Origin of the sequence: Sphingomonas kyeonggiensis, from assembly GCF_014196745.1 — a bacterium.
In the GTDB taxonomy this organism is placed as follows: domain Bacteria; phylum Pseudomonadota; class Alphaproteobacteria; order Sphingomonadales; family Sphingomonadaceae; genus Sphingomonas; species Sphingomonas kyeonggiensis.
This window is the reverse complement of sequence record NZ_JACIEH010000001.1, coordinates 1,465,449-1,578,723: the sequence shown is the minus strand read 5'-3', so window position 1 is coordinate 1,578,723 and position 113,275 is coordinate 1,465,449. Positions and strand designations below refer to the sequence as shown.

Here is a 113,275-nt window from a genome sequence, read left to right as displayed (position 1 = left end):
CGTGCATCGCCGCCGTACGAACGGTCGGCGTCAATCCAGCGACGGCCAGGTTGATGGGTTTCGAATCCCTTGACGAAATGCTTGAGCGGCCCGTGGCAACGACTGCCGAGGACATCGAACTCATCATGGTGAAGCAGCTCGAGCTTTGCTTCTATGGCCGGAACGATACCGAGGGAAACGCCGTGCTGATCGGCAAGGACGGCCTGCGGGTTCCGGTCTTCTACAGCGTTCACCGGCTGCCCGATGAGCACCAGCTTTCCAGCCTCGTGGATTTGACCCTCCAGCAAAGAGCGGAAGAGATGCGCCTGGCGGCGCAGGAGCAACTTGCCAGGGCTAATCGCGCAGCAACGCTCGGCGCCTTCTCGGTATCGCTTGCGCACGAACTCAATCAACCGATAGGCTCGATGATGATAGACGCAGGCATCGCCTTGCGCCTCACTCAGGGCGGCGAACCCGCGGCGCAGAACCTCCCCCGGATCCTGGAGCGCGTGTCGAGGACAGCGGAGCGGATTTCAGGGATTGTCGGTCGAATCCGTGAGAGCATCTCCGGGCGCGAGCGCGCTGCAACGCAGGTGGACTTGTGCAGGCTGGCACAGGAGACGGCCGAGCTGCTGCGCCGCGACGTCCAGCAAGCCCAGACCACACTCGATATCGATTGCAGTCGGGGCAGCGCTTTGGTCAGCGCGGACCGAGTCGATCTGCAGCAAGTCCTGGTGAACCTCATCCTGAACGCTGCCGAGGCTATGGCGGATCACGAAGGAGAGCGGCGCGTACGAGTGTCTATCACGCCCTCTTCCGAAGGTATCCGGGTGTCCGTGACGGACACAGGCCAGGGCATACCTACGAACCTGCTGGAGAAGGTGTTCGATCCCTTTTTCACAACCAAGGCGGAGGGCATCGGCATGGGCTTGCTGATATGCAGCAACGCCGTGGCAAGGTTCGGCGGCGTCCTGCAGGCCCGCAACCGACCCGAAGGCGGCGCGGAGTTCTTCTTCACGCTCCCGCCTGCGGAAGCCGAAAGCGCGGCCGCCTAGGCCCCAGACCGGCCCGGCATTGAGGACTTCGTGGCAAAACCCGGAATCTTATCGCCCTGGCTGAGCCGGCCAGTCATGGCAGGATCGTGTCTCATCCAAGCCCCTAAGGCCGGCCGCTGGAACATGACATGATCGGTTCCATTTCCCCCACATTTCCATTCGCTCAGCGCTCCGGTACCGGCGCCGGTAGCAGGCGTCCGTGGATAAGCAGCCCAAGCGTCAGGAAGAAGATGCCCAGCACCAACAGATTTGCGGCGACGAAGAGATACGGCGCAAGCGCTGCAAGCGCAGTTTCTCCCGGGGCCATGGACAATCTAATCGTCGCGCCGGCGAGCGCCGTGCCACCGAAAGTGAATGCCCAATAGCCAGGACCAAAAGGCTGTGCCGCGATCCAGCGGATCGCGCGCGCAAGGATCAGCACCTGCAGCAACGCGTAGCCGATCATCATATGGGCCAGCATGCCTCCCTCCCCGCCCGCCACCGCGAGATAGGCAGTGGCGCCCACTGCAGGCGGCGCAAGCTGGATGCCCAGCGTCGGACGAAGTGCGGGCGCAAGCGCCGGGGCGGTGTAAAGGCGGTGGAGGAGCACGGATTCGATGGCGAGCCAGGTGAAGAAGGCCGCTCCGAACGCCAGCTCGCCCCACTTTGGATAGCCGAACCCCGACACGACAGTCGCCGTCACAAACCCGCCGGCTACCAGAGGCAGATAGAGTACCGGAGTCGTGGTCGCCGGATCACGGTCTCCCTGCCAAAGCTGGCCCGTGCGCCAGATGCCGAAACCGAAGGTAAAGACTGCGCCCAGCGCGAATAGTGCCAGTGCCAAGGGGCGCCAGCCCATTGGAGCCCCTTGTGCCACCAGCAACGTTGCCACGCCCACGAGTCCGACGAAGCAGCACTGCACTGGGTGCATGGCCTCTTCCAAGGCCGATTTTCGCGCCCCGATCCATTTCAGGCTGTAGAGGGCGAGCAGCAGGGCCCAGATGAGCAATGCGGCGCCGTAAATGACGTCGGCGACCGCCGAAGGCAGCCCCCAGGCCAGATGCGCTGCCCGCCAGTCGTTGGCGAGGCCTGCCAAGCCGAGCACGATCCCGAAAAAGGAGGCCGGCACCAGCGGCAGTTTCAGCCGCAAATTACTCCTCGTCATGACGCCTCCCGGTAGGGTCCTTCCGAATCTCATGCCTCAGGCACACCGGAGCGAGAAGCGGGAGGCAGGTCATGCCGGCTCTGCGCGACCGTCATCGTCCATGTCCACTGAACTTGGCGACGCAGCCTGGCTACGCCAGAGCCAGCCAGACAGGAAGAGGATCGTCAGGAATATCAGGACGCCCAAAGGTGCGGCCGCCTCGGGTAGCGACGCCCCCATCTGATTGAAGCGCACAATCGAATGCACCCCGGCCGTCGCCGGCGACAGCCAGGACAAGGCCGCGAGCCAGCCCGGCATCTGGTTGAGCGGCCAGGCAAAGCCGGTCAGGAACACCAGCGGCACGGACGTCGGCATAAGGAGCTTCAGCGCATCGTCCCCGTCCCGAAACAATGTGCCGAGCAACAGTCCGAGCGCTGCCACCGCGGCCGAGAAGATCGGCATTGCGAGAAGCAGGCCGATCATGTTCCCGCTCCGCGGCACGTCCTGAAGCCAATAGGCGAAACCGAAGAAGAACGCCTGGCCGAGAAGGCCTGTCAGGATGCAGGCAATCCAGGCTCCCAAGGCATCCGAAATTCCGCCAGGGGGTTCCCGGCGGCGACGGCGCTCGGCAACCAGTCGCGCCGCGGTGAAAAGCAGTGTCTGTTGCAGGATCACGACCGCGATCGACGGGAAGACATAATCCCGATAGCCGGCAACGCCGTTGAACAGGGGTTGCACGGTGACCTCCGCCGCCCTCCCTTGCTCGACCGGGTTTGCCGCCCCGATCCTTTCGCCGAACCGGGCCGCCTGTGCTGCCACCGCAGCGCTGACGGCTCCCACTACGTTTTCCGCGCGAACGAAGTAGCTGCCCTCGACAACCAGGCCGATGCCCTCACCGCCCCGGCCCGCCCAGATCGCGCCCGAGAGCCCCTTTGAGATCAGCAGCACGCCTTCCGCGCGCCCATCCCGCAGAATCTCGCGACCGTGCGCCATGTCCGCCACCTGACCAACGACCTGGACCGACTGCGTTGCGTTCAGATCGCGCACAAGCCGGCGGGAGAATTCCGTTTGATCCTGATCGACGACAACCACCGAAAGGTCGGTCGCGACCTGGTGCGCATAGGGAGCCGGATAGTAAAAGGCGTAGAAGATGACCGAGATGATCGCGAGCGAAGCGAGCTCGCGTGCGGTCAGGATCTCCATCATCGTCCTCTCGAAGGACCGCCAGACACTCACGCCTGTGCCCTTCCCGAACGTGCGATCATCCAGATGGCCAGACCGCCGGTCAGGAGCGGATAGAGCAAGAGAATAGCGATTTCCGCCATTGCAGGAGCCAGGGCGGTTCCCATCACCTCGTCCATCTGCAGCCGGAGATAATGGGTCAGCGGCAGTGCGGTGCTCCAGATGCGCACGAAGGACGATGCGCCATCGCTTGGGAACGATGCACCTGAATAGGCCAGTGCCGAACCGGTGATGATCACCGCACCGGAAAGCGAAGTGGCGAGTTCCTTTGTCAGCGCGAGCAACAATATTCCGATCCCGACTGTCGCGAGAAACAGCATCAGGAGACCCATCGCCACGATCAGCATGCTGCCCTCGAACCAATACCCCCGGACGACCGTGAGCCAGAGGAACCAAAGGACGCCCCACAAGGTGCCGGCCAGCACATGCGGCAGAAGCCGGCCGGCCAGATCGAGCCCAGGCGCGGACGTGCCCCTTGCGAAAGTTGCGAAGCTGCCCTTGTCGATCACCGTTCCGACCGAGGCGATCGCGGTAATAGCGATGATGAGATGCAGGATGCCGGGGCCCAGAAGCAACCCGAGATACCATTCGACGCTGAGCGTCGGGTTGCCGAGCAAGGTCACATGGACACCGGGGAGCACTCGGCGAATTTCCGCGCCGCCGGGTGCTTCCACCGCTGCGCCCCAAGCCAGGGCATCGCGCGCGGCCGATTGCAGCGAATTGGACGCGAAGGACCCCGCCGCCAGAAACTGGGCTTCGTAGAATATCTCGACCGGCTGTCGCCCCGGCCGCCCATCTCCGATGCCGCGCGGTATAACGAGCGCGGCCACTGCATCCTCCCGACGGATCGCGGAGAGCGCGTCTTCGATCTCTGGCGTGACCCCCATGACCTCGATCCGGGGTAAAGCCACGACATTGCGCACCATCTTGCGTGCAACCGGACCTCCGTCCCGGTCCACGATGACAACACGCAATGAGTCAAAGGCCCCTGGGGAGATCATCGCGGCCATCAGACCAAGCAGGACTGCCGGAACGATCGTCAGCAGTGCGAGATCGATTGGTGTCCGCCGGATCCGGCGCACCTCGCTGCGAAACGCGCGTGCGAAGCTCATTGCGGCCATTCGAAGAGAACGCTCATGCCGGGACGCAACCCCTCGGCTTTCTCCACCGGATAGAGCTTCACCTCGAAAGCGCGGACATCATATCCGCGCGATGCCCGCACCGCGCGAAACGTCGCGAATGAGCCCTGGGGTGCGATATGTCGCACCCGGAAGCGCAGCGAACGGCTGAGCGCCGGGACCCGTCCCGAGAGGACGCGCCCCTCCCGCAAACCGCGATAATCGTCCTCCCGCACGTTCACGAGCACATAGGGATGGTCGATATCAACGACCTGAAGTGCCGGAAGGATCGGACTCACGATCTCGCCTTGCCGCACCAGGCGACGCACCACCTCGCCGGAAATCGGCGAAACAAGCCTCGTCTCCCGGTCCAGGGACTGCGCCGTATCCGCTCCTGCGGCGGCTATGCGTACCTGTGCCTCCGCCATGCGTCGTGCCTGGGGTCGCGCACCGGCAACCGCTTTCAGATATTGTGCCTTGAGTGCCGAAGCGGCGCTGACGCTGCTTTCCCTTGCCGCGCGCGCCTCATCCCGGCGTTGGGCCGCTATCACGCCCTGTGCGAACAGACGATCCGCACGCGCACTGCTTGTCGAAGCAAGAGCCGCCTGTGCCTCAGCCGCCTGCCAGTTTGCGCGCAGACTAGTGATGTCCTCCACCCGACTTCCCTCGTCCGTCAGGGATTGCGCCGCCTGGGCGCTGTCGAGCGCCGCCTGCGCCTGAAGCTGGCCATTGCCGACTTCAGGACTGGAAAGCAGTGCGAGCACACCTCCCGCCTCTACCCGGTCGCCCTCATCGACGAGAAGCTTGTCCACACGGGAGAGAACCTTCGTCCCTATATTCACGGTGTCCGCGTCTACCTCTCCCTGCAGCGGTGGCTGCGACGGCCTGTTCGCGAGCCAGAGTCCCACGGCAAGGACAATGCAGACAATCAACAGGGCGGCGTAAAAGAGCAGGCGCGCTCGAAACAGTCCTTTGCCCGTAGGTGCGATGTCGTTCACGGCTGGGTCTCCGGCGCCACGCGAAAGTCCGCACGCGCGAGATAGTCTGAGAAGGTGTCGAGCTGGCCCGACGCTGCCAGCAATCCCGCGAGCGCGAGATCATATTCATAGGCGGCCGCGATCCTCTGGGATTTCGCGGCTTCCAGTGCGGACTGGGCGCGCAGGACGGCCGCTATCGTCGCTTCGCCTTCGCGAAACGAAAGTTGCTGGGACCGCAAATTCTCTTTTGCCGCGCTGATCCCGCTGTCCAGCAGGAGAAAGGACCGCCGCGCAGCCTCTACCAGGTCCCATGCCTGCAGCGTGGCAATCGCGGCGTTCTTCCGCGCTTCGCGCGCATTGGCCGCCGCAGCCATTTCCCTTGCCTTTGCCGAAGCGAGCGCATGCCCGCGTCCGACGTTGGAGAAGAGGGTGAACCGGCCGCCAACGCCAACCACCCAGTCAGGCTCAGTCGGAAGTGCCCCGTTTCGATTGAGATTATACTCGCCAAACGCATAGGCTTGGGGACGGAAGCGCGACCGAGCGAGATCGACGCCTGCGCGCGCGATATCCCTCGCGGCATCGGCCTGCCGGCTCTGGGGCACGGCATCCTCACCCCCGAGGAAGCTCGCCGCCGGCGGCAGGGCCTGCGAGACAACAAAGAGCGGTGTCGTGGGCCGGGCCGCTTCCACCTCCAGGAGGCGCGCCAGCTCGTCCTGCGCAGACCGGTACGCGAGAGAAGCCCTTTGATATACTCGCTCGGCCGCATCGCTCGCCACCTGCGCTTCCAGGGTCGCGGAGTGCGGGGTCAGTCCCGCTTCCTCCATCCGTTGCGCGTCAGAGTACAGCTTTGCCAGCGCGTCCCTGGTTTCGAGCGCCGCGGCTTCCAGCGACTGCGCGGTCAGCTGCCCGAAATAGACGCGGATCAGGTTGATACGCGCGAGGTCTCTCGCCTGGGCCGATTGCGCACTCGCAAGCGAGACACCCGCCGAGGCCCCTCGCTGAATCGCGCCGACCGCCCCGCCAGTATAGAGTGGCATGCCGACCGAGATGGTGGGCCGGAAGACATCGTCCCGGTAACGATAGGAAAGCGTGTCGGGGATGGCGGCGAGGAGTCCAGGCAAGGCCTGGGACAGGCGATTGCCGATCTCCGCCGCTACTTCCTGATAGGGTGCCGGCACCGAGCCCGGCAAGCCGTCTATGAGATCCTGGGCGCTTGTCGCCGCGGCCTGTTTTGTCGCTGTCAGGTCGAGCGACAAGGATTTCTGATACTCGATATACTGCGCGGAGATATTCACGACCGGCCGGCGCAGGGTTTTCACCGACGCGCGCGTTTCCCTGGCCGCCGTGACGGAATGATCTGCGGCCTCCAAACTGGCTGACGTCTCCCGCAAGCGGCGATCCGCCGCGTCGAAACTCAGAGCCACTTCCTGCGCGCGCACTGTTCCTACCATAAAGGACGAGGAGCCCAGGTAGACGGCGCTCAACCAGAGCCGGAAACGGCGGCGGTGCATCGGACGCGTGCAATTCAGTGCCTGAGCCCGCCAGACCCCGCGCTTGCGGCAGCTCAGGCACTGTGCTTGCGAGGAGAGGAACGAGGACAGTTGAGGGCTCCAGTCCGGACGAGGATATTTCCTCGTCCGGACTGGCACGGCCTGGCATGCCCCCACACCCCTACAAGGGTCGCGGGCCTGCATACCCTGGTATGCGTCCAGACCTGTTCAGACTTCGAGCAGAAAGCCCTTGCGAACGAGGTCCACAACGGATTCTGCCCGCAGCTTGCGCTTCACATTGGATCGGTGAATCTTGACCGTGATCTCCGATAGGCCCAACTCGAACGCGATTTGCTTGTTCAGCAGTCCACGCATCAGGCATTGGAACACATCGAGTTCGCGAGGCGTCAGTTTGCCCGCACGTTGACGAAGATCCCGCATGCGTTCGTCAGCCAACCAGCGCTCACGATCCCGTTCGAGCGCGGAACGGACCACGCGTATCAGATTGGAGGGATCGAACGGCTTCGCCAGGAAGTCGCTGGCCCCAGCCTTCATCGCATCGACTACCGCTGCCAGTTCGGGGCTGCCGGTGAGAAAGATCACGGGACTCCGAAATCCCTTCTCCAGCAGGCGCTGCTGCGTTGCCAGCCCGCACGCGCGCCCTAGGTGGAGATCCAGTATCAGACAGCTGGGAAGATACGGTAGCGTCGCCCCAAGAATTTCCGCCGCCGAACTAAAGCCTGTTGCGGTTATGCCCGCTGAGGCGAACAGGCAGATGAGGTCGGCCTGGAGCTCCGCATCATCATCGACGATGAGCACCGCGGCGCTTTCGTCTCCCAGCCACCGGCAACGCTGCTTGGATATCACGGGGCCTCCCTTGGGCAACCGCGCCATCACGCACGTCATACGTCCGCAATGGCGCGGCACCGTCTTATAGCGTCTCGAGGAGCTTCCTCAGCTTGGACGAGAGCTCGAGGCCGATCTTCGCGGCTTCCGCGTTACCGAACGAGCCCATGAGATCCGCCGGATCGTCGCACAGGATGGTGGTGGCATCACCGAAGGCCTCTTTGATCACCGCAAGCCTGAAGGGAGCATATAGTGCCGCACCGGAAGTTGCGATGGTGAGCTCGGCTGCCACGAGCGGATTGCCGATCGCATACTGGATGCTCTTACCCTTGCGCCCAAGATGCTCGAGGAGCTGGTGGTCGATCTTGGCGAGCAGCACGAAACCGCTCGGTGTCGCCTGAGCCTGAATGTTGGCGCGGATGTCGGCAATCGAATCGGGGCCATCAGAGGAGGCCGGCTTCTGATCCGGATCGAAGCGCCGAACTGCGCTTTCGAGCCGGGAGACTATTTCTGCGAATGGCGACGAGTACCGGAACCGAAGCCGCCGCAACAGGAAACTGGTCTCGTCCGAAGAGCGAAGCGCATCGTTCGGAGCGCTTTCACCTGACGTCGTGTTCATCTCTATCTCCTTTCGGGCAATGGAGATTTGATGCCAGCAGGGGTCCATAGAACGAAGCCATACCCTGGTAGGCCGATCCCGTAATTTCGGCTGGCAAGCGGCCAAGAAAGACGTGCCGCTCCGTGACTGCGTGTTGAGACGGTCGCGCCCGGTACAGACCTCGGTAGGATGTCCCGTAACACCGCCGCGAAGTAAACCTGCCAGCGGATGCGCGGTGGCATGTTCTGCAAACCTTGCCGAACGTCGCAACCAAATAGGGCCCGTTTTGAGCCGCTAATCATCTTTCTTGGGGCGGCGATGCGTGGATAGGCGAGACAGTGATGGGCAGGCTTCCGGAACGGAACAAAGATACAAGGATATCTTCGAGCGTTCGCATGTCGCGCTTTTCGAGCAGGATCTCTCGGCTTTGCGGCCCGAGTTGCGGCGCCTCCACGGCGAGCATGGCGATCGCCTGCGTACGATCCTTCAGGGTGACACCGGCCTGATCACCAGCCTCCTTCAGAAAATCCGTGTGGTCGATGCCAACGATACCGCGGTCCGGATGCTCAAGAAGTCCAGGGCGGAGCTTTTGCGCGCCAGTCGCCCGATCGTCGTCGACTGGCTTCCCTATGTTGAGTTACTTGCGGCGATTGCGGAGGGCGGGGCCGACCGCTGGGAACAGGTCGTCACTCTGATCGTCGGCGACGGGTCCGTCATCAAGGCGATTTGCGGTGTCACGATGATGGACGGAGACGATGGAGTCCATGCCATCGTCGCCATGCACGACATCACGGATCGCGAACGCCTTCGTGAACTGACCGACCTGACCCGGAACGAACTCTCGCGTGCTGAACGTATGTCGGCCGCAGGGATGCTCTCCGTATCCCTCGCTCATGAACTGGGTCAGCCTGTGAGCTCGATCGCGATCACGGCGGCAATCGGTGCCCGATATCTGGAACAGGACATTCCCGATCTCGCCGCCGCCAAGCGAGCGTTCGAACGGATAAAGACGAGCGCGCTGCGTGCTGGCGACCTCATGCACCGTACCCGCGAGCAGCTGGTACGCCGCGACCGCGCGCCCTGCCCCGTGGATATCGTCGGGCTGGCGCGTGCCAGTGTAACGCTCCTCGAGTATGAGACGATGCTCGATGCAGCAAAGATTTCGGTCGCAAGCGACTGCGAAGTGGCGATCGTTCTCGCCGACCGTATCGAGTTGCAGCAGGTCCTGGTCAATCTGATCCGCAACGCATTGCGCGCAAATCGGAGATCCGCGCGGTCGCGCGGACATGTGCACATTTCAATTCAAACTCGCGGCGGACCTGAAGTGGCGATCTCTGTAAGCGACCAAGGCGGAGGCCTGCCGCCAGGTCAGGAGACCAGGGTATTCGATCCGCTTTTCTCCACGGACCCGTCCGAGATGGGACTAGGCTTGGCGATCTCCAGAACGATTCTGCGGGACCTGGGTGGTGAAATGATCGCGCACAACAACCCTGAAGGCGGGGCGACGTTCAACTTCACACTGCCGCTCCGGCGTCACTTATAGATCACTAGATAATCGAACGGCTGCCCTGCCACCCTGAAGGTGGGCAGACGCCTTGGCGCCTGCCCACATCCAATCACGCCGGGGTGTAGCTATGGGCACCCGTGCCCGCATATCCGCCGCCCGCAACGATCAGATACTCGTCGCGGATCGGATGTCCGGCGAGCCAGCATTCCAGAATCTCGCGCGTGCCCGCCGCATAGCGCGCCTGCGCGGAAAGGCTGGTGCCGGAGGTATGCGGAGTCATGCCGTTATGCGGCATTGCCCGCCAAGGGTGATCGGCAGGCGCCGGCTGCGGATACCAGACATCGCCGGCATAGCCCGCGATGTGCCCGCTGTTGAGCGCCGCCACGAGCGCATCGCGATCGAACAGCTTCCCGCGCGCGGTGTTCACGATATAGGATCCGCGCTTCATGCCGGCCAGGAACTCGGCATTGAACATGGTATCGGTCGCCGGCGTCAGCGGCGTATGGATCGAGATCACGTCGCACGCCGCGGCCAGCGCCTTGGCCGAAGGATGATAGGTCAGGCCAAGCTCGCGCTCGACCTCTTCCGGCAGCCGATGGAAATCGAAATAGTGGAGGCCTACATCGAACGGCTTCATCCGGCGCAGCACCGCCAGGCCGATCCGACCCGCCGCGATCACGCCGACCTGCATGCCTTCCACGTCATAGGACCGCGCAATGGCGTCGGCGATGTCCCATCCGCCGCTCCGGGCTATCTCATGTTGCGGGATATAGTCGCGCACCAGCGACAGGATCATCATCACCGCGTGCTCGGCGACACTGATCGAGTTCGAGAAGGTGACCTCGGCCACGGTCAGTCCATGGTCCGCGGCGGCTGCCAGATCGACATGGTCGGAACCGATGCCGGCAGTGATCGCCAGCTTGAGCCTCGGAGCCTTCTCCATCCGTTCCCGGGTGATATAGGCAGGCCAGAAAGGCTGGGATATCACCACGTCCGCATCGACAAGCTCCCGGTCGAGCTCTGAGTCCGGGCCCTCCTTGTCCGAGGTGACGACAAAGGTGTGACCGGCAGCCTCCAGGAACCGGCGCAGTCCGAGTTCGCCGGTCACGTCTCCCAGCAGTTCACCCGGCGTAAAGTCGATCGCCGATGGGCTCGGCGCGGTTTGCCCACCAGGATAGCCATTGATTACCGGGATATTGTCGCGAGCATAGCTCTGCGGATGTCCGTTCTTTGAGTCGGGATACAGTACACAGACGATCTTCGCCATAACGGGCCACTCCTTGTGAAAAGCAGGTCCGTTCTTCTACCGCCCGGGCAGCCGGATTTTAGCCATACCATGGCCCATACATACCATCGTCCGTAGCTGATCACGGGAGAGAGTTGCATCCTGCGCACCATGCCCCACGCCAACGGGGCAATCTGCCGCGGCTGACCCAATACCTCGGTAGGATGGCGCCGGGTCGGCGCAAGATACTAGCTGCTTCCGGGCTGCGCTGGGCAGTCCCGAGGCGGCCAAGGCGACAGGCTCCAATCGGGATCGCACGCCTTCGGTCGCCCCTGAGGCAGGCGGAAGGGGAGCAGGTGATGGACCAGGAAATCCACAACCCCAAGTCCCGCCGCCCTCATTCAATCGCCCGCAATAGCTGCGCTGCGAACCGTACTCGACGCCTCGGTGGAACAGCCCGCTTCCATGGGCGGCAAGCCCTGTTGCTCGTCGCGATATCGCTCTCCCCAATCGCGCAGACGGAGCAGAACGGGCGCAAGGGTTCGCGCCAATGGCGTAGCCTCATATTCCACCCGCGGGGGTACCTCGTGGAACACATGGCGGAAGACGAGGCCGTCGGATTCGAGCTCTCTCAGCTGGAGCGTCAACATGCGCTGCGTCGCGCTTGGAATGAGCCTGGTCAATTCCATGAAGCGCCGCTTCCCGGTGAGCAGGTGGAAGAGGATCAACGGCTTCCAGACACCACCGATGACCGAGAGCGTCAATTCCACAGCGCATCCGCTCTTCGGATCCAGACGCTTCGTACGCAATGCAAAGTCCTCCTTCGATCCCATACGCACAACATTGATAGTACCAGCGATAATTGTGCGTACTTACGATTATCGCATCATGCGCTTATTCTCGCCACCTCTTTGTTTCATGAAAGGAAATCGCCCCATGTCCTTCCACGCCATTGTGGCACAGCGCGCGGACAGCGGCGCGATCAGCGCATCCATCGAGACGCTCGAAGAGGCCGTCCTTGGGGATGGAGACGTCACCGTCGCGGTCGAATGGTCCAACCTGAACTTCAAGGACGCGATCGCTTATGTGAGCCCGCTGATCATCCAGAAGTTCCCGCTCATCCCGGGCATCGACTTCGCAGGCACGGTCGAGCAATCCACAGACCCGCGCTTCGCGCCCGGCGACAGGGTGGTCGCAACCGGCTGGGGGCTCAGCCAAACGCATAATGGCGGCTATGCGCAGCGCGCCCGCGTGAAGAGTGACTGGCTGGTCAAGCTTCCCGAGCAGATCAGCACGCGCGACGCGATGGCGATCGGAACGGCCGGCTTCACCTCGATGCTGAGCGTGCTTGCGCTGGAGCATGGCGGCATCACGCCGGCGCGCGGCGACGTGGTGGTCACGGGTGCGTCCGGCGGTGTCGGGTCGATCGCGATCGCGATCCTCGCGAAGCTCGGCTACCGCGTCATCGCCTCCAGCGGGAAGACGGAGGAGAACGCCTATCTGTCCGCGCTCGGGGCCAGCGAAATTCTCGATCGCGCGGAACTGGCAGTCGATGCCCCTCCCCTCGGTGCCGAACGTTGGGCGGCGGGCATCGATACGGTGGGCAGCAAGACGCTCGCCAACCTGATCGCACATACCAAATATCGCGGCGTGGTGACGACCTGCGGCTTTGTGGGCGGCATGGACCTTCCCGTCTCGGTACGCCCCTTCATTCTCCGCAACGTGACGCTCGCCGGCATCGACTCGGTGAACTGTCCGCAGCCTATCCGGGAGGAAGCCTGGCGCCGTCTCGCCAGTGACCTCGATCTGACCAAGCTCCAGTCGACCATTACCGAAATCGGACTTGGTGAAGTGCTCGAGGCCGCCTCCCGGATGCGTGAAGGCAAGATCCGCGGCCGCACCGTCATCGACGTCAATCGCTGAAGATCTGCCGATTAAGAAGGAAGAGAGAGATGACCTCCACGTACAAAACCGCCAAAACGCTTCAGATCGACGTCAATGGTACGCCGTTCGCATATCGTCGCCTGGGCCCCGCTGAGGGGATCCCCCTGGTGTTTCTGCATCACTTCACCGCCGTCCTGGACGATTGGGACCCGAGGGTCGTGGATGGACTTGCCGCGACCCGGCCGGTGATCACCTTCGACAATCGCGGTGTCGGCGCATCCGGCGGCGTGACACCCACCACCGTCGAGGCAATGGCAGAAGACGCTATCGCCTTTCTCGACGCGCTCGGTGTCGAGACCTGCGACCTGTTCGGGTTTTCGATGGGTGGGTTCGTCGCCCAGGTGATCCTGGAGCGCTTCCCCGACCGGGTTCGCAAGGCGATCCTAGCGGGAACCGGCCCTGCCGGTGGCGCGCATAACACCAAGCCGGCAATGGTCGCCGAGGTACGGCGGAAGGCGGCCGAGGAAGGCAAGCACCCCAAGCACTATCTGTTCTTCACGCAAACGGAGAATGGCCAAGCGGCCGCGAATGCTTATCTCGCTCGCTTGGCGGAGCGCACCGAGAACCGCGACACCCCCGTGACCGAAGCAACGATCGCCGCACACCTGACGGCGATCGTCGGTTGGGGAGAGACCAAGCCCCAGGACCTGACGAAGATCCGGAATCCCGTTCTGGTGGCGAATGGCGATGACGATGTGATGGTCCCGACGCCACGATCGTTCGATATGGTAGCACGCTTTCCGGCGGCACAGCTGAGCATCTTCCCGGATGCAGGCCATGCCGGCGTGTTCCAGTATCATGAGGAATTTGTCCGTCAGGCCACCGTCTTCCTCGCCTGATAGTCTCGGCATGTAGATGATCAGGGGCGTCCCGCTTCACCAAGGTGCGAGCAGGCGCCCCCTTTTCATGGGCTCGGGCCAGCGCCCTCCCCATACCAGTGTATTGCTGGGCAAGACCCGACAAACCGGCGACCTTCCAATCCCCGGCACGACCAGGACCGGTCGGCGCCGCAAAGCCTTGTTGATGGAGAATCGTCTTGCGCCTCCCCCTCATTTCGCCCGCTGACCTCGCCGCGGAACAGCACACCCTGTATGACGACATGCGCGAGGGCATCGCCAGCAACTTCAACGCTTTTTGCGTCGAGCGGGAAGACGGCGCTCTCATGGGCCCTTGGAATCCGTGGCTCCACGAGCCTCGGATCGGCAAGGCGATCTGGGACCTCACCATGGCTATGACGGCGGAGGCCGCCCTCCCCGATCCCGTTCGTCAGGTAGCAATCCTCGTCGTCGGCGCACGCTACAATGCAGCCTATGAAATCTATGCACATATCGCCGTAGCCGAGCGCGAGGGGATGTCGGAGGAACGCCTCGCCTCGCTCGTCGCGGGCGTGAAGCCGACCGATTTCACTCGAGAGGAGAGCATTGCTTATGACTTTGCCTATGCCCTTTCGGCTGGCGGCATTCTGCCGGAGCCGATCTATCGGCTCGCTGTGGCGACCTTCGGACAGCATGCCACCAATGAGCTGATCTATCTGGTGGGCCTGTACGCGCTGGTTTCGACCACGCTGAACGGTTTCAATGTGCCGGTGCCGGAACGCGAATAGAGGGGTATCCTATGACCAGCCAATCTTTGCACTCCCCGACCAGCGCCTTCGGTCGGATAGCGCTGCTTCTGCAGGGCGGTGGTGCGCTGGGATCCTATCAGGCAGGCGTATATCAGGCACTGCTCGAACAGGGTATCGAGCCGGACTGGATCGCCGGGATATCGATCGGCGCCATCAACAGTGCCATCATCGCCGGCAATCCGCGCGAGCGGCGCATCGAGGCGCTGCGAAAATTTTGGGACACCGTTACCGCGGGATCTTTCGGCTGGGCCAGCTGGCTGCCGGACCTGGCGGAACACGCCCTGATACGAAGCACGATCAACCAGTTTGCAGCCGGCCGCGTCCTGGTTTCGGGCGCCCGGGGCTTCTTCCAGCCGCGCTTTCCTCCTCCCAACCTGCTGCCGTCCGGGACTTCGGGCAGCACCAGCTGGTACGACACGTCCGCGCTTCGATCGACGCTCGAGGCCGTTGTCGACTTTGACCGCATCAACGCGCGGGAAGTCCGCCTCGGGATCGGCGCGGTGAACGTTCGAACCGGGAACTTCGTCTATTTTGACAATGCCACTGACACGATCCGTCCCGAACATGTCATGGCGTCCGGCGCACTGCCTCCCGGGTTTCCGGCGATCGAGATCGAGGGTGAACATTATTGGGATGGGGGGCTGGTCTCGAACACGCCTCTCGACTGGGTTCTCACGGCCCCATCCAATCTCGACACGCTGATATTCCAGGTTGACCTGTGGAGCGCGGACGGTGCGCTCCCGACAGACCTCCCGACCACAGGGGTAAGGATGAAGGAGATTCAATTCTCGAGCCGCACCAGGGCAGCGACGGACGAATTTCGCAAGATACAGGCGCTGCGCGCCGCATTTCAGAGGCTGTACGAGCAGCTGCCGGACCAGTTGAAAAGCTCGAGCGAGGCGCAAATGCTCGCGAACGTTTCCGACCAGGCGGCGTACAACATCGTCCAGCTGGTCTATCATTCACCCACCTATGAGGGCGAATCCAAGGACTATGAATTCTCGCGCCAAACCATGCTCGATCATTGGCGCACCGGATATGAAAACGCCCTTACGACGCTTGCGCATCCGGAGGTTCTGTCCCCACCTGATGAGGTATCCGGAGTGGCGGTCTTTGATTTTCTTCGAGCGATGCGCCCCTGACCCCTATCCTATTCGATCTGATCGACGAGTGCCCGCTTCCGCGAATGGAAGGAAGCGGGCAGCTCGAAGCGCACGCTTGCCCCTCCCAGGGGAGAATCGTTGGACGCAAATATCCGCCCGTCATGATGTTCGACGATCGCGCGGCAGAGCGGTAGCCCAAGGCTTTGCTCACTCTTGTTGCGGACAAGGTTGCGATCGAAAACGCCCGCCAACCGATCCGGCTGGAAGCCGGGACCGCTGTCGCGGATAGAGCAGCAGACGGTGCTATCCATATCGTCGAGGATGACCTCGATGAGCCGGCGCTGCGGCCGCGCGACTTCGATCATCTCAATTGCATTGCTGAGGATATTGACCACCACCTGCTCGAGCCGCGCCTTATCCACCTCGACTTTGTGGGGGCTCGTATTGTCGGTGATGACTATCCGGATGCGTTGCGCACGGCTTCGTCCCGCGACGATCAGAGTAGCATCGGCTACCAGCTCCGAAAGGCTGGTTTCGACAAGCACCGGCGCACCAGCTTCGGCCATGTCGCGCACCCTTCCGATCACGTCGCGGGCCCGCATGGCATGGCTGAGGTTTCGCGAAAAGCAGAGCCTTGCCGCGGCGAAATCGGGCGGATCCTGTTCAAGCCAGTGAAGACCGGATTGGCTACCGGCAGCCACCGCGGAGATGGGCTGGCTCATCTCATGGGCTATCATCGAGAAAGCCTCGCCCAGAAAGGAAACGCGCGAGGCACGTTCGAACTGCGCCGAGACACGGTGGAAATCCGCCTCGGCCTTGAGGCGCGCGCCGATATCCATGATGCCGGTCAGGGTGCTCCGGCTTCTGCCGTCCTGATAGCGAATGCACGCTAGGAGTACGTCGCGCACGCGGCCGTCAATGCCGACAAGTTGGGTTTCCTGCTCGGCCTTGGTCCCGTGGATCCCTGCCACCACGATCTTGCGATAGGTGTCGGGTCGCAACGCGAATGCGAACGCGACGGGCTTACCGACGAGTTGATCCTGATGGGTCGCCCCTAGCAGTTCCACGCAACGCGCGTTGAGTTCCTCGAAATAGCAAAGCTCTCCGACCCGCTGGAGAATGGCTGGCTGCTCAAGGAGCAGGCGGTCCATGTCGATGCGGTCGTTGATGCCAAGCGAGGCATAATAGGGGGTGAGCGCATCGCTGTTCACGCTGCACAATGCGATCGGCATGTGCTGGAACATCGCTCGATACTGCTCCCGGCCGCGGGCCTCGGCGCCATCGCCGATCACCTGGCTCGATGCCTCCAGAATATAGCCAAGGCTTCCATCTGCTTCGTACAGGGCGCTCAAACGGGCCTCGACCTGCACCGTCTTGCGCTTCACAGTCTGTCTCGTGATCAGCGCCGTCCAGAAGCCCGGAGCCTGCCGCTCCGCCACTTCGACCCGCGGAACGCTCTGGAGGAGGTCGTCGGCGCGCCAGCCGATCGCCTGATCCCTCGCAAAGCCATAGAGGTCCGTTGCGGCCTGGTTCCACGCGACAATCCGGCCTGCAGCGTCCCGGACGATCATGCTTTCCGTCGCCACGTCGATCATCGCACGAAACAACTCGTGGCTGAGCGGCACCCAGTCGTTCCTTTCCAGACCCAGATCTGCGTCGAAAGCGGTAGGCTAGATCGGAGATACGCACAGCGCCTCCCATAACATGGTATTGGTTTAGGTCCGCCGCACGGCACGTGCCCCCGAGGATACCGTACCAAGTTATCGTCGGCCCACGCTTCGGTTTAGTGGCGCGAACGGCCAATATCGACGATTTATGCTACGACAGGATCGGCGAAGATGGCAGAGCCCCCAGCCTCATGCCACCACATACGGCCGAGTGCCCCCTCCGCGGCCGCACCGATCCTGTCCCCGACCCCGACAAGACACACCCATCAACCCGGCCAGAACCGGCCAGGTTGACGGGCTGCCCTCTCAACTCACGGGCGACGCAACAACGCTACCGTGCCATGCCCGCCATCGGCACAAATGCTGACGATCGCGAATGAGCCCGCGGACATGTTCCAGAGCTCCTTGATCGCCTGGCTCAGGTCCCTCGCGCCGGTCGCGGCGAAAGGATGGCCGATCGCGACTGATCCTCCATTCGGATTGAGCCGATCCCAGGGGAAATCACCGAAGTCGAAATCGACACCGGCGCGGTCGCGTGTCCAGCCGGGCTTCTCCAGGGCGGCTACATTGGCGAGGAGCTGCGCCGCGAACGCCTCATGGATCTCCCACAGCGCGACATCGTCGTAGCGCAGACCATGGCGCGCGAGCAGCCGCGGGATCGCGAAGCTCGGCGCCATCAGCAATCCGTCCACGCTGTGATCGACTGCGGCAATCTCGTGATCGACGAGTTCCGCATAATGGGTCCCGTTGGGCAATCGCGCCAGCCCGGCCTCGGTCGCAACCCAGCAGGCAGCGGCCCCATCCGTGATCGGCGAGCTGTTGCCCGCGGTGATGGAGCCCTTGCCGGACTTGTCGAACGCCGGCTTGAGGGCCGCGAGCTTCTCGATCGAGGTATCGGCACGGGGATTTGCATCGCGCGAAATCTCCGGCAGCGAGATCACCAGATCGTCGAAAAAGCCGGATTCCCAACCGGCGACCGCACGCTGGTGGCTTTTCAGCGACCACTCGTCCTGCGCCTCGCGCGTGATATTCCAGATCTGCGCGGTTTCTTCCATATGGTCGCCCATCGTCCGCCCGGTAATCCGGTTGGCCCAGCCCTTGACCGGCAGCACCAGATCATTCGGGGTCAGGGCCTTGAGTGCATCGAAGGCTTCGGCCGGGTCGGTACGGAACAGCTTCACGATCCGCTTCGACGCTTCCAGCGTGAGGCCGATCGGCGGGTTGCTCATCACTTCGGAGCCACCGACCAGAACAAGATCCGTGTCGCCGCCAAGCATGCCGGCTGCCGTGAGTGCGGCGATCATGCTGGTCGAGCATGCAAGCACGGCGGAATAGGCGGGCACGGTCGGATCGAGCTTTGCATCCAGCCAGATTTCGCGGCCGATATTGCTCCAGCCCAGGCTGGGGATCACGGTACCCCAGACGAACAGATCCGGCCGCGCCTGCGCGGCCATTGCCTGGACAAGGGGAACGGACAGGCTGATCGCATCGTGATCAGCGAGTGCGCCGCCACCGCGACCGAATGGGGTTCGCAGGCCTGACGCGATGTAGGTCCTCTGGGCAAAACGCTGCATGACACTTCTCCGAAAATTGGCCCGGTGGCATTCGACACCGGGCCTCACCAAATATCAATTGGCCGGATTCCGGCACGCCACGATCACTCGCCAGCGGCCGTGAACGCATCCATTGCCCGAGTGGTGTACACGAGTGCCGCGCCGGCGTTCAGCCCGATCGCCACGCCCAGTGCTTCGGCAAGTTCCTCGGCGGTTGCACCTGCTTCCCGTGCCGCCTTGGTGTGAACGGAGATGCAGCCGTCGCAGCGAAGGGTGATGGCGCACGCAGCAGCGATCAGTTCGCGCGTCTTCTCGTCGAGGTGGTTGGTCTTCCGCCCCGCCCCGCTGATCGTTGCATAGCCCCGGGTTGTGTCAGGCGTGATCTGACCGAGGCTCCCGACGCCGGCCAGAACCTGATCGCGATATTGGTTCCAATCCATCATGTGCATAGCAGCTCACCTTCTCCAGAGATCGTTTTCAGGCAGGAAATCCCTCGACGACCAGCTTCCCCATCGAGCTGCCGGTTTCGACAATGCGATGCGCTTCCTTGAGCGTAGCGGCATCGATCGGGCTCAGGCGCCTGGTCACGGTCGACGCGATCCGGCCCTCCTCCACCAACCGGGAAACCGCGTTCAGCAGCACGCGCTGCTCGCCCATGTCGTCCGTTTGGAACATCGACCGGGTGAACATGAATTCCCAGCTGACGCTGATCGCCTTGCGTTTCAGGGGAACAATATCGAGCGACTTGGGGTCGTCGATCAGCGCGATATGGCCTTGTGCCGAGACGATCTTGGGAAATAGCGGGAGATAGTGATCGGTCGCAGTCAGCGAGGCGACATAGTCGACTCTGGGGAACCCAATGCGCACGAGCTCCTCGTCAAGGGGACGCGTATAGTCGACCACATGGTGCGCGCCCATCTTCTTGACCCATTCCACACGGTCTGGACGCGACGCAGTCGCTATAACCGTGAGGCCGGTCAGCTGGCGAGCAAGCTGTACCAGGATCGAACCGACGCCGCCCGAGCCGTTGATCACGAGCAGGGTGCCCGCCGGTCCGCCGGGTCGCGAGCGACCTTCAGGCGATCGAACAGGAGCTCCCAAGCGGTGATCGACGTCAAGGGAAGCGCTGCCGCCGCACCCCAGTCAAGACTCCTGGGCTTGAGGCCGACGATCCGCTCGTCCACCAGCTGAAGCTCCGAATAGGAACCAGGACGGGTGAGATCCCCGGCGTAGAAGACTTCGTCGCCAACCCGGTAGTGCTCGACTTCGGAGCCGATTGCCTCGACGATCCCCGAAGCGTCGAAACCGAGGATCTTCGCCTCTCCCTCTGCGGGCTGAGCACTCGCGCGGACCTTCAAATCCACCGGGTTGACGGAGACCGCCTTGACCCGAACAAGGATGTCCCTGCCCGCTGGCCGGGGTATCGGCAGTTCGAGGTCGAGAAGTGCATCTTCCCGGTCGATCGCACCAGGCGCGTGATATCCGATGACCTTCATTGTTCTACTCCCGCTTAATTCTCTGAATGGGCATGCAGATCGAGGGCGAACAGGCTCACCGGCCATTGCACCCAGGAGCGGCCGCCATTGAACAGTCCGACACGGTCCAGTTGTGCGGCCGGCATCAGCAGTCGCCCGTCCTTGGTGATGAACATCGCGTCCACCCAATGGAGCCGAGGATCCTGGATGATCACCGACACGACACCGGCAGGCGTCCGCTTCCGGATCGAGTGATCGGCGAGGCTGGAAAAGTAGAGATTTCCATCGGCATCCATCACGCTCCCACCCATGGGCGGAAGATCCGCAAAGGGCTCCACCGCTGCCGCCACCGCATCCGGCCGAAGTGCCGGATCATCCAGCACCCTGGTCGGAACGCGGGACCAAGGCCCCTCCAGCGGTCCGAACAACAGCCATTGCCCGTCCGGGGTAACTTCGAGCGGATCCGAGTGAACCCGCAGGGCGCGACCATCCGGACCGTTCAGCACCTTTCCGTCCACGACGATGTTCCGCTCGGGACCGGCAACCGTTGACGGCGCCCCGTCGAGCACCCGGCGCGTTTGACCTGTCACAAGGTCGAGGACGATCAAGCCGGGCTTTCCTGCGTCCGTCAGATAGGCGTGCGTCCCGTTGAAGCGGATGTCATCGACATAGGACCCCTTCTGCGCGACATTCGCCGGCAAGCGGACGATCCTGAGCACCTTCCCTTGTGCCGGATCGATGACGACCAGCTTCGCCGCCCCCGGTATCGGATCGCCTCCAAATTCCGGAGCCCCGGTGTCCACCGCCCAGATCCTTCCCTCCGGGTCGCGATGCAGGGCGTTGATGTTCACGAACTTGTGCGATGGATCTTCCCCGGGTTTCCAGCTGTTCCAGCTATCATCCGGAAACGATACGGGGCGCCCGTCGACGATCCTCGCCAATTGTGGTCCTGTCCCGCCGGCCCATCGGGGCCCGGCGACGAAGATCGAGGCGCCCTCCTCCACAACCGCGTTCCAGATCATTGACTGGCTTTGGGCGACCTCTATCAACGCCGTATCTTGCGTCTGCTGGGCGGCCGCACCGCCTGAAACCAGCGTCATGGCGCCCATCGCCCACGGCGCGAACGCTCGCGCAAGGTGCGAGGAGGACTGCTTCCTCGGACGCATATTTATCTCCTGCTATGCAAGGGCAGCGCCGCGCCACCCGTCGACCCAAGAGATCGGCGCACCGTGGCGATTGCACCAGACGCACTTCGGTATGGGCGTCATGCAAATTTGCATGCACCTTGGCGTAATTCTGCTTACATTCGTTAGGAAATGACCGACATAGAAGCCCCCGGTCGTCTGCATTGGGACGACCTTCGCGTGTTCCTCGCCGTCGCACGTCACGGCACGCTGACGGCTGCGGCCCAGCATCTTGGTGCAACATAGCCCACGATCGGGAGGAGACTGCGGCAGCTGGAAGAGTCGAGTGGCGGTTCGCTCTTCCAGCGAGGACCCAATGGCTTCCGGCTAACCGACCTTGGCGAGGCGATCCTACTTCACGCACAGACGATTGAGGGAGAAGCTCTTGAAATCGAGCGCAAGATCGTTGGTGGAGCGCAAAGATTCGAGGGGGTGCTGCGCCTCTCCACCTCGGATTGGTTTGCGTCGCGCGTCCTCGCCGCCCCGCTGGCAAAATTCGCGCAGATGCATCCCAACCTGACGATCGAACTCATCGCCGATTTCAGGCTCTCGAGCCTCCATCGGCGGGAAGCGGATCTGGTATTTCGCTTCGCAGAGTTCGATGAGGCGGACGTACTCCAACGCCGCTTTTGTCTTATCGACTATCGGGCATATGTCGGCGCCGGCTATCTGGCGCTGAACGGTGACCCCGAAGAGAGCACGGACGGAGCCGGACATAATCTTATCGGGATGGACACCGCGTTCGCCGGCGCTGCCGACATGAAATGGCTGCTGACGCGCTGGCCCCGTGCACGGCTCGCCTTCCGCAGCAACAACCGCGAATCCCAGGCGTCGGCCTGCGCCCAGAATCTGGGCATAGCGGTATTACCACGTCTGATTGGCGAGGCGTTGGACCTTTGCCGACTGGAGCATCTGTCGCCACCGGACCGAAACGTCTGGCTCGGATATCATCGTGACCTTCGGTCATCGCGCCGACTAAAGGCGCTCGTCGAGCATCTGACCCATGAGATCGGGACGCGCATTTAGGAATGCCGGGTTTGAAAGTTCGGATTATGGTGATCCGCTACTTCGGTATGGTTGCCGCATCGAGGGCGTCGCGTTAGTCCTGCGCACAAGACTTCCGGCATTCGACGAGAGGATATTCGATTTGTCCCAACCTGCCCTGGTGGCGGTAGTCGATGACGATGAAGATGTGCGGGAATCGCTGGAAATGCTCGTGATGAGTATCGGCCATCGGGCGATGCTATTTGATTCCGCGGATGCCCTACTCGCGTCCGCGTCTTTCGATTCCTTCAAATGCGTCATCAGCGACGTTCAGATGCCGGGAACCAACGGCATCCAACTTGCCCGCGAAGTGCGCGAGCGAACCGGGGCGCCTGTGATTCTGATTACTGCGTTTCCGGCCGACGAGATCGAACGCCGCGCGATGGAGGCGGGAGCCAGAAGCTTCCTCAGCAAGCCATTCGATCCGAACGCGCTCATCGACGATCTCCTCGATCTCCTGCGATAGACCAGCCCGTAGATTCAAAAGAGCGACCTGGCGGCAATTCCCCAGTATCGGACGTTGCGGATCGACGCGCCCGCTGGCTGCTTCTGGGCCGGGAGCGGACTAGCAGGTTTGAGGTTGTGTCCTGTGAGAGCTGCCCATTTGCGCGATGCCTCTGAAAAACGCGGTGTCGCATGGTACGCGGCGATGCGTGAGCGACATTCCGATCTCGACGACGACATCTTCGGGCCGCGGCTCCGACAGAAATCTGACCTTCAATATGGCGGTCTCGAACTAGTGTTCACGCCCGAAGTGGACCATTGGATCGATCGCAAATGGATGAATAGGGGTGACGCCGTTCTCGTGGAGTGCCTGACGGAAACTCCTGATACGTCTATTCCGGGCGGTAAATCTGGGCGATCCTGATCTGATCACCGTTTGTGGGCCGATAGCGGACCGGCAGCTCACGAAACGTCAAACGCCATGACCGGGTTCCTGCTTTACGGCGTCGACGAGGAAGCAGTCGATGAGCGTCCTTTCGGCTGCGAGCCCCTGGTTGATCGCCTGCCATGATCGCAAAAAGGCGAAGTAGACATCGCGCCATCTACCGCAACAATGCCGAACTGCCCGAATTGCCCATCCATTGCGACAATCGAGACCATGTCGCGGCGGCTGCTGGGCCCAAAAGCTGGTTCTGTGTATCTTGCTATGCCGAACGGTTCGGCTTCAACTTGATTTTCGTAAATCCGGGGGTCGGAAATTCCGCGCTCAAGCATCTATAGTTTTAGGAAGATAAAAAGGAGGGGCTGCGGATCGTGGGGCAGGATCGCGCCGAACTGGTGGCCTGGGTTGCGGGGAATGTCGTTCCGCACGAAAGCGCCGTGCGCGATAAGCTGCGCTCGGTTGGTGTCCCCGAACATGAGATCGACGATATCATGCAGGACGCATATTTGAGAATCTCGCACCTCGACAGTGTGGCGCATATTCGCAATGGGCGTGGTTATCTCTTCACCGTGGCGCGCTCGATGATGCTGTTGCGCGTGCGGCGCGAGCGGATCGTACGGATCGACAGTCTCTCCGATTATGATGTGCTGACGCTCGCTGACGACGATCCGGGACCCGAGCGCCATACGGCAGCAAGGATTGATCTTGAGCGCGTCCATCAGATGATCGCGTCCCTGCCCTCGCCCTGCCGGGAGATTTTCGAGATGCGGCGGGTCCAAGGTGTGCCGCAGCGAGAGATTTCTGCTCGGATGGGCGTCTCGGAGCATGTCGTCGAAAAGCTCTCGGCCCGCGGATTGAGATTGATCTTGAAGGCCATCGCGGGCGGCAATCGTGAGGCTGCCAGCCCCGCAAAACAGCGTATCGAAAGGAAACTCCGTGACGTCGGCTTCGAATGACAGCGAAGCGGCGGATTGGGCCATTCGCCGTGAGAATGGTCCGTTGTCCGAGCCGGAACAACGCGCGTTCGAAACGTGGCTCGCAGGCGACGAGCGGCGTGCCGGTGCGTTGTTGCGCGCGGACGCCGCGCTGGCCTTTCTCGATCGCGGCCGTGCGCTCGCTGGGCTGAACTTCAACGATGTACCACATGTGCCAGGATATGTGCCGGATTCGGAGCCCGAATTCGAAGAGGGTATCGAGCAGGCACATTGGCTGTCGCGTCGAAGGCTGGTTGGCAGCGGGATGGCTGCGCTGGTCGCAGTCGGGATGACGAGTTTTCTGGCGCTGCCGCGCACTGAAAAGATCGTAACCCAATTGGGCGAGGTCAAGCGAACACCACTCGCCGATGGATCAGTTGCAACCGTCAATACGGCCAGCCGCATCACCGTCGCGATGTCGAAGAATATGCGTAACATTTCGCTGGACGATGGCGAAGCCTGGTTTGAGGTTGCGCATGACCGCACGCGACCGTTCGTGGTCAGGGCCGGTGACGTCAGCATAAAGGCGGTCGGAACGGCCTTCTCGGTGCGCCGGACCGATGGTGGGGTGGATATTCTGGTAACGGAGGGCGTCGTCGAGGCGTGGCGCGACGACCAATCCGCGACACCCTCACGTATCGCGCAAGGCGAACGCGCCTTTGTCGCAGATGCGAAAGGAAGCAACGTCAATATTGCTCAGAACACCGTTGTAGTGCGAGTCGATAGCGAGATCGACCGTGCATTGGCATGGCGTAATGGCGACCTAGCCCTCAACGGTGAGACGCTTGATTACGCGGTCGAGGAGCTCAATCGGTACAATCGACGTAAAATTATCGTTGGTGACAGGGAATTGGGGCGTTCGCCGATCGTGGGATACTTCAAGGTCAATGAGCCCGACAATTTCGCGCATTCCGTAGCGTCATTGTTCAATGCCCGCGCTCAATTCGGCCGCGAAGTCATTAGAATAGATACAAATCAGAAATAAAACTCTTTGGACGGGAGGGTCGGAAACCCTTCGCCCAAGCATCTCTATATAGGGGAGCGCAATGTACGCTTCCCAATTTGGGGGAGGGGTAACGGGTGAAAGGTATATCGTCGGCATTTTACTGCAGCGCGGCAATTGCCGCCATTGTGGCGAGCAGTCCGGTTGCAGCACAAACACGATCATTCGATCTTTCGGCAGGGGTAGCCGAGCAAAGCATTCCGGCCTTTGCGAAACAGGCTGGTATCCAGATCATGGCGGACGGCAGACTCGTGCGCGGTAAGCGCACCAATGCCGTACGCGGAACCAAATCGGTGGAAGAGGGCCTGCGCGAACTGCTCGCGGGAACGAATCTTCTCGCCGAACTGCAACCCGGCCGGGCAGGCTCCTTCATCATCCGGGCGGGAGGCGCGGCATCTGCCGCCCCAAAAGCGCAACCCGTGGCGCCCGCGCCACAGACCGCCCCAGTCGAGGAGCCCGCAAGCGGGCAGCAGGCGACATTCAGCAATGATATCATCGTGACCGCGCAGAAGCGCCGGGAATCGATGCAGAGCGTGCCGATCGCGATGAGCGCGTTCACCTCGAAAACGCTTGATGAAATGAAGATCGAGGGGGGCGCGGAACTTGTCCGCGCAGTGCCCAACATCTCATTCTCAAAGTCGAATTTCGCGAGCTACAATTTCTCGATCCGCGGCGTCGGCACCAAGGCGTTATCAGTCGCGTCCGATCCTGGTGTGGCGGTCAGTTTCAACAATACCCCATTGATCCGCAATCGTCTGTTTGAACAGGAATATTTCGACGTGCAACGCGTCGAAGTGCTGCGCGGACCACAAGGCACACTTTATGGCCGCAACGCAACGGCGGGCGTGGTCAACATGATCCCGAATTTCGCCAACCCCGACAAGCTCGCCGCCGAGTTCAAGCTGGAAACGGGCAATTACAAGTCGATGCGGGCAGCCGGCATGGTCAATCTGCCGCTCACCGATACGCTCGCCGTGCGCGCTGCCGGCGCCTGGACGAACCGCGACGGATATGACTACAACACCGTCACCGATCAGCGCGTCAATGGCCGCAACCTTTGGGGCAGCCGCGTCACCGCGGCCTGGCAGCCAGGCCGCAATTTCAAAATCAACGCCGCGTGGGAACATTTCTACGAAGACGACGATCGCTCGCGCACGGGCAAACAGCTTTGTCACACTGATCCCGGGCCGGCTTCAATGGGTGGCAAGACCCTTACGCCGGTGATCAGGGGCGCCCTAAGCCAGGGTTGCTCGCCAGGCTCGCTCTATGACGACGGCGCTTATGGAGTTCCGAACGGCTTCTCCCTGCCGTACATCAATGCAGCCGCCTCCGTGATCGCATTGGGGTACAAGGCCGGAGCTGTGGGCGGAGCCGCTCCGGTCATGTTGATCGACGACACGCGAGATCCTTACGCGAGCGTCACGCAATCCCGCAATCTCCGAGAGATCGCGACCGCTATAGATCCCAGGTTTCGTGCGAAGAACGATATTCTTCAGCTTAATATCGAGGCGGGGCTGGGAAAGAATCTGAAATTCTATTCCAACACCTCATATTCTGAGGATTCGTACTATTCGTTTCAGGATTACAATAGATTCAATAGCGGTAGCGTGTTCAATGATTCGAGCGTTTTGTTTGCTCTCAGAACAAGGCCATTGGCGACCAAAGGTATCGCTGTCGGAGGCATTCTGGATGATCCCCAATTGGGGGCCTCGTCTAACATCCTCGGCGCGGATACGGTCAATTCTCATAGCAAGCAATGGTATCAGGAGTTCCGCCTGCAATCGTCATTCGACGGAAGGATCGAATTTAATCTTGGGGTAAACTATCTTAACTTCAAGATAAAAGAAGATTATTATGTATTCAATAATCTATTCACTGCAATAGCCAGAACCGTTCTGGGTACAGGGAATACCAGCGGCGTCGTTAGGGATTGCACCGGGTGGACCGGGGGCGCGGATTGCACCTATGTAGATCCGAATCCACTGAATTCTCTAAACGGAAACGGCCACAATTATTTCCGTAGCCAGAATATCGCCAAAACGGAATCCTATGCAGGATTCGGCGAAATCTATTTCAAAGCCGCCGACCGGCTGAAGGTTACGGCAGGGCTTCGCTACACTGACGACAAGAAGACGGCGACACCGATCCCAACGCAACTGCTCCTCGGAACGGGGATTCTAGGGTTTGGCCTGATCAATGAGGGATATCAGGTGTCTCCGGATATCGTGCAGAAATGGGGCCGCGTAACGGGAAGGCTTGTCGTGGATTGGAAGCCGCGCCTCGCTTTCACGGACGAGACCCTGCTCTACGCATCCTTTGCACATGGCTACAAGGGGGGTGGCACCAACCCTCCGGGAATTGGGGCCAATCCGGCCTATCTGCAATTCTTTCCTGCATCTCAAACCTTCAAACCCGAAAGCGTCAATGCGTTTGAGGTCGGAACGAAGAATGCCCTGGCCGGCGGGCGGCTGACGCTGAACGCAACCGCCTTCTATTACAAATATAAGGATTATCAGGTTTCCCAGATCGTCGATCGCATTGCCCTGAATGAAAATTATAATGCCGATATCTGGGGTGCCGAACTCGAAATGCTGTGGCGGCCAACGCGACGCATCAGCCTGAACGCCAATGTCGGTTATCTCGGCACGCGCATCGCGAACGGCATGAAGTCGGTCGACGTCATGGATCGCACGCAGGGAAATCCGGATTGGGTCATCGTCAAACCCTGGATTCAACTGGCCTCCAATTGCATTGCGCCGCGCGCGCTCGTTGAAAAGATCATCAAGCGATCGTCATTTAACAATGCAAGCGGCCCTGGAGATCTTTCAACGTTCTGTGGCGGACAAGTCGGCAAGAATTTCACCGCCGGAAGTTATTTCTCCAATCTTACCGGGATTGTATACGATCCAGCAACCGACGCACCAAATAATGGCAGGGGTTTCTACGCTGATCTTGGGGGAAATGAGTTGCCGAACTCTCCCCATTGGACAGTTAATCTTGGCGCTCAATATGTGCTGCCTATCAGCGAATGGAATCTCGCATTTAGGGGCGATTATTATCGCCAGAGCTCGAGCTGGTCACGCGTGTACAACATATCGATCGATCGTTTGCGGTCCTGGGACAATGCGAACATCTCCGTAACACTCGATCGCCCGGAAAGCGGATTCTCGATGCAGTTCTATATTAAGAACCTATTCAACAAAACTCCTATTACTGATGCATTCATCAACAGTGATGACAGTGGCTTGACTGCAAATGTATTTACGCTTGACCCAAGAATAATCGGCTTTAACATGACAAAGAAATTCTGACGACTCGCCTTAAATGAGTCGAGAGTTCTGCGTCATTTCATCCGATTTACCCGAATTTCTGGGATCGCTCCATGAACGTGAGCGATGATGTTCGCAGGAAAGCATTCAACGTCTGCGGACATCTGGGAAGCGACACCTTTTATGTCGCGCACAAGAGGAGAAGGATTATGTTGAAGGCTTCTATCAGCACAATCGCCGTGCTTGTCGGGTTGAGCGCAATGCCCGCCTATGCCCAGAGCTTTACTCCGGCGCCGACGACGGTGTCCGGCACCGGTACGGGATATGTAAATGGCACCCCTTGCACCGGCGCAACTGTCAACGGGTCAGTAAATTCGTCCGGAACCTACGCGGATGTGACGTTTGATAATTCGGCAACTGCTTGCTCTGCTTACGGAGTTACCGCCCGCGTCTGGGCGAACGGTACGTTGAGCAACGTAGTTGTCACCTATCTTCCTACGTCTACCGTCATTTGTAGCAGCGGGACCACGACCTACCCGGGCGTGGTCGAGTATACCAATGTAACCGGCACCACGGTGAACGCATATGTCGATCCTTCGGCGCCCGTCAGTGTCGGCGCTTGCGCAGTGGCGGCCGACATGACCGTGGGCACCCTTCAGTTCGTGCCGTAAGGTACGATTGTTCAAGGCAGTAGGCGGATGCTCCGACCGGCGGATCGCCGATTGAAGCACCCGCACCAAGACCCGCCCAACAGGCACCGCGTCGTTCCGAGCGGCGCGGTGCCATTTCCATCTGAGATGGCACGGATGGGAATTGTCGCGTTAGGGTGCGCCAACGGATTTTGCAATGTGCGCTGGTCCAGACGATCAATTGCTGGCGTTGTCCTCACGCTCAATTTGGTGCCGGCTACCGCCGATGGCATGATAGCGGCTCGTGAAGTCGCAGCCGAACGCACAAGCGATCAGGCGCAGGGCAATGCGCATGATCAAGAGGCAGGGCGGGATGATATTGTCGTCACGGCGCCTCGGCGCGGCGATGCGCAGATCGCTGCCGAAACCGAATTCAGCGAGGATCAGATAGCCTCCCAGGGCATGGACTCGATCGATGACCTGCTGTTGCATCTTCGGCCCTTCCTCAGCCCCGACGGCGAGGAACCGGTTTTGCTGATCAACGGCAAGCCGGCTGGCTTCGATCGCTCAATTCTTGGCTATCCACCCGAGGCCCTCGCCCGTCTGGCCATTCTCAAGCCGGAAGCGGCAGCGCGCTATGGCGCCGCCCCCGGAAGGCGCGTCGTCAATCTCGTGCTCAAACAACATTTCGCCAGCCTCGAACTGGATGCCAGCACGTCCGCCCCTTTTCGGGGTGGCCAGATGAGCAATGGTCTTATCCCGTCCCGCACCATCATCGACGGGGATACGCGCTGGAATATTCGCGCGAACATCGGGCGTGACAGCGGCATGCGCAAGAATGCCCGGTCCATCCCGCAGGATGCTGGGGGCCATTACCGGTCAGGCGTCATCTCCGCCCTCGATGGAGGTGAGATTGATCCCGCGCTCAGCGCTGCGGCCGGATCGACGATCGTAACCGCCGCTCTTCAAGGCCTCTCGCTTGCCGCCCCGCCTTCGCTGGCAGATCTTGTCGCTACCGCTGGGCAGAGCGACCCGTTCGATCCAAATGCATATACTTCGCTACAGTCCGCGCGAAGCTCGGTGAGCCTGGCGATCGGTATGGCGCGACCCGTCGGACCGTTCGGCCTGTCGGTCTCGCTCACGGCCAATAGCCTCCGCAGTGAAGGGCTGCGCGGGGTTCCGATGGCGTCGGTGGTGTTGCCAGCGGGTAATCCCTGGTCACCCTTCTCGCGCGACGTTCTGCTGACACGACCGCTTGATGGCATCAACGCGCTGCGTGCCGACAATCTTGCCCAATCATTGGGTGGTTCTCTGACGTTAAACGGTTCTGTCGCCGGATGGCAAACCAACCTGGGCATAAGCTACCGTATCAGCCGGAACGACAATCTCCTGGAGACCGGCATCGACACTCAAAGCGTGCAGAATCTGCTGGATATCGGGGACCCAGCCTTCAATCCCTATGCCCCCTGGCCCCGGCACTTGCTACGGGGGACGAGAACAAGAACCGTGTCCGATGACTGGAGCGTGCGCGCTGATCTCCAGAAAGGCGTCGTTCAATTGCCGGCAGGGCCGCTGACGATCAGCCTCTCGGGCAATGCCAACCGCGCCGCCACGCACATGCGTCAGCACGATGCCAAGGGGAATGCGGTAACGACCAATGACAGGTCGCGGGACCAGGCAAACGTGCAGGCCGCACTCACTGTCCCGATCGCGCGACGCGGCAACGAGTCTCCATTTCCGATCGGAGACCTGTCCGTTGACCTGACGGCGGGATGGCAGTCGATGAGCGAAAGCAAAGCGCAATGGCGCTTTAGCAGCGGTGTCACCTGGTCCCCCATCCGAGCGGTCCAGTTCCGGGCAATGTTCGATGATCAGCAAGCCTCGCCATCGGTGACGGAGTTGGACGGGCCCATCGTCACGACTGTCACGCGAATGGTCGATTACGCCAAACAGGTTGTTGCCGAGCCCATCATAATCACGGGAGGCAATCCGGCGCTCAAAGGTGGCAGTCGCCAGGAAGTGAGGGTCTCGGCGATGGTGCGCCCCCTAAAAAGCGGAATGCTGACCTTCAATGTCGGATATCGTCAAACGGTCTCGAAAAACATGCCGAGCCCGCTGCCAGAGTTGACGCCGGCGATCGAAGCGGCATTCAAAGACCGCATTACCCGTGACGCGGACGGCAATCTCGTATCGATTGACGCGCGATCGATCAATATCGCCAGGGATCGCATCGCCGACCTATCGGGCGGCTTGGCGTTGCGCTTTGCCGGTGGCAACACAACGGCCATCCCCGGTGCACGTGCGGATCCCGTTCAATACACACTCGCATTGAACGAGATCTACCATCTGAAAAGCGAGATGTTCGTCAAAGCGGGATTGCCCGTCATCGATCGCTTGAGAGGAGGGAGTGGCCTGTCGCGTCACACGGTCAGCCTGCAATTTGATGTCGGAACGCGCGGTCTTGGGGCTTCGCTCAGTGCAAACTGGAACAGCGCCGCGCGCATCGATAGTCCCGGATCAAATCGGGACCAGGTGTTTCGGGTCACCCCGCCGCTGACGATCAATCTTTCCACGTTCCTGAACCCGGACAACATCTTCAAGGGCTGGCGCAATAATCCTTTGACCAAGGGCTGGAAGATATCTGCTGCAGTCCAGAACCTGCTCAACAGCTATCGGCGCGTCGCGCTGATCAACGGCCAGATCCCCGCGGGCTATACCCATGATGAAATCGATCCTTTGGGCCGAACGATCCGACTTCAAATCCGAAAGAGATTCTAACAATACACGCTGCTGGCTGCTCGGTGCGCTGCCGTTCAACGAACGACCGATAAGACCCATGGCTTTCCGGCGATTGGAGTGGCCCATCTTCGGCTCAGACGGGCCACTCCACCGTCAAATTTCCGTTCGCTCCGCAAGGGCATCTTCGATATCGACGCCGAGATAACGAAAGGTGTTTCCGACCTTCGGATGGCCTAACAGGATCTGGATCGCGCGAAGGTTTCCAGTGGCCTGGTATATATCATTGACGCCTTTGTGCGGCGGAGCGAATGCGTGCCATACTCGGCGCGTCGAAGCCCAATTGCATCCCCACATTAGGGCGTTCTTCCCTCTCGAGTTCGAAGGTCGGGCCCGTGCCTTTGTCCGACCAAACCCAACTCCGAGGCTCATTGGGGGAACCGGCGATAGGCGCAATTCCGGGTCGATCAGCGGATATCCAGATCATTGATCGGAAGTCGCTCGACGATATCCACGCGTATCTCAATATGTTAGCGGGTGCCGAAGCATGGCGAGACTGCCCGCTAGCCGACATTCGCGCAGACATGAATGAGCGTCTGCTTTCGGGCGGTTCGTCAACTGCGACGAACGGCCGGTCTGGGGCACATGGCAGCCACCCCGGTAGTGGCTTCGGAATGACCACTTCCCACCCAATTCCGGACGTTCGGCCAGCGGGCTGAAAGCGATCGTTTATGGTTCACAAACAGCCGTACCGGCGCTGGCGATGCCAATCGGCAGCTCAATGACGATCTCCGCCCCCGTGCGACCTTCCCGGTTGCCTGCCCGGATCGTGCCATTGTGGCCCTCCACGATCGAACGACAGATCGAGAGGCCGAGCCCCAGTCCATTCGCCTTGCTCGAGTGGAAGCTTAGAAACGCCGCTTCACGCTCTTCTTCCGGAAACCCGGGCCCTGTATCCAGTATTCGAATGCGGACGAAACCATCGGCCGAGACCGCCTCGATGTCGATCTTGCGCGCTTCCCGTGAAGTCATATCCATCGCCTGGGCAGCATTCATGATGAGGTTCACCATGACCTGCTGAAGCTGAACGCGATCACCCGATATTCCTGGAAGCGCCTCCTCGATCGCAAAGCGCACAGCGACACTTCGATCCCGCAATTCTCTCGCGACGAGTTGATGCGCGCCATGAATTACCTCGGCGACCATAAGCGGGACCAACTGCACTGACTGGTTGGACGCCATCGCCCGGATCCTGTCGATGATCTCGCCCGCGCGTGTAGCATCCCTGAGGATGCGCTGCGTGATTGTCGAAAGCCACTCACCGTTGAAATCCGGGCGCTTGGCGATCCTCTCCGCGGCGACCGCCCCGGTCGCGATCGCCGTTATGGGCTGGGAGATCTCGTGCGCGATCGAAGCGGACAACTCGCCAAGAAGCGAAATGCGAGACGCATGGGCGAGCTGCCCTTGAAGGCGCTCAAGCTCTTCCCGCGCCTGGACCTGCTCGGTGACGTCGATCTGGGCAGCAAGCACTCGATGACGATCATACTGGGTGGAAACCAGCCGACAGAAGATTGTCGTCACTTCCCGCCCATCGAGACGCCGCATGCGGAGTTCGGACTGGAAGATTTGCTCGCCGTTGAAGTTCCCGACGATGGACTGTCGGAACACGTCCCGTGCCGGCTCGAAAATGCCGGTCAGGGGAAGACCTATGAGTTCCTGTCTCGATGCGGCGCCAAACATTCGCACCGACGCCTCGTTCACTTCCGCGAAGCGGACAGCGCTCAACGCAAAATCCAGAAACTCAGGGTGCTGCCCGATATAGGCGTCGAGATCCTCGACGCCCGCATCCCTGAGCTCGTCGAACCGTTCGATGAGCTCCGTGGTGTCCATTTCGGACATCGCGATTGCCGGGATTTCTAGGAACATCTTCTGGCGCAAAGCGACCTGGTCAAGCTCCCGGCTAACCCGCACCCTCTCGGAGATGTCCGTGAAACCGACCAGGAGACTACCCTGCCCCACCGTGTTCGGAAGGAAAGAGACTGTGAAGAGCGCCTCGAATTCGCGACCGCTCAGACTCCGGACCCTGGTCTCCGCAATGAATCTCGGCTGGCCGCTGACCGCGGCTACCACTGAAGCGGCATAGTCTGCGGTGCTGCTGTCGGGCCAGAAGCTGTCGCCGGGCGCCGCCAGCAACTCGCGCTTCGTGCCCGTCCCGAACAGTTCGAGCGCCCGCTCATTGGCGTCGAGGGCGCGGGTCGAGCGCATCATCTCTCGTACGAGCCCGGGGTTGGCCTGCAGATAGGGCCCGAGATTTTCCCGCTGCGGCTCCCCCAGCGAGCGCAAAATTGCTCCTACGCCGGAAAAGTCCATTTCCCAGAAGGCAGCCGCCACTGCTCCGAAAAGGTTGCGGTACCTATATTCGCTTGCCGCCAGAAGAATCTCGGCCGGATGAAGATCATCAACGAGAGAGGAGACTTCTACGATTGCTCCCGGCTCCAGCCCCAGCGCCTCGGAGCCGGTGCAGCGAACCCGCACCTGGATATCGCTCCCATCGAAGCGTCTCCTGAAGAGCCGTCCCTCCCAGCTGCCTTGAGACTTGATGGCCGCAAGGACCTCTTGCGGGTATTCACCGAGAAACGCCTGGTAATCGCGCTCCATCGCTTCCTGGGGCTGCCAACCGTACAGCGTGGTCGCAGCCAAATTCCAGCTCGCGACCCGACCATCTCTCAGGGTCACCACACTTTCGCTGACGATATCGAGGACGCTCATGCCATTCTTCAATCTTCGCGCGCCCTATACCCCCAGCCAGCTAGAATGGACGCCCCGCTCCGCATATCGCGACGATTGAGCCTAGAGACCGAGCAGTTCAACCTTCTTGATCAAATCTGCCACCGAATTCGATCGCAGCTTTCTGCCGGCAGAGGACCGGTGCATTTTCACAGTGATCTCGGTGATGCCGAGCTCAAAAGCGATCTGCTTGTTGAGAAGGCCGCGCGACACGCCACGAAGAACATCGGTCTCGCGCGGAGTCAGGCTCTGCGCCAGGCGCCGAACCTCCGCATCCGCATCCTCCGAACATCTCCGCTCATGGTCGCGGCGAAGCGCGTCAGTAACGGTGTCGAGCAATTCCTGCTCCCGCACCGGCTTGGGAAGAAAATCGAGGGCGCCCGCCTTCATCGCCCGAACCGTCGTCGGGACGTCCGCATAGCCGGTGAGGAAGATCACCGGTACGCGCGCGCCCATCTCGGCGAGCCGAGCCTGAAGATCGAGACCACTTGCACCCGGCATCCGCAGGTCCAGTACCATGCAGCTTGGTTTGTCGGGCAGGCCGTTCTTCAAGAGGGCAGCTGTCGACGGGAACGCCATCGACGGCAGCCCCACAGAGGTGAAGAGGTCCCCCAATGTCTCTCGAAAATCATCGTCATCGTCGACGATCAAGACGACACAGTCGCCTGGTAGTGGAGCCTCGACCGGCCGCATTCTGTCATTCGCCTGCGCCACTCGCACCTCTAGCATGATGGGATCCTACCTTCATCCGCGGGCAAGCAAACCACACCCCACATAATCCCATGCTGTCACAGGAAATTCCACCAAAACCGATCCATACCTTGGTATCGGTCTGCTTCCACCGGCCGAGATCAGCTGCCCCGTTTCCCAATACCAACGTCTGTGTGGCCGCTTGAAGGGTGCACGAAGATAGTCTTCGAAGCTTCGGAAGGACCGTCATGCATTCGCACATAAACGCGCCAACACAATATGTTACTTCGGGTAAAGTCCAATATGCATTCCGACGGTTCGGATCGAAGGGCGCGACCCCAATCCTTTTGCTTCAGCATTTCACCGGCGGAATGGACCATTGGGACCCGAAGATTACCGACGGGCTCGCCGCGCATCGCGAAGTGATCCTCTTCGACAATGCTGGCATCGGCGCTTCAGGCGGCGAAACACCCAGGACGATCGAGGAAATGGCCGAACATGTGAAGGCCTTTGTCGACGCGATCGGTCTCGAGAAATTCGACCTGCTGGGCTTCTCGATGGGCGGCATGGTCGCACAGGCCTATACGGAGCGCCACGGGTCGACCGTTCGTAAACTCATCCTCGTCGGAACCAGCCCCCGCGGTGGCGATCCTACCGAATTCCAGGCGGAGGTATCGCAGCGTGCCCGCGGAGACGCCGGCCTTCCGGAAATGGCGTGGCTTTTCTTCGGACATTCGGAATCCGGACAGAAGGCTGCGGCAGAATTCTGGGAACGGCGTCACGCCCGCGAAATCGACAGAGACCCTCCCACGCGGCTCGATTCCATCATGGCCCAGGTTGCCGCCGGGCGGGACTGGCTTCGCCCCGACGGCGAGAGGTTCGCACGACTTCGGAACATCACCGTTCCGACCCTGGTAGCCAACGGGTCCCGGGACGTCATGCTGCCGACGATCAATTCCTTCTATCTACAGCAGCACATCCCGTACGCTCAATTGATCATCTATCCGGACGCCGGTCACGCCCCGCACTTCCAGTATCCGGACTTATTCTTGGTTCACGCCAAGCTCTTCCTGGAAGCATGACCATGAACCGTGATGACAAAGTTCAGGCTCGGTCAGTGCGTTTCGGAAGCATCCGTGCGCCGTCCGTCGAGGCCTGGGGCAGGCATGGTCGCCTGGAACTCGGATCGGAGGGTATCCTTCGTCCCGGCAAGTTTGGCTGGCTGCGATCCATCGCCTGGATGATCGCCTTGCTGGTCGCGCTGATCTTCGTGATTTCGCTTCAGTCGATCGTCCGGTCGATTTTCCCCAACCCCCAAGTCACCCTGGCGATGGCGTTCGTCTGCACGGCCCTGGCGTATGCCAGCTACTACTTCCTTGTCCGATGGGGCGAGCACCGGATTCCTGGCGAACTCTCCTTGAGGAATTTTCCCGTCGACTATCTTGTCGGGCTGCTCGCCGGCGGCTCACTGGTCCTGATCGTCATGGGCGTTCTCTGGGGATGTGGAGCCTATCAGATCCGCCCGGACCAATGGACCGATTGGCAACACGACCTCCGGGAGACGATCGGCACCGGCCTTTTGGAAGAGCTGCTGGTTCGTCTGGTAGTCTTTCGCCTGCTTTCCAGGGCATTCGGCATCCCTGCCGGGCTGTTGATTTCAGCGGCGGCATTCGGTGCGGCGCACCTGATGAACCCGAACGCGACCATCTCGGCGGCGGTCGCGATTGCCGTCGAGGCGGGGCTCCTGTTGGCCGGATTCTACTTTACCTCCGGCCGGATCTGGATGTCGGTAGGTGCCCATACAGCCTGGAACTTGACCCTTGGGGGCGTCTTTGGAGCGAGCGTGTCAGGGATGACCAGCGCCGGCAGCCTGCTACACAGCGCGCCCGTTCCCGGTTCTTCCGTGATCCTGACCGGCGCGACTTTTGGGCCTGAGGCATCGCTTCCGGCGATCATCCTAGGCTTCGCCATGTTTCTCATCACGCTGTGGCTGGCGCCGGCTACACCCAGAAATTGAGGAGGTTCTGGTCCAAGGCCTTCCATTGCCCCAGACAGCGCGGATGGACGTTTGGATCAGGGCGCGAAGTCGAAACTACCCGCCATCGGACGATCATGCCGCAGCGCCTACGCCAATCCGTGTCATCGTGGGTTAGGGCGTCGAGATAGTCTCTGACGGCCTTGTCAGCTTGCGGGCCCGTGATCGTTGCTCGCTTGGTCACCGGCTTCAGCGAAGCAACCAACCGGAACCGGCGGTTCAACAGCCCTCCCTCGCTTGCTTATCCTTGGTTCGCGCTCGATCGATAAAACCGGGCTTTTCTTCCCCGTACCGGCTTCCTAGGGTCGACCGGCATTTCCCGGAGGTTCTTCCTTGACCGCACCCGTGCCAGCCATCGACCGTCTCGTCGCCATCATGGCGCGTCTTCGCGATCCGAAGACGGGCTGCGAATGGGATACGGTGCAGACCTTTGCGACGATCGCGCCCTATACGATCGAGGAAGCCTATGAAGTGGCCGACGCGATCGAGCGCGGCGACATGGCCGATCTCAAGGACGAGCTCGGTGACCTGCTGCTCCAGGTGGTCTTCCACAGCCGCATGGCCGAAGAAGCCGGTGACTTCGCCCTGGCCGATGTCGCCCATGCGATCAGCGACAAGATGGAGCGCCGCCACCCGCACATCTTCAAGGGGGCCGCCGAGGGCGGCCATCACCTGTGGGAACAAATCAAGGCCGCGGAGCGGGGCGAAAAGGGGCATGAGAGTGCGTTGGACGGCGTCGCGATAGGCCTCCCCGCCCTGCTCCGCGCTGAGAAGCTCCAGAAGCGTGCCGCCCGCACCGGCTTCGACTGGCCCGATCCCAGTGGCGCCCGCGCCAAGATCGATGAGGAACTCGTCGAGGTCGAGACCGCGGCAACGCAGGCCGAGATCGAGGAAGAGGTTGGCGACCTGCTGTTCGCGGTGGTCAACTGGGCGCGCAAGCTGGGCGTGGACCCTGAGGCGGCCCTGCGCGGCGCCAACGCAAAATTCGAGAGGCGTTTCAAGGCTATGGAAGCCGAAGCTGGCGATATATTCGAAGCTCTGGACCTCGATGCCAAGGAAGAACTCTGGGCCAAGGCCAAGCGCGGGGAAGCTTGATGCGCGACTATATCCTGCTCATGCACAATGACGCGACCGAGGAGCCGACACCCAAGATGTGGGAGGCCTATTTCGAGCGCCTCCACGCCAGCGACCGTTTCGATGGCGGCAGTGAGATCGGCCTGGGCGAGAGCCTGCGCCAGGTGGGCGAGCCCGCTCCCCTTTCCGACCGGATTGACGGCTACATCCGGGTTCGGGCGCTGAATCTCGAAGAGGCCAAGACCTTTCTCATCGGCAATCCCGTCTACGAGAGCGGGGGTACCGTCGAGGTACGGGAGCTGCCGCGGGAATCCTGAGCCCTCAGCCCCGCGTCAGGAACCGCTCATAGTCCCGCGGGGCCATGCGGACCTCGTAGACCGCCTGCTCTCCGTCCATCCCCTGCTCGATCACTTCGCCATGCTGATGGAGCCAGGCGGCGGCAGCGCCATCGGCGGGATCGAGATGGAGCGTGTAGCGGCGATGACCTTCGGTCAGGCGCGCGGCGACGGCGGCGATCAGGGCGTCCACGCCCTCCCCCGTCACCGCCGAGACCGGCATGACGTCCTCGCGCTTGGCGGCGTCGGTGAGCAGATCCTCGCGTCGCTCGTCATCCAGCAGGTCGATCTTGTTCCATGCCTCGAAGCGCGGCGTGGCTTCGGCGACGCCGATCTCGGCCAGCACGGCCTCGACATCGTCCTTCTGCGCCTCGCTGTCCGGATGGGCGACGTCGCGGACATGGATCAACAGGTCCGCCGAGACCACCTCCTCCAGCGTCGCCTTGAAGGCGGCGACGAGCTGGGTCGGTAGCTCGGAGACGAAGCCCACCGTGTCGGAAAGGATCGCCTTGTCGATGCCCGGCAGCGAGATCTGGCGCAACGTGGGATCGAGCGTCGCGAAGAGGAGGTTCTCCGCCATGACGTCACTTCCGGTCAGGCGATTGAAAAGCGTAGACTTTCCGGCGTTGGTATAGCCGACCAGCGCGATTACCGGCCAGGGCGCGCGCTGGCGCCGGTCGCGGTGCAGGCTCCGCGTGCGGCTGACTGAATCCAGCTCACGGCGGAGGCGTGCCATGCGATCACGGATCAACCGGCGATCGGCCTCGATCTGGGTTTCGCCCGGACCGCCGAGGAAACCGAAGCCGCCGCGCTGGCGCTCGAGGTGGGTCCAGCTGCGCACCAGGCGACCAGCCTGATAGTCGAGGTGTGCCAGCTCGACCTGGAGCCGGCCCTCGGCCGTGCGCGCACGCTCGCCGAAGATCTCGAGGATCAGACCGGTCCGGTCGATCACCTTGCACTTGAGCCCGGTCTCGAGGTTGCGTTGCTGCACCGGCGTGAGGTTCGCGTCGAATACGGCGAGCGACAATTCCCTGTCGCGCACCGTCTCGGCCAGGGCTTCCACCTGGCCCGAGCCGATCAGCGTGCCGGGCTTGGGCGCGCGGATGCGCAACGGTACCCGCTCGACCACGTCGACGCCGATCGCGGCCGCAAGACCCGCCGTTTCTTCCAGACGCGCGTCCGCATCGCGCGAGCTGCCGCCGAGGTCCGGATAGACCACGACCGCTCGCGCGCCCCGGGTGAATTCATCGGGGTCACGTTCGAAACCGGTAGTCATACAGTCACTCAGTCGTCGCTATTCTGTTCCTCGGCGAGGTTCAGCGGGTGCGCCGGCTGGATCGTCGAGACAGCATGCTTGTAGACCAGCTGGGCCATGCCCTCGCGTTGGAGCAGCATGCAGAACAGGTCGAAGGACGCGATCTGGCCCTGCAGCATCACGCCATTGACCAGGAACATCGTGACATTTTCCTGCTGGCGGCGGACCGCGTTCAGGAAAATCTCCTGCAATACCGGGTTCTTGGACTGATGTTCTCCCACCGCTTCGAGAAGTGGGGCAAGGTCCACCGGGCCCGAGGGCATGATCGTGGAGATCGCGTGCTTGTAGATGAGCTGCGACTGGCCGTCGCGGCGGAGCAGCACCGAAAAATTGTCGAACCAGGTGACGATGCCCTGGAGCTTGACGCCCTTGACGAGGAACATCGTGACCGGCGTCTTCGACCGGCGCAGCGAGTTGAGGAACAGATCCTGAAGCGAGGTCTGCTTTTCGGCCATCGTTCGTGACTCTCTTTGTTGGCGGGAGTTTCCCGCTTGGCGCCGTTCTCTGGCGTCGGGACCGCGTGCCCGTGTGGCCCGCAGCGGCGCCCTTTTATGCTGTGGGGCGCGAATCGTCCAGCAGGCGATTGCTTCCAACTTTGGCGCTGGCTCGACTCGCCGGAAGGTCGCCCCACCTGGACGGAAAGTCACAAAAGTCTCGACCCCCACGGCTTCGTTCTGAACTGGGGCCGGCACAGGATGATTACGCGGGGGTGATCCTATCTTCCTACCGGGTTAAAGAGCGGCCGGATCGGTGCCGGCGGCGGCAGGGGGGGATGCCCCTACTCTTCCCGGCTGTCGGTGATCCCCAGCAACTTGAGCTTCCGGTGCAGCGCCGAGCGCTCCATGCCGATGAAGCTCGCCGTGCGCGAGATGTTGCCCGAGAAGCGGCGGATCTGGACGCGGAGATATTCACGCTCGAAGCTCTCGCGCGCTTCCTTGAGCGGGGCGCCCATGATCGCACTGGTGCCCATGCCGCCGCCGGTATCGGCCGGGCGGCCGAGCACTTCGGGGGGCAGCAGATCGAGATCGATACGGCCGATCCGGTCGCCCGGGGCGAGGATCACGGTGCGCTCGACCACGTTGCGCAGCTGACGGACATTGCCCGGCCATTCATAGCTCTGCAGCGCCACCATCGCGTCCGGCGCGATCTCCGGCGTCGGCACGCGGCGTTCGTTCGCATAATGGGCGACGAAATGGTCGACCAGCACCGGGATGTCCTCGCGCCGTTCGGTGAGCAGGGGGATGGCCACCGGGACGACGTTGAGACGGTAATAGAGGTCCTCGCGGAAGCGGCCCTCGGCGATCTCGACCATCAGGTCGCGCGCGGTGGCCGAGACGACGCGGACATCGACCTTGACCACGCGGGTGCCGCCGACACGAGTGAAGCTCTGGTCGGTCAGCACGCGCAGGATGCGGGCCTGGGTGGCGACCGGCATGTCGGCGATCTCGTCGAGGAACAGGGTGCCGCCATGCGCCTGCTCGAGCAGGCCGGTGCGGACCAGGTCCCCGCCCTCCTCCACCCCGAACAGTTCCTCCTCGACCCGCTCGGGCTGCATGCGAGCGGCGCTGACGATGACGAAGGGGGCTGCGGCGCGCTGGCTCCAGCCGTGGAGCAGCCGGGCGGCGACTTCCTTGCCGGTGCCGGCGCCGCCAGTGATCAGCACGCGGCTGCCGGTCGAGGCGACGCGCTTCAGGGTGGCGCGCACGGTGTTGATCGAGCCCGACTGGCCCGTGAGATCTTCTTCACGCCCGATCGAGGCACGCAGCGAGGCCACTTCGCGCTTGAGCCGTTCGGTTTCGGTGGCGCGCTCGACCAGGAACAACAGGCGCTCGGCCTCGAACGGCTTCTCGATGAAATCGGAGGCGCCACGGCGGATCGCGGCGACCGCGGTGTCGAGATTGCCATGGCCGGAGATCACCAGCACCGGGATCGAGGGATCGCGGCGCTTGATCTCGTCGAGGATCTCCAGCCCGTCGAGCTTCGAGCCGTGAAGCCAGACGTCGAGCAGCACCAGGCTGGGGCGGCGTTCCGCGATCGCCTCCAGCGCTTCGTCGCTATTGGCGGCACCGCGCGTCGAATAGCCCTCGTCCTCCAGCACGCCGGCGACCAGTTCACGGATGTCGCGCTCATCGTCGACGACCAGGATATCGAGGCTCATGATTTGGCACTTCCAGTACGCGTAAGCACGGCGGGACGCGGTTCTTCGCCGCCCTCGCCTTCAGGGGAACTCACCATCTCGGCGAGTTGATCGGTGTCGAAGCAAATGGTCACCAGCGTGCCGCCGCCGGGACGGTCGGTGAAGCCGATGGTGCCGAAATGCTCCTCGACGATCTTCTTCACGATCGCGAGGCCGAGGCCGGTGCCGCGGCTGCGTGTCGTCATATAGGGTTCGACGATCCGGTCACGCTCAACCGGCAGGCCGATGCCGTTGTCAGCAAGCGTCAGGGTGATCTTGCCCTCGCTCTCCGGGCTGATCGTCATGACGATATGGCCCTGGGGCAGTGCCTCCCCTTCCCCGCGCGCCTCGATCGCCTCGACGGCGTTCTTGACGATGTTGGTGAAGGCCTGGCCGATCTGGCGGCGGTCACAGATCAGGCCGGGCACCGTATCGGGCACGTCCATCTCGAAGCGGACCGTAGGGTGCGCGACTTCGTGGAGGAACATCGCCTGGCGCGCGATGTCGAGCAGCAATTCCTGGCGGAACATCGGCTTGGGCATGCGCGCGAAGGAGGAGAATTCGTCGACCATACGGCGCAGATCGCCGACCTGCCGCACGATCGTATCGGTCAGCTGGGCGAAGGTGCCGTCCTCGGGCTCGATCTTCTTGCCATAGCGGCGCTTGAGGCGCTCGGCGGCGAGCTGGATCGGAGTGAGCGGGTTCTTGATCTCGTGCGCGATCCGGCGCGCGACGTCGGACCAGGCGGCACGGCGCTGATCGTTGAGCTGCTGGGTGATGTCGTCGAAGGTGAGCACCTTGCCCGCCTCGTCGCTGGTCACCTTCACCGCCAGGGTGCGGGCATCGCCACCGGTACCGAGCTGGATCACCGCCTCGCGATCGCCGGTATCGAGCAGGTCGTTCAGCTCCGGCGCGAGCTCGACCAGCGGGTGGCCGACCAGCTCCCGCTCGCCTTGGTGCAGCAGTTCGATCGCCGACTCGTTGATCAGGCGGACCTTGCGCTGGGCATCGATCGAGATGACGCCGGCGGAGACGCCCGACATCACCGCTTCGATCAGCACGCGACGGCTTTCGAGCTGGGCATTGGCGGTGCGCAGCGCACCGGTCTGCTGCTCGAGCCGCTCGGTCATGCCGTTGAACGCATTCCCGAGCGTGCTGATCTCGTCGCCGGTCTGCGGGATGTCGACCCGCACGGCCAGATCGCCGCCGGCGACGCGGCGGGCGGCAGTGACGAGCTGCTCGACCGGCTTGACCAGGCGATCGGCCACGGCGAGCGCGATCCAGGTGGCGATGCTGACGATCAGCAGCGCGACGCCGAACAGCACGGCGTTGAACTGCAGCTGGAGCGCGCGCGAGCGGGCCTGGAGCGCGTTGAATTCGGCGACGATCCGGTCCGCGCTTGAATTCTGCCGGCTCATGAAGCCGACGTTCACGGAATTCGCGACGTAGAGGAAGACATTCTGCGCGCGATCCACCGGGGTGACGACCCACTGCTTGTCGGCATCGAAATTGGTGTAGCTCTGCTCGTCCTTGAGCAGGTTCAGCACCTGCCCCGAGACACGCGCCGCGAAGACCTTCGCAGGCGGCGCCTCCCAGGTGTACATCGCCTCGACCTGCTTGCCGCCGACCACCCGGAACACGACTGCCTGATCGAAGGAGCGGTAATAGAGCTGCTCGAGCAGCGAACGCTGGAAGGCCGCCGAATCGACGGGGATCTTCGGGTAGAGATTGGTCAGGTCGTCGACCATGGTGCGCGCCTCGGTCGCCCAGCGCTGGGCGACGAGACCCCTGCCCTCCTTGGCGAGATCCGTCGTCGCATTGAAGGCGCTGCGGGCACGGTCCGAGCCCCAGAGCTGGACGCCCGACTGGAACATCACCGAGGCGGCGATGACGGTCAGCACGATCGGGATGCTCGCCATAAGGGTGAACACCGCGACGAGCTGGACGTGCAGCCGCCCGCCACCGGCCAGCGCAGACTTGGCGGCACGGTGGATCGCGATGCGGCGGCCGATCAGCACGATCAGCGCGACATAGGGCAGCAGGTTGGCCAGCAGCAGCGAGGCTGCGACGCCGGGGTTGAACACCTGGTGCGAGAAATTGCGGACGAACAGGAAAGTCGCCACCGGCGTGGCGATGGCCAGCGCCACCACCACGACCTCCAGCAACCGGGTAGGCGCCACCCGCCGCTTCTGCGGCAGCGTTGCCTCGATCAGGGACTCAGCGGCGACGGCATCCATCGTGGCCAAGCTAGATCGAGATTGTGGCAAAAAGAACACATAATCGTGCTCGGCCTGTCGCTATTCGGTACCATCCGGGCGGCCGGGACCGACATCGATGCCCAGCGTGTCGAGCCGCTTGCGCAGCGTATTCCGGTTTATTCCCAAGGCCCTGGCCGCGCGCAGCTGGTTGCCGCCGTGGCGCGCCAGCATCGCCTCGATCAGCGGGCGCTCCACTTCGCCGATGATGCGATCATAGAGCGTGCCGTCGTCGAGCGTGCGCGGCTCCTCGATCGCGATGCGCTCGAGCCGGGCGCGGACCGCCGCCTCGATCCCGGCATCACGAGTCGCGGGGGCCGGCATCGCGCTCGCCTCGCCCAATGCGCGGCGGATCGCGTCGGCGTCGATCACTTCGTCGCGGCTGAGCGCGGCGATGCGGCGCATCAGGTTCTCGAGCTGGCGGACGTTGCCGGGCCAGTCATACCCCTCGAGCACCGCCACCGCATTGGCCGCCAGGCTCTTGCGCGGCAGGCCGTCCTCGGCGGCGCGGTCGAGGAAATGGCGGGCGAGCAAGGGCACGTCGTCGCGGCGTTCCCGCAGCGAGGGCAGCGCGATAGGGACGACGTTGAGGCGGTAGAACAGGTCTTCGCGGAACTGCCCGGCCTGGACCAGGGCGGCAAGGTCCTTGTTGGTCGCGGCGACGATGCGGACATCCGCCTTGATCGCCTTGGCGCCGCCAACGGTGGTGAACTCGCCCTGCTGGAGCACGCGCAGCAACCGGGTCTGGGCGTCCATCGGCATGTCGCCGATCTCGTCGAGGAACAAAGTGCCGCCCGCCGCCTGTTCGAACTTGCCGGCGACGCGGGCCTGGGCGCCGGTGAAGGCGCCGCGCTCGTGGCCGAACAGCTCGGCTTCGATCAGCTCGCGCGGGATCGCGGCCATGTTGAGCGCGACGAAGGGTGCGCGGCGGCGCGGGCCGAGATCGTGGATCGCCTTGGCGACCAGCTCCTTGCCGGTGCCGGATTCGCCCGAGATCAGCACGGTGAGGTCGTTCGAGACGACGCGGGCGATGACCCGGTAGACCTCCTGCATCGCCGGTGAGCGGCCGATCAGCGAGGAGCCGCCGTTCAGTTCGTCCTCGGGGAACTCGGCGGGGGCGTGGCGTCCGCGGGCGATCGCGCTGCGCACCGCCTGGCCGAGCACGTCGAGGTCGAAGGGCTTGGGGAGGTAGTCGAAGGCGCCGACCTCGGTGGCGCGCACCGCGGTCGCCAGCGTGTTCTGGGCCGAGAAGACGATCACAGGGAGGGTAGGATGCTCGGCGGTGAGGCGGGCGACCTCATCGAGGCCGTTGCCGTCGGGCAGCACCACGTCGGTGACCAGCACGTCGGGCAGCGCGGCGCCGATCGCGCGACGCAGCTCGGCGAGGCTGGCTGCCGTCGTGACGGCATGGCCTTCGCGGCGGAGCGCCGCGGCGACGACGGTGCGGATCGCGCTGTCGTCGTCGACGACGAGAACCGAGCCGGTCATGCCTTTGCTCGCGGCAGGAGGATGCGGAATACGGTCATTTCGGGGGCGCGCTCACGGGCATATTGGACGATCCCGCCCATGTCGCGGACCAGCTTCTCGACGAGGGGGAGGCCGAGCCCCTTCCCCTCCGGCTTGCCCGAGACGAAGGGCTCGAAGAGGTGCTCGGCGATGTCCTCGGGCGCGCCGGGGCCATTGTCCATGACGCAGATCTCGATCGGCAGTGGCACGCGCGGCCGGCCGGCGCCGGTGCTGACCGACATGCCGTGACGATAGGCGGTCGACAGCACGATGCGCGGCTGGGCGAGCCCGCCCAGCGCCTCGGCGGCATTCTTGAGCAGGTTCATCATCACCTGCTGGAAGGCGTCGGGATCGATCAGCACCGGGGGCAGCGAGGGATCGAAGCTCTCCTCGATCACCATGCCACGCCCGAAGCCGGCCAGCGCGACCTTCCGGGCATGATCGAGCAGCGGGTAGATGTTGATCGGCTGGAGCTTCAGCGGCCTGGTATCGGTGAAGTCTTGCATCCGGTCGATCAGCGCGGCGATGCGATCGACCTCGGTGGTGATCAGGCCGGTGAGCTCGCGGTCCTCGCCTGAGCTGGCGAGCAGCTGGGCGGCGCCGCGGATGCCCGAGAGCGGGTTCTTGATCTCGTGTGCGAGCATCGCCGCCGCCCCTACCGCGGCCCTTGCGCCGGCGGTGCGATCGGCACCCTGGGCCACACGGCGGGATTGGGGAGCGTGGTGGAGGGTGACGATCCGCCAGCCGGGATGATCGGCGACCTGGGTCTCTACGAAGTCGACCCGGATGCGCGGGCCGCGGATCGCCTCGATTTCGATGTCGAAGGCGGCGAAGCCGTGGCCGTCGCGGCGCTCGACATAGCCGTCGGGCGGGCTCAGCACCGCGTCATAGGGCTGGCCGACCATCGTGGTCTCGGCATGGTTGAGCAGCGCCTCGCAGGCGGCATTGGCATGGGCGATGCGGCCGTCGGGATCGATGACGAGGACCGCGACCGGCAGGGCGGCGAACATCTCGGCAAATTTGGGGCCAGTGGCGGGCGGCGTGGGCCGCAGCCGCCTCAGGCCGCCGCGCGGGAACGCCACGGCGCGTAGAATTCGTCGAGCATCGCCAGCACGGTCCTGGCGTCGGGCACCTGGTTGACCTTGTTGCGGAACTCGGCCGAGCCGGGCAGGCCCTTGGTGTACCAGCCGAGATGCTTGCGCATCATGTTGACGCCGGTCATCTCACCATAATGTTCGAGACTATCGACGTAATGTTCTAGGATTACACGATATTGTTCGTCGACGCTCGGGTCTTCGCGCTCGCCCTTGCCGGTCAGCGCATCCATCACCTGGCGCAGGACCCAGGGCTTACCATAGGCGCCGCGGCCGATCATCACGCCGTCCGCGCCGGACTGGCGGAGCGCCTCGCGGGCGTCCTCCACCGAGCAGATGTCGCCATTGACGATCACCGGGATCTTCACCGCATCCTTGACCTTGCGGACGAAGCTCCAGTCGGCGCTGCCACGGTACATCTGGTTGCGGGTGCGGCCATGGACGGTGACGAGCTGGCAGCCGAGATCCTCGGCGATATGGGCGAGCTCGGGGGCGTTCAGGCTGTCGAGGTCCCAGCCCATCCGCATCTTGAGCGTGACCGGGACCTTCACCGCCTTGACGCAGGCATCGACGATCGCGGCGGCATGCTTGAGGTCGCGCATCAGCGCCGAGCCGGCATCGCCGTTGGTCACCTTGCGGACCGGGCAGCCCATGTTGATGTCGATGATCGCGGCGCCGCGATCTTCGTTGAGCTTGGCTGCCTCGGCCATCTCGGGCGGCGAGCAGCCGACGAGCTGCATCGACACCGGCTCCTCGATCGGATCCCAGGCGGCCTTCTGGATCGACTGGCGCGTGTCGCGGATCGCAGCCGCGCTGGCGATCATCTCGGTGACGTTGAGGCCCGAGCCGTAGCGGCGGACCGCGCGGCGGAACGGGAGATCGGTCACGCCAGTCATCGGCGCGAGGATCACCGGCGCTTCGACCGTCACCGGGCCGATCTGGATGGGGGCGAGTTCGCTCATGATGTTGCCTGAAAAATAGGCAGTGGCGCCTACAGGTACAAGCGGAGATTGGCAAGCGGACGGTTCTGGACGCGGAAGGTGGCGTTGGTTGCGTGCTTCGTGGGTGTGCGCCGTGTCGTCCTGGAGAATGGAAGCCCGACGGAAAGGGCTGGAATGCGCGGGGTTCGGCGGAGTCGATATGTGCATTGCCTGACGGCTTGAACGCGGATCTTTGCGTGAAAGCCGTGCGGAGTCGCGGCAAGTCGTTGCGTCGGTGCGGGAAATCCTGCGCTGGCTTTGGCATATGGACAGTTCAAAGAGCGGCCGGCGGTGACCGGCTGAGCTTCGAGGCTGTCAGAGGATTTCCTACATTGGAAGCCTATTGGGGAAGCTATTGGCGATCGCGGGACCCCAGGAGTAACGGTGCCCCCAGTAGCGAGAACGCCACTTCTCCTTCGCTTCCCTCTCGGGCTGGAACCTCGCCCGACCGCGCAGGACCCCGCAGATCCTGCTATCCCAATCCGGCATGCCGCTGGATGCCGTGATGCGGCACGACCGTACCGCACCGCTCTTCCGGACGCCGAAAAGTACTTCGACGCTTCCGCCCCGCTTCAGCAACCCAGGGGGATAGTCGGCGGGTTGGAACCACAGGTCGGGGTCGCCAAGCGCCTGGGGCGAAGGGAAATGCTCCGGCGGCGGCGTGAAGATACCCAGGCCGCAATCGTCGCAGACGGCCTGGTACGTCGGCGCATAGGTGACGTCCGTCGGCAGCTTCCAGTCGATGCTGGCGCTCCAGCGATCGGGCGCGGGCTTGCGGTCCCTGCCAAGCGCCGGGGTGAAGCGGGCGCGGCGCATCACGATGCGGCAAGTTTCCCTGTCGAGCGCGCTGGATTGGCTCGACGACAGGATGGAGCAGGCATGGATGCGGCCATTGCTGGCGATTTCGAGCAGCACCCCTGCCCGTCCTTCCTGTTCGGCGCGGATGGCGGACCGGGGATAGTCACCATCGGCGAACCAGAGGGACGGGTGCATCTGGGGCGTGGCGCGGTTGGCCGGGCCGGGAGCCGGTGCGACATCAGGCGCGGCGGTGACGGTCTGGGCGAGGCCCGGCAGCGGCGCCAGGAGCGCGGCTGCGGCCAGCACGATCCGTAATCGGGCCATCGCCCCTCCCCCCTTGGCGCCGCCTCCACGGCCGGTCTTGGAGACTATCATCGGCAGCGCGCCTCGTCATCCCGGCGAAAGCCGGGATCTCAGGCGATGGCGGGAAAGGAGCCGCACGAGATCCCGGCTTTCGCCGGGATGACGGTTGCGGTGCGGGATGACGATTGGGGTGTGGGATCGAGGTGGAACCCCGCCCGCACTTGCTCTAGGCCCCCGCCAATGAAGACCGCCGCCATCATTGTCGCCGCCGGGAGCGGTACCCGGGCCGGGGGCAGCGTGCCCAAGCAGTTCGCGCCGCTCGCCGGCAGGCCGATGCTGGCGCACAGCTACGCCGCCATGACATCGCATCCCGGGATCGACGCTGTGCTGGTGGTGATCGGCGAAGGCCAGGAGGAACTGCTGCGCGCCGCGCTGGGCGATGTGGACTTCGTTGTTGGCGGGGCGAGCCGGCGGGAGAGCGTGGCCAATGGGCTGACGGCGCTGGGCGGTACCGAGCGCGTGCTGATCCATGATGCCGCCCGCCCCTTTCTGTCGCACGCGGTGATCGACCGGCTGCTGGCGGCACTGGAAACGGTTTCAGGTGCGATCCCGGGATTGCCGGTGGCGGACACGCTCGTCTCCGCGTCCGGTGTGTCCGTTTCGCGCGACGGGCTGATGCGAGTGCAGACGCCCCAGGCGTTCCGCTATGCCGCCATCGTCGAGGCCCATGCGGCCTGGCCGGCGGACCGGGAGGCTACGGACGATGCGCAGATGCTGCGTGCGCTCGGACAGGAGGTAATGGTCGTGGAAGGTAGCGCGATGCTCGAGAAGGTCACCCATCCCGGCGATTTCGCCGCCGCCGAGGCGCGGTTCGGGGCGCAGATGCGGGTGCGGACCGCGACCGGCTATGACGTCCACCGCTTCGCCGAGGGCGAGGAATTGTGGCTGGGCGGCGTGAAGATACCCTATTCGCGCGGGCTTTCGGGGCATAGCGATGCGGATGTGGCGCTGCATGCGATCACCGACGCGCTGCTCGGCACGATCGGCGCGGGCGATATCGGCATGCACTTTCCGCCAAGCGACCCGAAATGGCGCGGCGCGGCGTCGGCGCAGTTCCTCCAGCATGCGGCTTCGCTGGTGGCGGCGGAAGGCGGCGTGATCGATTTCGTAGACGTGACGATCATCTGCGAGGCACCCAAGGTGGGGCCGCACCGCGAGACGATCCGGGCGAGCATCGCTTCGATCCTGGGGCTCAAGCCATCCGAAGTGAGCGTGAAGGCGACGACCACCGAGCGGCTGGGGTTCACCGGGCGCGGCGAGGGCATGGCCGCGCAGGCGGTGGCCACGGTGCGGGTGCCGGTAATCTAATTCCTCCCCGAGCTCGTCTCGGGGAGGGGGACCGCTCGCGTAGCGAGGGGTGGAGGGGCGCGCCGGGTACCGGCGCGTTGCGCCGGCCCCTCCACCACCGCCTTCGGCGGCGGTCCCCCTCCCCCAGCAAGCTGGGGGAGGAATTGAGAAGGCCATTGTCTTGCCTGCATCCCCCTCAGGGAACGAACTGACTCGCCTCGGCAACAATAGGGTGGCACATGCCCGGCCCTATGGACACGATTCTCCCGCCGGAGCTGGTCGCCGCCGCACGCAAGGTGCTCGATGCCAACCGCGCAGCTGGCCGACGCATCGCCGTTGCCGAGAGCTGCACCGGGGGGCTGGTTTCCGCCGCGCTCACCGAGATCCCCGGCTCGTCCGACGTCTTCGACGCGGGGTTCGTCACCTATTCGAACGAAGCCAAGCACGACGTGCTCAAGGTGGGCAGCGACGTGCTGGAGACCTTCGGTTCGGTCTCGATCGCGGTGGCCTGGAGCATGGCGCAGGGCGCCCTCACCCGCACCCATGCCGATGTCGCGGTGGCGATCACCGGCATCGCCGGCCCCGATGGCGGCAGCGAGAAGAAGCCGGTGGGCACGGTGGTGTTCGCCCAGGCCGTGCGCGGCGCCGATCCCGACCATATCGTGGCGGATGCCCGCCATTTCGAGAATAACGGCCGCGCCGGCGTACGACTTCAGGCGGCGTTGTGCGCGCTCGAGCTGCTGATGCCGGGCGCCTCTGCCCCCGAGGACACCGAAGCCGACGTCGAATCGCCGTAGAGGCGGGCGGCGCGTTCCTCGAACGCGTTGATCATCTTGCGTAGCGCTCGGTCGAACATCTGGCCGGCAAGCATCTCGAACACGCGGTTCTTGAAGGCGAAGTCGACCGAGAAGTCGACCAGGCAGCCGCCCTGCCCGTCGCTGCGGAACTTCCAGTCGTTGCTCAGGTGCTTGAGCGGTCCCTCGACATATTCGATGTGCAGGCTACCCGGCCGCGCCTTCTCGACGCGCGAAGTGAAGGTCTCGCGCAGGCCCTTGAAGCCGACGATCATGTCCGCGACCATCTGGGTATCGCTGTTCGAGCGGACGCGGATCGCGCTGACCCAGGGCAGGAATTCCGGATAGCGCGCGACGTCGGCGACCAGGTCGAACATCTGCTCCGGGCTATAGGGAAGCGGACGGGTTTCGGAATGCTTGGGCATTGCTTCTTCTAATACCTCCCCGAGCTCGTCTCGGGGAGGGAGACCAGCCGCAGGCTGGTGGAGGGGCATTCGGAGAAGCGGGCCGTCTGCGACGGCGCCCCTCCACCACGCCCTTCGGGCGCGGTCCCCCTCCCCCAGACAAGCTGGGGGAGGAATTTCATCGAGCGGCCTTCGCCAGCTTCGCCTCGCGGGCGGCCTTCATCTCGGCGAAATCCTCGCCGGCGTGATAGCTGGAGCGGGTCAACGGCGACGAGGCGACCTGGAGGAAGCCCTTGGCGCGGCCGATCGCGCCGTACGCCTGGAAGGCCTGGGGCGTGACGAACTCTTCCACCTTGGCGTGGCGTGGGGTCGGCTGGAGATACTGGCCCATCGTCAGGAAATCGATGTCGGCCGAACGCATGTCGTCCATCACTTGGTGGACTTCGAGGCGCTGCTCGCCAAGGCCGAGCATGATGCCCGACTTGGTGAAGATCGTCGGATCGAGGCGCTTCACCGTCTCCAGCAGGCGCAGCGACGCATAGTAGCGCGCGCCGGGGCGGATCGTCGGGTAGAGTCTGGGGACGGTCTCGAGATTGTGGTTGTAGACGTCCGGACGGGCGGCGACGATCGCTTCGATCGCGGCCTCGTGCTTGTTGCGGAAATCGGGGGTGAGGATCTCGATCGTGGTGGTCGGGTTGGCCTTGCGGATCTCCTCGATCACCTTGACGAACTGCGACGCACCGCCATCGGGCAGATCGTCACGATCGACCGAGGTGATGACGATGTGCTCGAGGCCCATCTGCGCGGCGGCTTCGGCCACGTGCTGCGGCTCCAGCGGATCGACCTTGCGCGGCATGCCGGTCTTGACGTTGCAGAAGCGGCAGGCGCGGGTGCAGACGTCGCCGAGGATCATCACCGTGGCGTGTTTCTTCGTCCAGCATTCGCCGATGTTCGGGCAGGCCGCTTCCTCGCAGACGGTGACGAGGTTCTTCGAGCGCATCAGCGCCCGGGTCTTGGCGAAGCCTTCCGAGGTCGGGGCCTTGACGCGGATCCAGTCGGGCTTGCGCTGGCGTTCCGGGCGCGGTGCTGCGGAGAGATCGTTCATGCTGGCCAGATAGAGCGGCTGGGCCGGGGTTTCCAGCCCTGGTTGCACTTTCGTCAATCGAAGCGCGGAGCAACAGTTCGACACAGAACTTGTCGGTCGGAAAAGCGCGCGTTAGGGCGTCGATTATGACCGACTTCACCGACCTCATCGATGGCTATCAGCGCTTCCGGACCAGCGAATATCGGCGGCATCGCGACCGCTGGTCGGGGCTGAGCGAGGGGCAGAACCCGCGGGTGATGGTGATCGCCTGCTCGGACAGCCGAGTCGATCCGGCGCAGATCTTCGATACCGTGCCCGGCGAGATCTTCGTCGTGCGCAACGTCGCCAACCTGGTGCCGCCGTTCGAGGACGATGCGAGTCGCCACGGCGTCTCCGCCGCGCTGGAATTCGCGGTGAACCAGCTGGAGGTGCCCGAAATCCTGGTGCTGGGCCATGGCGCGTGCGGCGGCGTTGCCGCGTCGCTGTCGCAGCGCTTCAAGGGCGCGCCGAACGGCGAAGGTGGGTTCATCGCCCACTGGGTCGACATGCTCGACCCGGCCCGCGAGCAGATCGTCGCGAAATACGGCACCGGCCCCGAGGCGGTGCGCGCGCTGGAGCTGGAGACGGTGCGCGTCTCGCTGACCAACCTCACCACCTTCCCGTTCGTCAGCAAGCGGCTGGCCGAGGGGCGGCTGAAGCTCCACGGCGCCTATTTCGCGATCGCCGACGGGGTGCTGCACGTGATGGGCGAGGACGGGGAATTCGCGCCGGCGTAAGCAACATGCCGGGCTGAGCAACATTACGTCATCCCGACGAAAGTCGGGATCTCGTGCGGCTCTTGTCCAGCGTTTCGCGCCTTCGCCTGAGATCCCGGCTTTCGCCGGGATGACGGAACAGGGGGCTGGGGATCAGTTCAAAGCCCCAGCGCCTTCTTCGCGACCTTCTCGACTTCCGGATCGAGCTTGGGGGGCTCCATCGGGACATGGGCTTCCAGCGCGTCGGCGATGGCGGTCAGCGCGGCGATGCGGGCGGCCTTCTTGTCGTTGCCGTCGATCACGATCCAGGGGGCGTGCTCGGTGCTGGTGCGTGCGAGCATGTCATGCATCGCGGCGAGATATTCGGGGCGCTTCGCGCGGTTGCGATAATCCTCCAAACCCGTCTTCCAGCGCTTCCACGGGTGCTCGAGCCGGTCCTTTAGCCGCTTGTCCTGGGTCTTCTGGGTGACATGGACGAACACCTTCACCAGCGTGGTGCCGGAGGTTACCTGCTGTGCCTCGAAATCGTTGATCTCATCATAGCCGCGGTCCCATTCGGCCTTGGAGGCGAAACCCTCGACCCGCTCGACGAGGACGCGGCCGTACCAGGTGCGGTCGAAGATCGCGATGTTGTGCTGGGCCGGCAGGCGGCGCCAGAAGCGCCAAAGGAAATGATGGGCTAGTTCCTCCTGCGTGGGCGCGGAGATCGGCCAGACCTCGTAGTAGCGCGGGTCCCATTCGGCGGTGAGGCGCTGGATGATGCCGCCTTTCCCCGCCGCGTCCCAGCCCTCGAACGCGATGATCGCGCGGCGGCGGTGGACGATATGGGCATAGTGGATGTGGCTCAGCCGCTTCTGGATCTTCGCCAGCGCCTTGTCATAGTCGCCGTCGAAGTCCTTGCCCTTCTCATAGTCCGAGAGATCGATCGTCATGCGGGGGAACTCCTTCAGCGTGCCGGCGCAATCAAGCCGGCATCGACGCGATTGGCAAGCGGGCGGCCCGCCTCGGCATCGGCGGCGCTGCGCAACGTGGTGTCGGCGATGGCGCCGAGCGCTTCCTCGGTGAGGAAGGCCTGGTGGCCGGTGACCAGCACGTTCGGGAAGGTGAGCAGGCGCTGGAACTGGTCGTCCGAGACGATCTCGTTCGACAGGTCCTCGAAGAACAGGTCGGCCTCCTGCTCATAGACGTCGAGCGCGACGGCACCGACCTTGCGGGACTTGAGCCCCTCGATCAGCGCGGCGGTGTCGATCAGCGCGCCGCGGCTGGTGTTGACGATGGTCAGGCCCGGCCGGGCGGCCTCGATCGCGGCGGCGTCGATCAGGTGCCGGGTGTCCGGGGTGAGCGGGCAATGGAGGGTGACGATCCCGGCGGTGCGCAGCAGTTCGTCGCGGGGCACATAGCGGACGCCGATCGCCTCCAACTCGGGGTCGGGATAGAGGTCGCTTGCCAGCACCTCGCAGCCGAAGCCGGCGCGCAGGGTGCGGGCCACCAAGGCGCCGATCTTGCCGGTGCCGATCACGCCTACGGTGCGGCCGTGGAGGTTGCGGCCGATCAGTCCCTCCAGCGCGAAATTGTTCTCGCGCACCCGGGCCCAGGCGCGCGGGATGTTGCGATCGACGGCGAGCAGCAGGCCGATGGTGAACTCGGCAACGGCGTGCGGCGAATAGGCGGGCACGCGGACCACGTCGATGCCGAGCCGGGCGGCGACGGCTAAGTCGACATTGTTGAACCCGGCACAGCGCAGGGCGATCAGCTTCGTGCCGCCGGCAGCCAAGGTCTCCAGCACCTCGGCGTTCACCGTGTCGTTGACGAAGACGCACACGGCCTGGTGCCCGGCGGCCAGCGAGGCGGTGGCGGGTTCGAGCCGGGGTTCGAGGAAGTGGAGGTCGTGGCCGTAGGGGGCGTTGGCCTCGGTCAGGAAGCGGCGGTCATAGGGCTTGGTGTTGAAGACGGCGATACGCATGCGGGCACGATCCCCTGCGCGGGCGCCGGTGGCAAGGGCTGTTCGACGTCATCCACTCTTCCCGTCGTCCGCTCTTCCCGTCGTCCCGGCGAACGCCGGGATCTCAGGAGGAGGCGCGAGCGGCAGGACAAGAGCCGCCTGAGATCCCGGCGTTCGCCGGGATGACGGCTTGTGGTGGGGGATGACGGGTTAAAGCCTCAGCAGGCCACCACGTTCACTGCCAACCCGCCCTGCGCCGTCTCCTTGTACTTCGAGCGCATGTCCTCGCCGGTCTGACGCATCGTCTCGATCACCGCGTCGAGGCTGACGATGTGGCTGCCGTCGCCGTGCATGGCCAGATAGGCGGCGTTGATCGCCTTGATCGCGCCCATCGTGTTGCGCTCGATGCAGGGAATCTGGACCAAGCCGCCGATCGGATCGCAGGTGAGACCCAGATTGTGCTCCATGCCGATCTCGGCAGCATTCTCGATCTGGGCGTTGGTGGCGCCCAGCGCTGCCGCCAGCCCCGCCGCGGCCATCGAGCAGGCGACGCCGACTTCGCCCTGGCACCCCATCTCGGCGGCCGAGATCGAGGCGCGCTTCTTGTAGAGGAAGCCGATCGCCGCGGTGGTGAGCAGGAAGGTGCGCGAGCCGGCGGGCGTGGGATTGGCGCAGAAGGTCTCGTAATAGCGCAGCACCGCCGGGATGACGCCCGCCGCTCCGTTGGTCGGCGCGGTGACGACGCGGCCGCCGGCGGCATTCTCCTCGTTCACCGCTAGCGCCCAGAGGCTCACCCAGTCGAACACCAGCGAGGGATCGCTGCGCGGGCCGCGGGCGAGCAGGCGCTGGTGGAGATCACGGGCGCGGCGCTTGACCTTGAGGCCGCCGGGCAGCTCCCCCTCCCCGCGCATGCCGCGGTCGATACAGGCCGACATGGCGGCGCGCAGGCTGTCGAGGAAGGCGTCGGTCTCGGCATCGTCGCGCCAGGCGGCCTCGTTGGCCCGGACGATGTCGGCGATGCTCGCGTCCTGCGCCGCCGCCACTGCGAGCAGCTCGGCGCCCGAGGTGAAGGCGAAGGGCAGCTTGACGTTGGTCTGGGGCGGCTCGCATCCCCCTTCCACGATCGCGCCGCCGCCGATCGAATAGTAGAAGGTCTCCCAGGGCTCGCCCTCGGCATAGTGCGCGACGAAGCGCATGCCATTGGGGTGCGCGGGCAGGAACTTGTCGTCGCGGAAGATCAGGTGGCGCCCCTCGACGAACGGCACCACGACATGGCCGCCGAGCGCGAGCTGCTGCTCGGCGCGGATCGTGGCGACGATGGTGTTGACCGCATCGGGATCGACGCTCTCGGGCCGGTAGCCGGCAAGGCCGAGGATCGTGGCGATATCGGTGGCGTGCCCCCGCCCGGTGAGCGCGAGCGAGCCGTAGAGCTCGCAGGAGACGGAAGTCGGTGTGCCGCGATCCAGCGCCTGCTCGGCGAAGGACGCGGCGGCGCGCATCGGGCCAACGGTGTGCGAGCTCGACGGGCCGATGCCGATGGTGAACAGGTCGGCGAGCCCAATGGTCGCCTCCGCCTGGGCGCGGGCCCGTGCGGTATTCGCGTCAGACATTTCTACTCCTGCGTCCCGGCTCTGACGGCCGGATTGCTTATGTTGGTTGTAGTTTTATGTCTGTACGTTGAAGTTTTATAACTTCAACCCGTGGCTGCGTCGTCCCAGCAGGAATCCGGCGAGGAACGCCAGCAGGAGGCCGAACGCTCCGGCGAGATAGATGGCGGGTCTCACCGCATGCTTTGGCGCTGACGATGCGGGCGTTTTCTGCGAGGCCATGTCGTCTGGCGGAGCATTCGCGGCAGTTGCTGTTTCCGCATCGGAAGGAGGCTCGATCGCGCCCGGATAGGTGGAGAACCCGGCGGGGCGCGGCGCTCCGGCGAGGCGATCGATCTCCGCGTTGAACTCCGCCTGGCCATCCTGCCGATCCACGGGAGGGCCGTTGTCGCTGAAAACGGCACGAAACAGCTCGGGGCCGCTGGTGAGCAGGATACGGACCCGCTCGCCTTTCTTCACCAGACCGATGTCACAGGACGAGAAATTGACCAGCGGGATCCGATCCTCACCGGGTGACGGCACGCCCTTGTAGCGGTGGATGACGCGAAGGATCGCCATCGGCATCAGGCCGGGCCCGAGCTCCGTGCCGAACGCCATCGGCTGCTCGACCTCGGCGTCCACGACCGCGGATGCCTTCGCATATTGCGTGCGGGCATAGGCCTCGACCTGCGCCCGCGACATCGTTCGAAGCTCGGTCGAGCATCCGAAGGCGTTCGGCGGGGCCAGTAGCAGCGCCGCGGCCAGGATGCCGCAGCGCTGCCATCTGGTCCGCGTCACCATGGGCGATCAGCCCGCCGCGGGATCGACGATGCCGTCGGTGCCCTTCTTGGCGAGGTCCGCCGCGACCTGGGGGGCGAGGCGGATGTTGAGTTCCTTGAGCTGCTTCTCGCTGACGAACGACGGGGCCTGCATCATCAGGTCCTCTGCCTTCTGGGTCATCGGGAAGACGATCACCTCGCGGATGTTCGGCTCGTCGGCGAGCAGCATCACGATGCGGTCCACGCCCGGGGCCGAACCGCCGTGCGGCGGTGCGCCGAACTTGAAGGCGTTGATCATGCCCGCGAAGTTCGTGTCGACATCCGCCTGGGTGTAGCCGGCGATTTCGAACGCCTTGTACATGATCTCCGGACGGTGGTTCCGGATCGCGCCCGAGGACAGCTCGATGCCGTTGCAGACGATGTCGTACTGGTACGCGAGGATGTCGAGCGGGTCCTTGGTCTCCAGCGCTTCCAGCTCGCCCTGCGGCATCGAGAATGGGTTGTGGCTGAAGTCGACCTTCTTGGCGTCCTCGTCATATTCGAACATCGGGAAGTCGACGATCCAGCAGAATTCGAAGCGCTTCTTGTCGATCAGCTCGAGCTGCTCGGCGGCGCGGGTGCGCGCGAGACCGGCGAGCTTGGCGGCCTGGGCTTCCTTGCCGGCGGCGAAGAAGATGCCGTCGTTCGGGCCGAGACCCATCGCCTTCGCAATGGCCTGCATGCCTTCCTGGCCATGGTTGTTGGCGATCGGGCCGCCGAACACGCCGTCCTTCTGGGTGGCATAGCCGAGGCCCGGGAAGCCTTCCGACTGGGCCCAGCTGTTCATGTCGTCGAAGAACTTGCGGCTCTTCTCATGCGTGTTCGGTGCCGGGACCGCGCGGACGACATCGCCGCCCTCGACGATCGAGGCGAAACGGCCGAAGCCCGAGCCCTTGAAGAACTCCGAGACGTCGGTGATCAGCAGCGGGTTGCGCAGATCGGGCTTGTCGTTGCCGTACTTCAGCATCGATTCGCGGTACGGGATGCGCTTGAACGGGAGCGCAGAGACGCTGCGGCCCATGCCTTCCCAGTCGGCGAATTCCTCGAACACGCCGTGCAGCACCGGCTCGATCGCGGCGAACACGTCGTCCTGGGTGACGTAGCTCATCTCGAAGTCGAGCTGGTAGAACTCGCCCGGCGAACGATCGGCGCGCGCATCCTCGTCGCGGAAGCAGGGCGCGATCTGGAAATATTTGTCGAAGCCGGCGACCATCAGCAGCTGCTTGAACATCTGCGGCGCCTGGGGGAGCGCATAGAACTTGCCCGGGTGGACGCGCGACGGGACGAGATAGTCGCGGGCGCCTTCGGGGCTCGACGCGGTGAGGATCGGCGTCTGGAACTCGGTGAAGCCCTGGTCGATCATCCGGCGGCGCAGCGACGCGATGACGCTCGAGCGCAGCATGATGTTCTTGTGGACCTTCTCGCGGCGCAGATCGAGGAAGCGGTTCCGCAGGCGGATTTCCTCGGGATATTCGGCGTCGCCGAACACCGGCAGCGGCAGTTCCTGCGCCTGGCTCTGGATCTTCGCCTCGGTGACGCGGATCTCGACTTCACCGGTCGGCAGGTTCGGGTTCACCGCTTCGGCCGAGCGGGCCACGACCTTGCCGGTCATCGTCACGACCGATTCGCTGCGCAGCGACTCGATCACCTGGAAGGCCGGGCCGTCCACTTCGGTGACGATCTGGGTGATGCCATAATGGTCGCGCAGGTCGATGAAGACCAGGTCGCCATGGTCGCGCTTGCGGTGCACCCAGCCGGAGAGGCGGACTTCCTGGCCGACATGTTCGGCGCGGAGCTGGGCGCAGGTGTGCGTGCGATAGGCGTGCATTTCCGGTCTTTCCCTTGCTCGTCACCCCCGCGGCGGCGGGGGTCCAGGGTCACGAGCCGTGCAGCCTGGGGCTCTGGATCCCCGCCTGCGCGGGGATGACGAATAAATTAGCGTGAGCGCGCAATCCTTGCAGACCCCACTTTTGTCAACCCGAAGACCAGTCTATGGGCCTAGGATGCATATCCATGGTCTGATTGAAGACAGCGCGACTCTCGCCAACCTCTGCGCCCGCCTCGCCAACAAGCCTTACGTGTGTGTGGACACCGAGTTCATGCGCGAAAACAGCTATTGGCCTGAGCTCTGCCTGATCCAGATCGCCGACGACGAAGAGGCCGCGGCGATCGATCCGATGGCACCGGGACTCGACCTCACGCCCCTGCTCGACCTGATGACGAAGAACGAGGACGTACTGAAGGTCTTCCATGCCGGCGGCCAGGACATCGAGATCGTCTACAACCTGACGGGCACCACCCCGCACCCGCTGTTCGACACCCAGGTGGCCGCGATGGCACTCGGGCTGGGCGAGCAGATCGGCTATTCGAACCTGGTCGACACCTATCTGGGCTTCACCATCGACAAGGGCGCCCGCTTCACCGACTGGAGCCGCCGCCCGCTGGACAAGCGCCAGATCGACTATGCCATCGCCGACGTGACGCACCTCTCCAAGATCTTCCCCAAGATGCTGGAGAAGCTGAAGAAAACCGGCCGCGGCGCCTGGCTGGACCAGGAGATGGAGCGGCTCGCCGATCCCGAGAACTATCACAACGACCCGGACGAGGCTTGGCAGCGCGTGCGCGTGTCGAGCCGCAAGCCCGAGGTGCTCGGCCGCCTGAAGGCGCTGGCCCGCTGGCGCGAGATCGAGGCGCAGGGCAAGGACCTGCCGCGCGGCCGCATCGTCAAGGACGAGACGCTGGCCGATCTGGCCGGCAACCCGCCGCGCAAGCAGAGCGACCTGGGCAAGGTGCGCGGGCTCTCGGCGGCCTGGGCGGGCAACGATATCGGCGGGCGGCTGATGGCGGCGCTGGAAGGCGCCGAGCCGATGTCCACCGCCGAGCTGCCGCCGCGCGACGACCGCAAGCCCTCGCTCGGCAAGGACGGGGCGCTGGTGGCGGACCTGCTCAAGCTGCTGCTCAAGATCCGCGCCAAGGAGATCAACGTCGCGCCGCGCCTGCTCGCGCGCTCGGACGATCTCGAGTCGCTGGCCGCCGGCGTGCGCGACGGCCTCGCGATCCTGGAGGGCTGGCGCTACGAGCAGTTCGGCCGTGATGCGCTCAATCTGGTCGAGGGTCAGCTCGGGTTCACCGTGAGGAATGGTAAGCTCAAGATGACCCGAACCGAGGAACCCGCCGCATGATCCGTGTCGTCCTGCCTGCCCTTGCCCTGATGCTGACCGGTGCCTGCGCGGCGAAGACGCCGCCCCAGGCGATCCCGGGCGTGGAATGCAATGGCACCCGGCTGGGCGGGCTGATCGGCAAGACGCGCGGGCCCGAGGTCGAAGCCGAGGCGAAGCGGCTGTCGGGCGCCAACAGCGTCCGCTGGATCGAGCCGGGGATGATGATCACCGAGGATTTCCGCGCGGACCGGCTCAACCTGCACCTGGGCACCGACGGCAAGATCGGGTCGGCGCGCTGCGGTTAAGCGGCGGATAGGCATAGGCCGCCCTCCCCTTCGTTACGCATCCGGGCTATACACCGCGGCGCCGGGGGGCGACCGAGGAGAGACACATGCGCGCCATCGGAATGATCGCGACCGCCCTGCTGGTTGCCGGCTGCATGCATGACAGCCGGCCCACCCCAATGCCGGGACCGCGCGTCTGCAACGCCAATGCGGTGCAGCGCTTCATGGGAGCGCCGATGTCGCACGGGCTCCAGTCGCGGCTGCGGGCGCGCAGCGGCGCTTCGAGCGTGCGCGTGGTGCGGCCGGGCGACGCGGTGACGATGGACTTCCGCCGCGACCGGCTGACGGTGGACATCAACCAGCGCGGGCGGATCAGCGGACTGCGCTGCGTCTAGCGCTCAATCAGGCCGGGGCGCGGCACCGAACAGGTCGTCGGCGAACAGATCGATCGCCTTTTGCGAGATGCCGGTGTTGTTGAGCAGGACGATGCTCTCCTGCGTGTCGTAGCGGTGCGCGAGCAGCGTGCGGTAGCCGGCGGTACGACCGGTTTCCCATGCTGCTTCCACCGGCTTGCCGGCGATCGTCATCGTCCGCACCCGGCCGCCGAGCGAATAGTCCTGCTCGGGCACGCGCACGGTGCGGAGCGCCTTGAGCGAGGCGGGCGACAGGAAGCCCTTGTCGAACACCGAATGACCGGCCCGCAGCAGATCAGCGGCATTGCTGAAATAGCCGCCCGAGGCCGCCATCACCGGCGCGCGCGGATTGGGCCATTCGAGCGGTGGCTCGACGGTGCGATAGGACAGCGCCGAGCCCGGCTGGTTCTCGGTGCCGAGCGCGGCGGTGGTGTGCTTGAGGCCGAGTGGATCGAGCGTGATCTCGCGCATCGCCTGTTGGAAGGGCTTGCCGGTTGCCGCCTCGATGATCGCGACGACGAGGAACCAGTTGGTCAGCAGATACTCGAACTTGGCGCCGGGCTCGAAGGCGAGGTCGCCCGAGCAGAAGCGGCGGACCGACTCCGCGGTGCCGATGTCGCGGGTGACCAGGTCGGGTTCGAGCTTGAGTTCGGGCATGAAGCCGTTGGGGATGCCGCTGGTGTTCGACAGCAGGTGCGCGAGCTGGACCTTGCCGCCGGTATCGGCGCGGTAGCCCGGAAGCAGCGTCGCGATCGGCGCATCGAGGGCCAGCTTGCCGGCCTCGACCAGCTTGAGCACCGTCACCGTGGACAGGAACTTGGAGATCGAGGCGATGGCGTAGATGGTGTCGGTGGTCACCGGCGCCTTGGTGGCGATGTTCGCCAGGCCGAAATTGCGGGCGTAGATCGGCTTGCCGGCCTTGGCCCGCAGGATCGTGCCGGCAAAGCCGTTGGCCTTCACGAATGCATCGATCTTGGCGTCATCGGCATGGCCCTTGGCCCAGGCGGGCAGCGGCGCCAGCGCGGTCATCCCCATGGCCAGCCCGCCCTGCAGCACCATACGTCGATCGATCATCATCCGGTCGTCCCTCCCTACGCCTTACGAGAGTGATTTCATTGCGGGAGCGACATGAACGCCAGGTTGCTAGACTTCCAGAACAGGCTGCCTGCCGAACGCCGCGGCCAGCGCCTTGTGGCGCTTTTCCACCGCTTCGCCGTACAGCGCCTCGTCCTCGGGATGGAGGCAGAGCGCGAGGGTCTCCTCGTCCATGTGCAGCTCGGAGCGCTTGATCGGCGCGGCGACGCCGCCTGACAGGCGCTGGCCGAGGCGAATGGCGAGGCCCCAGAGCTTGGCGCGCCACAGCGTATCGTCATCGGCGAGCTGCGGGAGCGGCGCGGGCGTGTCGAGACCGCCGCCCAGGGCGGTATAGAGCGCCTGGCCGAGCGCGGCGCGGCCGCTGGAATCGATCGCCACCCAATTGCCGTGCAGTGCCGCATCGAGGCCGCGTTCGGCGCGGAACTCGGGATTCGCGTGCCAGCCCACATCGACCAGCTGGCAGGCGGCGTGGCGGAGGCGGGCCAGCTCATGCGGCTCGCCCGCGAAGAGCGGTGCGATCCACTTGTCGAGCAGGTCGCCATGCTCGGGGAAGCGGCCGAGCCGCTCGCCCTCGTCGCGGGTGGCGGCGATCAGCGGGTCCTGCTGCCGCAGCTCGGGCGAGAGGCGCTGGTAGAGTAGCCCTTCACGCAGGCCATAGGCGGAGACGATCGTGCCGTTGCTGCCGAGCTGCTTGACGACCTGGCCGAGCAGCAGCGCCGCATCCTCCAGCGTCGCGGCGCGGGCGCTGGACAGGTTGGGGATCGCCTTGAGATCGGCCTTGGGCATCGCCGCGATCGAGCTGGCCAGCTCGGCGATGCGCGGCACCGCCATCGGATATTGGTGGGCGATCGGCAGCGGATAATGCTTCAGGTGCATGTCGAGCCGGGCGAGGCTGCGCCACGACCCGCCGACCAGATAGAAGGGCAGCCCCTTCCCCCGCCCTTTCCAGCCGGCATCGCCGAGCAGTTTGGCGACGCGGCGATCGAGCGCGGTCTTGTTCTCCGCGCGGATCGCGCCGAGGCGGAGGACGCCCAGCGGGAAGGACACGCGATCGGTCACCGTGCCGGCGACGACGCGGACCAGCTCGAGCGAGCCGCCGCCGAGATCGCCGACGATGCCGTCCGCTTCCGGAATGCCCGAGAGCACGCCCAGGCCGGATGCCATCGCCTCTTCTTCGCCCGACAGCGTCTCGACCTCGAGGCCGAGCGCGCGGGCCGCCTCGATCAGCTCGCGGCCGTTGGAGGCGTCACGCACCGCCGCGGTGGCGACAGTCCGCAGCTCGCCGACCTGCATCTCGCGGGCGAGCGTCGAGAAACGCGCCAGTGCCCCGCGCGCGGTGGCCATGCTGGCGGGCTCGATCGCACCGGTCTCGGCCAGGCCCCGACCCAGGCCTGCCATCACCTTCTCGTTGAACAGGGTCGCCGGCAGGCGGGCCGAGCCCTGATAGACCACGAGGCGCACCGAGTTCGAGCCGATGTCGATGATCGCGGTGCGACCCTCGATCCCTGCCGGCTTCGTGCGCGCCTTGCGGAACGGCAATGTGGTCATTCCTTGATCCTGGCCTTTGCCGGGCTGCGCCGCCGCTTGAGCTGGAGCTTGGGCACCGGCTTGCGCGATTCGAGCGCGGCGCCGCGGCCCGAAAGCGACGGGTTGGTCATGAAATAGCGGTGCAGGTTGAAGCTGCCGTCCTCGCCCGGCTCGGTGCGGATGTAATGGCCGTCGCTCTGGAGCAGCCAGCTCTGCTCGTTGTCGAGCAGGTTGGCGACCATCACCTGGTCGAGCACCTGGTCGTGCACCGTCTTGTTGAGGATCGGCAGCATGAACTCGACGCGGCGATCGAAGTTGCGCTGCATCCAGTCGGCCGAGGAGATGAAGACCTTTGCGCTGTCGCTGGGCAGGCCCTTGCCGCCGCCGAACGCCCAGATGCGGCTGTGCTCGAGGAAGCGGCCGACGATCGACTTGACCTTGATGTTCTCGCTCATGCCGGGGACGCCCGGGCGCAGGCAGCAGATGCCGCGGATGATCAGCTCGATCTCCACCCCGGCATTGCTCGCCTCGTAGAGCTTCTCGATCACCGCCGGATCGACCAGCGAGTTCATCTTGGCCCAGAGCTGGCCGGGGCGGCCGGCGCGGGCGTGGGCGATCTCGTCGTCGATCAGCTCGACCAGGCGGTTGCGCAGGTCGCGCGGCGAGATGCCGATCAGCTCCAGGCCATGCGGCTCCACATAGCCCGTGACATAGTTGAAGATCTGCATCGCATCGCGGCCCACCCGCGGATCGGCGGTGAAGAAGCTGAGATCGGTATAGATGCGCGCGGTGATCGGGTGGTAGTTGCCCGTGCCGAAGTGGCAATAGGTGCGATAGCCATTGCCCTCGCGCCGCACGACCATCGAGACCTTGGCATGGGTCTTCCAGTCGATGAAGCCATAGACGACCTGGACGCCGGCCCGCTCGAGCGCCGTCGCCCAATAGAGGTTCTGCTCCTCGTCGAAGCGGGCCTTGAGCTCGACCACCGCGGTGACCGACTTGCCGGCTTCCGCAGCTGCAATGAGCGCGTTGATCACGGCGGGCTGCTTGCCTGCGCGGTAGAGCGTCTGCTTGATCGCCACCACGTCCGGATCCGCCGCCGCCTGCTGGAGGAAGGAGATGACGACGTCGAACGTCTCGTACGGGTGGTGGACGATGATGTCCTTGGCCTTGATCGCCGCGAAGCAATCGCCGCCATATTCACGGATCCGCTCCGGGAAGCGCGCCGAATAGGGGGTGAACTTCAGGTCGGGACGGTCTTCGTCGACCAGCGCCGCCAGGTCGCCGATGCCGAGGAAGCCGCCGGTCTCGGTGAGCAGCGCCTCGCTGCCGCCCAGCTCTTCCTTGAGCACCGCTTCCAGCTCGGGGGAGATGCTCTCCTCCATCTCGAGGCGGATGACCCGGCCGCGGCGACGGCGCTGGATCGCCGAGCGGAAGGTCATGACCAGGTCCTCGGCCTCTTCCTCGATCTCGATGTCGCTGTCGCGCAGCACGCGGAAGGCCGCAGCGGCGCGCGACGTGTAGCCCGGGAAGAGCAGGTGCGAGAAATGCTTGAGCACGGCTTCGACCGCGACATAGCGCGCCGGATTGCCGGGAAGCCGGACGAAGCGCTTGATCGCGGTGGGGAGCAGGACCAGCTCGCGCACCGGCTCGCGGTCCGACTTGCGGACCAGATCGAAGATCACGCTCGATCCCTGGTTGGGGATGAACGGGAACGGATGCGCCGGGTCGAGCGCCTGGGGCGTCAGGATCGGGAAGATCTGCTCGCGGAAATGGGTTTCCAGCCAGGCCTCGGTCTCGCCTTCGATCGCATTGGCGTCGAGGACATGGATGCCGGTCTCCGCCAGGTCGGCGCGGATATCGGTCCACACGCTCTGCTGGTTGTCGGCCAGCACTTCGGCCTCGGCCGAGATGGCAGCGAGCTGCTGGCCCGGGGTGAGCCCGTCGGCAGAGCGCGCCTCGACCTTCTGGAGCTGCTGGCCCATCAGGCCCGCCACGCGGACCATGAAGAACTCGTCGAAGTTCGAGCCGGAGATCGACAGGAAGCGCAGCCGCTCGAGCAGCGGATGGGCGCGGTTGCTGGCCTCTTCCATCACGCGGCGATTGAAGGCGAGCCAGCTCAGCTCGCGATTGAAGTAACGTGCGGAATTGTCCGGCAATTCGGTCATCGAGGTCCCTTCAACGGCGCGTCCTTTCGCTGCCTTGGTCATCGCCGTTAGTCGCCGTCCGTTTCGGTTATGAGACCAGCCGCGAGCAATGTGGCGCGCACCGCGGGGATCGACAAGCGCTTACCCTCTTCCAGCTCCAGTGCATCGGCAACGCGCAGGATCGCGATATGGCTGCGCTCTATCCGCTTCGCGATCCAGGCGATCACATCGGGCTTGGCGTGGAGCAGGTGGCGTTCGAAGGCGCGTTCGAGCAATTGCGGGATCAGCGCATCGTCGGGCGGGCCGATCTCGAGCAGCGGCGAGGCTGCGAGGCGCGACCTCAGATCGGGCAGCTTGACGTTCCAGGTCGGCGGCGCGGCCTGCGCCACGATCAGCAGCGGGCGGTGATCGGCCTGGGCCTGGTTCCAGGCATGGAAGACATCGGCCTCCTTGCCGAGATCGGCATCGTCGAAGATGCGCGCGCCGGTCTTCGCCGCGAAGACGCGGGCGAGCAGGCTGCGGCCCGACTTGCGCGGACCGGTGAGCAGGGCCGACATGACGGGCCAGGTGCCCCAATGTTCGAGCTGGTGGACGGCGCGGGCGTTGGAGTCGCTGACCAGGAATTCCGTCTCGCGTGCTTCGGGCAGTCCCAGCGGCAAGCGAAGCTGCGTCATCCGCCGTTCGGGGCTGGTGTAGCCGTGCCGGTCGGCGCCGGTATGGGCTGCTGGCCGCCGCCTCCACCACCGCCGGCGCGGCGGATGCGGAGCACCCCTGCCCCCTCCTGTACGCTCCACCCCCGCGCCTCGAGCTGGGCATGGAGCGAGGCGATCTGGCCGTCATAGGTGACGCGCATCACCGAGATGCCGCCAAGCGCCAGGCTGGAGGTGACCGCCGAGCGCACGCCCGGAATGCCGCGGAGCGCCGCTTCGCCGGCATTGACCGAGCCGACATTAGGCGTGTCGAACTGGACGTTGAGCTGGGTGCCGCTGGCGGCCGCGCTCGCATCGGGCGTTGGCGTGGCGGCGTCGGTCGATTCTTCCTCCGGCTTCTCCTCCTCGGCCTTGGCCGAGGGCGGACGGACGCCGAGCAGGCGATCGGTGTTGAGCTGACCGAGCGCCAGCGCCTGCTGGAAAGCCTTGTCGATCCGCTGGGCGCCGGCGTCCATCAACGCATCGAGCGAATCGCCATTGTCGACGCGCAGGGCGAAGTCCGCGATCTTCTGGCGATCGGGGCCATGGGTGGCGGAGAAGATGCCGACGATCGGGCCGCCGGGATATTCGCGGCGCAGCTGGACCTCGGCGATCAGCACGTCCGACGCGCCATATTGGTCGAGCACCGAGCGCCACCAGTTGCGGCCGCGGCGCAGCACCTGGCCGGCGTTGAGCAGCATCGAATCGGGGCCGTTGCCCTGGACGCGGACGTAATCGACGGTGCTGCCACCGCTCTTGAACCGGTTCCAGGCCTTGGCCCAGGCGGTCTCGCGCTCGAACACCAAGCCGGTGCCGCCCGAATATTCCAGGGGAACGATCAGCATCGGCGGCGACTGGTTCACTGCGACCGAGACACCGAGGATGCTGCCAGCCTTGTTGCGATCGAACAGCACGCTGAGCCGCGCAATATAGCGCGTCGGGCCGATCTGCTCCTTCTCGACGACGATGCCGGTGACCAGCGAATCGAGCGCCGAATCGGACATGCCGGAGGCCTTGCCGGTCAGCTTGCGCGACAGCATCTCCCAGCCCTTGCGCTGGGCGAGCCGCCAGCCGCCATAGCGCGCGGCATCGGCATCCTTGCCCTTCACGTCGACATCGACGCCCGAGACCTCGAAGCTGCCCGAGGCGTCGATCGGCACGGCGCTGCCGCCCGCGGCCTTCTCGCCTTCGGCCAGCACGGCGCCGAGCCCCGCAAGCGCGAGCGCGGAGGCGATGCCGATGGTGAGGGATTTGCGGGCAAGGGTCATGTGAGCGCCCTTTTGGCGAAGCGGGCAGGGAAATCCAAGCGTAGATGTAACAAACAATAGTCGTCACCCCGGCGAAAGCCGGGCTCTCAGGCGGCTCCTGCCCTGCGCTACGGCACGAGATTCAGGCTTTCACCGGGATGACGGTCGTACAGGGCGGGTATGTGCCGGGATGAAGGCTATGGCGTTACCTTGCGGCACTGCCGGGGTGACGCGGGGCGAAGTCGGCGCTATGCGCGCCGCATGAGCGACCAGAAGAACTATACCTATGCCCAGGCGGGCGTCTCGATCGCGGCCGGCAATGCGCTGGTTCGGGCGATCGGCCCGCTCGCCAAGTCCACGCGCCGCGCCGGTGCCGATGCCGATCTCGGCGGGTTCGGCGGCGTGTTCGACCTGAAGGCGGCCGGGTTCACCGATCCGCTACTGGTTGCGGCGAACGATGGCGTGGGCACCAAGCTCAAGCTCGCGATCGACTATGACGCCCATGACGGCGTCGGTGTCGACTTGGTCGCGATGTGCGCCAACGATCTTGTAGTCCAGGGCGCCGAGCCTTTGTTCTTCCTCGACTATTATGCCAGCGGCAAGCTGGTGCCCGAGACCGCCGAGCGCGTGATCGCCAGCATCGCCGAGGGTTGCCGCCAGGCAGGCTGCGCGCTGATCGGCGGAGAGACCGCCGAGATGCCGGGCATGTATGCCGAGGGCGACTATGACCTGGCCGGCTTCTGCGTCGGCGCGGTCGAGCGCGACCAGCTGCTCGACGGCAGCAAGATTCGCCCGGGCGACGTGCTGCTCGGCCTGGGTTCGACCGGCGTGCACTCGAACGGCTTCTCGCTGGTCCGCCGCCTCGCCGCCGACAAGGGCTGGAAGATGGACCGCCCCGCCCTGTTCGACCAGGACGTGATCCTGCTCGACGCACTGATGGCGCCGACCCGCATCTATGTGCAGAGCCTGCTTCCGCAACTTCGCAAGGGCACGATCCACGGCCTGGCGCACATCACCGGCGGCGGCCTGCTCGAGAATGTCCCGCGCGTGCTGCCCGAGGGCTGCCATGCGAAGATCGACGCCGGCAGCTGGCCGCTGCCGCGCCTGATGGCCTTCCTGCAGGCGCAGGGGAACATCGAGCCCGAGGAAATGGCGCGTACCTTCAATTGCGGCATCGGCATGGTCGCGGTGGTGTCGCCCGACGTGGCGGATGCGGTGAAGGAAGAACTCTACGCGGCGGGCGAGGAAGTGTTCGTGATCGGTACCGTCGAGGCGGGCGAGCGCGGCTGCACCGTGTTCGGCGGCGGCGAGACCTGGAGTGCGCGTGGGGAGTGGTCCGCCACCCACAATGCGTAAGAAGCTTGGTATCCTGATTTCCGGGCGCGGCTCCAACATGGCCGCGCTCGTCGAGGCCGCGAAGGCATCCGACTGCCCCTATAAAGTCGCGCTCGTCGCCAGCGACAAGCCCGAGGCGGAAGGGCTCGCCTGGGCCGCCGAACAAGGCGTCGCCACCTTCGCGCAGAGCCCCAAGGGCATGCCCAAGGCGGACTATGAGGCGAAGATCGACGCGGCGCTGCGCGAGGCCGGTGTCGAGGCGATCGCGCTGGCCGGGTACATGCGCCTGCTCAGCGACGATTTCGTCCAGGCCTGGCGCGGGAAGATCGTCAACGTCCACCCCTCGCTGCTGCCCAAATACAAGGGGCTCGACACGCACCAGCGCGCGATCGACGCCGGTGACAGCCATGGCGGCGTCTCGGTGCACATCGTCACCGAGGAGTTGGACGGCGGCGAAGTGCTCGGCCAGGCGGCGGTGGCGATCCTGCCCGGCGATACCGCGGAAAGCCTTGCGCAGCGCGTGCTGAAGGAGGAACATCGGCTCTACCCAAAGGTAGTCGCCGAGTTCCTATGCCCCAAGAACCTTCAAGGCTGAACCCAGACCAAGACACCGCCCTCGCCCAGGTCCGCGCGATCGCGCTCGAGCTTCCCGAGGCCGAGGAGCGCCCGAGCCACGGCCAGCCTACCTTCTTCGTCGCCGGCAAGCAGTTCGCCCAGTTCCGCCACGATCATCATGGCGACGGCCGCACCATCGTCGCGGTGAAGACCGCTGATGACGAGGAAGGGCCGAACCTGATCGAAATCGCGCCCGAGACCTATTCGAAGGTCGCCTATTTCGGCGTCGGTTGGGTCGGCATCTCGCTCGCAGGGCCCGACACCGACTGGGATTTCGTCGGCGACCGGATCGCGCGGAGCTGGGAGCTGGCCGCCCCGCGGCGCCTGCTCGAAGCGGGCGGGCGCTGAAATCTCTCGGAAATCTTGGATATTTTCCCGTCGCCCCGAGTTGGTCCCCCATTCCAGCCCCTAGGGGCGTTGGCCGCACTGGGGAGAAATATGGGACAGAAGATCTCGCCCGCCGAACCGGAAGGTGAAGCCGGAGTCGCAACCGCCGAACAGGGCGTGGTGCTGCTCGACGGCCCGAATGGCGTCGCCATCGCGATGACGCCCCAGGCTGCGGAGGAGACCGGACGCCGGCTGGTCGCCGCCGCCCAGGAGGCCGCCAGCCAGGCAGGCGCCGAGGCGCATCCGAGCTGAGCCACTTGCCTATGTCACCCCAGCCCCGCGATAAGGGGCGCCGATGATCAAGGTCGCCAGCTACAACATGCGCAAGTCGATCGGCACCGACCGCCGCCGTCGGCCCGAGCGCACGCTGCAGGTACTCTGCGAGATCGGCGCCGACATCGTCGCGCTCCAGGAAGCGGATCGTCGCTTCGGCGAGCGTTCGGCGGTGCTGACCCAGCACCTGCTTTCCGAGCATAGCGACTACAAGCCGGTGCCGTTCGGCACCAAGGCGCGATCGATGGGCTGGCACGGCAATGCCCTGCTGGTGCGCAAGGACGCTACGGTGCTCGATTGCGAGGCGATCCACCTCCCCGCGCTGGAGCCTCGCGGCGCGGTGATGGCCGATGTCCGGCTCGCCAGCGGCACAGTGGTGCGCGTGGTCGGCATGCACCTCGATCTCTCCGGCCTGTGGCGGCGGCGGCAGGCGCATGCGATCATCACCCACCTGCAGGCCAGCACGCACCAATATCCGACGATCCTGATGGGCGACCTGAACGAGTGGAGCGCCCAGTCGGGTTGCCTGCGCGATTTCGCCAGCCACTATGCCTTTGCCGCCACCGGCAAGAGCTTCCATGCCCGGCGCCCGATGGCCCGGCTCGACCGGATCATGGCGAGCCGCGAATTGACCATTACCGATGCAGGGGTGCATGACAGCCTTCAGGCGCGCACCGCGTCCGACCACCTGCCCATCTGGGCGACTATAAAGGTCTAATGGCCGAAACGCGCGACAAGGAACTGCGGCTCGCACTGGTCTGCTATGGCGGGATCAGTCTGGCCGTGTACATGCACGGCATCACCAAGGAGATCTGGCGCCTCGCCCGGGCGAGCTGCGCCGAGCGCGACGGCAGCGACGCCCGGCCCGACGTGTATCGCGAGCTGATCGAGGAGATCCGCGAGACTTCGGGCGTCAACCTGCGCGTGCTGGTCGATATCCTCGCCGGCGCCAGCGCGGGCGGGATCAACACGGTGTTCCTCGCCCAGGCGATCGCCACCGGCCAGTCGCTCGATCCGCTGACCGACCTGTGGATGGACAATGCCGATGTCGAGGCGCTGCTCGCGCCTCGCCAACGCGCCTCGCACCGCTTCGCCAAGCTCTGGGCCGTGCCGATCGCCTGGCTGGTCGCCAACCGGTCCAAGACCGTGGACGAGACGGTCGAGATCGGCGCGCGCGAGGAAGTGCGCACCAAGCTCGAGCATTTCGTCCGTTCGCGCTGGTTCGAGCCGCCCTTTGGGGGCAAGAACCTGGCGAACACGATCCTCGATGCCTTTGCCGCTATGGCCAGGGGACCGAAGGAGAAGCGCCTGCTGCCCGACGGCCAGCCGCTCGACCTGTTCGTCACCGTCACCGATTTTCGCGGCCATCCCGAGGCGCTGCGGCTCAATTCGCCCGCCAGCGTCATGGAGAACGAGCACCGGCTGGTCTTCTCCTTCACCGATCGCGGCTATCCGGACGAGAAATTCGCCGACGCCGCCAGCCTCACCTTCGCTGCGCGCGCGACCTCGAGCTTCCCGGGCGCCTTCCCGCCGATGACGGTGGGCGAGATGGACGAGCTGATGGCCGAGCGAAAACAGGCCTGGCCGCAGCGCGATGCCTTTCTCGAGCGCGTGCTGCCGCACCAATGGGCGGACAACAAGGCGGCCAAGGCGGTGCTGATCGACGGATCGGTGCTGGCCAACGCGCCCTTCCGCCCGGCGATGGAGGCGCTGAAGGAGCGCCCCGCCCGCCGCCAGGTCGACCGGCGCTTCGTGTTCGTCGATCCCTTTCCCAATTTCCGCTTCGATTTCTATGGCGGCAGCGACGAGAAGCCCGGCTTCTTCGCCACGATCATCGGCGCGCTTTCCGAGCTGCCACGCGAACAGCCGATCCGCGACAATCTGGACGAGATCGCGCGGCGCTCGCACCGGATCGAGCGGATGCTGGGGATCCTGGCCGAGATCCGCGCCGATGTGGAAACCCAGGTCGAGGCGCTGTTCGGCTACACGCTGTGGCTCGATTATCCGAACCCCAAGCGGCTCGCCGCCTGGCGCAAGCGCGCCCAGGTCTCGGCGGCGGCCAAGGCGGGCTATGGCCATACGGCCTATGGGCTGCTCAAGGTCGAAGGTGCGATCGATCGCACCGCGCGGCTGCTCTACACGGTGGGCGAACAGCATGGGCCCGAACGGCTGCACGAGATCCGCGAGGCGCTGGCCGCCGCGGTCCAGTCGCGCGGAGCGGACCAGTTCGGCGCGATGCATTCCAATGGCGCATCGCCCGAGACGCTGGAGTTCCTGCGTGCCCACGACCTGGGCTTCCGCATCCGTCGCCTGCGGCTCCTCGCTCGCCGCCTGACCGAGATCGATCTGCCGACCAGCCACGGCGAACTCAGGCCGATGCGCGAGGCGATCTATGATTCGCTCGCCAGCTATCTCGAGCTCAAGCGCGCCGACACCTATGCGGATCTGCGCGACGAGATCCGGATGATGACCGACGATGCCGGGCCGATGCTCGACCGGCTGGCGGACCGGATGCAGCTCAAGAAGCTCGACGGCGAAACCGATGCGCGGCTGGCCGGGGGACTGAGCACGCTGTCCAAGGAACTGCGCCGCCCGATGCTGCTCGCGCATCTCGGCTTCCCCTTCTACGACATCGCCACCCTGCCGCTGCTCCAGGGCGAGGGCGTGGACGAGTTCGATCCGATCCGCGTCGACCGGATCGCGCCGGACGACGCCACGGCGATCCGCACCGGCGGGGCCGAGGCGACGCTGAAGGGCATCCAGTTCAACAGCTTCGGGGCGTTCTTCAGCCGGGCGTACCGCGAGAACGACTATCTCTGGGGTCGCCTGCACGGGGCCGACCGGCTGATCGACATCGTCCTCTCCACGCTCGACCCCGCCGCGCGGCTTTCGGACGAGCGGGCAGCGGCGATCAAGCGGCGGGCGTTCCATGCGATCCTCGACGAAGAGGAACCGCGGCTGACCAAGATCCCCGGGCTGTTCGCGGAGCTGCGCGCGGAGATCGGGTAGCTCCCCTTTCCCTCTCCCGCTTGCGGGAGAGGGTGGCCGAGCGCAGCGAGGTCGGGTGAGGGTGAGTAAGTGCAGCAGACGATCCCGTCGCGGCCCGCACACACCCTCACCCTTCCGCCGCTTCGCGGCTCCCTCCCTCTCCCGCGGGCGGGAGAGGGAAATCAGGTGCTCTGGCCAAATCGCCCTCCCCGCCCTAAAGTCCGCCCCGGTTCACGCAGGAAGGGAGACGCATGCGGTTTCTGAAGGTGCTGTTCTGGCTGTTGCTGGGCGGCCTCGTCGCAGGCTTTGTGATCTATAACGGCGACGAGCGCGTGAATGTGCACCTGTGGAGCGGCCTGATCGCCGATTTCAGCCTGCCGCTGCTCCTGATCCTCGTCTTCCTCGCCGGGCTGCTGCCCGTGCTGCTCGCATATCATGCGCTGCGCTGGCGGATGCGGCAGCGGATCACCGGGCTGGAGCGCGCGCTGAACGACATCCGTGCGATCCAGGCGATGCCCGAGCCCGCGTCTGCGCCGGCCCCTACGCCTGCTCCCGTACCCGCGATCCCGGCCTCGCCCCAGGGCGGCCTGCCGCTGGGGGACGCGCAATGAGCCCGATCTATGTCGCGATCGACACGCCGGATCTCGAGCGCGCGAAGGCGATCGCGCAGCGGGTGAAGGCCCATGTCGGGGGCATCAAGCTGGGCCTCGAATTCTTCATGGCCAACGGCCGCGCCGGCGTGCACGAGATGCACGATATCGGCCTGCCGATCTTCCTTGACCTCAAGTTCCACGACATCCCCAACACCGTTGCCAAGGCGATCCAGGCGCTGCGCCCGCTTGAGCCGGCGATTCTCACCGTGCACGCCGCCGGCGGCCGCGCGATGCTGGAAGACGCCAAGGCCGCGGCGCCGACCGGCACCAAGGTGGTGGCGGTGACGATGCTCACCAGCCTCGACGACAGCGACCTGACCTCGATCGGCCTCAAGCCCGATCCGCACGAGCAGGTGATGCGGCTGACCGAGCTCGCCAAGGCGTCGGGCGTCGACGGCATCGTCTGTTCGGGCAACGAAGTCGCGGCGGCCAAGAAGATCTGGCATGATGGCTTCTTCGTCATCCCCGGCGTGCGCCCGGCGAACGGCGTGGTGGGCGACCAGAAACGCGTGGTGACGCCGCGCGCCGCGCTCGATGCCGGTGCCTCGATCCTGGTGGTCGGCCGTCCGATCACCCAGGCCGCCGATCCCGACCTCGCCGCGCGCGAGATCGAGGCGACACTGTAATGGACCTGATCCTCGGCGGCTTCGATCTGTTGCGGCCGAGGTCGGGTGCCAATCCATTGGTCTGGCTCGCGTTCCTGCTGGTCGGGCTTGGGGGGGGGGCATGGGCACACGGTGGCGCAGGGCCGGAGACCGGCTGGAGGCAATACAGGGATATTGAACAAGGGAGGCAGCGATGTTGCGATTGGCAGGCTTCGGACTCTTCGCCCTTTTCCTCGCTCTTTTCGGCATTCATGCCGCGCCCCCGCCTCCGCAACAGGCCAGCTTCGACTGCGCCAAGGCAAGCCATCCACTCGAGAAGACGATCTGCGTCAGCCCGAAGCTGCGCGCGCTCGATGGTGAGGTGGCGGCGCTCTACAAGGAGAAGCTGGCCCTGCTGTTCGACAAGCAGGGCTTCAAGGGGCAGCAGCGCGACTGGCAACAGGTCCTGCGCACCCGCTGCGCAAAGAAATGCGATCCTGCCGCGGTCGAGCAGGACTACACCGTCCAGCGCAACTCACTGCGCGGCTTCAACGCGGAGCTGTGGGAGGCGAGCTACAAGACGGCGGATGTCGAGCAGCTCGCCATCACCCATATCGACGCCAGGCAGTTCGACTTCACCCTGAACCGCGATCTCGACGGCGAGACCCTGTGCAAGCTCCCCGCCAGCGATGGCGAGGCGGGCGCAATCGCCCGCTTCACCACGCCGGACAAGGCGAGCTGGAGTGCCGGCACCTGCCGGATCGACTTCGCGCTGGAACGCGACAAGACCGGTCACGTCACCGAGATCGGCGCGGTCGCTTCGGCGGGATGCAAGCGCTACTGCAAAGCGAACCATGTGCTGAGCGACAATTTCACCCCGGCCAACAACTGGGTCGCCAGCAATCAGTGAGTGCCGTCGTTGAGGATGGCGAACACCTTGGCATAGTCCCCGCGCGCCTCGGCGAAGCGGAGGAACTTGACCCGCTCGGTCAGGTTCTCGGCAGCGCCGGCTTCGAACTGGGCCATCGTCTCGGCGATATAGTCGGCGAGCGGCATCGAATTGGGGTTCTGGGCATGGCCCGGCATCAGGTCGGTCGCCACCGCCGGCGGGGCGATCTCGACGACCTCGACACTGGTGCCCTTGAGCTGATGACGCAGGGCCTGGCTCCAGCTGTGGATCGCCGCCTTGGTCGCCGAATATGTCGGCGTCGCGGCCAGCGGTACGAATGCCAGGCCCGAACTCACCGTGGCGACCGTTGCCCTTGGCTGGGCCAGCAGATGTGGGAGCAGTGCGGCGTTGAGGCGGATCGGGCCGAGCAGGTTGGTGGCGATGGTCTGCTCCGCCAGGTCCAGGTCCGAGCCGGGGGCCGTCAGGTCCTCGGCGAGCATGATCCCGGCATTGTGGATCACGACGTTGAGGGCGGGATGCGCCGCGACGATTTCCGCGGCGAAACGGGCGATGTCGGCGGGATCGGAGACGTCGAGCGTCGCGGTGGCCATGCCGGGATTGGCGGCGGCGACTTCCTCCAGCGCGCCGGCGCGGCGGCCCGAGATGATCACCTTGTTGCCCCGCGCCTGCAGCGCCTCGGCGAGCGCGCGGCCGATGCCCGATCCGCCGCCGGTGATCAGGATGGTGTTGCCGGTCATGTCCATGATTGCTTCCTCCGTTTTTCGGTGGACGCCAGATATTACCACATGGTATACATTGGGGAGTAGGCACCCAAAATATTTATACACACCTTTTGGAAACCATGGCAACCAACCCCCATCACGACTATCCCGACCTCGACCCGCGGGTTGAAGCGCTCGTCACCGAGATCATCGGCCGCGTTGCCGACAAATGGACGATGATCGTGCTCGAGGCACTCACCGAGCATGGCGAGCTGCGCTTCTCGAAGCTGCGTGCGGAATGCAGCGGGATCAGCCAGAAGATGCTCACCCAGACGGTGCGCCAGATGGAGCGTGACGGGCTGCTGATCCGCACCGTCCATCCGGTGATCCCGCCGCGGGTGGAATACCGGCTCACCGAGCTGGGCGGGAGCCTGGCCGAGGCGTTCTGCGGGGTCTGGATATGGGCAGCGCGCAACCTGGAACGGATCGAGGCATCGCGAGAGGCTTTCGATGCCAGGGGCGCCGACTGAGCGCTTGCCAAAATTGCAACATCGTCCGACACAGCGCGCCATGCCCGACAATGTGACCATCCGCGCCGCAACCCGCGCCGACCTGCCCGTGATCCACCCGGTGATCGAGCGCGCCTATCGGGGCGAGACCGCGCGTGCCGGATGGACGCACGAGGCGGACCTGATCATCGAGAGCCCGCGCACCGATATCGCGACGCTGGCCGCCATCGTCGAGGATCCGAACCAGCGCCTGCTGATCGCCGACACCGACAATGGCCTGCTCGGCTGCGTACAGGTGACGCACAAGGGCGACGGTCTCGCCTATCTCGGCCTGCTCTGCGTCGACCCCACGCTCCAGTCCGGCGGCCTCGGCAAGCAGCTCGTCACCGCCGCCGAGGATTGCGCCCGCGACACCTTCGGCGCCCGGGCGATGGAGATGACCGTGATCGACAAGCGCGTCGAGCTGATCGCCTTTTACGAGCGCCGCGGCTATCGCAATTCGGGCGAGAAGCGCGACTTTCCGGTGCCGCTCGATCCGCCGCTGTTCATGGACGTGCTGGTCAAGGATCTCTGATGCCCGTCACCGCCAAGATCTGCGGGCTCTCGACACCTGAGACGCTCGATGCCGCGATTGCCGACGGAGCGAGCCATGTCGGCTTCGTCTTCTTCCCTCCCTCCCCGCGCAATGTGAGCTTCGACCAGGTGCGGGCGCTGATCGCGCGGGTACCGCCCCATGTCGGCACGGTCGGCGTGTTCGTCGATCCCGATGAGACGCTGCTCTCCGCCGCGCTCGCCACGGGCATCCAGGCGGTCCAGCTCCACAAGACCACGCCCGAGCGCGCCGCGGCGATCCGCATGCGCGTGCCGGTCTGGGCTGCGATTGCAGTGAAGACGCGCGCCGATGTCGGCCAGGCGGCGGCGTACAGCGGCGCTGCCGACCGCATCCTCTACGATGCCAAGACCCCCGAGGGCGCGGCATTGCCCGGCGGCATGGGCCTGCGCTTCGACTGGAAGCTGCTGGAGAACCTGCCCCAGCCCCTGCCCTGGGCGCTTTCGGGCGGACTCGATGCCGGCAATGTCCGCGAGGCGGTGGGGGGCACGGGCGCCAGGCTAGTGGACGTTTCCTCCGGCGTGGAAAGCGCGCCGGGCGTCAAGGATGTTGCCAAGATCGCCGCATTCCTTAAAGCGGTGGCGCAATGTTGAGGCCGTTAGCCCCTTTCCGCATCGAGTTTGGCCGCATCGAGTTTCGATGGCGTTGATCGCTCGCTCCCACGCCAGCACCCGCCATCCGAAATCACGAGAGACGCAATGACCGACACTGCCGCCACCCAAACTGCTACTTTGGCTAATTCCCTGCGCAACCTGCCCGACGAGCATGGCCATTTCGGCCAGTTCGGCGGCCGCTTCGTCGCCGAGACGCTGATGCCGCTGATCCTCGACCTGGAGCGCGAGTATCGCGCGGCCAAGGCCGATCCGGCGTTCAAGGCCGAGTTCGACGACCTGCTCGAACATTATGTCGGCCGCCCCAGCCCGCTCTACTTCGCCGAGCGGCTGACGGAGTATTACGGCGGCGCCAAGATCTATTTCAAGCGCGAGGAGCTGAACCACACCGGCGCGCACAAGATCAACAACTGCATCGGCCAGATCCTGCTCGCCCGTCGCATGGGCAAGACGCGGATCATCGCCGAGACCGGCGCGGGCCAGCACGGCGTCGCCACCGCCACCGTGGCCGCGCGCTTCGGCCTGCCCTGCGTGATCTTCATGGGCGCCAAGGATGTCGAGCGGCAGAAGCCCAACGTCTTCCGGATGAAGCTGCTCGGTGCCGAAGTGCATCCCGTCACCTCGGGCGCCGAGACGCTCAAGGATGCGATGAACGAAGCCCTTCGAGATTGGGTCGCGAACGTCCACGACACCTTCTACATCATCGGAACCGCTGCCGGCCCGCACCCCTATCCGGAGCTGGTCCGGGACTTCCAGAGCGTGATCGGCATCGAGGCGCGCGAACAGATCCAGAAGGCCGAGGGGCGCCTGCCCGACCTGCTGATCGCAGCGGTGGGCGGCGGATCGAACGCGATCGGGCTGTTCCACCCGTTCCTCGACGACAAGGACGTGGCGATGATCGGCGTGGAAGCCGCCGGCCACGGCATCGAGACCGGTCAGCATGCGGCCTCGCTGATGGGCGGCGCGCCGGGCATCCTGCACGGCAACCGCACCTATCTGCTCCAGGACGAGGACGGCCAGATCACCGAGGCACACTCGATCTCGGCGGGCCTCGACTATCCGGGCATCGGCCCCGAGCATAGCTGGCTGCACGAGAGCGGGCGGGTCGACTATCTGCCGATTACCGACCGGCAGGCGCTCGACGCCTTCCAGCTCTGCTGCAAGCTCGAGGGGATCATCCCCGCGCTGGAAAGCTCGCACGCGCTCGCGGCGCTGGAGACCAAGGCCCGCGAGATGGGCCCGGACAAGATCATCGTGGTCAATGTCTCGGGCCGCGGCGACAAGGACATCTTCACGGTGGCTGAGCATCTGGGGGTGGAGCTGTGAGCGGAAAGGCTTTCAGGCCGATCGACTGGCAGCGCACCTTCTGGAATACGGATGGCACGCGCCCCTGGGGGCGTATCGCCAAGGCCTTTGTGTACTTGCTGGTGCCGCAACTACTTGTGATCGCTGCCGTGATATGGGCGCTCAAGGGAAGTTTTGATATTGGGCCGCAGGCTACCGGCCTTGTGATCGCGGAAGTGCTGATCTTCTGTTGCGCGTTGTTCTTCGTGCCGGAGCCCGGCAAGTGAGCCGGCTTCCAATCCTGATCGCCGCACTGGTCCTCGCGCTATTGTTCGACGTCGCGCTAATGCGCGAGATCGCCGAGGCTTGGCAGATTCCTGCCGAGGTCCACCGCCTGCTGACCATGGCGGCGGGCGTGCTGATCGGCGTGTACGGCATGCGCGCGTTCACGCATAGCGGTACGAAATCCCGTAACGAGGTGCAGTCGTGAGCCGCCTTTCCAATGCCTTCCCGGCTGACCGCGCCGCTTTGGTAACCTTCATCACCGCCGGCGATGGCGACACCGCGGCCAACCTCGACGCCCTCGTCGCGGGCGGGGCCGATGTGATCGAGCTGGGCATGCCGTTCACCGATCCGATGGCCGATGGCCCGGCGATCCAAGCGGCGAACCTGCGCAGCCTCGGGGCCGGTACGCGCACCGCCGATGTGCTGGCGATCGTTGCCGGCTTCCGCGCGCGTCACCCGAATGTGCCGCTGGTGCTGATGGGCTATGCCAACACGATGACGCGGCCGACGCCGGCTGGCTTCGCTGCAAGGGCTGCCGAGGCCGGCGCGGACGGCGTCATCATCGTCGACATCCCGCCCGAGGAAGCCGGCGAAGTCGCGCCCTTCACCGCGAACGGCATTGACGTGATCCGCCTCGCCACCCCGACCACCGATGCCGCGCGCCTGCCGGCGGTGCTGCGGGGCGCGAGCGGCTTCCTCTATTATGTCTCGGTCGCCGGGATCACCGGGCTGCAACAGGCGGCCCAGGCCTCGATCGAGGATGCCGTGGCCCGGCTCAAGGCAGCCACCGACCTGCCCGTCGCGGTCGGCTTCGGCGTCCGCACGCCCGAGCAGGCCGAAGCCATCGCCCGCGTCGCAGACGGTGTCGTCGTCGGCTCGGCAATCGTTGAACTCGTAGGAAAACACGGGAAGGATGCGCCGGAGCACGTCCGCGCCTATATCCGTTCCCTCAAGACGGCCATCGAGGCCGCAAGGAAAGAAGTCGCATGAGCTGGATCGATCGCGTCCGCAACGTACTGGCCTTCACGCCCAAGAAGGACACGCCCGACAATCTCTGGCACAAGTGCAAGGGCTGCGGGCAGATGACCTTCGTGAAGGAGCTGGAAGCCAACCAGCATGTCTGCCCGCATTGCGATCACCACGATCGCATCGGGCCGGCCGAGCGCTTCCAGTATCTGTTCGACGAGGGCAGCTACACCGTTCTCCCCACCCCCAAGGTGGCCGAGGACCCGCTCAAGTTCCGCGACCAGAAGCCCTATCCGGTCCGCCTCAAGGCCGCGCGCGCCGCGACCGGCGAGCCCGATGCGTTCATCAACGCCAGCGGCACGATCCTCGGCCGCAAGGCGGTGATCGGCGTGCAGGACTTCGCCTTCATGGGCGGATCGATGGGCCAGGCCGTGGGCGAGGCGTTCATCCAGGGCGTCGAGGCGGCGATCGCGGCTCGCGCGCCGTTCATCGCCTTCACCGCCTCGGGCGGTGCGCGCATGCAGGAGGGTATCCTCTCGCTGATGCAGATGCCGCGCACCACCGTGGCGATCGAGATGCTCCACGATGCCGGCCTGCCCTATATCGTCGTGCTGACCGACCCGACCTCGGGTGGCGTGATGGCCGCCTATGCGATGCTGGGCGACGTGCAGATCGCCGAGCCGCGCGCCACGCTGGCCTTCACCGGCCGCCGCGTGATCGAGAACACGATCCGCGAGAAGCTGCCCGACGATTTCCAGACCTCGGAATATTATCGCGAGCACGGTCTGATCGACATGGTCACCCACCGCAAGGAGCTGCGCGAGACGCTCGGCCAGCTGATCGGGCTGCTCTGCGAGGGGAAGAAGGCGGCGTAACAATTCTCCCCTTCCGCTTGCGGGAGGGGTCGGGGGAGGGCATGTGGCACCCGATGCCTATTTCGGACAGCCCCTCCCCTAACCCCTCCCGCAAGCGGAAGGGGGACTAGATGGCCGACCACGCCACCTCCTCCGATCCGCATGTCCAGCGCCAGCTCGACCGGCTGACCGCGCTCTCGCCGGGCGCCGACATCCTAGGGCTCGACCGGATCACCCGGCTGCTCGAGCGCGTCGGCAGCCCCCAGCTCGCTCTCCCGCCGGTACTCCATGTCGCCGGCACCAATGGCAAGGGATCGACCTGCGCGTTCCTGCGCGCCGCGATCGAGGCCGCCGGCATGCGCACGCATGTCTATTCGAGCCCGCACCTCGTCCGCTTCAACGAGCGCATCCGCCTGTCGGGCGAGCTGATCGCAGACGCGCTCCTCGCGCCGCTGCTCGAGGAAGTGCTCGATGCGGGCGGGGATATCGGGGCGAGCTTCTTCGAGGTGACCACCGCGGCCGCCTTCCTCGCCTTCGCGCGGGTACCCGCGGATGCGCTGATCCTCGAAGTAGGTCTCGGCGGGCGGCTCGACGCGACCAATGTCGTGGCGCAGCCGGCGGTGACCGGCATCGCCCAGCTCGGCATCGACCATCAGAGCTTCCTCGGCGACACGCTGGAGAAGATCGCCGCCGAGAAGGCAGGCATCGCCAAGCCCGGCGTGCCGCTGGTGACGATGCGCTACGCCCCGCACATCGCGGAGATCGTTGCCGCCGCCGGCGCGCCGGTGTTCGCGCAGGGGACCGCATGGGACTTCGCCGTGCGGGGCGACCGTCTGGTGTATCGCGACGCGCGAGGCGAGGTGGAGACGCCCCTCCCCGCCATGGCCGGGCCGCACCAGCCCGCCAATCTCTCGCTCGCCATCGCGATGCTGCGTCATCAGCAGGCGCTGGCCGTGCCGGACACGGCCTTCGCGGGCGCCGCGGCCAACACGCGCTGGCCTGCACGCATGCAGAAGCTGGGCGACGGTCCGCTCCTCCACCTCCTGCCGCCGGGCAGCGCGTTGTGGCTCGATGGCGGACATAACGAAGCCGCCGCCGCGGCGGTGAGCGCCACGCTGGCCCAGGCCGCGCAGGGCCGCCCGGTGCAACTCGTGCTCGGCATGCTCTCCAACAAGGACGCGCAGGGCCTGCTCGCGCCGTTCGCCAAGCTGGCTTCCGGGCTGCACGCGGTGCCGGTGCCGGGTCATGAGCATCACGCCCCCGCGCGACTCGCCGAAGTGGCGCAGATCCTCGGCATCCCGCACGCCTCGGTCGCGCCCGACGTGCCGCGCGCCCTAACCGCCATCGCTCGCGAGGGCGGCGCGCCGGTCGTGCTGGTGCTGGGCTCGCTATACCTCGCAGGCACCGTGCTCGCGGCGAATGGGGAGCTGCCCAGCTGACCTCGCACCTCAGGTAGCAGGAGCGATCGACAACGAACCGTGCCTACCCTGCGGTGAATTGCCGACCGCCATGTTTGCTAATGCGATTGACTATCAATAGCGGATGCGCAAGATTTCCGACCACAGTGATCGGAGTCCCCATGACCGTCAGCGCAACGCTCACCGCCCTGCCCGAGCTCCAGCCGGAGGATCCCGGCGCGCGGCTTCTGCTCTTCGGCGTCCGCCAGATGGGCGCGCACGGCATCCATGATGCCTGCACTGCCCACGCCTTCGTCACGGCGTTCGGCAAGAGTTTCCAGCGTCCGCTCGTGCTGCTACGCGCGCTGATGCAGGAGATGTCCGCCCTGTCCTCCGGGCCGATCCAGATCGCGCCCTGGTGCTGTGCACGGATGACCGGGGCCGAGGCGGCGCTGCTCCAGATCCTCAGCCGGGTGCGTATCCAGCCCCAGGTCTCGGCGGTGCTGCTCGCCGACATGCTCGGGGTGCGCGATGCGACCGGCGTGCTGGTCACCGCCCATGCCCTCGCCAACGCCTTCGCCGATATGGGCCTGGCGCTAGACGCCGAGGACTGAGGTGTATCGGTTCCAGAAAGCGGTGCTGGCCTGGCTGTTCCCCGCTGAGGACCGCCGGACTAGAACGCGTCCGGCGGCAGGGTTATCGCCTCGAGCTTCCAGCGCACCCCGTGCAGGCGGAACGTCAGCGCTGCGCCGTCGCTCCGCGTCAGCTCGAAACGATTGAGCGCGACGCGGCGATAGCGCATCTCATTGGCCTTGAGCTTGATCGTGCCCGGGCGTTCGGTCTCGGCCAGCGGCGCGGCGGCGAAGATGAAGCGCATGCCCTCGGGCGAGACCGCCGCATCGACCACCGTATCGGCGATCCCCGAACGGACCAGCGCGCCCAGCACGCCGCCGCCTTCACCGTGCATCCGGGCTGAAAGCTGGGTCTTCACGCTGCCGCGCACCGCGTCGAAATCGACATGGCTGGCCAGCGCATCGACGTCGCGGGCCTCCGCCGCCCGCTTCATCTGCCACAGCGTGTAATAGGGCGAACCCCAGACCCAGCCGCCGCCCACCGACAGGACGAGGACGGCGAGTACGATCAGCCAGCGCTTCCTCACGCGGTGATCCCCTTGGCGCGGAGCCCGGCCAGCGCCTCGGTCGCCCAGCGATACATGTCGGCCTCCGCCGCGCGTTGCTGGCGATCCATCCGCTTCATCCGTTTCTCCACTTCCTCGAGCACCACCAGTGCCTTGCGGTCCCAGCCCTGCGCGATCAGCAGCGCGGCATAGCGGCAGCGCGCCTCCTCGCCGGGCATGCGGGTGACGACATCGGCATAGAGCTCCAGTGCTTCATCCGTGCGACCGAGATGCTCGAGCGTCTTGGCACGCAATAGTTGCTGGCGATCGCGCTCGCTCTGGCCGAGTGGCTCCTGGCTCTCGTCGAGCAGGGCCAGCGCCTCGGCGCCCTGCCCGGTCTCGTAGAGCGCGTTGGCGAGCTTGCCCTGGGTGCGGATGTCGGGGGCGCCCACGGTCATCCGCAGCGACTCGCGATAAAGCGGCACGGCCTCCGCATGCCGGCCCAGCGCGGCAAGCGCGTCGGCAACGCGCAGGCGGTTCGCGGCGGTATCGGCCAGGTCGAGCGCGCCATGGGCGGCGCGCAGCTCACGCTCGGGGTCCAGCGTCGCCACCGCCTTGGCGCGGGCGGTGCGGACGTGCCGGTTCTGCCCCAGGCCGGGGAGGATCTCCACGAAGAAATAGGCGATGGCGCTGACCACGGGCAGGAAGATCAACGCAGTCACCCACAGAGGGTTGCCGCCGCGGCGCATCAGATGGACGATGCACGCCACCTGCAGGGCGATGACGAGGAGATACGGCATCAGGCCTTCGCCTCTTCCCCGCCCTCGCCTTCGGTGCCGCCCGCCCCTTCGGTACCTGCCGTGCCGATCGAGCGGTCGACCAGCCCGGTGCGCATCATCCACCAATAGATGAACACGCCGGGCAGCGCGATCAGCGTGGTCAGCAGGTAGAAGTTCACATAGCCCATCGCCTCGATCAGGCTGCCCGCGGTGGTGCCGGTGAGGAAGCGGCCGAGAATGCTCGCCCCGGCCGAGATCAGCGCATATTGTGCTGCGGTGAAGCGCAGGTCGGTGAGCGCCGAGAAATAGGCGATGACGACCACGCCACCAAAGCCGCTGGCGATGTTCTCGAAGCCGATCGCGCCGGCCATGCCGATGTTCGAATGGCCCGCCGCCGCCAGTGCCGCGAAGCTCAGGTTGGAGACCGCCATCAGCACCAGGCTGAGCAGTACCGAGCGCTTCATCCCCATCCGCGCATAGAGCATGCCGCCGATGAACACGCCGATCATGTAGGCGAAGAAACCGAGCGCCACGTCGTAGAAGGCGATCTCGTCATTGGTGAAGCCGAGATCGTCGAACAGCAGGCGGAAGGTGAGGTTCGCCAGCGTGTCGCCGATCTTGTGGACCAGGATGAAGATCAGGACGATCCAGGCACCCTGGCGCTGGAAGAACTCGACGAACGGTCCCCAGATCGACTTGAGCACCGTCGCCACGCCCTTGCGTTCGGCGGGAGGACGGTGCCGCTCGGGTTCGCCGAGGATCAGGCCGGCGATGATCGCGGGCAGCGCGAACAGCGCACAGACGAGATAGGCGGCTTCCCAGCCGAACCGCGCCGCGACGACCAGCGCCACCGCGCCCGCGCCCGCGGAGCCGATCCGCCAGCCATATTGCGACATGCCCGAGCCATAGCCGAGCTGGCGCGGCTCGAGGATCTCGATCCGGTATCCGTCGATCACGATGTCATAGGTCGCGCCGGCCAGGCCGACGAGCACCGCGGCGGTCACCATCGGCCAGATATTGCCCGGATCGGCCTGGGTGAACGCCATGTTGGCGACGGCGGCGACCACCAGGATGCCGGCGACGATCAGCCAGGAGACGCGCTGGCCCAGCCGGCCGAGGATCGGCAGCTTCACGCCGTCGATGATCCAGGCCCAGAGGAACTTGAGATTGTAGACGAGGATGGCGAGCGCGAAGGCAGTGATCGTAGCCTTGTCGATCCCGTCCTGCTTGAGCCGGCTGGTCAGCGTCGCGCCGATCATCGCGAAGGGGAAGCCGGAGCTCAGCCCCAGCGCGAAGGACGCCAGCGGCGCGTTCTCGAAATAGGGGCGCACGCCTTCGGGCAGGTCGGCGCGCCAGTCCTGGGGCGCCGCCTTGCGCCCGGCAAAGAAGGCTGCGACCAGCGCCACCAGCCCCAGCCAATAGCCGATCGCGGGCTGGATGGTGCTGGTCGCCAGCGTCTTGGGCGGCGAGAAGGCGGCGAACAGCACCGCGAGGATCACCAGCACGCCGCCGACCGCGGCACCGCCGACCATCAGGCTCGCGCCGCCGCGCTGGCGCCAGACGAAGCTGAAGACCAGGCTCGCGGCTGCCACCAGCATGCCCAGCACGAAGGTCATCGACGGCTTGAACGCGCCGGCGCCGAGCAGGAAGTCGTAGCCGTGCACCGCCAGCGGCGCCGAACCCGGCGTCGCCACGGTCAGCCAGGGCAGTGCGAGCAGCGCCAATGCCGCCGCCAATGCCAGCTGCGCCGCCGGATAGGCCCATTGCGGCCGCTTCACTTGCTCCATTCCTGCTTGACCCCCACGAATTTACAGCGCGAAACTAGCCAAAAATACGCGGAAGGCCAGAGGAGAGGATGTCATGAACGCGCCGACCGAAGGCCAATTAGCGCTGGCCGGAGTGCTGGCCCGCGGCGGATCGCGGGGTGGCGGCGAGATCGCCCATGTCGCGGCCTCGGTATATACCAGCCCGGAGCGCTTCGCCGACGAGCGGGCCTATATCTTCGCGCAGGTCCCGCTGGTCATCGCGCCCTCCTCGCTCCTCCCCGGACCGAACATGGCGATCCCGCATGACGGCTTCGGCAAGCCGCTGCTGATCACGCGCGACAAGGCCGGCACGGCGCATGTCTTCCTCAACGTCTGCCGCCACCGCGGCACCCGTCTGGTCGAGGGGTGCGACGCGGTGAAGGGCGGGCGCCTGGTCTGCCCCTATCACGCCTGGAGCTATGCGTTCGACGGCAGGCTGGTCGGCCTGCCCCGCCCCGACACTTTCCCGGGCCTGGACAAGGCCGAATATGGCCTGAAGCGCCTGCCGACTCATGAGGCCGGCGGGCTGATCTGGTTCGCCTTCGCCGAGGAAGCCGATTTCGCCGAAGCCGACACGCTGGCCCGTGATTTCGAGGCGTTCGACCTCGCCGGCCAGCACCTGTTCCGCCGCCGGACGCACGCGGTGCAGGCGAACTGGAAGCTGATCATGGATGCCTTCCTGGAGGGCTATCACATCCAGCGCCTCCACGCGGGCACGATCGCGCCCTTCTTCAAGGATGGCGTCTCGACCGCCGACACGATCGGCCCGCATCAGCGATCGGCGGTGGGGCGCGAGGCGGCGCTGGCCGCGCTCTCTTCGAACGACTGGGCGACGCTCCGCGCGGCGATCACCTATACCTATCAGATGTTCCCCGGCACGGTGCTGGTGGTCAGCCCCGACTACATCAACCTGATGGTGCTCATGCCCCAGTCCGAAGGCCGGGTGCTGGTCGAGGATTTCATGCTGATCCCCGAGGCACCGGCGACCGAGAAGGCGCTGGCCCATTGGGAGCGGAGCTGGGAGCTGCTCGACGGCGGCGTCTTCGCCTCGGAGGATTTCCGGGCCTGCGAGCTCGGGCAGCAGGGCCTCGCCTCGGGGGCGATCGAGCGGGTGACGCTGGGCACGCTCGAACTCGGCATCCGCCATTTCCACGACGCGGTTAACGCGCATCTCCGGTAAATTGCGGAAAGGAATTCCTCAGAATTTAGCGCATCCCGAACCGGGCGTACCTAGAATGTACATCGAGAGGATCGTCCCATGCCGCTGCCGCTTCCGCCCCGCGAGTTCCTGGACATCAACGAGGAAGACCGTCTGCCCCGCGGCACCGGCCTGATCATCGCCTTCGGCATCGGCGCAGTGAGCTGGGCCGTCGTCGTCGCCGCTGCCCTGTTGCTGCTGCGCGCCTAAGCCGGACTGAGGAACAGGCTGAACCCGCCCGGCAGCCGCCGCGGCGCCTTGGCTCCCTCCAGCACCGCCTCGATCGCGCCGATCGCGATCAGGAGGTCACGCTGCGGATAGGGCTTGGCCAGGCACCCCGCCGCCAGCGTCCGCGCTCCCTCCGGGCAACTTCCCGTCACGAACAGCACCGGCACGCCACGCCCCTGCGCCGCCCGTGCCACGTCCACGCCGCTGCCATCGGCCAGATCGATGTCGGCGAGCACAAGGTCGAGCGCGTCGTCGGCCGCGATCACGCGCAGCGCCTCGGCGCTGGTGTCCACCGTCGCCGCGATGACGAAACCCTCGCCGGTCAGGAAATGCTCGGTGTCGAATGCGATGAGGGGTTCATCCTCCACCACCAGGACCCGCTCGATTCGCCGCTTCTTCCGTCCGAACAACATGTCGCCTGAAAACCCGCCAAGCATTTGAACACACGGCGCTAACGCACCATGCCCTTTCGAGGGCGCAATAATTTTTGAAGCGACCGCGACAATCGCTATATCGCGCGGGTGTCTTCATCCAATACCAAAGAAACGCAGCGCATTGCGAAGCTGCTGGCCCGTGCTGGAATCGCGTCCCGTCGCGATATCGAGCGCATGATCACCGACGGGCGAATCGCCCTGGACGGCAAGGTGCTCGATACGCCCGCGACGCTGCTCACTTCCCTGCGCGGGGTGACGGTGGACGGCAAGCCGGTCGCCGAGCCCGCCCCTGCCCGCCTGTTCCGCTACCACAAGCCCGCCGGCCTGCTCACCACCGAGCGCGATCCCGCCGGGCGCCCGACCATCTATGACCATCTGCCCGAGGGATTGCCGCGCGTGATGCCGGTGGGCCGGCTCGACCTCAGCACCGAGGGGCTGTTGCTGCTCACCACAGATGGCGAGTTCAAGCGCGAGCTCGAGCTGCCCGCCACCGGCGTCGAGCGCAGCTACCGCGCCCGCGCCTATGGCAACGTCACCCAGGCCCAGCTCGAGGATCTGATGCTCGGCGTCGAGATCGAGGGCATTCGCTACGGTTCGATCAACGCCAATATCGAGCGGCGCACCGGCGCGAACGTCTGGATCGAGATGACCCTCACCGAAGGCAAGAACCGCGAAGTCCGCCGCGTGCTCGAGCATCTCGGGCTCGAGGTGAACCGCCTGATCCGCACCCGCTACGGCCCCTTCTATCTGGGGGACATGCCCGCCGGCGATGTCGACGAGATCCGCAGGGCCGACCTGATCACCTTCCGCACCGTCCTGGCCAAGCCGGGCGGTGGCAAGACTGCCTCCAACCTGCAGTTCGCGGTGCGTTCGCGCGTCGAGGAGCCGGCGCCACGGCCGCAACCGGTAGCGACGGGCGGCAAGGAACCCGAAGGCCGGCGCAGGCTCGCCAAGGTGGCGCCTGCGGCCAAGAAGCCGGTCTTCACGGCACGCGTCACGCCCCAGGCCCGGGATACCGATGCCGAGGAACGCCCGCGCGCTGTCGCCAAGCCGGGATTTGGCCCGCGCGGCGAGCGTCCCGCAAGGGGCGAACGCAGCGAGGCGCGGCCTCGCGGTCCCGGAAAGCCCGGCTTCGCGCCACGTGGCGAGCGCCCGGCAAGGGGTGAGCACAGCGAAGAGCGGCCTCGTGGCCCCGGCAAGCCCGGCTTCGCACCGCGCGGTGAGGGTCCGGCAAGGACCGATCGTACCGAGGAGCGTCCGCGTGTGCCCGGCAAGTTCGCACCGCGTGCGGCGCGCGAGGAAGGTCCGGCCAACCCTGCCCGCGCCGCCCGTGCCCGCGCGCACCGTGAGACGCGCGAGCCGCAGCCCGGCGATTTCGTCGATCGGCCGAAGGGGCCGCGGCGCCCGGATCGCGGGCCTGCTGGCGGTCGCGGCAAGCCGAGCAAGCCCGCTCGCCCGCCGAGGACGCGCAAGTGAGGATCGTAGCCGGGGAATGGCGCGGCCGTCCGCTCGTCGCACCCAAGGGGGATACTACCCGCCCCACCGCCGATCGCTCGCGTGAGGCACTGTTCTCGATGCTGGCGAGCCGCATCGGCAGCTTCGAGGAACTGGCGGTAGCCGACCTGTTCGCAGGTTCGGGCGCGCTCGGGCTCGAGGCGCTGTCGCGCGGCGCCGCGTCCTGCCTGTTCGTCGAGCAGGACAAGCCTGCGCTCGATGCCTTGCGCGCCAATATCGCCAAGCTGGGCGCCAAGGGCGCGGACGTGCGTCCGGGATCGGTGCTGGCGCTCGGCCCGGCACGCGCGCCGATGGACCTGATCCTGATGGACCCGCCCTATGGCACCGGCGCGGGCAGCGTCGCGCTCGACAAGCTCGGGCGACTCGGCTGGGCAGGTCCCGCGACCTGGATCAGCATCGAGACGGCAAAGGACGAGCTGCCCGACGTGGCCGGGTTCGAGATCGATGTCACCCGCGTCCATGGCAAGGCGCGCCTCACGCTGCTGCGCGTCGCGCCTGCCCAGGACTAGAACCAGGGCGCCCTAGAACCAGGGCGCCAGCGTATAGCTGACGTCCTGCTGGGTTCCGCTCCGTTCGATCTTGAGGCTCACCGCCTTGCCCGGCGGGCCGCCGATCGCACGGAGCATCGCCCTGAAATCGCCGCCGACCAGCACGTCGCCGGTACGGACGCCCGCCTTTGCCGCCGGGCTGCCGATGCCGACATCGCCGACCACCGACTTGCCCTTCACCTCGTCGATCCAAAGACCTGACAGCGGATAGCTCTCGCGCGGGGCCTGCATGCCGTTGCGAGCGGCGTACAGGGCTCCCGCCGAGACGTCGGTGGAAAGATGGAGCTGCGAGAGCACGTTCAGGCCGATCAGGCCGTCCTGGCCCCCGCCCGAGAGCGTGCCCGGGGCGCTGACCTTCACCATCAGGTCGTTGAAGACCAGCTGGCCGATCTTCAGTTCCTTGGTACGGTAGAAGCGTGCAGCGACGCCTTCACCATCCCCGATGCCGAAGGCGCGGGCGGGCGCGTAGGGCTTGTCGCTCTCCCAGAGCCCGCTGTTGCGGGCCGCGCGGCCGTTGAGGCTCAGGCCAGGGGCGCCGGTATCGGCGATGCACTGGACTTCATGGCCGTCGATCGTCGCGTCGAGCTCGATCCGGTCAGCGCCGCTCCCCTTGTCGAAACGGCCCGGCAGGCGGGTCAGCCCGTCGAAATCGGGCCGGCCGCCGATATAGGCGCGCCACTCGCCCTTCACGAAGTCGAAGTCGCTGTCATAGGTGGTGAACAGCCCGGCACCGAAGGCGCCGACCGCTTCACCCAGCTTCCGTCCCATGCCGGCGAAGAGCATGTTGGTGAAGCGCGTGCCGCTGGCGAGCCGCACTTCGCGTGCGCTGTACCAGCTGTAGTCCGCCACCTTGCCACCGACGCCCACCATCTGGCGACCCTGCACCGGGTCGAGGCCCATCTCCTTGGCGGCACCGTCATAGATCAGGCTGAGCACGCCGCCGGTATCGACGATGAAGAAATGCGGCCCCTTGCCGTTCACCATCGCCGCGATCCAGACGCGTCCGTCTTCCACCACGATGTGGTTGACCACCGGCCCGTCCGCGGCGAGCGCGCGCAGGGGCACAAGGCCCGCCGCCGCCAGCGCCGCACCGCCACCAATAACACCCCGCCTGTCGATCATCCTGAATTCCCCTCGTCTCGAAAGGGAAGCTATTCAGCGTAAATGACCGAATAAAGACGATTTATCGCGTCCTATCGGTTTCGGACCAATATCAGCCCGACCAAGCTGACCATTCCGGCTCCGGCCAGATAATAGCCGACCAGCCCCAGCCCACCCTGCTTCACCAGCGTCTCTGCGATCAATGGGGTGAGGCCGCCGCCGAGGATGCCGCCCAGGTTGAAGGTGACCGACACGCCGGTATAGCGCACCCGCGCCGGGAACAGGCTGGGCAGCCAGCCCCCGAGCGGGCCATAGACGAAGCCCATCACGAACAACCCGAAGGCGAGCCAGGCCGCGACGCTCAGCAGCGATCCCGGTACAAGCAGCAGCGGCATCGTCATGCCCACCGGAATGGTGAACAGGCAGCCGAGCATCAGCACCGAATTGGCGCTGCGCTTGTCGGCGCTGATCCCGGCGGTGACGATGCCGGCGGCCATGAACAGGATCGCGATCAACTCGATCCCCAGGAAGGTCTCGCGGTCATAGCCGAGCGCCTTGGTGCCATGGCCGATGATGAAGACGGTCGAGATGTAGAAGAGCGCGAAACAGGCGATCGTGCCGACGGTGCCGGCGAAGGTGGCGAGCGCGCTGGTGCGGAACAGCTCGCCGATCGGCACGGCGGGCGGTGCCTCCTTCTCGGTGGCGGCGACATATTCCGGCGTCTCGGTGATCCGGAGGCGCACCCACAGCCCCAGGAACACCAGCACGGCGCTGGCGAGGAACGGCAGGCGCCAGCCCCATTCGCGAAAGGTCGCCTCGTCCATCACCGCACCCAGCACCAGGAAGAAGCCATTGGCGAAGATGAAGCCGACCGGCGCGCCCATCGGCGGGAAGCTGCCATAGCGGTTGGCCCAGCCCGGCGGCGCGTTCTCCACTGCGAGCAGGCTCGCCCCGCCCCATTCGCCGCCCAGGCCGAGCCCCTGGCCGAAACGCAGCAGGCAGAGCAGCAGCGGCGCCGTCCAGCCAAGCAGCGCATAGCCGGGCAGGAAGCCGATCAGCACGGTGGAGATGCCCATCAGCATCAGCGAGGCGACCAGGGTGGACTTGCGGCCCAGCCTGTCGCCGAAATGGCCGAACAGCACGCCGCCCAGCGGCCGCGCGAAGAAGGCGACCGAGAAGCTGGCATAGCTGGCCAGCTGGCGGATCCAGGGCTCGCTCGCCGGGAAGAACAGGTCGGGGAAGACGAGCGCCGCGGCCGTGGCGTAGATGTAGAAATCATAGAATTCGACCGACGTGCCCACCAGGCTGGCGAACAGGATGCGACGGTGCGATGCGGCGGCTTTGGTCATGCCCTCTCCCCTAATCGCCCCCTCCTTGGCTCCAACCGCCGCAAAGGGGAAGCCCGTTCATCGGCAGGACAGTTTCGCACGCGTACCGGATGCACCCACAGCGACCGGGATAGGGAGACGGGCGATGCGTGAATCGGCAGGCAGACGGCTGGCTTTCGCCGTCCTGTTCGCAGTGCTGGCAGGGCTCATGGTCGCGTTCTGGAACCCGATCGAGCACCTCAAGGCCGATCTGCGCGCCGACAGCCAGGGTTTCAAGTTCAGCATCGAACTGGCGACGCACCTGTTCGAGGTGGGGCTCAGGAAGCTCTAGGCCTCAGCGGCATCGTCATTCCACGTCTCGGCCGTCATCCCGCGCCTCGGACGTCATCCCGGCGAAAGCCGGGATCTCATGCAGCTCCTTCCCTGCACCTTCGCCCGAGATCCCGGCTTTCGCCGGGATGACGAGTGGGGTTAGGTTCCAGGCATGCGCATCACCGGCCTGGCGGCACTTGCCCCGCTCCTCCTCGCCTCGGCATCCCCCGCCCCAAATTACCGCGTCGTCCATGGCTGGCCCGTTCTGCCGGACAACCGCGTGCTCGGCCCCTGCTCGGGCGTGGCGGTGAACGGCAAGGGCGAAGTGCTGGTCCTGCATCGCGGCAATCGCGGCACCGATGCCAAGGCGCTCACGCCCGTGAACGAGCCGGTGGTCGAGGTGTTCGATGCCGTCTCCGGAAAGCTCAAGCGCGAATGGGGTGCCGGCCTATTCGTGATACCGCACGGGATCAGCATCGGTCCGGATGATCATGTCTGGATCACCGATACCGGCGCGAACCAGGTCTTCGAATTCGCACCGGACGGCAGGTTGCTGCGTACGCTGGGCGAGCGCGGCGTGGCCGGCGCTGATGCAACGCATTTCGACCGCCCGACCGATGTCGCACCTCTGGCCGACGGCAGCTTCTATGTGGCGGACGGCTATGGCAACTCACGCATCGCGAAGTTCGCCGCCGATGGCAGGCTGCTGTTCCAATGGGGCACGCGCGGCACTGGGCCGGGCCAGTTCAACATCCCCCATGCACTGGCGGTGGATGCCAGGGGCCGCGTCTATGTCGCGGATCGGGTCAACGACCGTGTCCAGGTCTTCGAGGGCGATGGACGCTATCTCACCGAATGGAAGTCGGCGGCGATTGGCCGTCCCTTCGGACTGGCGCTGCTGCCGGGAAGCAGGATCGCGATCCTCGACGGCGGATCGAACCCCGACAAGGTGCCCGATCATGACGGCGTGACCATCGCGGCACTGGATGGCCGCGAAGTCGGGCATTTCGGGCGCATGGGCAATCAGGACGGCCAGTTCTGGATCGCCCATGACATCGCCGCTGACCGCGAGGGCAATCTCTACGTCGTCGATATCGCCGGCCAGCGGGTGCAGAAGTTCGCGCGCAACTAGTCCGCATCCCAGCTTCCGCCGGGATGACGGTTTGTGGCTTACAGCCCGAACAGCTTCACCGAATTGAGCATCGCCCAGTAGAGCCCGCCCGACAGCGCCATCGCCGCCGGCAGGGTGAGCAGCCAGGCCAGCGCCAGGTTGCGCACCGTGCGGGCCTGCAGGCCCGCGCCGCTCGCCACGGAGGCGCCGGCGACGCCCGAGGACAGGATGTGCGTGGTCGACACCGGCAGGCCGAAGCGATCGGCCGCCAGGATCGTGCCCGCCGCGACCAGCTCGGCCGAGGCGCCCATGGCATAGGTCATGTGCTGCTTGCCGATCTTCTCGCCGACGGTGACGACGATCCGCTTCCAGCCGATCATCGTGCCTAGTCCGAGCGCCAGCGCGACCACGATCTTCACCCACAGCGGGATGAAGCGCGTGCCCTTCTCCAGCTTCTCCTGATAGTCCTTCAGGGCGGTCAGCTCCTCGGGCTTGTAGCCGTCGGGCTTCTTGGTCGCGAGCTTGGTGGTGTCGAGCACCAGATACATGTCGTTGCGGACATTGCCCGTGGCTTCCGCCGGCACCTTGCTCAGCGAGCCATAGCCCTGGACGCGGGTGGTGAGGTCCTTGGACAGGCTGTCGAGCGCCGCGAAGACCTGCGGGGTCTCCGCCTTGCGCTGCTGGAGTGCGGTGGTGAGCACCTTGCGCGCATCGGCCACCGGCACGTCGGGCAACCCCCCGCTGCGGGCGTCGAACACGGACGAGGCGGCGTTGGCGGTCTGCACATAGGCCGGGGTGGCGCTGACCGACTGGGTACGGTTGAGGGCGTAGGCGGTGGGCGCGCAGCCGATCAGGATCAGCATGATCAGGCCCATGCCCTTCTGGCCGTCGTTCGAGCCATGGCTGAACGAGACCGCGGTGCAGGTGAAGATCAGCGCACTGCGGATGCCGATCGGCGGCGCGGTGTGCGGCATCGGCGAGGTGTAGAGCTTCTGGTTGCGCAGGAAGACGCGCATCACCAGCAGCAGCGCCAGCGCGGCGAAGAAGCCGATCAGCGGCGCCATCCACAAGCCGGTGAGGATCTTGGTCGCCTGGCTCCAGTCGACGCCGGCGGTGCCGCCGCGCGAACCCGCATTGATCAGCTGGTTGGCGAAGCCGACGCCGAGCACCGAGCCGATCAGCGTGTGCGACGAGCTATTCGGCAGGCCGATGTACCAGGTGCCGAGGTTCCACAGCACCGCGGCAAGCAGCAGCGCGAAGATCATCGCGAACCCGCCGGCCGATCCCACGTTGAGGATCAGCTCCACCGGCAACAGGGTGATGATCGAATAGGCGACCGCGCCGCTCGAGAACATCACGCCCAGGAAGTTCCAGAAGCCCGACCAGACAACCGCGAAATGGGCCGGCATCGAATTGGTGTAGATCACCGTGGCGACCGCGTTGGCGGTATCGTGGAAGCCGTTCACGAACTCGAAGCCGAGCGCGATCAGCAGCGCCAGGCCGAGGAACAGGAACACGCCCATGGCGAGTTCCTCGCCCACGCCGCGCGTGTCGGTCAGCACGCTCCATCCGGCGAAGACCAGTCCGCCCACCATGATCGCCGCGAAGAGCAGCTTGGCGAGGGGATGGGTCTTGTAGTCGAATCGGGGGCCGGGCTGCGGTTGGTCAACCGGTGCGGCTTGGTCCAGAGCGAGTGATGCCATGATGTGCGCGCCTCTGGCCGGAGGGTGTGACAGCGTTATGACAAACGCATGACAAGGCCGTGGATCGGCCGCCCGGCAACATTCGGAAACGCGATTGGCGCTCCGGTCCGCGCCGACGATTTAGCACCGATTAGATTGTTGTTCGGTTTGACAAAAACCGGATCCGCAACGGAAAAATCGATCGCCTGATGCTGGCAAGGAGACACGAATGAAGGAAATTTCATTGCTCGCCGCTTGCGCAACGCTCGCTCTCGCGGGTTCCGCGATACTGCCGTCCGTTGCGATTGCCCAGGAATGCCTGCCGGAACTCAGCCCGGACGCGCCGCCGCCGAACCCCGAGGATAATTGCGACGAGGTCGGCAACCCTGAGGAAGGCGGCACCGACAATCCGCCGCCGCCGCCCGCGCCCGGACCGCTGCATTTCGCGCGGGTGGACCTGCTCTACACCCGCGATCTGTCGGTCTAGATCCGCCAAGTGAGGGACGGTTGGTCGATGCGCCAACCGTCCGATCGCTGCCTCGCCCGTGTCCGGGTGGCATCAAACCGTCAGAAGCGCAGCTGCATATAGGCCTTGGGTCCAGGCTTGATGCCGCGATTGCCCCCGGGCGCACTGGCGAAGCCCCGCCCGCGCAGCCGCCGCAGCCACGCCACGCCCATCTCGACATGGCTCGACGCCTCGAAACTCAGTCGCGCACCGGCATAGTGCCGGGCATCGCGCATCACCCCGCGCTCTGCATCGAAACGCGGCGCCTGGGCAACGGCGCTGAGGCCCAGCCAGGTGTGGCCGATCACCTGCTTCTGCAACGAGAAGGCATAGGTCGCGCGGGTCTCGTCCGCCCGCCAGCTGTCGTTGCTGCCGCGTACCGTGGCGCTGGTCCGCAGCCAGAGCCCGGCGGTGCGCTCCTCGGTCTTCACCCGAATCTCGGGCCGCAGCACCAGATAGGCGGTCTGCGCAGCCGCCACCGCCTGCGCGCGTGCCTGGCCGCCCGCGAGGATCACCCCCGCTGCCGCCACGATCAGACCCACTCCCCGACTCATCATTATCCCAGCCCCCCAGCTGCAGGATTTGGCCGTCAAACCATGGTTTACGGCAATTCAGTAATATTGCGGGTTTGTTTCAGGCGCCAGCCCAATGTTGCCGCCCCGTTTCGTCGACCCCTGCCCCGCCTGCGATGCGCGGGGAGCTTGCGGCAGTCCCGCGCGTTCCCTAGTTGTTCGCCATGACCCTGCCCGCAGAGACCGACAACAACGCCCCCTATCTCCAGGGCCTGAACCCGCCCCAGCGCGAGGCCGTGCTCACCTCCGAGGGGCCGGTGCTCGTTCTTGCCGGCGCCGGCACGGGCAAGACCGCGGCGCTCACCGCCCGCCTCGCCCATCTGCTCTGGACCCGCCGCGCCTTCCCGTCCGAGATCCTGGCGGTCACCTTCACCAACAAGGCGGCGCGCGAGATGAAGGAGCGCGTCGGCCGCCTCGTCGGCGCCGCGGTGGAGGGCATGCCCTGGCTCGGCACCTTCCACGCGATCGGCGCCAAGATGCTGCGCCGCCATGCCGAGCTGGTGGGCCTGCAATCGAACTTCACCATCCTCGACACCGACGACCAGCTCCGCCTGATCAAGCAGCTGATCCTCGCGGCAGACCTGGACGAGAAGCGCTGGCCCGCCCGCCAGCTCGCCGGGCTGATCGACGAATGGAAGAACAAGGGCCTGACGCCCGCCGAGATCGGCGCCGGCGAGTCCGAGCGCTATGCGAACGGCCGCGGTGCCGCGCTCTACTTTCTATACCAGGAGCGGCTGAAGGCACTCAACGCCTGCGATTTCGGCGACCTGCTCCTCCACATGCTCGTGATCCTCAAGACCCACCGCGACGTGCTGGAGAGCTATCAGCAGCGCTTCCGCTACATCCTGGTCGACGAATATCAGGACACCAACGCCGTCCAGTATCTCTGGCTGCGGCTGCTCGCCCAGGAACGCAAGAACATCTGCTGCGTCGGCGACGACGACCAGTCGATCTACTCCTGGCGCGGCGCGCTGGTGGAGAACATCCTTAAGTTCGAGAAGGACTTCCCCGGCGCCAAGGTGATCAAGCTCGAGCAGAATTATCGCTCGACGCCGCACATCCTCGCCGCCGCCTCGGGCGTGATCGCCAACAATAGCGGCCGCCTGGGCAAGACTTTGTGGACCGACAAGGACGAGGGCGAGAAGGTCAAGGTGCTCGGCGTGTGGGACGGGCCCGAGGAGGCCCGCCGCGTCGGCGAGGAGATGGAAGGCCTCAATCGCGGCGGCAAGTCGTTCGACGACATGGCGATCCTCGTCCGCGCCCAGCACCAGACCCGCGAGTTCGAAGAGCGCTTCATCGCGATCGGCCTGCCCCACCGCATCCTGGGCGGCCAGCGCTTCTACGAGCGCATGGAGATCCGCGACGCCGTCGCCTATCTCCGCGTCATCGCCCAGCCCGCCGACGACCTCGCCTTCGAGCGCATCGTCAACACCCCCAAGCGCGGCCTGGGCGACAAGGCCCTCGCAAAAGTCCACCAATATGCCCGCGCGGCCCAGGTGCCGCTCACCGTGGCGGCAGCGCGCATCCTCGATACCGACGAGCTGACGCCCCAGGCCCGCCGCGCACTCGGCAATCTCGTCGGCGACATGGCGCGCTGGCGGAGCATGGGCAACGACCTCCAGCACCCGGACCTCGCCCGCATCGTCCTCGATGAGAGCGGCTATACCGCGATGTGGCAGGCCGACCGCACCGCCGAGGCCGCCGGGCGCCTCGAGAACCTCAACGAGCTCGTCCGCGCGATGGAGGAGTATGAGACGCTCGGCGCCTTCCTCGAGCATGTCAGCCTCGTCATGGACAACGAGACCAATGCCGACGAGCCCAAGGTCACGATCATGACGATCCACGCTGCCAAGGGCCTGGAGTTCGACACGGTGTTCCTGGTCGGCTGGGAAGAAGGCATCTTCCCGTCGCAACGCGCGCTCGACGAGGGCGGCCAGGCGTCGCTGGAGGAAGAACGCCGCCTCGCCTATGTCGCGATCACTCGCGCCCGGCGAAAGGCCTTCATCCTCCACGCCGCCAATCGCCGTATCTACGGCCAGTGGAACTCGTCCATCCCGAGCCGCTTCGTCGCCGAGCTGCCCGAGGCGCATATCGAGAGCGAAAGCACGATGACCGGGGGCGCATCTTTATGGCAGGCCAACTGGAGCGAGCGCAGCGATCCTTTCGCGGACGTCTCGCGCGGCACGGGCCGGGGACCTGGCTGGCAGCGCGCCGCGGGCGTCGACATGAAGAACCCCGGCGGCGGGTTCACGTCGCGGACGTTCTCGCGCGAACCGGCCCGCGTGGTCGAAAGCCGCGCGTCGGCGGTAAGCTTCGGCGCCAAGGCCCGCGACGACCTGTCGCTGGGGCTGCGCGTGTTCCACCAGAAATTCGGCTACGGCGTGATCGCCGAGATCGAAGGCAACAAGCTGGAGATCGACTTCGAGCAGGCCGGACGGAAGCGGGTTATGGATAGTTTTGTGACGCTGGGGTGAGAGTCGATTAGATTTTGTTGACCGCATTCAGATGTTCAACCGAGTTTGTCATTCCACTGGGACTAGAATCTGAAGTCGAGGTCATAGCAAGAACCGTAACGAATCCCGTCGCCAGAAAAACAAAGATGCATATTCCGAATGTTCCCCAGATATTCTCCATTTTCTCATCGTCGAAGCATGCGACCAGAAAAACAACCAGACAGCCAATCGCTCCTACGACACCAGGAATCCAAAGGAGGATTTTGAATAGGCCTAACGTGGCAGTTACGGAAAAAGCGGTTACACCGAGGATAAAAAATGTTGATGCCATCATTGGATGATTGGCACCAAGAATATTCAGCAACGAAGATAGTGTAATTGACATTCCGAATATGATTAGCGTCATCAGAATTATAAGTATAAATATTACGCAGAAAACTCGAAGTATACCACTAACGTTCGAGAACTCATGTGGCAATGATTGCCCTGAAGCTATGCTTCCTATTGCATCGAGCATCGCTGGCGCCGTGAGTATCGTCACCACAATACCAATGATGCCAACTACTATTTGGATATATCCAGAAACTTCGATGCGGTTCATGCTGCCCCTCCCATTTGGTCTGCGTAGTTTGATGGGGACCGCCGATGCGTCAAGCTAACGCGGAATCGTTCGTGTGGAATATTGCTATTTCCATCGCGATCAAGGTGTATGGTCACCAACCTAGTCAGGAGCCCGCCGCTGCCATGGAACGCATCAACCTAGCCGACGCCAAGGCGCGCCTCAGCGAGATTGTGGATCGCGTGGAGACTGGCGAGAGCATCGAGATCGTCCGGCGCGGCAAGCCCGCCGCGCGGCTCGTCCCCGCTCAGGTCAAGCGCGAATGGAAACCGGTTGATGTCGAGGCGCTTCGCAAGCTGCATGCACAGATGCCAGCCCAGGAATCCGCTGGGGAGTTCGTCCGCCGCATGCGCGACGACGCACGCTATTGAGCTATTACCTCGATACCTCGGCGGTTGTAGCGGCGCTGGTCGCGGAACCCCATTCGCCCGCGATCCTCGATTGGCTGGCGGCAATGGAGCCGGGGACGGTCTTCATCAGCGACTGGAGCCATACCGAGGTCGCGAGCGCGCTATCGCTCAAGGTCCGCACCGGAGCACTGACGCTCGAACTCCGTGCCGCGGCGGCGAGTGCATGGCAGACTATGCATAACCACAATTTCCCGACATTGGCGGTGCTTCCGGAGCATTTCGATGTCGCCGCCAACTTCGCAAGCCAGCCGGATCTTGGTCTCCGCGCCGGCGATGCGCTTCATTTGGCGATTGCACGGGAAGGCGCACACAACCTCGTCACGCTTGACCATGCGATGGCCGACGCCGCGCTCCAACTCGGCGTGCCGGTCGAGCGGGTCTGAAACCCCTTCCAATGTAGGATTTCGTCTGATCTACCCTGGTAGATGCAGGACGATCCGAACAATCCGCCCGAAGACGACGGCCCCAGCCTTCTCGACTTCACCCCCGTCCCTCTGGAACGCGTCCATCACAATGGCTGGACCGAGCGCCGGCAGCGGGACTTCATCACCGCCCTCCTGGCAATGGGATCGGTCCGCCATGCCTGCCGCGCCGTCGGCAAGACCCGGCAGTCTGCCTACAAGCTGCGCGAGCGCCCCGGCTCGGAGAGCTTTGCCGCCGCCTGGGATCACGCCCTCGCATCGGGATATTGCGACGCCTTCGACCGGGCACTGGAACGTGCCACCAAGGGCATCACCACGCCGCGCTACTACAAGGGCAAGCAGGTCGGGACAAAGCACCGGCTCGACTTCCGCCTCGCCATGGCCGCGCTCAATGGAGCGCCGCCCGTCCCGCCTCAACTGCGCAAGAATGTTGCGAGATGACGTGCGTTCGCGGGAACTGTGTCAACCTAAGCGAAGAAGAAGCATCAGCCCTCGATCGCGATCAGCGTCACGCCCTGGTATTTCTCCAGGCTCGCGTCGAACAGTTCGCTGCGGGTGAAATCGCGGTCCTGCAGGATCAGTTCCTTCAGCCCGTCGAGCTTGAAGGTGCCCACCTTCTCCTCGCGCGGCAGGAAGCCCTCCTTCGAGACGACCACCGCGTCGACATACACCTGGTCATGCCGCGTGTAGAGGATGTGCGGGGCCAGGATCATCCGCGTGCGGTTATAGGTCGCCGACACGCATTTGTGGCGCACCACGGCTTCGAACAGCAGCGGGAGCATGGCGGCGGGCGTCGGGGCGGGATCGGCTTCGATACTCAAACTCATGCCTTCTCTATGACGAGCATGTTGCAATGCAGCAAGATGCGAGAATGGCCAAGCATCGCTCTCTCCTTGCCCGGATTTCGTAAACGCACTGCATCCTGCCACGCTCCCGCGCCGCCGTCACGCCCTGTGTGTTATTTGGTCAATACACTCTTGACGCTCGACGCTACATCTGTAGCGTCAGCAGTGAAGGGATGAACACATGCAGCCAACACGCCTGAACCGTCGCCAGATCCTCGCCGCCATGCCCGCAACCGCCGGCATCGCTCTCCTCCCCGGCCTTGCCCGCGCCGCTACTGCCCCGGACCCGGTCCAGGCACTGGTCGATGATTTCGTAAGGAGCGGCAAGGCGCCGAGCGTGTCGGTAGCGGTGATCCGGGACGGCAGGACCCGCTTCCACAATGCCGGCGTCATGTCCCTTTCGACCAAAGCGCCGGCCAGCGAACATACGGTCTATGAGATCGGCTCGATCTCCAAGACCTTCACCAGCCTGATCCTCGCCCATGCGATCAACGAGGGCCGAGCGACGCTGGCCGACGATGTCCGCAAGCATCTGCCGCCGGGCTATGACAATCTGGTGCGCGACGGCCGCGCGGTGACGCTGCGCGACATGGTCACCACCACTTCTGCCCTGCCCGACAATGTCCCCGACTGGATGGCCCGCTTCGCCAAGCTGCCGCCTGCCGAGCTGCCCTTCGCCGTGGCGGAGCTGCTCCAGGGCTATGACCAGCCGAGCTTCCTCGCCGATCTCAAGACGGCGCAGCTGGTCGATGTGCCCGGCCATCTGCCCCGGCACAGCAACACTGCCTCGCAGCTGCAGGGGGTGGTGGTCGAGCGGCTCTATGGCGTGCCCTATGATGCACTGCTCGCCCGCTTCATCGAGAAGCCGCTCGGCATGCGCGCCGGCGGGGCAGCGGTGCCGCCTGCCCTGCTCGCCACCGGCTATTCGACCGAGGGCACGCCGAGACCCGCCCTTGACATGCCGGTGATCCGCGCCGCCGGCGGACTGCGCTACTCGGCCACGGACCTTGCCCGCTACGTCTCGGCCCAGATAGCCGCCAGCGATCCCGCCATAGCACTTGCCCAGCAGCCGCTGTTCGGCGCGCCGGATGCCGGGCAGATCGGCTTCCACTGGGTCATCGGCAAGACGGCCGACAGCCAGCGTTACCTGCGCCATTCGGGCGGCACGCTCGGCTGCTCGAGCTATTGCGACTTCTATCCGGCCCAGCGCTACGGCGTGGTCGTGCTGGCCAACAGTTCGGGCGCGCAGAACACCGGCCAGGGCCTGGCCAATGCGATCCATGCCGCCCTGTTCGGCCCGCCCAAGGGGCTGACCGCGCTCGAGGCCGCGCTGGAGCAGAGCAACTATGCCGATGTCCCCGGCACCATCGCCGCGATCAGGGCGCGCTTCCCCGAGCTGCACCTGAACGAGGAGCATGTGAACATGTGGGGCTATCGCCTGCTGCGGGAGCCCCGCCCGCAGGCTGCACGGGGCATCTTCGCCTGGAACGCCGCGGCGCATCCGGACAGCTGGAACGCGCATGACAGCCTGGCCGAAGTGCTGGCCGAGACCGGCGACCGTGCCGGGGCGATCGCCGAATATCGCCGCTCGCTCGAGCTCAACCCCGGCAACGACAATGGGAGGACGATGCTCGAGAAGCTCGAGAAGCAGCCCTAGACTTCGATCCCGTTCCACTCGGTGACGGTGTGGAAGGCCGGCATGGAGAGCCCGCCCTCGCCCGTCTTGGCGACGAGGTTGTGGCCCTGGTGCTGCAGCCCCGCCTCGGTGATCAGCTTGGGCGAGACGCGATGCCGGGTGGTCAGCACGCCATTGGCGTCCTCGACCAGCGGCTGCTCGAATTCGATGCCCTGCTGCTGGTTCATCGAGCGGCGGACAGTGGCGACCGCCATCTGCCCCTCGCCCAGGTCGACGACGAACTGGGTGCCCTCGGGCACGTCGACGATCCCGTCGATCAGTGCGCCGGAGGCCGAGACGTTCTTGAGCACCGCGGGGTAGTAATGATTGTCGTGGATCACCCCCACCTTGCGGAAGGTGGTGTGGCGGATGTGGCGCTGGCGGGCCGGCCCCTGGGGCTGGATCACCCATTTGCCGTCCTTGAAATGGGTCGCCAGCTCCTCGCTCGCCACGGCGCGGCTGTAGAGGAAGCCCTGGATGTGGCTGACGTTGAGTTTCCGCATCGTCTCGAGCTGGTCGAAGCTCTCGATGCCCTCGGCAGTGGTCTCCATGCCCAGCGCATTGGCCAGCGCGACGATCGCCGCGATGATCGCCTGGTTGCGCGCGCCCTCCTCGGTGGTGCCGCGCACGAAGCTCTGGTCGATCTTGATCTTGTCGAACGGCGCGGTCTTCAGATAGCCGAGCGAGGAATAGCCGGTGCCGAAATCGTCGAGGGCCAGGCGCACGCCGAGCCGCTTGAGCGCGGCGAAGCGGGCATCGGTCTCCGAGCCGTCCTCGAGGAACACGCTCTCGGTGATCTCGAGCTCGAGCCGCTCCGGCGCCAGCCCAGAATTGGCGAGCGCGCTCATCACGATGGCCGGCAGCGCCTCGCTGGCGAACTGGATCGGGGAGACGTTCACCGCGACGCGCAGCTCGCCAGGCCATTTCGCCGCGTCGATACAGGCCTGGCGCAACGTCCATTCGCCCAGCTGCGGGATCAGGTTCGCGTCCTCGGCGATCGGGATGAAGATCGCCGGCGAGATCCGGCCGCGCTTGGGGTGGTTCCAGCGCAGCAGCGCCTCGAAGCCGGTGACCTCCTCGCTCCTGGCGCCGACGATGGGCTGGTAGTGCACCGCCAGCTCGCCCTTGGAGAGCGCGTCGATCAGGTCATGCTCGAGCAGCCGGCGGTCCTCTGCTGCCTGGAGCAGGTCCGCGGAGAAGAAGCGCGCCCGGCCCCGCCCCGCGCCCTTGGCGGCATAGAGCGCCAGGTCGGCGTTGCGGACCAGCTCGTCGCTGGTGCTGGCGTCGAACGGGCTCACCGCGATGCCGATCGAGGCGCCGATCAGGCAGCGGCTGCCGTTGATCATATAGGGGTGGGAGAGCGATTCGATGATCCGGTTGGCCAGGTCGAAGATGCCCACCCGGTTGTGCGCATCGGGCAGGATCACCTGGAACTCGTCGCCACCCATCCGGGCGATCTGCTCGGAATTGCCGACGATGGTCGAAAGCCGCTCGGCAACCTGCTTGAGCAGCGCGTCGCCCACCGGATGGCCCAGGCTGTCGTTGATCGCCTTGAAGCGGTCGAGGTCGATCAGCATCAGCGCGCACGGGCGTTGCTGGTTGCGGAAGGCCGCTATCGTGCTGTCGAGCAGGGTGCTCATCCGGCGCCGGTTGGGCAGGCCGGTGAGCGGATCGTACATGGCGAGCCGGTTGCTCTCATGCGCTGCCCGCTGCTCCCGGGTCACGTCGACGCTATGGCCGAGATAGCCGCCGAAGCTCCCCCGCGAATCGCGAGTGGGCTGGCCGGAAAGCGCCCACCAGCGCTCCTCGCCGACGATGTCTACCAGCAGCGGGATTGCATCGAACCGGGCCTGGCGCGCCATCTGGAACGGCATGGTCCGCCGCCGCTCGACATCGGCCTCTTCATTGGCGTTCTTGAACAGCGAGATCAGGTCGCGGCCGATCAGCGCGTCGCCGGTCACGCCGAGCGAGCGCGCCGCGCCTTCGCTGATATAGGCGATACGGCCCTCTGCGTCGGTGGCCCAGAACCAGCCCAGGTCCATCGCCTCATAGTTGCGGAACAGGCGCAGATGCTCCGCGGCCAGCGGATCGGGGCCATTCCGGCGCATGAAAGGTGCAGCGGCGCCACCAACGCCGACCGCCTTGGCCGCTCCGCCCAATCTGCCACCCATTCACATCGCCCGAGATATTTTATGCCTGAAATGGTCCTAATCGGGCGACCCTTTAGGCTTTGTGAAGGCCGCGGGCCGGTAAACGCGCCCGCAACCGGAAACCTGCCTCGTTTCTGCAATCGCCGCATGATAGCAACGTATCCGAAACGACTGCGAAAGGATCGGAACATGCGTTTTGCACTCCCCACGGCCCTGCTGGCCGCCACGATCCTTTCCGGCCCAGCCTTCGCCCAGTCGACCCCGTCGGATATCGCCGATCTGGTCGGCGCGCGCGGTGCGGGCGGCGAGACCCAGCTCCAGGCGCGCGGCTACAGCTTCGTCACCGTCAACACGGTGGGCACCACGAAATGGTCGCTATGGTGGAGCGACCGGCAGCGCCAGTGCATCCAGGTCGCGACCAGCGAAGGGCGCTATTCGGCGATCCAGCGCGTGCCGGAACAGAATTGCCGTCCGGGAGCGCCCTCGCCTGCCGATGCCGGCCCGCCTCCGGGCCGTCCTGACGGCCCCGGCCCCGATCGCGGCGATCGGTTTGGCCCCTCGATCACCCTCGTCTGCTTCGGCGGCGGGAGCACACCCGCCGCGCAATACCAGTCGGGCTATGTCTACAACAGCCGCAGCCATCGCTTCGAACCGCAATTCGGCACCACGCTCGGCCGCGACGGCTTCGCATCGGACCTGCAGATCGAGATCTGGCATGGCCGCGGCCGCATCCGGCCCGAAGGCAAGCTGGTCTCGCCGATCCATTCGGGCGGCGACAATGGCTGGTGGGACATCCAGAACCTGGTCGTCACCGCCGATCGCATCACCGGCGAATATCGGATGAACGGGCTCAACAAGCCCCGCTTCGAGATCGATCGCCGCTCGGGCATCATCCGTATCCGCGCAGCGACCAGCTTCACCGGCCGCTGCGACGCGGGCGACTGGCGCGGCGGCGGCGGCTTCTAGGCGAGCAGCGCCGCCAGCAGCACGAAGACCAGCAGGCTCTCGAGCATCGTCATGGTGGCGATGCCGAAACCGCGGAGCCGCGAGGTACCCAGCATCCGCACGAACCAGAAGGTCTGCAGCGTGCCGTACCAGAGAAAGGCCGCGAGCAGGATCCACAGGCCCGCGATGCGGAACAGCGGGTTACCGTGCATCTGCGTCGCCAGCGATCCGACGCCCAGCACCAGCGCGAACACGCCGGCAGGATAGCATTGCGCGTAGAAGAGCGGCTTCAGGCTGTCGCGGGTCAGCTTGTCCCGGCGCCGGCGCAGAAGCGCCACCGACATGATCAGCGGGAAGACGGCGAAGAACAGCAGTCGCACTAGCAACAGGCTGGTATCGTCGCTGATCAGCCCGGCCAGCCCTCGCTTCTCCGCGATCAGGTCGCTCTGCCCGACCAGGGCCAGCTCGATGGTGTGGCTGAGCAGCAAGGTCAGCAGCAGGAACAGCGGCGGGCTCAGCACATCGGGATATTGCTGCTCCGCCGCGTCCTCCAGCTCGCTATCGGCATAGGCCATCATCGCGAAGGGCCGCCGGATCGTCCGCCACAACGTCACCGGATAGAAGACCAGCCAGGTGATGATCTCGTAGAGCAGGTCGTCGAGCGACTTGAGGAACTGCATGAAGTTCATGCGCCGGTTTCAGCACAGCGGCGTCCGGCTTCCAATCGTCATTCAGCCGCTGGCAAGTCGTGCCGGCCATGATAGCGTGGAAACAAAGGGGGAATTTCCATGATCCGCTGCACGCCGCTGCTTGCCGTTCCGGCCTTGCTCCTTGCATCGCCCGCCGTGGCGCAGGATCAGGAGCCGACCGTCGAAGCGGTGCAGGCGAGCCTGGACAGGTTCGACTATGCCCAGATGCGGGTCGAGATCGTCGTAGCGCGTGACGACGTCAAGAAGACCTGGCTCATCAGCCGCCGGGCCACTGGCAGCCGGACGCTGCGGCGCTGCGTGACCGAATTCGCCACCCCCGAGGTGCTTCTGATCGCCAACACCAAGCCGGCAAAGACCTATGTCCTCGACTGGAGCGACGTGACCAAGGTTTCCTCCTCCGATCTCTACGAGATGGACCTGGAACACCGTGACACGGCGCTGCGGACGAAGTTCCGGTTCAATCAGACGGGCCTCGCGCCGGCCTTCCAGCAAGCGTCCGAGTTTCTCCGGAAGCAATGCACCCGCTGAGGCATCGCATCGGGCTTCCAATGTAGGAAATCGTTTCGCATAGACTGGTGGATGCGAAAGCCTTCACCAGAGATGCTTGCCGTCGATCCCGGTCAGCGACCAGTCCATGGTCTCGAGATCGCCGAGCAATCGCGCATGCACCCGCCATGCGACGCTTCTTGCCGTCCGCACTGCGGGCTCTCGAGCGCCCGACGGGTTGCGCCTGTTCTCGCGCGTAGACGTCGTGAACTTAGTGAACTTCCGCGCCTCGCTGGCACAATCCACCGCACTTCATTACGGGTCCGTCGTATCGGCACCGTCCGTTCAGCCCGGCTTCACGCGCATGTCCGGAACGTTTCGATGCCCCTGGCCGTATGGGCCTTCGGGAAGGAGAATTGATCATGAAGCATCTGATAACCCTCGTCGCGGCAGCCGCGGCCAGCCTGGCGGTCGCCTCGCCGGCGATGGCCCAGCGCGCGCCCATCTATGGGCAGGACGAGGAAGCGCGCTTCGATGCCGCGCAGCAGCGGTTCGAGCGCGAGTACGACCAGTTCCAGCAGGCGATCGAGCGCTATCGCGCCTACAGGGCCCGCCCGGTCGCGCCGCCGCCCCCGCCGCGCGGCGGCTATGGCTATGATCCGCGCGACGACGAATTCTATGACGCGTCGCGCGACTATCGTGCCCCGCCCCCGGGCTATCAGGACCGCGTCCTCGCTCAGGACGACCGCATCTATCGCGGCAATGACGGCAAATATTATTGCAAGCGCTCGGACGGCACGACCGGCCTGATCGTCGGCGCCGCTGCCGGCGGCCTGTTCGGCAACGTCATCGCCGGCGGACGCTCCAAGACCGTGGGCACGCTGCTCGGCGCGATCGCCGGCGGTGCGCTCGGCAGTTCGGTGGACCGCGACCAGGTCCGCTGCCGCTAAGCGATCGCGAGGCCCCGTCGTCGTTGCGGCGGGGCCTCCGTAGCTTCCCCGATTGGGGTAGCTCCGGAGCGGCCAATCACCCCGGTTACAGGCATAATCACGCCATAATGGGGGTATGAGGAGTCGCGTAATGCCCGTTGAGCGCGTGCTGAGACAGCACGCCCATATTCTCGCCAATGCCGATGCGCTCGAGACGCTGGTCTCTGGTCCGCGGCCGGCGAGTGTCGAGGGGCTTGGATTCCGTCGTTGGGTGTTCACCCGCGACCTGATGATGCATTTCGCCAAGATGGAGGGCCAGGTCTATGGCCCGCTGATGGACGGCGTCGGCGGCGACGTGGCGCAGGCGGCGAGCCGGGCCAGCGCCGAGACTGCCGCGCTGGTCGCCGATTTCCGGGAGCACATCACCCGCTGGCACGGGCTTCCGGGCGAGGACCAGTGGGAGACCTATGCCCGCTCGATCCGCTGGCTGATGGCGCGCATCCGCGAGCGGATCGAAGGCGAGGCGGCGGAGATCCTTCCGCTGCTCAGCCAGTTGCCGGTCAACGACGACGGAGCCTGCCCCGGCAAGCCGGACCATCGCTACGTCGCCGATGCCTGGGAGATACGCGAGCTGATCTTCGAAGGACCGAGTTTCGTGAATGCGAACCGGTCCGGCCCGGGAGAGGCGGAGGCCGCCTGACCGGCTCAGTGCCAGAAGATGAGGATCAGCAGGATGATCGGGATCGGAATACCCAGCAGCCACAACAGGATTCCCTTGCCCATCTTCACTCTCCAAGCTGTTGGTTTCGATAGTGAAAGAACCGTTCGGAGGCGGCACAGGTTCCCACTGGAACCCGTGGGCCGCTTCGGGCACTGAGCCCGGCATGACCGACGGCCTGCCCCAGCCCCGCCGCACCCTCGCCATCGCCGCGATTTCGTTCGGCTCGGCGCTGGTGGTGATCGACGGCGCGATCGCCACGGTGGCCCTGCCCACCATTGCCCGGGACCTGCACGTCGACAGCTCGGCTGCGGTCTCGGTGGTCACCGTCTACCAGCTGATGCTGGTCATGCTGCTCCTGCCCCTTGCCGGGCTGGGCGAGCGGATCGGCCTCAAGCGGATGTACCAGGCCGGCCAGCTGGTCTTCACCGTGGCGACGGTGCTGTGCTTCTTCGCCAAGAGCCTGCCCTTCCTGCTCATCGTCCGGGCGGCGCAGGCGATCGGCGCGGCGGCGGCACTCAGCGTGTCCTCGGCGCTGATCCGCCAGGTCTATCCCGCCAAGCATCTCGGTCGCGGGCTGGGCATCAATTCGGTGGTCGTGTCGAGTTCCGCCGCGCTCGCGCCGACACTGGGCGGCCTGGTGCTGGCGATCGGGCCCTGGCCCTGGGTGTTCGCCTCGGCGGTGCCCTTCGCCATCGCCAGCCTGCTGCTCGGCCGCGCCTTGCCGGACAATCAGGCGCGCAACGAACCATTCGACGTGTTCGGCGCCCTGCTCTGCGCCGGCATGTTCGGGCTGGTGATCGGCGGGCTGGAGAGCAGCGTGCATGGCGACAGCCCCGTCGTCTCCGGCGCCGTGGTGCTCGCCGGCGCGGCGATCGGGGTGCTGTTCGTCCGGCGCGAGATGCGCGAGCCCAAGCCGATCCTGCCGGTCGACCTGCTGACCCGGCCCGTGCTCGCCCTATCCGTCATTGGCGCTTACACCGCCTTCATCGCGACGATGACGCTGCTGCTTTCGCTGCCCTTCCGCCTGCAGCACGGCTATGGCTTCTCGCCGTCCGAAGTCGGCGCGGTGATAGCGCCCTGGCCGTTGACCACGATGATCGTCGCGCCCCTCGCCGGCTCGCTGTCCGATCGCTATCCCGCTGGGGCATTGGGTGGCATCGGCATGGTCATCGCAGTCGCCGGCCTGCTCTTCCTTGCCTTCCTTCCCGTCGATCCGAGCTGGTTCGACATTGCCTGGCGCATGTCGCTGACCGGCGCGGGGTTCGGCATGTTCCTGTCGCCCAATGCTCGGCTGATCATCGGCTCCGCACCGATCGACCGTGCCGCGGCCGCGGGCGGGCTCGTCTCGACCACCCGGATGGTCGGCCAGACCACCGGCGCCACGCTGGTAGCGGCCTTGCTGGCGCTCGGCATCGGTGGCGGCATGACACCGCCGCTGGTCTCGGCGGGCCTCGCCGCCATTGCCGGCCTGTGCAGCCTCGCCCGGCTGCGCCCCGCGATCCGAAACCCGCGCGCCGCCGAGACGGAGGACGTCCAGCCCGCGAAGCTGCGCTGATCCGCCTAATACCTTTGTTTGGGCTGCCGCGACGCAATCGCTCGTTGCGATAGCGTCCGGGAAGCGCCTACAGGCAGTGCCATGGCCGCCGAAGCAAAGCACCCGTTCGCCGTTCCCAATTTCCGCTATTATTTCCTGGCCCGACTTTCGACGACACTTGCCCAGATGGCGATGGTGATCGTCATCGGCTGGCAGGTCTATGACATCGCCCGCCGCACGATGACGGTGAAGGAAGCGGCGTTCCAGCTCGGCCTGATCGGTGTCGCCCAGTTCCTGCCGCTCCTGTTCCTGTCGCTCTTCGCCGGCTGGGTCGCGGACCGGCTCGACCGGCGCTGGATCGCCCGTGCAGCCGTGGCGCTCGAAGCATTCTGCGCGATCAGCCTCGGCGTGCTCACCTACACCAACGCGATCACCCTGCCTTGGTTGTTCGGCATTGCGGCGCTGCTCGGCGTGGCCCGTGCGTTCGCCAGCCCGGCGCTGAGCGCGCTCTCGCCCAACCTCGTGCCAAAGGCGATCCTGCCCACCGCGATCGCGCTGAGTTCGCTCTCCTGGCAGATCGGCACGGTGATCGGCCCGGCCATGGGCGGTTATCTCTACGCGGCCGCCGACTGGCTCTCCTATGCGGTGGCGGGCGGCCTGTTCCTGCTGTCCTTCGTGTTGCTCATGCTGATCGGCCCGGTGCCGCGGAGCGCGGCCAAGTTCAGCGGCAGCCCCTGGGCGCAAATGGTCGACGGGCTCCATTATGTCCGCCGCAATCGCCTAGTGCTCGGCGCCATCTCGCTGGACCTGTTCGCCGTGCTGCTCGGCGGCGCGACCGCGATGCTGCCAGTCTATGCCCGCGACATCCTTCAGGTCGGTGCCGGCGGGCTCGGCCATCTGCGCGCCGCCCCGGCGATCGGCGCGGTGGTGACTGCGGTGTTCTTCTCGTGGCGGCCGCTGAAGAGCGATGTCGGGGTGAAGATGCTGCTCGCGGTGGCCCTGTTCGGCGTGGCGACGGTGATCTTCGGCCTGTCCTCGCCGCTGCTGGTGCCAGCGCTCGGGCCCAGCGCGATCGGGCATGACACGGCGCCCGCCGTGCTGGTGGCGCTGTTCGCGCTGTTCGTGCTCGGCGCAGCGGACATGGTGTCGGTCTATGTCCGCCAGTCGCTGATCCAGCTCTACACGCCGGACGAGATGCGCGGCCGCGTCGGCGCGGTCTCGACGCTGTTCATCTCCGGATCGAACGAGCTGGGCGAGGCCGAGTCGGGCTTCCTCGCCGCGCTGATC

At 65.2% G+C, this 113,275-nt stretch carries 110 protein-coding genes and 2 pseudogenes (2 of these 112 only partly in view); 61 read left to right on the top strand and 51 right to left on the bottom strand.

Annotation, left to right across the window (positions count from 1 at the left end; all coding sequences use genetic code 11):
• Positions 1-1,034 carry the 3' portion of a PAS domain-containing sensor histidine kinase gene (locus GGR46_RS07590; protein ID WP_221262578.1) on the top strand. It extends 925 nt beyond the left edge of the window, so the window shows 1,034 of its 1,959 coding nt (coding positions 926-1,959); its start codon lies off the left edge, out of view; it ends in the stop codon at positions 1,032-1,034.
• Positions 1,035-1,197: 163 nt separating this feature from the next.
• Here the strand turns inward: GGR46_RS07590 and tehA are convergent, their stop codons facing one another.
• The 7 genes from tehA to GGR46_RS07555 form a co-directional block, all read right to left on the bottom strand.
• A complete protein-coding gene (tehA, locus tag GGR46_RS07585; RefSeq protein WP_183996055.1) occupies positions 1,198-2,178 on the bottom strand; it encodes a dicarboxylate transporter/tellurite-resistance protein TehA in 981 nt (326 codons plus the stop codon).
• A gap of 69 nt (positions 2,179-2,247) precedes the next feature.
• Positions 2,248-3,360, bottom strand: coding sequence for an ABC transporter permease (locus GGR46_RS07580; protein WP_246425920.1), 1,113 nt, complete (start codon positions 3,358-3,360; stop codon positions 2,248-2,250).
• Between the two features lie 29 nt (positions 3,361-3,389).
• Positions 3,390-4,511: an ABC transporter permease gene (locus GGR46_RS07575; RefSeq protein WP_183996051.1), complete on the bottom strand. Its 1,122-nt coding sequence runs from the start codon at positions 4,509-4,511 to the stop codon at positions 3,390-3,392.
• On the bottom strand, positions 4,508-5,515 hold the full coding sequence (locus tag GGR46_RS07570) for an HlyD family secretion protein (protein WP_343058067.1): 1,008 nt from the start codon (positions 5,513-5,515) through the stop codon (positions 4,508-4,510). The genes GGR46_RS07575 and GGR46_RS07570 overlap by 4 nt, the downstream gene beginning before the upstream one ends.
• Entirely contained in the window at positions 5,512-7,005 is a 1,494-nt protein-coding gene (locus tag GGR46_RS07565) for a TolC family protein (RefSeq protein WP_183996049.1), read from the bottom strand. The genes GGR46_RS07570 and GGR46_RS07565 overlap by 4 nt, the downstream gene beginning before the upstream one ends.
• 207 nt (positions 7,006-7,212) lie before the next feature.
• On the bottom strand, positions 7,213-7,851 hold the full coding sequence (locus GGR46_RS07560; protein WP_183996047.1) for a LuxR C-terminal-related transcriptional regulator: 639 nt from the start codon (positions 7,849-7,851) through the stop codon (positions 7,213-7,215).
• A 64-nt stretch (positions 7,852-7,915) separates the two neighbouring features.
• Positions 7,916-8,449, bottom strand: a complete 534-nt coding sequence (locus GGR46_RS07555) for a DUF302 domain-containing protein (RefSeq protein ID WP_183996045.1) — start codon at positions 8,447-8,449, stop codon at positions 7,916-7,918.
• Between the two features lie 301 nt (positions 8,450-8,750).
• Between GGR46_RS07555 and GGR46_RS25820 the strand changes: the two genes are divergently transcribed.
• Complete coding sequence (locus GGR46_RS25820) at positions 8,751-9,971, top strand: ATP-binding protein (protein ID WP_183996043.1); 1,221 nt, start codon at positions 8,751-8,753, stop codon at positions 9,969-9,971.
• 73 nt (positions 9,972-10,044) lie between these two features.
• Here GGR46_RS25820 and GGR46_RS07545 read toward each other — a convergent pair whose 3' ends face one another.
• Positions 10,045-11,202 (bottom strand): NAD-dependent formate dehydrogenase, encoded by a 1,158-nt coding sequence (locus tag GGR46_RS07545; RefSeq protein ID WP_183996041.1) that lies wholly within the window; start codon positions 11,200-11,202, stop codon positions 10,045-10,047.
• Between the two features lie 359 nt (positions 11,203-11,561).
• On the bottom strand, positions 11,562-11,969 hold the full coding sequence (locus GGR46_RS07540; protein WP_281396565.1) for a winged helix-turn-helix transcriptional regulator: 408 nt from the start codon (positions 11,967-11,969) through the stop codon (positions 11,562-11,564).
• A 127-nt stretch (positions 11,970-12,096) separates the two neighbouring features.
• On the opposite strand from GGR46_RS07540, the gene acuI reads away from it, so the two are divergent.
• The 4 genes from acuI to GGR46_RS07520 all read left to right on the top strand — a co-directional run bounded on the left by acuI (position 12,097) and on the right by GGR46_RS07520 (position 15,870).
• Positions 12,097-13,083: an acrylyl-CoA reductase (NADPH) gene (gene acuI / locus GGR46_RS07535; RefSeq protein WP_183996037.1), complete on the top strand. Its 987-nt coding sequence runs from the start codon at positions 12,097-12,099 to the stop codon at positions 13,081-13,083.
• 29 nt (positions 13,084-13,112) lie between these two features.
• Entirely contained in the window at positions 13,113-13,943 is an 831-nt protein-coding gene (locus GGR46_RS07530) for an alpha/beta fold hydrolase (RefSeq protein ID WP_183996035.1), read from the top strand.
• Positions 13,944-14,140: 197 nt separating this feature from the next.
• Positions 14,141-14,707 (top strand): carboxymuconolactone decarboxylase family protein, encoded by a 567-nt coding sequence (locus tag GGR46_RS07525; RefSeq protein ID WP_183996033.1) that lies wholly within the window; start codon positions 14,141-14,143, stop codon positions 14,705-14,707.
• An 11-nt stretch (positions 14,708-14,718) separates the two neighbouring features.
• Entirely contained in the window at positions 14,719-15,870 is a 1,152-nt protein-coding gene (locus GGR46_RS07520) for a DUF3734 domain-containing protein (protein ID WP_183996031.1), read from the top strand.
• An 8-nt stretch (positions 15,871-15,878) separates the two neighbouring features.
• On the opposite strand, the gene GGR46_RS07515 is transcribed toward GGR46_RS07520, so the two are convergent.
• The 5 genes and pseudogenes from GGR46_RS07515 to GGR46_RS07495 form a co-directional block, all read right to left on the bottom strand.
• Entirely contained in the window at positions 15,879-17,456 is a 1,578-nt protein-coding gene (locus GGR46_RS07515; protein WP_183996029.1) for an ATP-binding protein, read from the bottom strand.
• Positions 17,457-17,809: 353 nt separating this feature from the next.
• Positions 17,810-19,072: a thiolase family protein gene (locus GGR46_RS07510; protein WP_183996027.1), complete on the bottom strand. Its 1,263-nt coding sequence runs from the start codon at positions 19,070-19,072 to the stop codon at positions 17,810-17,812.
• Positions 19,073-19,155: 83 nt separating this feature from the next.
• On the bottom strand, positions 19,156-19,500 hold the full coding sequence (locus GGR46_RS07505) for a carboxymuconolactone decarboxylase family protein (RefSeq protein ID WP_183996025.1): 345 nt from the start codon (positions 19,498-19,500) through the stop codon (positions 19,156-19,158).
• A 28-nt stretch (positions 19,501-19,528) separates the two neighbouring features.
• Positions 19,529-20,547: pseudogene (locus GGR46_RS07500) on the bottom strand (zinc-binding alcohol dehydrogenase family protein).
• 14 nt (positions 20,548-20,561) lie between these two features.
• Entirely contained in the window at positions 20,562-21,626 is a 1,065-nt protein-coding gene (locus GGR46_RS07495; RefSeq protein WP_221262576.1) for an L-dopachrome tautomerase-related protein, read from the bottom strand.
• Between the two features lie 216 nt (positions 21,627-21,842).
• Between GGR46_RS07495 and GGR46_RS25815 the strand changes: the two genes are divergently transcribed.
• The 7 genes from GGR46_RS25815 (at position 21,843) to GGR46_RS07465 (ending at position 29,557) form a co-directional block, all read left to right on the top strand.
• On the top strand, positions 21,843-21,956 hold the full coding sequence (locus GGR46_RS25815; protein ID WP_343058065.1) for a helix-turn-helix domain-containing protein: 114 nt from the start codon (positions 21,843-21,845) through the stop codon (positions 21,954-21,956).
• A gap of 186 nt (positions 21,957-22,142) precedes the next feature.
• The gene (locus tag GGR46_RS07490; protein ID WP_343058064.1) at positions 22,143-22,736 is read left to right on the top strand and encodes a LysR substrate-binding domain-containing protein; all 594 of its coding nucleotides are present in this window, start codon (positions 22,143-22,145) and stop codon (positions 22,734-22,736) included.
• The gene (locus GGR46_RS07485; RefSeq protein WP_183996021.1) at positions 22,714-23,220 is read left to right on the top strand and encodes a response regulator transcription factor; all 507 of its coding nucleotides are present in this window, start codon (positions 22,714-22,716) and stop codon (positions 23,218-23,220) included. Before GGR46_RS07490 ends, GGR46_RS07485 begins: the two co-directional genes overlap by 23 nt.
• Positions 23,221-24,011: 791 nt before the next feature.
• Positions 24,012-24,596 carry a sigma-70 family RNA polymerase sigma factor gene (locus GGR46_RS07480; RefSeq protein WP_183996019.1) on the top strand — a complete coding sequence of 195 codons (585 nt, stop codon included), beginning with the start codon at positions 24,012-24,014 and terminating at the stop codon, positions 24,594-24,596.
• Complete coding sequence (locus tag GGR46_RS07475) at positions 24,577-25,599, top strand: FecR domain-containing protein (protein WP_183996017.1); 1,023 nt, start codon at positions 24,577-24,579, stop codon at positions 25,597-25,599. The genes GGR46_RS07480 and GGR46_RS07475 overlap by 20 nt, the downstream gene beginning before the upstream one ends.
• A gap of 95 nt (positions 25,600-25,694) precedes the next feature.
• The gene (locus GGR46_RS07470) at positions 25,695-28,928 is read left to right on the top strand and encodes a TonB-dependent receptor (protein WP_343058063.1); all 3,234 of its coding nucleotides are present in this window, start codon (positions 25,695-25,697) and stop codon (positions 28,926-28,928) included.
• A 71-nt stretch (positions 28,929-28,999) separates the two neighbouring features.
• Positions 29,000-29,557, top strand: a complete 558-nt coding sequence (locus GGR46_RS07465; protein WP_183996015.1) for a hypothetical protein — start codon at positions 29,000-29,002, stop codon at positions 29,555-29,557.
• Between the two features lie 195 nt (positions 29,558-29,752).
• On the opposite strand, the gene GGR46_RS07460 is transcribed toward GGR46_RS07465, so the two are convergent.
• Positions 29,753-30,007, bottom strand: a complete 255-nt coding sequence (locus GGR46_RS07460; protein WP_183996013.1) for a hypothetical protein — start codon at positions 30,005-30,007, stop codon at positions 29,753-29,755.
• Here GGR46_RS07460 and GGR46_RS07455 point away from each other — a divergent pair.
• Positions 29,978-32,293 (top strand): porin family protein, encoded by a 2,316-nt coding sequence (locus GGR46_RS07455; protein WP_183996011.1) that lies wholly within the window; start codon positions 29,978-29,980, stop codon positions 32,291-32,293. The genes GGR46_RS07460 and GGR46_RS07455 overlap by 30 nt on opposite strands.
• Before the next feature lie 114 nt (positions 32,294-32,407).
• On the opposite strand, the pseudogene GGR46_RS25355 reads toward GGR46_RS07455, so the two are convergent.
• The 3 genes and pseudogenes from GGR46_RS25355 to GGR46_RS07445 all read right to left on the bottom strand — a co-directional run.
• Positions 32,408-32,595, bottom strand: a pseudogene (locus GGR46_RS25355) (integrase); the annotation flags it as partial.
• Between the two features lie 385 nt (positions 32,596-32,980).
• Positions 32,981-35,020: a PAS domain-containing sensor histidine kinase gene (locus GGR46_RS07450; protein WP_183996009.1), complete on the bottom strand. Its 2,040-nt coding sequence runs from the start codon at positions 35,018-35,020 to the stop codon at positions 32,981-32,983.
• Positions 35,021-35,101: 81 nt separating this feature from the next.
• Positions 35,102-35,689, bottom strand: coding sequence for a response regulator transcription factor (locus tag GGR46_RS07445; protein WP_246425918.1), 588 nt, complete (start codon positions 35,687-35,689; stop codon positions 35,102-35,104).
• Between the two features lie 287 nt (positions 35,690-35,976).
• Between GGR46_RS07445 and GGR46_RS07440 the strand changes: the two genes are divergently transcribed.
• From GGR46_RS07440 to GGR46_RS07425, 4 genes are all read left to right on the top strand, one after another.
• A complete protein-coding gene (locus tag GGR46_RS07440; protein ID WP_183996007.1) occupies positions 35,977-36,810 on the top strand; it encodes an alpha/beta fold hydrolase in 834 nt (277 codons plus the stop codon).
• A 2-nt stretch (positions 36,811-36,812) separates the two neighbouring features.
• Positions 36,813-37,745: a CPBP family intramembrane glutamic endopeptidase gene (locus GGR46_RS07435; RefSeq protein ID WP_183996005.1), complete on the top strand. Its 933-nt coding sequence runs from the start codon at positions 36,813-36,815 to the stop codon at positions 37,743-37,745.
• Positions 37,746-38,096: 351 nt separating this feature from the next.
• Positions 38,097-38,858 carry a nucleoside triphosphate pyrophosphohydrolase gene (gene mazG, locus GGR46_RS07430; RefSeq protein WP_183996003.1) on the top strand — a complete coding sequence of 254 codons (762 nt, stop codon included), beginning with the start codon at positions 38,097-38,099 and terminating at the stop codon, positions 38,856-38,858.
• A complete protein-coding gene (locus GGR46_RS07425; RefSeq protein WP_183996001.1) occupies positions 38,858-39,154 on the top strand; it encodes a YciI family protein in 297 nt (98 codons plus the stop codon). Before mazG ends, GGR46_RS07425 begins: the two co-directional genes overlap by 1 nt.
• Before the next feature lie 4 nt (positions 39,155-39,158).
• On the opposite strand, the gene hflX is transcribed toward GGR46_RS07425, so the two are convergent.
• The 8 genes from hflX to GGR46_RS07385 form a co-directional block, all read right to left on the bottom strand.
• The gene (gene hflX / locus GGR46_RS07420; protein ID WP_183995999.1) at positions 39,159-40,448 is read right to left on the bottom strand and encodes a GTPase HflX; all 1,290 of its coding nucleotides are present in this window, start codon (positions 40,446-40,448) and stop codon (positions 39,159-39,161) included.
• Between the two features lie 8 nt (positions 40,449-40,456).
• Entirely contained in the window at positions 40,457-41,134 is a 678-nt protein-coding gene (hfq, locus tag GGR46_RS07415; protein WP_343058093.1) for an RNA chaperone Hfq, read from the bottom strand.
• Positions 41,135-41,265: 131 nt separating this feature from the next.
• A complete protein-coding gene (gene ntrX / locus GGR46_RS07410; RefSeq protein WP_183995995.1) occupies positions 41,266-42,645 on the bottom strand; it encodes a nitrogen assimilation response regulator NtrX in 1,380 nt (459 codons plus the stop codon).
• Positions 42,642-44,900 carry a sensor histidine kinase NtrY-like gene (locus GGR46_RS07405; RefSeq protein WP_183995993.1) on the bottom strand — a complete coding sequence of 753 codons (2,259 nt, stop codon included), beginning with the start codon at positions 44,898-44,900 and terminating at the stop codon, positions 42,642-42,644. The genes ntrX and GGR46_RS07405 overlap by 4 nt, the downstream gene beginning before the upstream one ends.
• A gap of 60 nt (positions 44,901-44,960) precedes the next feature.
• On the bottom strand, positions 44,961-46,406 hold the full coding sequence (ntrC, locus tag GGR46_RS07400) for a nitrogen regulation protein NR(I) (RefSeq protein ID WP_183995991.1): 1,446 nt from the start codon (positions 46,404-46,406) through the stop codon (positions 44,961-44,963).
• Positions 46,403-47,506, bottom strand: a complete 1,104-nt coding sequence (locus GGR46_RS07395; protein ID WP_183995989.1) for an ATP-binding protein — start codon at positions 47,504-47,506, stop codon at positions 46,403-46,405. The genes ntrC and GGR46_RS07395 overlap by 4 nt, the downstream gene beginning before the upstream one ends.
• Complete coding sequence (dusB, locus tag GGR46_RS07390; protein WP_183995987.1) at positions 47,482-48,480, bottom strand: tRNA dihydrouridine synthase DusB; 999 nt, start codon at positions 48,478-48,480, stop codon at positions 47,482-47,484. The genes GGR46_RS07395 and dusB overlap by 25 nt, the downstream gene beginning before the upstream one ends.
• Positions 48,481-48,825: 345 nt before the next feature.
• Positions 48,826-49,620, bottom strand: a complete 795-nt coding sequence (locus tag GGR46_RS07385; protein ID WP_183995985.1) for a TonB family protein — start codon at positions 49,618-49,620, stop codon at positions 48,826-48,828.
• 219 nt (positions 49,621-49,839) lie between these two features.
• On the opposite strand from GGR46_RS07385, the gene GGR46_RS07380 reads away from it, so the two are divergent.
• On the top strand, positions 49,840-50,967 hold the full coding sequence (locus GGR46_RS07380) for a bifunctional 2-C-methyl-D-erythritol 4-phosphate cytidylyltransferase/2-C-methyl-D-erythritol 2,4-cyclodiphosphate synthase (RefSeq protein ID WP_183995983.1): 1,128 nt from the start codon (positions 49,840-49,842) through the stop codon (positions 50,965-50,967).
• A gap of 230 nt (positions 50,968-51,197) precedes the next feature.
• Positions 51,198-51,743 (top strand): CinA family protein, encoded by a 546-nt coding sequence (locus GGR46_RS07375; RefSeq protein ID WP_373422981.1) that lies wholly within the window; start codon positions 51,198-51,200, stop codon positions 51,741-51,743.
• Here GGR46_RS07375 and GGR46_RS07370 read toward each other — a convergent pair.
• Together GGR46_RS07370 and lipA are read right to left on the bottom strand one after the other, a co-directional pair.
• The gene (locus GGR46_RS07370) at positions 51,659-52,165 is read right to left on the bottom strand and encodes a type II toxin-antitoxin system RatA family toxin (protein ID WP_183995979.1); all 507 of its coding nucleotides are present in this window, start codon (positions 52,163-52,165) and stop codon (positions 51,659-51,661) included. The genes GGR46_RS07375 and GGR46_RS07370 overlap by 85 nt on opposite strands.
• 157 nt (positions 52,166-52,322) lie before the next feature.
• Positions 52,323-53,249: a lipoyl synthase gene (lipA, locus tag GGR46_RS07365; protein WP_183995977.1), complete on the bottom strand. Its 927-nt coding sequence runs from the start codon at positions 53,247-53,249 to the stop codon at positions 52,323-52,325.
• 125 nt (positions 53,250-53,374) lie between these two features.
• Here lipA and GGR46_RS07360 point away from each other — a divergent pair, with 125 nt between their 5' ends.
• Positions 53,375-54,004 (top strand): carbonic anhydrase, encoded by a 630-nt coding sequence (locus GGR46_RS07360; protein ID WP_183995975.1) that lies wholly within the window; start codon positions 53,375-53,377, stop codon positions 54,002-54,004.
• A 137-nt stretch (positions 54,005-54,141) separates the two neighbouring features.
• Here the strand turns inward: GGR46_RS07360 and GGR46_RS07355 are convergent, their stop codons facing one another.
• The 5 genes from GGR46_RS07355 to aspS all read right to left on the bottom strand — a co-directional run bounded on the left by GGR46_RS07355 (position 54,142) and on the right by aspS (position 60,157).
• Positions 54,142-54,915: a polyphosphate kinase 2 family protein gene (locus tag GGR46_RS07355; protein WP_183995973.1), complete on the bottom strand. Its 774-nt coding sequence runs from the start codon at positions 54,913-54,915 to the stop codon at positions 54,142-54,144.
• Between the two features lie 14 nt (positions 54,916-54,929).
• The gene (locus tag GGR46_RS07350) at positions 54,930-55,946 is read right to left on the bottom strand and encodes a 2-hydroxyacid dehydrogenase (RefSeq protein ID WP_183995971.1); all 1,017 of its coding nucleotides are present in this window, start codon (positions 55,944-55,946) and stop codon (positions 54,930-54,932) included.
• A 197-nt stretch (positions 55,947-56,143) separates the two neighbouring features.
• Complete coding sequence (locus tag GGR46_RS07345) at positions 56,144-57,535, bottom strand: L-serine ammonia-lyase (RefSeq protein WP_183995969.1); 1,392 nt, start codon at positions 57,533-57,535, stop codon at positions 56,144-56,146.
• Between the two features lie 75 nt (positions 57,536-57,610).
• Positions 57,611-58,312, bottom strand: a complete 702-nt coding sequence (locus tag GGR46_RS07340; RefSeq protein ID WP_183995967.1) for a hypothetical protein — start codon at positions 58,310-58,312, stop codon at positions 57,611-57,613.
• A gap of 6 nt (positions 58,313-58,318) precedes the next feature.
• Entirely contained in the window at positions 58,319-60,157 is a 1,839-nt protein-coding gene (aspS, locus tag GGR46_RS07335) for an aspartate--tRNA ligase (protein ID WP_246425917.1), read from the bottom strand.
• 175 nt (positions 60,158-60,332) lie between these two features.
• Here aspS and rnd point away from each other — a divergent pair, with 175 nt between their 5' ends.
• From rnd to GGR46_RS07320, 3 genes are all read left to right on the top strand, one after another.
• On the top strand, positions 60,333-61,511 hold the full coding sequence (rnd, locus tag GGR46_RS07330; RefSeq protein ID WP_183995965.1) for a ribonuclease D: 1,179 nt from the start codon (positions 60,333-60,335) through the stop codon (positions 61,509-61,511).
• Positions 61,508-61,795: an I78 family peptidase inhibitor gene (locus GGR46_RS07325; protein ID WP_183995963.1), complete on the top strand. Its 288-nt coding sequence runs from the start codon at positions 61,508-61,510 to the stop codon at positions 61,793-61,795. Before rnd ends, GGR46_RS07325 begins: the two co-directional genes overlap by 4 nt.
• Positions 61,796-61,881: 86 nt before the next feature.
• Positions 61,882-62,169 (top strand): I78 family peptidase inhibitor, encoded by a 288-nt coding sequence (locus GGR46_RS07320; protein ID WP_183995961.1) that lies wholly within the window; start codon positions 61,882-61,884, stop codon positions 62,167-62,169.
• A 3-nt stretch (positions 62,170-62,172) separates the two neighbouring features.
• Here the strand turns inward: GGR46_RS07320 and GGR46_RS07315 are convergent, their stop codons facing one another.
• The 5 genes from GGR46_RS07315 to GGR46_RS07295 form a co-directional block, all read right to left on the bottom strand.
• Positions 62,173-63,261, bottom strand: coding sequence for a serine hydrolase domain-containing protein (locus tag GGR46_RS07315; RefSeq protein WP_183995958.1), 1,089 nt, complete (start codon positions 63,259-63,261; stop codon positions 62,173-62,175).
• Between the two features lie 69 nt (positions 63,262-63,330).
• Positions 63,331-64,830 carry a Ppx/GppA family phosphatase gene (locus tag GGR46_RS07310; protein WP_183995955.1) on the bottom strand — a complete coding sequence of 500 codons (1,500 nt, stop codon included), beginning with the start codon at positions 64,828-64,830 and terminating at the stop codon, positions 63,331-63,333.
• Positions 64,827-66,977 carry an RNA degradosome polyphosphate kinase gene (locus GGR46_RS07305; RefSeq protein ID WP_246425916.1) on the bottom strand — a complete coding sequence of 717 codons (2,151 nt, stop codon included), beginning with the start codon at positions 66,975-66,977 and terminating at the stop codon, positions 64,827-64,829. Before GGR46_RS07305 ends, GGR46_RS07310 begins: the two co-directional genes overlap by 4 nt.
• 47 nt (positions 66,978-67,024) lie before the next feature.
• Positions 67,025-67,630: a P-loop NTPase family protein gene (locus GGR46_RS07300; RefSeq protein WP_183995951.1), complete on the bottom strand. Its 606-nt coding sequence runs from the start codon at positions 67,628-67,630 to the stop codon at positions 67,025-67,027.
• Positions 67,627-68,913, bottom strand: coding sequence for a heavy-metal-associated domain-containing protein (locus GGR46_RS07295; RefSeq protein ID WP_246425915.1), 1,287 nt, complete (start codon positions 68,911-68,913; stop codon positions 67,627-67,629). Before GGR46_RS07295 ends, GGR46_RS07300 begins: the two co-directional genes overlap by 4 nt.
• A 240-nt stretch (positions 68,914-69,153) precedes the next feature.
• Here GGR46_RS07295 and purM point away from each other — a divergent pair, with 240 nt between their 5' ends.
• The 9 genes from purM to GGR46_RS07250 all read left to right on the top strand — a co-directional run bounded on the left by purM (position 69,154) and on the right by GGR46_RS07250 (position 76,637).
• Positions 69,154-70,248, top strand: coding sequence for a phosphoribosylformylglycinamidine cyclo-ligase (gene purM, locus GGR46_RS07290; protein ID WP_183995949.1), 1,095 nt, complete (start codon positions 69,154-69,156; stop codon positions 70,246-70,248).
• The gene (gene purN, locus GGR46_RS07285) at positions 70,241-70,822 is read left to right on the top strand and encodes a phosphoribosylglycinamide formyltransferase (protein WP_183995947.1); all 582 of its coding nucleotides are present in this window, start codon (positions 70,241-70,243) and stop codon (positions 70,820-70,822) included. Before purM ends, purN begins: the two co-directional genes overlap by 8 nt.
• Positions 70,798-71,190, top strand: a complete 393-nt coding sequence (locus GGR46_RS07280) for an MmcQ/YjbR family DNA-binding protein (RefSeq protein WP_246425914.1) — start codon at positions 70,798-70,800, stop codon at positions 71,188-71,190. The genes purN and GGR46_RS07280 overlap by 25 nt, the downstream gene beginning before the upstream one ends.
• A 90-nt stretch (positions 71,191-71,280) precedes the next feature.
• Complete coding sequence (locus tag GGR46_RS07275) at positions 71,281-71,481, top strand: hypothetical protein (protein WP_183995944.1); 201 nt, start codon at positions 71,281-71,283, stop codon at positions 71,479-71,481.
• A gap of 43 nt (positions 71,482-71,524) precedes the next feature.
• Entirely contained in the window at positions 71,525-72,220 is a 696-nt protein-coding gene (locus GGR46_RS07270) for an endonuclease/exonuclease/phosphatase family protein (protein WP_183995942.1), read from the top strand.
• On the top strand, positions 72,220-74,511 hold the full coding sequence (locus GGR46_RS07265; RefSeq protein ID WP_183995940.1) for a patatin-like protein: 2,292 nt from the start codon (positions 72,220-72,222) through the stop codon (positions 74,509-74,511). The genes GGR46_RS07270 and GGR46_RS07265 overlap by 1 nt, the downstream gene beginning before the upstream one ends.
• Before the next feature lie 230 nt (positions 74,512-74,741).
• Positions 74,742-75,101 (top strand): lipopolysaccharide assembly protein LapA domain-containing protein, encoded by a 360-nt coding sequence (locus GGR46_RS07260; RefSeq protein ID WP_246425913.1) that lies wholly within the window; start codon positions 74,742-74,744, stop codon positions 75,099-75,101.
• Positions 75,098-75,769 carry an orotidine-5'-phosphate decarboxylase gene (pyrF, locus tag GGR46_RS07255; RefSeq protein WP_183995938.1) on the top strand — a complete coding sequence of 224 codons (672 nt, stop codon included), beginning with the start codon at positions 75,098-75,100 and terminating at the stop codon, positions 75,767-75,769. Before GGR46_RS07260 ends, pyrF begins: the two co-directional genes overlap by 4 nt.
• A 172-nt stretch (positions 75,770-75,941) precedes the next feature.
• Positions 75,942-76,637 (top strand): lysozyme inhibitor LprI family protein, encoded by a 696-nt coding sequence (locus tag GGR46_RS07250; RefSeq protein WP_183995936.1) that lies wholly within the window; start codon positions 75,942-75,944, stop codon positions 76,635-76,637.
• On the opposite strand, the gene GGR46_RS07245 is transcribed toward GGR46_RS07250, so the two are convergent.
• Positions 76,631-77,380, bottom strand: coding sequence for an SDR family oxidoreductase (locus tag GGR46_RS07245; protein ID WP_183995934.1), 750 nt, complete (start codon positions 77,378-77,380; stop codon positions 76,631-76,633). The two genes, GGR46_RS07250 and GGR46_RS07245, sit on opposite strands and share 7 nt — an antisense overlap.
• A 98-nt stretch (positions 77,381-77,478) precedes the next feature.
• Here GGR46_RS07245 and GGR46_RS07240 point away from each other — a divergent pair, with 98 nt between their 5' ends.
• The 10 genes from GGR46_RS07240 to GGR46_RS07195 all read left to right on the top strand — a co-directional run bounded on the left by GGR46_RS07240 (position 77,479) and on the right by GGR46_RS07195 (position 84,468).
• Positions 77,479-77,868, top strand: a complete 390-nt coding sequence (locus GGR46_RS07240; RefSeq protein ID WP_183995932.1) for a winged helix-turn-helix transcriptional regulator — start codon at positions 77,479-77,481, stop codon at positions 77,866-77,868.
• Positions 77,869-77,908: 40 nt separating this feature from the next.
• On the top strand, positions 77,909-78,421 hold the full coding sequence (locus GGR46_RS07235) for a GNAT family N-acetyltransferase (RefSeq protein WP_183995930.1): 513 nt from the start codon (positions 77,909-77,911) through the stop codon (positions 78,419-78,421).
• A complete protein-coding gene (locus GGR46_RS07230; RefSeq protein WP_183995928.1) occupies positions 78,421-79,050 on the top strand; it encodes a phosphoribosylanthranilate isomerase in 630 nt (209 codons plus the stop codon). The genes GGR46_RS07235 and GGR46_RS07230 overlap by 1 nt, the downstream gene beginning before the upstream one ends.
• Before the next feature lie 105 nt (positions 79,051-79,155).
• Complete coding sequence (gene trpB / locus GGR46_RS07225; RefSeq protein ID WP_183995926.1) at positions 79,156-80,394, top strand: tryptophan synthase subunit beta; 1,239 nt, start codon at positions 79,156-79,158, stop codon at positions 80,392-80,394.
• Positions 80,391-80,639, top strand: a complete 249-nt coding sequence (locus GGR46_RS07220; protein WP_183995924.1) for a hypothetical protein — start codon at positions 80,391-80,393, stop codon at positions 80,637-80,639. The genes trpB and GGR46_RS07220 overlap by 4 nt, the downstream gene beginning before the upstream one ends.
• Complete coding sequence (locus GGR46_RS07215) at positions 80,636-80,842, top strand: hypothetical protein (RefSeq protein WP_183995922.1); 207 nt, start codon at positions 80,636-80,638, stop codon at positions 80,840-80,842. The genes GGR46_RS07220 and GGR46_RS07215 overlap by 4 nt, the downstream gene beginning before the upstream one ends.
• Complete coding sequence (gene trpA, locus GGR46_RS07210) at positions 80,839-81,627, top strand: tryptophan synthase subunit alpha (protein WP_183995919.1); 789 nt, start codon at positions 80,839-80,841, stop codon at positions 81,625-81,627. The genes GGR46_RS07215 and trpA overlap by 4 nt, the downstream gene beginning before the upstream one ends.
• Positions 81,624-82,478, top strand: a complete 855-nt coding sequence (gene accD / locus GGR46_RS07205; RefSeq protein ID WP_183995917.1) for an acetyl-CoA carboxylase, carboxyltransferase subunit beta — start codon at positions 81,624-81,626, stop codon at positions 82,476-82,478. The genes trpA and accD overlap by 4 nt, the downstream gene beginning before the upstream one ends.
• A gap of 110 nt (positions 82,479-82,588) precedes the next feature.
• Positions 82,589-83,896: a bifunctional folylpolyglutamate synthase/dihydrofolate synthase gene (locus GGR46_RS07200; RefSeq protein WP_183995915.1), complete on the top strand. Its 1,308-nt coding sequence runs from the start codon at positions 82,589-82,591 to the stop codon at positions 83,894-83,896.
• A gap of 140 nt (positions 83,897-84,036) precedes the next feature.
• Positions 84,037-84,468: a DUF6628 family protein gene (locus GGR46_RS07195; RefSeq protein ID WP_183995913.1), complete on the top strand. Its 432-nt coding sequence runs from the start codon at positions 84,037-84,039 to the stop codon at positions 84,466-84,468.
• 59 nt (positions 84,469-84,527) lie between these two features.
• Here GGR46_RS07195 and GGR46_RS07190 read toward each other — a convergent pair whose 3' ends face one another.
• Genes GGR46_RS07190 through GGR46_RS07180 form a run of 3 tightly spaced genes read right to left on the bottom strand, consistent with a single transcriptional unit; the run spans position 84,528 to position 87,093 of the window.
• The gene (locus GGR46_RS07190) at positions 84,528-85,013 is read right to left on the bottom strand and encodes a DUF2939 domain-containing protein (RefSeq protein ID WP_183995911.1); all 486 of its coding nucleotides are present in this window, start codon (positions 85,011-85,013) and stop codon (positions 84,528-84,530) included.
• A complete protein-coding gene (locus GGR46_RS07185) occupies positions 85,010-85,771 on the bottom strand; it encodes a tetratricopeptide repeat protein (RefSeq protein ID WP_183995909.1) in 762 nt (253 codons plus the stop codon). The genes GGR46_RS07190 and GGR46_RS07185 overlap by 4 nt, the downstream gene beginning before the upstream one ends.
• On the bottom strand, positions 85,771-87,093 hold the full coding sequence (locus GGR46_RS07180) for an AmpG family muropeptide MFS transporter (protein WP_246426002.1): 1,323 nt from the start codon (positions 87,091-87,093) through the stop codon (positions 85,771-85,773). Before GGR46_RS07180 ends, GGR46_RS07185 begins: the two co-directional genes overlap by 1 nt.
• Before the next feature lie 517 nt (positions 87,094-87,610).
• Between GGR46_RS07180 and GGR46_RS07175 the strand changes: the two genes are divergently transcribed.
• Together GGR46_RS07175 and GGR46_RS07170 are read left to right on the top strand one after the other, a co-directional pair.
• Positions 87,611-88,735: an aromatic ring-hydroxylating oxygenase subunit alpha gene (locus GGR46_RS07175; RefSeq protein ID WP_183995907.1), complete on the top strand. Its 1,125-nt coding sequence runs from the start codon at positions 87,611-87,613 to the stop codon at positions 88,733-88,735.
• A 78-nt stretch (positions 88,736-88,813) separates the two neighbouring features.
• Complete coding sequence (locus GGR46_RS07170; protein WP_183995904.1) at positions 88,814-88,963, top strand: hypothetical protein; 150 nt, start codon at positions 88,814-88,816, stop codon at positions 88,961-88,963.
• On the opposite strand, the gene GGR46_RS07165 is transcribed toward GGR46_RS07170, so the two are convergent.
• Positions 88,960-89,394 carry a response regulator gene (locus GGR46_RS07165; protein ID WP_183995901.1) on the bottom strand — a complete coding sequence of 145 codons (435 nt, stop codon included), beginning with the start codon at positions 89,392-89,394 and terminating at the stop codon, positions 88,960-88,962. The two genes, GGR46_RS07170 and GGR46_RS07165, sit on opposite strands and share 4 nt — an antisense overlap.
• 108 nt (positions 89,395-89,502) lie before the next feature.
• On the opposite strand from GGR46_RS07165, the gene GGR46_RS07160 reads away from it, so the two are divergent.
• The gene (locus tag GGR46_RS07160; RefSeq protein ID WP_343058055.1) at positions 89,503-90,891 is read left to right on the top strand and encodes a pseudouridine synthase; all 1,389 of its coding nucleotides are present in this window, start codon (positions 89,503-89,505) and stop codon (positions 90,889-90,891) included.
• A complete protein-coding gene (rsmD, locus tag GGR46_RS07155; RefSeq protein ID WP_183995899.1) occupies positions 90,888-91,439 on the top strand; it encodes a 16S rRNA (guanine(966)-N(2))-methyltransferase RsmD in 552 nt (183 codons plus the stop codon). Before GGR46_RS07160 ends, rsmD begins: the two co-directional genes overlap by 4 nt.
• Before the next feature lie 12 nt (positions 91,440-91,451).
• Here the strand turns inward: rsmD and GGR46_RS07150 are convergent, their stop codons facing one another.
• Positions 91,452-92,600: an aspartyl protease family protein gene (locus GGR46_RS07150; protein ID WP_183995897.1), complete on the bottom strand. Its 1,149-nt coding sequence runs from the start codon at positions 92,598-92,600 to the stop codon at positions 91,452-91,454.
• Positions 92,601-92,671: 71 nt separating this feature from the next.
• Positions 92,672-93,928: an MFS transporter gene (locus GGR46_RS07145; RefSeq protein ID WP_183995895.1), complete on the bottom strand. Its 1,257-nt coding sequence runs from the start codon at positions 93,926-93,928 to the stop codon at positions 92,672-92,674.
• Positions 93,929-94,052: 124 nt separating this feature from the next.
• On the opposite strand from GGR46_RS07145, the gene GGR46_RS07140 reads away from it, so the two are divergent.
• Positions 94,053-94,238, top strand: a complete 186-nt coding sequence (locus GGR46_RS07140) for a hypothetical protein (RefSeq protein WP_183995893.1) — start codon at positions 94,053-94,055, stop codon at positions 94,236-94,238.
• A gap of 153 nt (positions 94,239-94,391) precedes the next feature.
• Positions 94,392-95,351: a peptidyl-alpha-hydroxyglycine alpha-amidating lyase family protein gene (locus GGR46_RS07135; protein WP_183995891.1), complete on the top strand. Its 960-nt coding sequence runs from the start codon at positions 94,392-94,394 to the stop codon at positions 95,349-95,351.
• Between the two features lie 38 nt (positions 95,352-95,389).
• Here the strand turns inward: GGR46_RS07135 and GGR46_RS07130 are convergent, their stop codons facing one another.
• Positions 95,390-97,033 carry an inorganic phosphate transporter gene (locus GGR46_RS07130; RefSeq protein WP_183995889.1) on the bottom strand — a complete coding sequence of 548 codons (1,644 nt, stop codon included), beginning with the start codon at positions 97,031-97,033 and terminating at the stop codon, positions 95,390-95,392.
• A 208-nt stretch (positions 97,034-97,241) separates the two neighbouring features.
• Here GGR46_RS07130 and GGR46_RS07125 point away from each other — a divergent pair, with 208 nt between their 5' ends.
• Positions 97,242-97,499, top strand: a complete 258-nt coding sequence (locus tag GGR46_RS07125; RefSeq protein ID WP_183995887.1) for a hypothetical protein — start codon at positions 97,242-97,244, stop codon at positions 97,497-97,499.
• Between the two features lie 80 nt (positions 97,500-97,579).
• Here GGR46_RS07125 and GGR46_RS07120 read toward each other — a convergent pair whose 3' ends face one another.
• Complete coding sequence (locus tag GGR46_RS07120) at positions 97,580-98,059, bottom strand: hypothetical protein (protein ID WP_221262574.1); 480 nt, start codon at positions 98,057-98,059, stop codon at positions 97,580-97,582.
• Between the two features lie 194 nt (positions 98,060-98,253).
• Between GGR46_RS07120 and GGR46_RS07115 the strand changes: the two genes are divergently transcribed.
• On the top strand, positions 98,254-100,563 hold the full coding sequence (locus GGR46_RS07115; protein ID WP_183995883.1) for an ATP-dependent helicase: 2,310 nt from the start codon (positions 98,254-98,256) through the stop codon (positions 100,561-100,563).
• A 7-nt stretch (positions 100,564-100,570) separates the two neighbouring features.
• Here the strand turns inward: GGR46_RS07115 and GGR46_RS07110 are convergent, their stop codons facing one another.
• On the bottom strand, positions 100,571-101,143 hold the full coding sequence (locus GGR46_RS07110; protein WP_183995881.1) for a hypothetical protein: 573 nt from the start codon (positions 101,141-101,143) through the stop codon (positions 100,571-100,573).
• Positions 101,144-101,187: 44 nt separating this feature from the next.
• Between GGR46_RS07110 and GGR46_RS07105 the strand changes: the two genes are divergently transcribed.
• From GGR46_RS07105 to GGR46_RS07095, 3 genes are read left to right on the top strand one after another with little or no spacing between them, the layout of a single operon-like run.
• The gene (locus tag GGR46_RS07105; RefSeq protein WP_246425911.1) at positions 101,188-101,532 is read left to right on the top strand and encodes a type II toxin-antitoxin system Phd/YefM family antitoxin; all 345 of its coding nucleotides are present in this window, start codon (positions 101,188-101,190) and stop codon (positions 101,530-101,532) included.
• Positions 101,529-101,954: a type II toxin-antitoxin system VapC family toxin gene (locus GGR46_RS07100; protein ID WP_183995879.1), complete on the top strand. Its 426-nt coding sequence runs from the start codon at positions 101,529-101,531 to the stop codon at positions 101,952-101,954. Before GGR46_RS07105 ends, GGR46_RS07100 begins: the two co-directional genes overlap by 4 nt.
• Positions 101,955-101,996: 42 nt before the next feature.
• The gene (locus tag GGR46_RS07095) at positions 101,997-102,434 is read left to right on the top strand and encodes a hypothetical protein (RefSeq protein WP_183995878.1); all 438 of its coding nucleotides are present in this window, start codon (positions 101,997-101,999) and stop codon (positions 102,432-102,434) included.
• Positions 102,435-102,478: 44 nt separating this feature from the next.
• On the opposite strand, the gene GGR46_RS07090 is transcribed toward GGR46_RS07095, so the two are convergent.
• Complete coding sequence (locus tag GGR46_RS07090) at positions 102,479-102,820, bottom strand: WYL domain-containing protein (protein ID WP_183995876.1); 342 nt, start codon at positions 102,818-102,820, stop codon at positions 102,479-102,481.
• Positions 102,821-103,019: 199 nt separating this feature from the next.
• Between GGR46_RS07090 and GGR46_RS07085 the strand changes: the two genes are divergently transcribed.
• Positions 103,020-104,495 (top strand): serine hydrolase domain-containing protein, encoded by a 1,476-nt coding sequence (locus tag GGR46_RS07085; RefSeq protein WP_183995874.1) that lies wholly within the window; start codon positions 103,020-103,022, stop codon positions 104,493-104,495.
• On the opposite strand, the gene GGR46_RS07080 is transcribed toward GGR46_RS07085, so the two are convergent.
• The gene (locus tag GGR46_RS07080) at positions 104,492-106,621 is read right to left on the bottom strand and encodes a putative bifunctional diguanylate cyclase/phosphodiesterase (protein WP_246425910.1); all 2,130 of its coding nucleotides are present in this window, start codon (positions 106,619-106,621) and stop codon (positions 104,492-104,494) included. The two genes, GGR46_RS07085 and GGR46_RS07080, sit on opposite strands and share 4 nt — an antisense overlap.
• 231 nt (positions 106,622-106,852) lie before the next feature.
• On the opposite strand from GGR46_RS07080, the gene GGR46_RS07075 reads away from it, so the two are divergent.
• Positions 106,853-107,629, top strand: coding sequence for a hypothetical protein (locus tag GGR46_RS07075; protein ID WP_246425909.1), 777 nt, complete (start codon positions 106,853-106,855; stop codon positions 107,627-107,629).
• On the opposite strand, the gene GGR46_RS07070 is transcribed toward GGR46_RS07075, so the two are convergent.
• A complete protein-coding gene (locus GGR46_RS07070) occupies positions 107,626-108,297 on the bottom strand; it encodes a hypothetical protein (protein WP_183995868.1) in 672 nt (223 codons plus the stop codon). The two genes, GGR46_RS07075 and GGR46_RS07070, sit on opposite strands and share 4 nt — an antisense overlap.
• Positions 108,298-108,396: 99 nt before the next feature.
• Here GGR46_RS07070 and GGR46_RS07065 point away from each other — a divergent pair, with 99 nt between their 5' ends.
• From GGR46_RS07065 to GGR46_RS07045, 5 genes are all read left to right on the top strand, one after another.
• Complete coding sequence (locus GGR46_RS07065) at positions 108,397-108,846, top strand: hypothetical protein (RefSeq protein WP_183995866.1); 450 nt, start codon at positions 108,397-108,399, stop codon at positions 108,844-108,846.
• 380 nt (positions 108,847-109,226) lie between these two features.
• Positions 109,227-109,754 (top strand): glycine zipper 2TM domain-containing protein, encoded by a 528-nt coding sequence (locus GGR46_RS07060; protein ID WP_183995864.1) that lies wholly within the window; start codon positions 109,227-109,229, stop codon positions 109,752-109,754.
• Between the two features lie 130 nt (positions 109,755-109,884).
• Positions 109,885-110,433, top strand: a complete 549-nt coding sequence (locus GGR46_RS07055) for a hemerythrin domain-containing protein (protein ID WP_183995862.1) — start codon at positions 109,885-109,887, stop codon at positions 110,431-110,433.
• Positions 110,434-110,617: 184 nt separating this feature from the next.
• Positions 110,618-112,009: an MFS transporter gene (locus tag GGR46_RS07050; RefSeq protein WP_183995860.1), complete on the top strand. Its 1,392-nt coding sequence runs from the start codon at positions 110,618-110,620 to the stop codon at positions 112,007-112,009.
• 81 nt (positions 112,010-112,090) lie between these two features.
• Positions 112,091-113,275 carry the 5' portion of an MFS transporter gene (locus tag GGR46_RS07045; RefSeq protein ID WP_183995858.1) on the top strand. 147 nt of this gene lie beyond the right edge of the window, so 1,185 of the gene's 1,332 nt are visible here — the first part of the coding sequence; the start codon lies at positions 112,091-112,093; the stop codon falls past the right edge of the window.

Bases quoted from the DNA above. Each gene is read 5' to 3' on its own strand.
- purM (WP_183995949.1), top strand. From the start codon at position 69,154: ATGAGCGACCAGAAGAACTATACCTATGCCCAGGCGGGCGTCTCGATC.
- GGR46_RS07245 (WP_183995934.1), bottom strand. From the start codon at position 77,380: ATGGACATGACCGGCAACACCATCCTGATCACCGGCGGCGGATCGGGC.
- GGR46_RS07135 (WP_183995891.1), top strand. From the start codon at position 94,392: ATGCGCATCACCGGCCTGGCGGCACTTGCCCCGCTCCTCCTCGCCTCG.
- GGR46_RS07510 (WP_183996027.1), bottom strand. From the start codon at position 19,072: ATGCAGCGTTTTGCCCAGAGGACCTACATCGCGTCAGGCCTGCGAACC.
- GGR46_RS07555 (WP_183996045.1), bottom strand. From the start codon at position 8,449: ATGAACACGACGTCAGGTGAAAGCGCTCCGAACGATGCGCTTCGCTCT.
- GGR46_RS07545 (WP_183996041.1), bottom strand. From the start codon at position 11,202: ATGGCGAAGATCGTCTGTGTACTGTATCCCGACTCAAAGAACGGACAT.
- GGR46_RS07145 (WP_183995895.1), bottom strand. From the start codon at position 93,928: ATGACCAAAGCCGCCGCATCGCACCGTCGCATCCTGTTCGCCAGCCTG.
- GGR46_RS07050 (WP_183995860.1), top strand. From the start codon at position 110,618: ATGACCGACGGCCTGCCCCAGCCCCGCCGCACCCTCGCCATCGCCGCG.
- dusB (WP_183995987.1), bottom strand. From the start codon at position 48,480: ATGAGCGAACTCGCCCCCATCCAGATCGGCCCGGTGACGGTCGAAGCG.
- GGR46_RS07405 (WP_183995993.1), bottom strand. From the start codon at position 44,900: ATGGATGCCGTCGCCGCTGAGTCCCTGATCGAGGCAACGCTGCCGCAG.
- GGR46_RS07320 (WP_183995961.1), top strand. From the start codon at position 61,882: ATGCGCGCCATCGGAATGATCGCGACCGCCCTGCTGGTTGCCGGCTGC.
- GGR46_RS07060 (WP_183995864.1), top strand. From the start codon at position 109,227: ATGAAGCATCTGATAACCCTCGTCGCGGCAGCCGCGGCCAGCCTGGCG.
- GGR46_RS07115 (WP_183995883.1), top strand. From the start codon at position 98,254: ATGACCCTGCCCGCAGAGACCGACAACAACGCCCCCTATCTCCAGGGC.
- GGR46_RS07460 (WP_183996013.1), bottom strand. From the start codon at position 30,007: ATGCAACAGCAGGTCATCGATCGAGTCCATGCCCTGGGAGGCTATCTG.
- GGR46_RS07360 (WP_183995975.1), top strand. From the start codon at position 53,375: ATGACCGACTTCACCGACCTCATCGATGGCTATCAGCGCTTCCGGACC.
- GGR46_RS07150 (WP_183995897.1), bottom strand. From the start codon at position 92,600: ATGATCGACAGGCGGGGTGTTATTGGTGGCGGTGCGGCGCTGGCGGCG.
- GGR46_RS07175 (WP_183995907.1), top strand. From the start codon at position 87,611: ATGAACGCGCCGACCGAAGGCCAATTAGCGCTGGCCGGAGTGCTGGCC.
- GGR46_RS07105 (WP_246425911.1), top strand. From the start codon at position 101,188: ATGCGTCAAGCTAACGCGGAATCGTTCGTGTGGAATATTGCTATTTCC.
- aspS (WP_246425917.1), bottom strand. From the start codon at position 60,157: ATGCACGCCTATCGCACGCACACCTGCGCCCAGCTCCGCGCCGAACAT.
- GGR46_RS07085 (WP_183995874.1), top strand. From the start codon at position 103,020: ATGCAGCCAACACGCCTGAACCGTCGCCAGATCCTCGCCGCCATGCCC.
- pyrF (WP_183995938.1), top strand. From the start codon at position 75,098: ATGAGCCCGATCTATGTCGCGATCGACACGCCGGATCTCGAGCGCGCG.
- tehA (WP_183996055.1), bottom strand. From the start codon at position 2,178: ATGACGAGGAGTAATTTGCGGCTGAAACTGCCGCTGGTGCCGGCCTCC.
- GGR46_RS07265 (WP_183995940.1), top strand. From the start codon at position 72,220: ATGGCCGAAACGCGCGACAAGGAACTGCGGCTCGCACTGGTCTGCTAT.
- GGR46_RS07090 (WP_183995876.1), bottom strand. From the start codon at position 102,820: ATGAGTTTGAGTATCGAAGCCGATCCCGCCCCGACGCCCGCCGCCATG.
- GGR46_RS07235 (WP_183995930.1), top strand. From the start codon at position 77,909: ATGCCCGACAATGTGACCATCCGCGCCGCAACCCGCGCCGACCTGCCC.
- lipA (WP_183995977.1), bottom strand. From the start codon at position 53,249: ATGAACGATCTCTCCGCAGCACCGCGCCCGGAACGCCAGCGCAAGCCC.
- GGR46_RS07355 (WP_183995973.1), bottom strand. From the start codon at position 54,915: ATGACGATCGATCTCTCGGACTATGAGAAGGGCAAGGACTTCGACGGC.
- GGR46_RS07385 (WP_183995985.1), bottom strand. From the start codon at position 49,620: ATGGCCCGATTACGGATCGTGCTGGCCGCAGCCGCGCTCCTGGCGCCG.
- GGR46_RS07300 (WP_183995951.1), bottom strand. From the start codon at position 67,630: ATGACGCAGCTTCGCTTGCCGCTGGGACTGCCCGAAGCACGCGAGACG.
- GGR46_RS07305 (WP_246425916.1), bottom strand. From the start codon at position 66,977: ATGACCGAATTGCCGGACAATTCCGCACGTTACTTCAATCGCGAGCTG.
- GGR46_RS07495 (WP_221262576.1), bottom strand. From the start codon at position 21,626: ATGACGCTGGTTTCAGGCGGTGCGGCCGCCCAGCAGACGCAAGATACG.
- GGR46_RS07450 (WP_183996009.1), bottom strand. From the start codon at position 35,020: ATGAGCGTCCTCGATATCGTCAGCGAAAGTGTGGTGACCCTGAGAGAT.
- rnd (WP_183995965.1), top strand. From the start codon at position 60,333: ATGCATATCCATGGTCTGATTGAAGACAGCGCGACTCTCGCCAACCTC.
- GGR46_RS07345 (WP_183995969.1), bottom strand. From the start codon at position 57,535: ATGTCTGACGCGAATACCGCACGGGCCCGCGCCCAGGCGGAGGCGACC.
- GGR46_RS07230 (WP_183995928.1), top strand. From the start codon at position 78,421: ATGCCCGTCACCGCCAAGATCTGCGGGCTCTCGACACCTGAGACGCTC.
- GGR46_RS07485 (WP_183996021.1), top strand. From the start codon at position 22,714: ATGAGATCGGGACGCGCATTTAGGAATGCCGGGTTTGAAAGTTCGGAT.
- trpB (WP_183995926.1), top strand. From the start codon at position 79,156: ATGACCGACACTGCCGCCACCCAAACTGCTACTTTGGCTAATTCCCTG.
- GGR46_RS07195 (WP_183995913.1), top strand. From the start codon at position 84,037: ATGACCGTCAGCGCAACGCTCACCGCCCTGCCCGAGCTCCAGCCGGAG.
- GGR46_RS07240 (WP_183995932.1), top strand. From the start codon at position 77,479: ATGGCAACCAACCCCCATCACGACTATCCCGACCTCGACCCGCGGGTT.
- GGR46_RS07280 (WP_246425914.1), top strand. From the start codon at position 70,798: ATGCCCCAAGAACCTTCAAGGCTGAACCCAGACCAAGACACCGCCCTC.
- GGR46_RS07380 (WP_183995983.1), top strand. From the start codon at position 49,840: ATGAAGACCGCCGCCATCATTGTCGCCGCCGGGAGCGGTACCCGGGCC.
- GGR46_RS07275 (WP_183995944.1), top strand. From the start codon at position 71,281: ATGGGACAGAAGATCTCGCCCGCCGAACCGGAAGGTGAAGCCGGAGTC.
- GGR46_RS07295 (WP_246425915.1), bottom strand. From the start codon at position 68,913: ATGACCCTTGCCCGCAAATCCCTCACCATCGGCATCGCCTCCGCGCTC.
- GGR46_RS07340 (WP_183995967.1), bottom strand. From the start codon at position 58,312: ATGGTGACGCGGACCAGATGGCAGCGCTGCGGCATCCTGGCCGCGGCG.
- GGR46_RS07505 (WP_183996025.1), bottom strand. From the start codon at position 19,500: ATGCACATGATGGATTGGAACCAATATCGCGATCAGGTTCTGGCCGGC.
- ntrC (WP_183995991.1), bottom strand. From the start codon at position 46,406: ATGACCGGCTCGGTTCTCGTCGTCGACGACGACAGCGCGATCCGCACC.
- GGR46_RS07250 (WP_183995936.1), top strand. From the start codon at position 75,942: ATGTTGCGATTGGCAGGCTTCGGACTCTTCGCCCTTTTCCTCGCTCTT.
- GGR46_RS07520 (WP_183996031.1), top strand. From the start codon at position 14,719: ATGACCAGCCAATCTTTGCACTCCCCGACCAGCGCCTTCGGTCGGATA.
- GGR46_RS07375 (WP_373422981.1), top strand. From the start codon at position 51,198: ATGGACACGATTCTCCCGCCGGAGCTGGTCGCCGCCGCACGCAAGGTG.
- GGR46_RS07565 (WP_183996049.1), bottom strand. From the start codon at position 7,005: ATGCACCGCCGCCGTTTCCGGCTCTGGTTGAGCGCCGTCTACCTGGGC.
- acuI (WP_183996037.1), top strand. From the start codon at position 12,097: ATGTCCTTCCACGCCATTGTGGCACAGCGCGCGGACAGCGGCGCGATC.
- GGR46_RS07270 (WP_183995942.1), top strand. From the start codon at position 71,525: ATGATCAAGGTCGCCAGCTACAACATGCGCAAGTCGATCGGCACCGAC.
- GGR46_RS07070 (WP_183995868.1), bottom strand. From the start codon at position 108,297: ATGAACTTCATGCAGTTCCTCAAGTCGCTCGACGACCTGCTCTACGAG.
- GGR46_RS07425 (WP_183996001.1), top strand. From the start codon at position 38,858: ATGCGCGACTATATCCTGCTCATGCACAATGACGCGACCGAGGAGCCG.
- GGR46_RS07185 (WP_183995909.1), bottom strand. From the start codon at position 85,771: ATGCCGTATCTCCTCGTCATCGCCCTGCAGGTGGCGTGCATCGTCCAT.
- GGR46_RS07075 (WP_246425909.1), top strand. From the start codon at position 106,853: ATGCGTTTTGCACTCCCCACGGCCCTGCTGGCCGCCACGATCCTTTCC.
- GGR46_RS07440 (WP_183996007.1), top strand. From the start codon at position 35,977: ATGCATTCGCACATAAACGCGCCAACACAATATGTTACTTCGGGTAAA.
- GGR46_RS25815 (WP_343058065.1), top strand. From the start codon at position 21,843: ATGACCGACATAGAAGCCCCCGGTCGTCTGCATTGGGACGACCTTCGC.
- accD (WP_183995917.1), top strand. From the start codon at position 81,624: ATGAGCTGGATCGATCGCGTCCGCAACGTACTGGCCTTCACGCCCAAG.
- GGR46_RS07315 (WP_183995958.1), bottom strand. From the start codon at position 63,261: ATGATCGATCGACGTATGGTGCTGCAGGGCGGGCTGGCCATGGGGATG.
- GGR46_RS07170 (WP_183995904.1), top strand. From the start codon at position 88,814: ATGCCGCTGCCGCTTCCGCCCCGCGAGTTCCTGGACATCAACGAGGAA.
- GGR46_RS07080 (WP_246425910.1), bottom strand. From the start codon at position 106,621: ATGCGCCGGAATGGCCCCGATCCGCTGGCCGCGGAGCATCTGCGCCTG.
- GGR46_RS07575 (WP_183996051.1), bottom strand. From the start codon at position 4,511: ATGAGCTTCGCACGCGCGTTTCGCAGCGAGGTGCGCCGGATCCGGCGG.
- GGR46_RS07130 (WP_183995889.1), bottom strand. From the start codon at position 97,033: ATGGCATCACTCGCTCTGGACCAAGCCGCACCGGTTGACCAACCGCAG.
- GGR46_RS07580 (WP_246425920.1), bottom strand. From the start codon at position 3,360: ATGGAGATCCTGACCGCACGCGAGCTCGCTTCGCTCGCGATCATCTCG.
- GGR46_RS07140 (WP_183995893.1), top strand. From the start codon at position 94,053: ATGCGTGAATCGGCAGGCAGACGGCTGGCTTTCGCCGTCCTGTTCGCA.
- GGR46_RS07310 (WP_183995955.1), bottom strand. From the start codon at position 64,830: ATGACCACATTGCCGTTCCGCAAGGCGCGCACGAAGCCGGCAGGGATC.
- GGR46_RS07200 (WP_183995915.1), top strand. From the start codon at position 82,589: ATGGCCGACCACGCCACCTCCTCCGATCCGCATGTCCAGCGCCAGCTC.
- GGR46_RS07065 (WP_183995866.1), top strand. From the start codon at position 108,397: ATGATCCGCTGCACGCCGCTGCTTGCCGTTCCGGCCTTGCTCCTTGCA.
- GGR46_RS07260 (WP_246425913.1), top strand. From the start codon at position 74,742: ATGCGGTTTCTGAAGGTGCTGTTCTGGCTGTTGCTGGGCGGCCTCGTC.
- hflX (WP_183995999.1), bottom strand. From the start codon at position 40,448: ATGACTACCGGTTTCGAACGTGACCCCGATGAATTCACCCGGGGCGCG.
- GGR46_RS07055 (WP_183995862.1), top strand. From the start codon at position 109,885: ATGCCCGTTGAGCGCGTGCTGAGACAGCACGCCCATATTCTCGCCAAT.
- GGR46_RS07125 (WP_183995887.1), top strand. From the start codon at position 97,242: ATGAAGGAAATTTCATTGCTCGCCGCTTGCGCAACGCTCGCTCTCGCG.
- GGR46_RS07350 (WP_183995971.1), bottom strand. From the start codon at position 55,946: ATGCGTATCGCCGTCTTCAACACCAAGCCCTATGACCGCCGCTTCCTG.
- GGR46_RS07110 (WP_183995881.1), bottom strand. From the start codon at position 101,143: ATGAACCGCATCGAAGTTTCTGGATATATCCAAATAGTAGTTGGCATC.
- GGR46_RS07370 (WP_183995979.1), bottom strand. From the start codon at position 52,165: ATGCCCAAGCATTCCGAAACCCGTCCGCTTCCCTATAGCCCGGAGCAG.
- GGR46_RS07325 (WP_183995963.1), top strand. From the start codon at position 61,508: ATGATCCGTGTCGTCCTGCCTGCCCTTGCCCTGATGCTGACCGGTGCC.
- GGR46_RS07530 (WP_183996035.1), top strand. From the start codon at position 13,113: ATGACCTCCACGTACAAAACCGCCAAAACGCTTCAGATCGACGTCAAT.
- ntrX (WP_183995995.1), bottom strand. From the start codon at position 42,645: ATGAGCCTCGATATCCTGGTCGTCGACGATGAGCGCGACATCCGTGAA.
- GGR46_RS07455 (WP_183996011.1), top strand. From the start codon at position 29,978: ATGGACTCGATCGATGACCTGCTGTTGCATCTTCGGCCCTTCCTCAGC.
- GGR46_RS07165 (WP_183995901.1), bottom strand. From the start codon at position 89,394: ATGTTGTTCGGACGGAAGAAGCGGCGAATCGAGCGGGTCCTGGTGGTG.
- GGR46_RS07095 (WP_183995878.1), top strand. From the start codon at position 101,997: ATGCAGGACGATCCGAACAATCCGCCCGAAGACGACGGCCCCAGCCTT.
- purN (WP_183995947.1), top strand. From the start codon at position 70,241: ATGCGTAAGAAGCTTGGTATCCTGATTTCCGGGCGCGGCTCCAACATG.
- GGR46_RS07465 (WP_183996015.1), top strand. From the start codon at position 29,000: ATGAACGTGAGCGATGATGTTCGCAGGAAAGCATTCAACGTCTGCGGA.
- GGR46_RS07435 (WP_183996005.1), top strand. From the start codon at position 36,813: ATGAACCGTGATGACAAAGTTCAGGCTCGGTCAGTGCGTTTCGGAAGC.